Source organism: Anabaena sp. FACHB-595 (assembly GCF_048568275.1).
GTDB lineage: Bacteria > Cyanobacteriota > Cyanobacteriia > Cyanobacteriales > Nostocaceae > Trichormus.
The window spans coordinates 1211103-1326445 of record NZ_CP183473.1 but is presented as its reverse complement, the minus strand read 5'-3'; the positions used below and the strand labels follow the sequence as shown (position 1 = coordinate 1326445).

Below are 115343 nucleotides of genomic sequence, written 5' to 3'. Positions count from 1 at the left end.
GAGACGCGATTAATCGCTTCTGTACAAGTGGTTTGTTGGGTTTGATATTCGGTGATGCGCTGTTGGGCTTCTTGGATGCGTTCTTGTAAACGCTGTTGTTGATTTTCTAGATTTTTTAAGCGTTGTTCGGCTTCCCTAAAGGCGGTTTCCCGTTGTTGTATTTGTTGTTCTTGGGTTTTAATTGTCGCCTGAATTTGTTGCCATTCGCTGGGGGTTTGGGAGGCTTCTAACTCGGCTAGGGTGTGGCGTAGTTGTTGTAATTGGCTTTCTTGTCCTGGTAAGTCCCTATCTAAAATCTCCAGGCGAGATTGGGCTGTGGTAAATTTCTCGGTGTTTTGGGTGAGTTGCGATCGCGTCCCTGTCAACTGGGCTGTTAAACTCTGAATATCTTTTCGCAACTGTTCCAACTGTAACTGCTGTTCTCGCCGTGCTTGTCGAGTTTCAGTGAGTTCTTGGGATAGTTGTTTGGTTTTGATGACTAAATTAGCGATCGCATCACCACAACGGTTTAAAATCCGATCAATATCGGCTAAACGCTGTTTTAAGCCAATGGCTTCATCTGATTCTGCGGCTTCTGTATTCCCAAACCGGAGGGAGGAACGCTGGTTACTACTTCCCCCAGTCATCGCGCCACTGGTTTCTAGTAGTTCTCCATCCAAAGTAACGATGCGATATAAGCCGAGATTTTTCCGCGCTGCTTCCAGGTTGGCGAAGACGACAGTATTACCAAAAACGTAATTGAAGATGTCTTTATAACGGCGATCGCAGTCTACCAAATTCACGGCATAGTTAACAAAACCATTAGCTAAACGCAGCGTCGCATCCTGGGTAAATTTGTGAGACTGAATTTTATTTAACGGTAAAAACGTCGCTCTCCCAGCCCGTTTTTGTTTGAGTAGTTCAATTCCGGCGGCTGCTATACCATCATCTTCTACCACAATGTGTCCCAGCCGCGCCCCAGCCGCAATTTCTAACGCTAATTGAAACTTGGGTTCTACCCGTCCCAAATGTACCACCAAGCCGCATACCCCAGGCATTCCCGACTGGATAATCACTTTACTGGCTTGGGTTCCTTGTACCTCTTGCTGTGCTTGTGCTTGCGCCTCAATTCTATCTAGCTGACGTTGTTTGTCCCGTTGTTCTTGTAATAGCCGCTTTTGGGTATCTTGCTGGATTTGTAATTCCTGTTCTGTGGCTGCAAGATTTTGGGCTAAATCTTGGATGGGTTCGCCAGAGGAGTTAAATTCTGTTTCTATGCGTTCACAATCGGCTTGTTTCTCAGCTAATTGCGGTTCTAATCCAGCAATTAACTCGGTTTGTTCCCCAATTAACTGCTGTAACTGATTATTCCGTTCCCTCAGTTGCGCTTGTTCTGTGCGTTGCGGCTCCAAAGTTTGCAACACAGCCTCAATTTGACGGTTCAACGCCGTTTGTTGCTGTACCCATGCTTCCGACGCTGAAGCTATTTCTGCTGCGGCTTCGCGGGACTTTTCCAAAGCTTGTTGTGCTTCATCCCGTTGCTGCTGACAATAAACAATCGATTGTCTTTCTAAATCCTGTGCTTGCGCCAGTTCACCCAAACCTTGCTGATGCTGTTGAATATCATGCTGAGTTTGCGCCAAACGTTTGGTAGTTTCTTGCAAAGCCGTGTCTAACTCCGTTTGCTGACGCTGGAGTTGCTTCCGTTCCGCTTCTTGGGTAGCTAAGGTAGACTGTACCGCCAGCAGTTCCTCCTCCCCCATTGCTTTCACATGAGCATTTAGCTGTTCGAGTTCAGCCGTTTTTTGAGAAATTTCTGTATTTAAGCTTGCAAGCTGAGTTGTCAGTTCGCCATAATGGCGATCGCCTGCTTGAATATCTGTAACTAACTTCTCTTGCTGTGCTTGTAGGGAACGCCAAGATAATACCGCTTCCCAACATTGCTTTTCTAAAAACTCTGTGCGTAACTTTTGATACCTCTCCGCCTTTGCTCTGTCTTGGGAAAGGCGATCGCGTTGTAAAGTTAACTCAGACTCAATAATCTTACAACTATCTTCCTTATCCTTGACCTCATCTAAAGTTCCCTTGGCTTGATGAATCTTCCTATCAAAAGTCGCCACCCCCGCCAACTCATCAATAATTTCTCGCCGTTCCTTACCCTTCATGGAGATAATACTGGTGACATCCCCTTGCAACACCACGTTATAACCTTCAGGGTAAATCCGCAGCCGCTCCAACTCCTCATGTAACTCTGTCTGCGTCGCCGAAACCCCATTGATGTAGTAATTCGAGGTATAACTACCCTGATGCGTCACCCGCAATTTCCTAGTCACACTCCATTCTGTAGCTCTGTGACCATTCCCATTTACTGTAGGCGCTTCATTCTGAGATAATTCTGCATCATCACTGACAGATAAAAACTGATCACTCGCATCCACCAAATCCGATAAATCAAATGTCACCGTCACCACAGCTTCCACAGCCGAGCGACTTTTCGCCGTTTGAGTATTATTAACCAAATCGGGTAAGCGGTCTGCCCGCATCCCCTTAGAACTGGCTAGTCCCAAACAAAACAACAGCGCATCCAAAATATTAGACTTACCCGAACCATTAGGCCCAGATACGACAGTGAACCCCGACAGCAATGGGACAGAGGTCGTACCGCCGAAGGATTTGAAATTGGTAAGTTCTACGCGCTTAATATGCACCATGCAGTGCTAGTTAACTGATGTTAATGAAGAACAAGTGTATCAATTAATGAAAAATTCTCAAGTAGTCTAAGGGAAAATTTAGAATAGTCACACCGCCGAGGCTCAAAGAACCCAGGGCAGGTAAAGAGAGTTTAACAGCGAATTGCCGCAATTGGTATAGTTTCAATCAGCTAAGTCAGCTAACATTTTAGTTACCAAAATTGTCAACTATCATTTTTCCTGCTGTTGTTGACTGGTTTGCTAACCGTTGTTGTCTGATTTTAAATTACATAATCCATCGTGATGGCCGTTAACAGTCAACAGTTAACAGTTAACAATTACAACTATGTAGCTTAAATTACTCAATGTTTGTCTTTTTGGTAACTTTAAGCAATTTTTTATATGTTCAAAATAAACAGAAATAATTGTGACATTTTTGATACAAATTTGTTAAGAATAGTTACAACACTCGTAACACAAGGAAATAATTCTTATGGTTGAAGCACTTGATAACAACCCACCCCATAAAGTTGTGATTGTCGGTGGCGGTTTTGGTGGATTGTATGCAGCAAAAGCTCTGGCTAAAGCTAAAGTAGACGTGACTCTCATCGACAAGCGGAACTTCCACCTATTTCAGCCACTACTTTATCAAGTTGCAACAGGTACGCTCTCACCAGCAGATATTTCCTCGCCTTTACGCGCAGTATTAAGTAAAAGCAAGAATACCCAAGTATTGCTGGGAGAAGTAAACGATATTGACCCAGAAGCACAAGAATTGGTGATGGGTGATGAAAAAATTCCCTACGACACCTTAATTGTCGCCACTGGTGCAAAGCATTCCTACTTTGGTAAAGATAACTGGGAAGAGTTTGCACCAGGGTTGAAAACAGTGGAAGATGCGATAGAAATGCGTCGCCGCATCTTTACCGCCTTTGAAGCAGCAGAAAAAGAAAAAGACCCTGCAAAGCGTCGTGCTTGGTTGACCTTTGTGGTTGTCGGTGGCGGCCCTACTGGTGTAGAGTTAGCAGGAGCGATCGCAGAATTAGCATACAAAACCCTCAAAGAAGATTTCCGCAACATCGACACCACAGAAACCCAAGTCATCCTCCTAGAAGGTTTAGATAGAATCCTCCCTCCTTTTGCACCAGAATTATCCCAGGAAGCGGAAATATCCTTGAAGCAGTTGGGTGTGCTTGTCCAGACAAAAACTCTAGTTACAAATATTGAGAATGATATCGTCACCCTCAAACAAGGTGAGGAAGTCAAAGAAATTGCCTCCAAGACTGTATTATGGGCAGCAGGTGTGAAAGCATCAGCTATGGGTAAAGTTTTAGCCGAAAAAACTGGGGTAGAATGCGATCGCGCTGGCCGAGTCATCGTAGAATCAGACTTAAGCATTAAGGGACACAGCAATATTTTTGTTGTGGGAGACTTAGCCAACTTCTCTCACCAAAATGGTAAACCCCTCCCTGGTGTCGCACCCGTCGCCAAACAAGAAGGTGAATACGTCGCCGCATTGGTTCAAAAACGCTTGCAAGGTCAAACTCTACCAGCCTTTAACTACACTGATAAAGGTAGTCTAGCGATGATTGGACAAAATGCCGCCGTTGTTGATTTAGGCTTCATCAAACTCAAAGGCTTCTTTGCATGGTTGTTCTGGTTAGTGATTCACATCTACTTCCTCATTGAGTTTGATAATAAGTTAGTAGTCATGATTCAATGGGTATGGAATTATATCACTCGTAATCGTGGAGCTAGATTGATTACAGGTCAAGAAATTCATTTAGCAGTCAACACTGTTAACAATAGCGGTCATTACCAGCCTTTAGAAAAGAGACTACCAGTCAATGTCTAAAATGTTTGCTGAGTAGATAGTACCGCAAGGCGGAAATCAAAAGTCAAAAGTCAAAAGTTTCATATATCAAGGCTTTTGCTTGTTTGAAATGGTCTGCTTATTTACTCTGTGCTGTACTAGTATTGACCTGAAATTTGTGGAATAGGTATCTTGCTTAATATTAGGTAAGATACCTATTCCATATTTATTTTCAGCTAAATCAGCAGGGGAAGTCCCGAAGAATGACTATTGACCAATGACCAAATAGTAACCCTGATTAACTTAATTATTTTGTCAAGTGTTCAAAATAAACTGCAACAAATATTATGATTCTGTTACATCTTTATTAAGAACAGTTACAGAACTTTCAAATCAGGGAAATATTTCTTATGGTAGCTTCACTTGAGAATCATCAACCACATGAGGTTGTAATCGTTGGTGGTGGCTTTGGTGGACTGTATGCGGCAAAGGCACTAGCTAAAACGAATGTAAATGTTACTCTCATCGATAAACGTAACTTTCATTTATTTCAGCCACTTTTATATCAAGTTGCTACAGGTACGCTATCACCGGCTGATATTTCCGCACCATTGCGATCTGTACTCAGCAAAAGTAAGAATACAAAAGTGTTGCTGGGAGAAGTCAATGATATTGATCCCAACTTACAACAAATTATTGTAGGTGATAAAGTAGTACCTTATGACACCTTAATTGTTGCCACAGGTGCAAAGCATTCCTATTTTGGTAAAGATAACTGGCAAGAATTAGCGCCTGGCTTGAAAACTGTTGAAGATGCGATAGAAATGCGTCGCCGGATATTTGGCGCATTTGAAGCAGCAGAAAAAGAAACTGACCTCGAAAAACGCAAGGCTTTATTGACTTTCGTGATTGTCGGTGGCGGCCCTACAGGTGTAGAATTAGCAGGAGCGATCGCCGAGTTAGCATACAAGACTCTCCAAGAAGATTTCCGCAACATCAACACCTCAGAAACTAGAATATTACTATTGCAAGGTGGCGATCGCATCCTCCCACACATTGCACCAGAATTATCCCAAGCAGCCACAACATCTCTGCGAGAGTTCGGTGTGGTTGTCCAGACAAAAACAAGAGTCACAAGTATTGAAAACGACATCGTTACCTTTAAGCAAGGCGATGAATTGCAAACAATCACCTCCAAGACTATATTATGGGCAGCAGGTGTGAAAGCATCTCCTATGGGGAAAGTTTTAGCCGAACGAACTGGGGTAGAATGCGATCGCGCCGGACGAGCGATCGTTGAACCAGACTTAAGTATTAAAGGACACCAAAATATTTTCGTTGTGGGAGACTTAGCCAACTTCTCTCACCAAAACGGTCAACCTCTTCCTAGTGTTGCACCAGTCGCCATCCAAGAAGGTGAATACGTCGCCAAATTGATTAAAAAACGCTTGCAAGGGAAAACTCTGCCAGCCTTTAAATATAATGATCACGGTAGCCTAGCGATGATTGGGCAAAATGCAGCCGTTGTAGATTTAGGCTTGCTCAAGTTGAAAGGCTTCTCTGCATGGGCGTTCTGGCTATTGATTCACATCTACTTCCTCATTGAGTTTGACAGCAAACTATTAGTCATGATTCAGTGGGCGTGGAACTACATCACTCGCAAACGTGGCTCAAGATTGATTACTGGAAAAGAATCACTAGCATTTGCCAACAATTTTGACGATAGCAACGATACAAATAATTACTCAGCAGCCAACAATAGACAGCCACTAAATGTCTAGTGGTTTCATGATTAATTCCGTCGTAGGGTTGTACACTTGCACAACCCTACACTTATTTATATAAAAAAGTTAAGCCTGTATATAAAATATGCGATCGCCTAATTATCCGTGAGAAGCGATCGCATTTATAAAAATATTTCCCTTCTTTAGCCCCTGTCTTCACCAAATCGCTTTTGCAACGTCAACCAATCCTGTGGCTGCATAATTAATTTGGAAATAGGTAAGCGTTTCCACTCACCGTCTTGTTTGAGTAATATCTGCTTGTGCGCTATTTTTACGTCTTCAGGAGCATTGTAACCGTAGACGCGTTGTGGCCATCCTAAAGGTGTGTGAATAATAAATTGTTTATCTTCGACGGTGATATAAGGCTTATGCCAGTATGCCCACCCTAAAAAGATGATGATAATTCCAATGATGACGCTAATGCTGAATTGACCTCTAACCATGAGAATGCTACCGAAAGTTAAATTTAATAACCCTAAGGGAATGAACATATAACCGAAAGTTTTGTTGTAATGCAGTCTCATTATCAAGTTCTCATTGGCTTGTAATTGATCTGATCAAAGATAACAGCCTGAGAAAGCCGTAGTCAGGAGTAAAACAGTTAAAATCTCGGTGCGAAAACAAACAAAATCAAAGACACAACCATGATTGACCTTTACTATTGGACAACCCCGAACGGCCACAAAATCACTATCTTCTTAGAAGAAGTCGGCTTACCCTACAACATCATTCCCATAAATATCGGTGCTGGCGACCAATTCCAGCCAGAATTTCTCAAAATATCCCCGAATAATCGCATCCCAGCCATTGTTGACAATGAACCAGCAGACGGGGGTGCAGCGATTTCTGTGTTTGAGTCTGGCGCTATCTTGTTGTATTTGGCAGAAAAAACTGGAAAATTCATCCCCCAAAATATTAGGGGACGTACAGAGGTTCTACAATGGCTATTCTGGCAAATGGCAGGACTAGGCCCAATGGCTGGACAAAACCACCACTTTAGTACTTATGCACCTGAAAAAATTGAGTATGCCATTAACCGCTACGTCAATGAAACAGGGCGCTTGTATGCAGTGTTGGATAAACGCCTTGCAGATAGAGAGTTTGTCGCTGGTGAATACTCTATTGCCGATATCGCCGCTTATCCTTGGATTGTGCCTTATGAACGCCAAAGCCAAAATTTAGACAGTTTCCCCCATCTCAAACGTTGGTTCGAGACAATTCAAATACGTCCGGCAGTAATTCGCGCCTATGAAAAAGCCGAAGCCTTTAAAAATCAGGCGTTAGATATTGAAAAGTCCCGAAACTTGTTATTTAATCAGTCTGCGAACACTATTCAGCGCTGAAGTATGGGGGGAATTTATATAGGACTTACCCATGAAAACGAAAGATCAAGGGTTTGGAAAAGGGTGTAGGGGTGTAGGGATGTAGGGATGTAGGGGTATAAATCTTTGAAACCCTTACACCCGATCTCAACAGACAACCTGTGTGTGTAAGTCCTATTTATGTTTCCTGAATTATTCTTCTTTTTGGTCGAGTTACTTATGTCCTGAGTAGGGTTAAACACCTGATCTCTGTTTGTTACGGTTGCTAATGACAGTCGTTTATACCAACCGCAATCATTATGACTTTTACACAAACAAACGATCCCACTATTCGTAAATATGTCCAATCATGGCAGAAATTGGATGTAGACGAACAATTGGCTTTGTTTTGGTTTATCTACAAAGAAATGGGTGGTGCAATTACACCAGCAGCCCCTGGTGCTAGCACTGTTTCCCCAGCAATTGCCGAAGGTTTATTTAATCAAGTCAAAGAATTGAATCATGAACAGCAATTGCAACTACAACGCGACTTAATTCGGCGTGTAGATAACCAACTCAGCCGCGAATACGGCTCTCTGGGTGATACCACTAAGCTACTGTTTTGGTATCTTTTATCTCAAGGAATGGATAATGCAACCATAGTTCCTTTTCCTGCCGATTATAAACTGTCTTCAGAATCCCAAGAACTGTTGGAAGGAATTAAAGGCTTAGGTTTTGAACAACAGATTACTCTTTTCCGTGATTACGTTTCCCCAATGGGTGCTGAAGCAAAAGCGGGTGCGGAAATTTAGGGTTTTCCGATAGGATTCATAATTTTTGAAATACACATAGCAATGCCCACCTTATTATGGTGGTGGTGGGCAATGCCCACCCTACGTACTTATTAGTAGTTATGCAATTTAGACGTGAATTAGCTTAATCATACTTAAGTAAAATAGGGGTTTTATATTATGTATCAGAAAATTTTAGTAGCAGTAGAAAACTCTGAGATAGGACAACATATTTTTGAGCAGGGTGTAAATTTAGCCAAAGCAAGCAACGCTGAAATCATGTTGCTGCACGTTATATCTCCTGTGGAAGACCCCTATATTACTCCGATATTTTTGCAACCAGATACAACTTACCCAGGTTGGCAAACAGAATCAATGGATAACTATATCCAGCATTGGGAAAAACTTAAACAGGAAAAACTAGAGTGGTTGCGATCGCTCACTGACGCAGCGATTAATATCGGTGTGAAAACTGGATTTACCCAAAAGATGGGTGATCCAGGTAGGACAATATGTGAAATAGCCCTTAGCTGGCCGGCCGACCTAATTATGGTTGGTAGGCGTGGCCGTGCTGGACTCAGTGAGTTTTTATTAGGTAGTGTGAGTAATTACGTGTTGCATCATGCTCATTGTTCAGTTTTAGTTATACAGGGAAAAACTTTGTCGTCAACGATAGAGCCAAACTCGCAATAAAGACAGTAGTTGTTCTGTATCCACTGGTTTAGCGATGTAGTCAGAAGCGCCGGCGGCGATGCACTGATCGCGATCGCCTTGCATGGCTTTGGCGGTGAGGGCAATAATAGGTAAGGCTTTAAATTGCTCTTTTTTCCGAATCAATTGCATTGTCTCGTAACCATCCATTTCGGGCATCATCACATCCATTAACACCACATCAATATCTGATGTATTTTCTAATAAACTAATTCCTTCTCTACCATTTTCAGCATATATCACCTGCATTTGGTAGCGTTCCAGCATACTGGTGAGGGCGAAGATGTTGCGGACATCATCGTCTACAATTAAAACTTTTTTACCAACTAAGGAATAATCTTGAGAATGGAGTTGTTCGAGGATTTCGCGTTTGGGTGTGGGTAAGTTTGCTTGGACGCGGTGGAGGAATAAGGCGGTTTCATCTAGGAGACGTTCGGGCGATCGCACATCTTTGACGATAATTGTCTCAGCAATCCGTCTGAGTTCTGTTTCTTGATTTTTGCTGATTTCTCTGCCGGTGTAAACAATAATTGGTAAGGTTGCGCCGTTGGCTTCTCGCTTAATCTGTTCCATGAGTTCAAAACCTGTCATGTCAGGTAAGCCTAAATCAAGGACTAAGCAATCAAACTGCTGGGTACGAATCGCTTCTAAGGCGGCTGCACCTGTACCGACAGCAACTGTGGCTACATCACTGTTACCAATCAGTTCGACAATGCTTTGACGTTGTAGTTCGTCATCTTCAACCACTAGTAAATTTTTCACCCGGCGTTCTACGAAACCTCTAATTTTGTCTAAGGCTTCGGATATGGCTTCACTGGTGACTGGTTTTTGTAAATAGGCGATCGCCCCTAATTGTAAACCCCGTTGCCTTCCTTCCTCCACGGTCATGATGTGTACGGGAATATGGCGGGTAGTGGGGTCATGTTTCAAGCGGTCTAGGACTGTCCAACCGTCCATTTCCGGTAAGCGGATATCTAATAAAATCGCCATTGGTTGAAAGTCTTTGGCTAGTTTCAGTCCGGCTGTACCACTTTGGGCAGTGAGTACCTGGAACCCGTGTTGTCGTGCCATATCTACTAAGATACGGGCAAAATTAACATCATCCTCGATAATTAGCAGAATGTTATTATCTGCTGATGGATTGGTAATTGTGGTGCGATCGTCAAAAACAATTGAGTCGTACCCTGTAGAGACGCGATTTATCGCGTCTATTTGGGTCAACGTAGATTCAGCACCAAACCGATTTATCGCGTCTGCATGGTTCAACGTAGATTCAGGACTAAATTGCGGTAAATAGAAGGTAAATGTACTACCTTGACCAGGATGGCTGGTAAGTTTGATTTCACCACCCAAAAGATGAGCAATTTCTCTACTAATAGACAAGCCTAATCCCGTACCGCCGTATTTACGGCTGGTAGTACCATCAGCTTGCTGGAATGCTTCAAAGATAATCTTTTGCTTATCGGCTGCAATGCCAATACCTGTATCACTTACAGCAAAAGCAATGACATTTTGAGCCGGGTTTAAGGGTTGCTGGTTGGGATTCCATCCTGGCTTGGCTACTTCAATCCTGAGGCGGACTTCTCCACGTTCTGTAAATTTAAAGGCGTTGGAGAGGAGATTTTTTAATACCTGTTGTAGGCGTTTGATATCTGTATTAACGGTGGTTGGTAACTCAGGGGCTAATTCGACTGCAAAAGTCAGTCCTTTATTTTGCGCTATTTGCCCAAAGCCGCGTTCAATTTGTTCAGCCAACTCTGACAAGGGAATTGGGGTCGCATGGATGGACATAGTTCCCGATTCAATTTTGGCTAGATCCAAAATGTCGTTAATTAATGCTAATAGTTCATTACCGGCTGAGTAAATTGTTTGGCTGTATTCGACTTGTTTAGCTGTCAAATTACTATCGACGTTATCTGTCAACAATTTCGCCAATATTAATAAGCTGTTTAAAGGTGTCCGCAGTTCATGGGACATATTCGCCAAGAATTCAGACTTATAGCGGGATGAGAGGGCGAGTTGTTCGGCTTTCTCTTCTAAAGACCTTCTGGCTTGTTCAATTTCCCGATTCTTCCTCTCTACTTCTTTTTTCTGTAAAGCTAACAATTCTGCCTTTTCTTCTAACTCAGCGTTGGTTTGCTGTAGTTCTTCTTGTTGTCCTCGTAGTAAATCTTCTGAAGCTTTGAGTGATTGGGCTTGTTGTTCTAGACGCTGGTTGGTTTCGCGGAGTTCGCTTTGCTGGGTTTGTAGTTCCTCGGCGAGGGATTGGGATTGTTTGAGTAGTTCTTCGGTACGCATCGAGGCGGCGATGGTGTTGAGAACGATCGCAATACTTTCGGTGAGTTGGTCGAAGAATGTCAAATGAATTTCACTAAAGCGGCGGAAGGAGGCTAGTTCAATTACCGCCGTCACTTGTCCTTCAAATAATACAGGTAAGACTACTGCATTTAGGGGGTTGGCTTCGCCTAAACCAGAGCTAATTTTTACATAATCACTCGGCACTTCCGTTAACAAAATGCGCTCTTTTTCTAAAGCACATTGTCCAACTAAACCCTCACCCAATTGGAAGCGGTTAGCTAGATGTTTGCGTTCCCGGTAAGCATAGGTGCTGAGTAGTTGTAGGTAGCTTTGATTTTCTGCCCCTTCCATTAAGTAGAATACGCCGTGTTGTGCGCCTACCAGTGGTGCAAGTTCTGAGAGAATGAGTTTTGATACGGTTTCTAAGTCGCGCTGACCTTGCAGCATCCGGGTGAATTTGGCGAGGTTGGTCTTTAACCAATCTTGTTCGGTATTTTTCTGGGTTGTCTCCCGCAGATTGGCAATCATCTGGTTAATGTTGTCTTTGAGAATTGCCACTTCTCCTTGGGCTTCTACAGCGATGGAACGGGTTAAATCGCCCTTGGTGACGGCTGTAGCCACTTCGGCGATCGCTCTTAATTGGGTGGTGAGGGTAGCCGCTAGCTCATTTACGTTGTCGGTCAAATCTTTCCATGTCCCCGCCGCCCCTGGAACCTTGGCTTGACCACCTAATTTTCCTTCTATCCCCACTTCCCGCGCCACTGTCGTCACCTGATTGGCAAAGGTGGCTAGGGTGTCAATCATTTCGTTAATTGTCTCCGCCAAGGTTTCAATTTCCCCTTTGGCATCTAACATCAGTTTGCGTTTCAAGTCGCCATTCGCCACCGCCGTCACCACTCTGGCGATCCCTCGCACTTGGGCTGTCAAGTTCCCCGCCATTGAGTTGACGTTATCAGTCAAATCTTTCCACGTCCCCGCCACACCTTGCACCAAGGCTTGACCGCCTAATTTGCCCTCGGTTCCCACCTCCCGCGCCACCCGCGTCACCTCTGAGGCAAAGGAACTGAGTTGATCCACCATTGTATTAATAGTGTTCTTTAAGTCGAGGATTTCCCCTTTCACATCCACGGTGATTTTCTTCGACAGGTCGCCATTGGCTACCGCCTTCGTGACTTCGGCAATATTTCTGACCTGGGCTGTGAGGTTCCCCGCCATCGAGTTAACGTTATCTGTCAAATCTTTCCACGTACCACCCACACCCCGGACGTAGGCTTGTACACCCAATTTCCCCTCGCTGCCTACCTCCCGCGCTACCCTGGTGACTTCTGAGGCGAAGGAATTGAGTTGATCCACCATTGTATTAATAGTGTTTTTCAACTCCAGAATTTCCCCTTTCACATCCACGGTGATTTTTTTCGACAAGTCGCCATTGGCTACAGCCGTCGTCACCTCGGCAATGTTCCTTACCTGGGCTGTCAAACTCCCCGCCATAAAGTTAACGCTGTCGGTCAAGTCCTTCCACGTCCCCGCTACGCCCTTCACCTCTGCTTGTACGCCCAATTTCCCTTCTGTTCCCACCTCCCGCGCTACCCTGGTGACTTCCGACGCAAAGGAGTTGAGTTGATCTACCATCGTGTTGACGGTGTTTTTTAATTCGAGAATTTCGCCCTTCACATCGACGGTGATTTTTTTCGATAAGTCGCCAGTAGCTACCGCCGTCGTCACTTCCGCAATATTTCTTACCTGTGCCGTCAAACTCCCCGCCATGAAATTTACACTGTCGGTCAAGTCCTTCCACGTACCCGCCACACCCCGAACATCGGCTTGTACACCTAACTTTCCTTCGCTGCCTACTTCCCGCGCCACCCTAGTAACTTCCGATGCAAAGGAACTCAGTTGATCCACCATGATATTGATGGTGTTCTTCAACTCGAAAATTTCGCCCCGCACATCCACAGTAATTTTTTTCGATAAGTCACCATTGGCGATCGCTGTCGCTACTTCGGCAATATTCCGCACCTGTCCCGTCAGGTTACCCGCCATCAAATTCACATTATCGGTCAAATCCTTCCACGTCCCCGCCACCCCGCGCACTTCCGCCTGTACGCCTAGTTTCCCCTCCGTCCCTACTTCCCGCGCCACTCTTGTAACTTCTGATGCAAAAGAATTAAGTTGATCCACCATTGTATTAATAGTGTTTTTCAACTCCAAAATTTCGCCCTTCACATCCACGGTGATTTTTTTCGACAAATCGCCAGTAGCTACCGCCGTTGTCACTTCGGCAATATTTCTTACCTGCGCCGTCAAACTCCCCGCCATGAAGTTGACGCTATCAGTCAAATCCTTCCACGTACCCGCCACCCCTCGGACTTCTGCTTGACCGCCTAATTTTCCTTCCGCGCCTACCTCCCGCGCTACCCTGGTAACTTCTGATGCAAAGGAATTAAGTTGATTCCACCATGATATTGACGGTGTTTTTCAACTCCAAAATTTCGCCCTTGACATTGACAGTAATTTTCTTCGACAAGTCACCATTAGCTACAGCCGTTGTCACCTCGGCAATATTTCTTACCTGGGCTGTCAGGTTCCCCGCCATCAAATTCACATTATCTGTCAAGTCTTTCCAAGTACCCGCCACCCCTCTGACTTCTGCTTGTACGCCTAACTTCCCTTCCGTCCCTACTTCCCGCGCCACCCGTGTAACTTCTGATGCAAAGGAGTTAAGTTGATCCACCATTGTATTGACGGTGTTTTTCAACTCCAGAATTTCCCCCTTCACATCCACAGTAATTTTCTTCGATAAGTCACCATTAGCGATCGCCGTCGCCACTTCCGCAATGTTCCGCACTTGTCCGGTGAGGTTCCCCGCCATCAGGTTGACATTATCAGTTAAGTCTTTCCAAGTCCCCGCCACACCTTGGACTTCGGCTTGCACCCCTAGTTTCCCCTCAGTTCCCACCTCTCTGGCTACCCGCGTCACCTCACCCGCAAAGGAACTCAGCCTCGTCACCATCGTGTTAACTATATTGGCAGTTTGGCGAAATTCACCTTTTAGGGGTCTACCATCAATTTCTGTGGCGATCGTTTGTGATAAATCCCCATTAGCTACAGCCCGAATTACCCGCGTAGTTTCTGCCGTCGGCTGGACTAAATCTGTAATGAGAGTATTGACAGAATTAACACTATCTGACCAAGAACCACGCACATTTCCCAAAGAAGCCCGTTCAGTAATCTTGCCTTCTTTGCCCACAACATTACTAATGCGCTTTAGCTCTGCTGCCATGCGCTCATTCTGGTCAATAATATCGTTGAGCGTATCGGCTATCTTACCAGCTACACCTGTTTGGTCTATGGGCATCCGAGCAGAGAAATCACCTTTTTTGACAGCAGTTAAGGTTTTTAATAGCTGTTTTAAGTCTAATTCATCGCTTTCTCTAGTTAACTGTTCGGTTGCCATAGTCTAGCCCTTTAGAAATTACCGTTTATTTTTACCCCCACAAATATTTGAGAGTAATTTGAGTAGAAATATTATCTTGCTGTATCCTCAGGAGTTCTTAATCCCTGTCCCATGCTAGATAAAAAATGCTATTTCTAACACTTATTGGTGAGAAATATTGCAGCATAAAGACACCAAAAATAGACAGAATAAATATTTTCTTTAATTTTTCTGTAGGCAATACATGACGGCTGACTTAAACAAGGCAGAAGACAGAAAGCTAAAAATAGAAGGAAAGAAAGCTTTTTCATCCCTTTTGGTGTGGGTGGTTCATGATGGCTGCTTAGGAAATCATAGCCGCTATTTAGTCTCTGAAGTAGTTACTAGTAAAATTTTTAGATATCTACAAAATAATAGTTTTATTACCTATTTCTTATGGCATATATCTTTAGATATAGAAGGTAGGAATATTAAGCAAAAATTTTAAAAAACAAATGAGCAAACATGAGTTATCCACCCGAAAAGAAGCGAAACAGGTAACTTCCGCCGGAATTATTTAAAATTTTGAACTGATACAAGTCTGGGCTGAATTTTGGGAACACTTGATGTAACCAGGTGAGTGTCTACCTTTCTACTAAGAGGTTGTTTTAAAAGTAGTTAGCTGTGATTTTAAGCACTTATTGATCCCCCTAACCCCCCTTTTTTAAGGGGAACAACAATCAAAGTCCCTCTTTTGAAGGGGGATTTAGGGGGATCTGAAAGTATTTGATACATTGTCAGGGACTTTTCAAGCATCCTCTAAGTATCGCTTTGCACAAGTCCCGCATCTTTTCAAACTCACACTAGAGCATTTCTACAAATCATGAGATGTAATCATTTATCTGTTGTCGCCTTTTTCCTGACTTTGAACTGCTTACCGCTTTCTGCTGCAACGATACAGAAGACACAGGCGCAGTCATCCCATACCCAAAAGGGTTGGCAAATTAGTCAAGCTTTTAAACCCCCAAAACGGCAAGGCCCTCCTGTTAGTGCTGGCGGTTCTAGCCGTGGTTCCTCCTGCATTACCGGGAATAAGTCCATCACTCCCCTTATCCCTGGAAATAAATTAGGGTTGACACTTGCCCAACGTCCAACTTTGTTTTGGTCTATCCCATCATCTTCAGCGAAAACGGCTGATTTGGTGCTGTTGAATGATGCTGACAAAAAAATATTTTATGAAACCACGCTCAAACTACCTAATAAAACTGGCATCATCAGCTATACTCTACCGCCAAATTCACCCCCATTAGAAATAGGTAAAAGTTACCGATGGTACTTAACGTTGGTTTGTGATCTGCCAGATTTTAGTACTAATCCTACAGTTGATGGTTGGGTAGAACGGATTCAACCAGAATCATCTTTATCACGGGCGTTAGCCAAGGCAGATGCAAGAAAGTTACCCTCTATCTATGCAGAGGCGGGAATTTGGCATGAAGCGTTGGCTAGTTTGGTGCAGTTACGCCGTCGTGAACCCAAGAATCCAACTTACTTCGTAAACTGGCGGCAATTTTTACAGTCAGTTCAATTAAATGCGATCGCCTCTGAACCTCTACTCGATTGCTGCAAGTCGGAAATTGCCAAAAAAATATGATCTGGGCAAAGCTGAAACCCCTATTTTGGCAATGGCGCGGGGTTGTATTTGCGGTTCCGAGTATGACAATTCTGGTGATTGGTCTACGGTTGACAGGTCTGTTGCAGTTACTAGAGTTAGCAGCATTAGACCAGTTTTTTTTGCTGCGTCCACCAGAACCGCCAGACACCCGCATTGTGATAGTCGAGATTAATGAGGCGGATGTCCGCAAACAGACACAATGGCCGATGTCTGATGCCGCAATGGCTAGCGTATTAGATACTATTAAACAACAACAACCACGGGCGATCGGGTTAGATATTTACCGTGATTTACCTGTTAATCCTGGGCATGAAACTTTAGTTAAATTGTTTGCATCCACGCCTAACTTGATTGGGGTGCAGAAACTCTCTGACACTAGAGATAGTTCGGCTGTGAATGCGGCTCCAGTACTTAAGGAAAATAACCAAATTGGTTCCAATGATTTACCACTAGATGGGGATGGGAAGATTCGCCGGGGATTGCTGTATGTCAATGTTAATGAGGAAGATGTTCTCGAAAGTTTTGCCCTAAAATTGGCATTGCTGTACTTAAAGCCGGAAAAGATTACTGAAAAGCCAGCCGCTAGTAACCCTAATTATTTGCAGTTAAATCACGGGGTATTCCCAATTTTTGAGGCTAATGATGGGGGTTATGTCCGCGCCGATGCACGGAGTTATCAAATCCTGTTAAATTACCGGGGACGCATCCAGCAATTTACCACCGTTACCTTAAATCAAGTGCAACAGAAGCAGATTCCAGCAGACTTGATGCGGGGAAAGGTGGTATTAATTGGGGCAACGGCTGAGAGTTTGAAAGATATATTCTACACACCATACAGCAGTAATTTATTTACGCCCCCAGAACGAATGGCGGGTGTGACAATTCACGCTAATTTAGTCAGCCAAATTTTGAGTGCAGCTTTGGATAGTCGCCCCCAAATTCAGACTTTACCTGAGACTGGGGAATGGCTGTTAATTTTAGTTTGGTCGATTATTGGGGCTAGTTTATGTTGGCAGCAACGCAGTAGTAAAAATCAAAAGATTGTTTTAGCTGTGGGTATTCCCCTGATTGGTGGCGTTGTAATTGCTGGTAGCTTGTTGGCGTTTGTCGCTGGTTGGTGGATTCCCATTGTCCCATCTTTGCTAGCATTTGGCGGATCAGCGATCGCTGTTACTCTCTACATCGCCCAAAGCGCCGGGGAAATGCGAAAAAACCTCGGACGCTACCTAACTGATGAAGTCCTCGCCAATATCCTAGAAACTCCATCAGGTTTAAAGTTAGGTGGTGAACGGCGTAAGGTAACGCTGTTATTTTCCGACTTGCGCGGCTTTTCTGCCATGTCTGAACAATTATCCCCTGAACAAGTGGTGCAGATTCTCAATCTGTATTTGGGGGTAATGACAGATGTGATTAACCAATATAAAGGCACAATTAATGAGTTTATCGGCGATGGGATTTTCATCATGTTCGGCGCGCCTATTTGTCGCCCTGATGACTCCCAAAGAGCGATCGCCTGTGCGATCGCCATGCAACGAGCGATGCAGCAGGTGAATGCAAAAACTCACCAAATGAACCTACCCCAGCTAGAAATGGGCATTGGGATTAACACGGGTGAAGTTGTCGCCGGCAATATTGGCTCACAAAAACGCGCCCAATATACAGTTATTGGTAGTCACGTAAATCTAGCTGCCCGCATTGAGACTTACACTGTAGGAGGACAAATTTTAATTTCCGAAAATACTCGCCAAGATGCTAATACTGATTTGCAAATTGCTGGACAAATGCAAATCGAACCCAAGGGAATTAAGGAACCAATCACCATATATGAAATTAGTGGTATCGGTGGTGCATATAACCTGTCTTTACCAGAAGATAATGATCTGATGGTGAAATTGCAATCACCTGTACCTGTGGAATATCAAGTGTTGCAAGGTAAACAGGCAGTTGGTGAAGTATTTCGGGGTGAATTAGTCAGCGTTTCTGAAAAAAAAGCCTTGCTACACTCACCCCATACTTTAGAAAAATTAGCTAATCTCAAGCTCAAGTTACTACATAAACCAGAACTCGCAACAGCAGACATATATGCCAAGGTGATGAAACAATCTGATGCAGATTTGTTTGTCATCCGGTTTACGAATATTCCACCCCAGGCGATCGCATCTCTTAATTCTCTGCATCAATAACACTTACCTATTCAAACAAACTTGCTCATAACGCATACCAGCTATCTCCCAGGTAAATTCAGCTTCTACTAGTTTTCTGCCATTGTGGGATAATTGCGATCGCAGTTGGGTATTCTCAAATAATTGACTAATAGCGTCAACATATTCTGCTGGCTTATTGGCTCGCAATGCTGCTAAAGCTGTATTATCACCATCAACGGCTAACCCCTCTAAACCGCGATCGCTAGCTACTACAGGCACACCAGCCGCCATTGCTTCTAAAGTTTTATTTTTAATGCCAAAGCCTGTACGTAACGGCACTACACACACGGTAGATTGATGCAGATAATCTACCATCGAAGCCACACGACCGGTAACTATTACCCCTGGAATATTCTTGAGATTTTCAATTTCTGGCGTTGGTCTAGCGCCGACAATACTAAATGTCGCGTCAGGATAACGCTGTTGTAGTTGTGGTAAAACTTCGACAGCAAAAAAACGTGCTGCATCAATGTTATGAGAAGCGTCCATTGCCCCCACAAAGATTAAACTATGTCCGGCTGGGTCTTGGCAACGATTGGGAAACAATTCTAAATCTACACCGTTGGGAATGACTTTAATATCAATATCGGGGCGGAGTTTGAGAAATTCCTGGCGATCGTCTTGGGTTGTCACCACAATCTGAGAAAATTTACTACAGTATCGCTGTTCGTAACGCTTCAGCACCAGAGAAAGATATAGGCGATCGCGTATTACATTCTGTGCTGCACCCATTTCTAAATGGTCACGAATCCAGCCATAAACTGAACTGTGAACGTCTACAACGGTAGTTACACTATGACGAAATTCTGGGCGGATATAAATTTCATTCACACTATGTTCACAAGTAATCACATCATATTTTTTAGCTTGAACGCAACTATCAACTAAAGCTTGAATTTCTGGCGAATAGCGATAAAGAACATTGGGTGGTGTCGCCTTCCCCACTGACTCTAGAAAACGTCCAGTTTTCCCTAACAATTTAGCAACGGCATTTTTCGACTGGGGTTCCGGTGGTAAGGGAAAAATCAGCAGTTCACTGACATATTTACGTAGTTCTGCCACTTCAGCATCTGTCACGCTTTTGTTATACTGCGTCACTAAAGTCACATCATGATTTTGCTGGAGGTATTTAAGTAAATTAAAAGTTCTAATTTCCGTACCACCACGACTAGGCGGATAAGGAAAGGTAGAAGAGAGCATCAGGATTCGCATATAATTGTTATACTCCTTTATTTAATAAATACATTTTATTACCTGTATGATGTATCTTGTAAAAGTTGATATTTCTGAAAATAAATTACTCATTTAGTCTATTATTCTTAGCAGAAAATAATTTTTTAAACCTTTCCAGTAATTAGTATTTGTAGTCAAGCTTTCAAGAAATCCATATATGAATAGCAACCCTCTTTTAACAATTGTTACTCCAACACGCGGCAATTTTACAGATTATTGGTTAGAGCAATTATTAAAAATTCAAGGAAATGTCCAATTTATTTTAGTTTATCCACCGGAAGGAACTATTAGAAATATAGATGATTCTAGGATAAAGAATCTCAGAAGTCCCTATAAAGGTGAAGTGATTCAAAGATTTACAGGTTTACTCAACGTTGAAAGTGAGTATGTTCTCGCATTAGATGATGATGATTATGTTCATCCTGATATTTTAGATTTAACATTTAAATATTTCCGGCTCTTTCCTGAAAGTTGGGTTTTAAGATTAAAGATTGAAAATATTCAATATACCGATGAAGTACGAATTCAAAAAGATTGGGAGCCAAATCCTGATGTTGAACAACTAGAAATATGTAAGAAAACACCGGAAAATCCTTTTCCCTTCCAAAAAGGGAACTACAAAGGTCTATTAGAAGTTCCCATCGCTCCCTTAGATAAATCGGTAGATATTAGACATATAATCTTCCCCTGGCATCAAAGAAAAGACCAAAGCGGGATTCATTTTGAAAACTTTAATAACAGAATTTGGAAAACAGAGCGAGTGAAAGCTGCACTCTACGAATTATCAACCGCAATGAATATTTTTGGTGCTTTAACTTGGATTCCTTTATGGAATTTGGATAGAATGCTGGGTTTATTTGTGCAAGCAAAATTCTATGAAAAAGAAGTCATAATTGGTCACGCTACACCAAAACCAGAACAAATTAGATATATTGTTAGAGATAATTCCTTAAAAGAAACTAGATTACACGTAATAGCAGACTTATTGTTGCTTAAATGTTATCCGCAATATGGGTATTTGTGGAATCTGATCCTCTGGCAAATATACGCTATACCTAAAGTCTGGGGTAGGGCGGTAAAATTAAAGTTGATGAAGTTGAGGCAATCAAACTAGAATGTATCAAGATTTAAGGCAACAGATACTAGTGCGATCGTTAAACGATTAGCCTTCCAAAAGCTTAACTGTCCTTTTTGATAAGCGGTATTGGCTATGCTTACTTCTCGTCTTTCTACTCCTAGCATCTGAGCGATATTTACTGCTCTTAATGGAGTGCCATGCTTTAGAATTTCAATAATTTTGGATTCTAGATTATCCATATTACTAGCCCTAAATTATCATTAAAACCCAGATATAGATAAAAGTTAAGTGAATAAGATACGTGACCAAGTATCAACAATATCTACCATTTTATCGCCGCTTATCCCCTTCACTCGTTTTTTACCATTTGCAATGGTTACTCGTTCTGTTACATCTTTCAAGGATTCAAATTTTCTCTTTTTACGTTCTTTATCAAGACTCTCAACAACTTGAGCAGCTTTTTTATCAGTAAACCCAGATGTTCTTAACCTAAATGTAAGTTCCAATAAATTAAGATTATTAAATGCTTCCAATGGTGTGATCTGTTTAGGTATTTGATTCTCAATTACCTTTATAGCTTCATATAATTTCTGTCTTTCTAGTCTTTCTTGTACTAGTTCTGATCTTAAATCATCAATTTGTTTTGTAAATAAATCTAGTTTTTGATTTACTATACTTGATTCTAAATTGTTTACTTCTTTTTTATGCTCTATTGTTAAATGATTTTTATCTGAAAAGTTTAATTCTTTAAAAGCTGCTACTTGCTTAGATATATTATCTTCATTATTGGGTGCAATAACAAAAGCATTGACCATTTCACATTGGCGAGGATTTTTTTCTCTAGCTCTCACAGCAGCATAATATTCAAAATGTCCGTCTACTACGGTATAAGCTTCTAAACCTGACATTTTTAAAATTAATGGTTTAATAAGTCCCCCGCTTACAATAATATTATCAGCTAGGCTATTCAACTCATCATTTACAAAATTGGAAGCAGGTACGTCAGAAGAAATATTTTTTACATCAACAGTATAAAACTTCATATTTAATTAACTCCTATTTTGTTTAACACTTCTTTAGCTAATACCTCAAATTCCATAGCAGATTGTTGGGCATTGGCTTTTGTTTCTGCATACTTAATAATTGATTTAGGATCTGGATATTCTAACTCTCCAATAGTCATAGAATTATTCATACATTCTGATAGAGAAGTTCTATCATAAATAACCGCTTCCATCAAAGGTAAGCCATATCGCTCAGATATTACATCCCTTTGTTTTGGAAAAGTGTACTGCAAAAATTTAGCATTAGTTGAAATCTTAGAAGCAAGAACTCCTATTACTTGGAGTGCTGATTTTCCCATCATTACTCTATATTCATTAATCTCATTAACAAAATTTTTCACTGTTGGCAAGCCCTGATTGGCAAATGGTTTTAAATCTGAAGGAATGATCAAATAATCAGAAGCAATCAGTGCAACTTGAGCATAATAGTCTCTTGACGGGGGAGTATCAATAATTATGATGTCATAATCATTTTCTACGATTTTGAGTTTAGAAATTAACCGAGGTCTACTAACTGCTATTTGATTTAGTTTATCTTGCTTATCAATTAAGTTAATGTGAGAAGGAACAACATCTATTTCTGGATTATTAAAATAGTGAGATTGACGTTTAACATCTGATATAAAATTAAAGTCGGCTGATTCTAGTAAATCTGATACATTCTGATTACGTAAATCGTCTTCTTCATCAAATTGAAATTTAATTAGTCCTGTTGCAAAAGTAGTATTTGCCTGAGAATCTATATCAATCAAAAGTACTTTTTTCCCTTTCTTACTTAATGCTGCCGCAAGGTTGACAGCAACAGTGGTTTTACCAACACCACCTTTATTATGATAAATGGCAATTGTTTTCATACTATGTTGACCCTGATTCTGTAATTTTTTTTCTTTGACTTCGACTTGATTAATTTTTGATTGATCGATTAACTGTCTTTCTTTTAGACTTTCTCGACCGATTAAATCTTGAATTTCCTCTAACTTTATCTCAACCTCCTTCCCAGAACACTGGAAAACTAGCTGAACATCATTTTTAACCTTTTCATAAATTCTTATCTCCTTACCATTAGTTAATAAACCATACCTAACATTCAGACTGGTTAAATAGTGCCTGAGTCTGGGAACATGATTATTTAAATTTTGCTTAGGATGCTTTGCTTCCATCACCACACTCAATGGCGAGTTAGCATCTAAAACAAAGGGAAGGACTTGTGCAGCAAAGGCTAAAAAATCTAATCGAATGCTACCAACTGCAATTTCTTGATGCCAAGTGTCTGGAGTATATCCTAGCTGCGGTAATAAATATTGCACAATCAGTTTGCTTTCAACTTCGCTTTCGTTACGGCAAAGCTCAGGATTAAACCCCACAACTGTTTACCCCTAAAAATAAAATTTAGATTTTTGGTCAAATTTTTTCTGCGTTTAATTATCTCATAGCCTAAAGTATTTATGGCATAAGAATTACCTAATAGTATGTATATATATTTTAGTTTATTTAGTATTTATACTTATTATTAAATGTAGTTAAAAGTTAATTAAATTACTTTGCGCTAAGGCAAGGGCAATAAGTACTAATTTATACATATAAATGGATATCATTTATATGGTTTGTTGACGGTTAACTGTCAACCGTCAACTATTAACAGGCAACAGTCAACTGCTATAAAATTCCTAACCCCCAATTCCCTAATTTTCCGGCAATTTCGGCTGTTCGGCGGAATATTTAGCTACGATGCTGGCAATTTCAGGATTATATAGTCGCAGATAATTCCAATAGTTACCAAATACCTGACGGACATAATCTCTGGTTTCATTAAAGGGGATGGCTTCGACAAACTCATCTGGGTCTTGATTGGGTAGAGTTTTCAACCATCGGGCGACGCTACCTGGGCCAGCATTGTAACTAGCGATCGCTAACATGGAATTATTGCCATACCTCTCATGGGTATAATCTAAATACCATGTCCCTAGCATCACGTTGTCATTGGGATTCTCTAAATTAATGGTCTTGATATCTAAGGGAATTTTTGATGCTATCCACTTAGCTGTATCGGGCATTACCTGCATTAAGCCAGTCGCGCCGACAACGGATTTGATTTTCGCTTCAAACCGCGATTCTTGGCGCATTAAGGCGGTAACTAGCAAGGGATTAAGTTCTCGCTCAGATGACCATTTTTCAATTTCTTTCAAGTAGGGAAACGGGTAACGGGCTTGCCAGTAGGTAATCTGTTTACTTAAGGCCTGATATTCGGCTTGTTCTTCTGGTGTTTCCCTGTCTTCTAATTTGGAAATCAGGTTAATTCCTGACAGATATTCACCCCTCGCTAACCGCATCAAGCCTTCGGTGAATTGTTCTGCTACTGTGGGTTCTTGTTTATTAAGATATTCTGTCTCCCATTGCAACCACGCATCACGATCTTGACCCAGTAAATACAATTCTTGGAAGGCTGGGGAACCTGTGGGAGGGATGGGGCGCTGATAAGGAACTACTTCTGGGGTGAGTTGACGGACGTTATCAAAGTTGCCGACATTCAACCCCAATAGATTTGCCGATCGCCAGGCATAATAAGAGTAAGGAAACTGGCTAATCACGTACTCGTAAGCAGTTTGAGCTTCCTGCTGTTTTCCTAGTGTTGCTGCCCATCTACCTAACCAAAAACCAGCCCTGGGAGCCAAAATACTGTTAGGGTTGTTGACAACAATTGGTTGCGCCCACTTCCAAGCGCTGGTGTAATCTCTGGCTTTGGCTTTCTCTAGAGCGATTTTCCACCGATATTCGGCGGCTTCATTAGATTTGGCATATTTGGTAATGAGTTGTTGCCAAGTTTGTTGGGCTGCTTTTTCATCCTTAAGGGCTGTGAGGATTTCGGCTTTTTTTACCAACGCCTGGCTTGCTTGTTCAGGGAATTTAGCAATTACTTGGTTGAGATAGGGTAGGGCATCTTTGTTGCTTTTTGCCATTTCTGCCAACCGTACCAAGCCAAGTCCTGTTTCCCGTGCATCAGGAAACTGCTGTACTAGTTGCTTATAAGTAGAGATTGCTTGTTCTCTATTTTTCCCGCCTACTTGCCATCCCCGTGCAGTCCGGTAGAGGTTACGGGCTGTTTTGGGTGCTTTGGCGTAAGCGTTCGCCGCTTTGAGAAATTGATTGTTCTCCCAGTAGGCTGTACCAATCACTTCCCAATCTTGGGGTTTGAGATTTGTCTGTTTTCCTAGCTCGTCTAACACCCCTACTATCCCTGGCTGGGTATAAGCATATTGAGCCAAGATTAACCGTAACTGTGGCTGATTGGGATTTTCTGACAAGCGCTTCCTGATTATCTCCCAGGTGAGGGGATGGGAAGGAAATTGCGCGATCGCTGTATCTTGTAGCTTTGGTTGAGCAATCAGATATATAGCTTTTACCGCCGCCGCTTCCTTGGGATACTGTTTTAATACTTGTCGCCTCAAGTCAGAAGCTTTGCCATCTTCCCCTAATAAATCCTGTGCTTGTGCTTGTTTTAGTAAGATGTAGGGTGCCAGAACAGGATAGCTTTTCTCTAAACCCGTGAGTAATTCCAGGGCTTTTTGGCCTTGTTTGGTGTCAATATAATCACTCGCCAACAGATAACGCGCTCTTTCTCGATCTGGCGATCGGGAGTTTTGCGAGAGTTCTGCTAGTTTGGCTGCTCGTTCCGTCGGCGATTGTGATATCAGTGGAAATACATCTGATTTCGCCCTACTTGCTTCGGATAAATCTTGGGGTTGACTTTGAGTCACATTGAGCCATTGCCCCAAGAATTTACCAATCTCAGGTGCTGACACCATCGCCCCAGCTGAAAAGGCAAACAGTGCCGCACCAGCGATTATAGAAATTTGCTTTTTTTGTAGTTTTTTCAGCATGGATACTCGCTGAACAGTGCCGATGAATTTCCTGAAACTCTAGCATTAGTTGCCGAGAGTGTAATCACCTTTTCATTGGAAATTTCTGATTTTAGGAAAAATCATACAAAATATAGATATTATTTTTGATAATATTGTGCCTCTATTACCAGTTTAATTATGTTTCATCTATCCCCATAAATAATGGAGCTTTAAAAACAAATAATCTTTAAATACATTAACACAATGTATAAATACTTATTATTTTAATCCTGCATACATTGGTATTTTCAACAAAATCATACCAGATTATACTTAAAACCTGTATTAGATATGGTATCGGGATTATATTAAAAGTATTATCTAGCCATTACATTCTTGATTTAGATTTCCGTATCTGCGAATAATAAAAGCTCAAAAACAATATTTTTCTCGGTATTATTCATCATTTTTATTTCTATCGGTACAAGACGAATAATTAAAAATAGTGCAACTATCTAAATTATAGTAGGACTTACGCACACAGGTTGTCTGTTGAGACTGGGTGTAAGGGTTTAGGGGTGTAAGGGTTTCAAACATTTATACCCCTAAACCCCTATATCCTTCTCCAAACCCTTAATCTTTAGTTTTCATACGTAAGTCCTATATAGATTGAGCCTTCAATAGCATTGGCTCTAACTTAAAATCTGATATTTAAGATAGGAGATAAATACTATGACACAGCAAAATGCTGCCGAACTGTTAAAAGCTGTTAAGGAAAATCAAGCGTTAAGAGAAAGACTCCAAGCAACAAATAACCCGGAAGCTTTTATCAAGATTGCTCAAGAAGAAGGTTATGACTTCACGGTTGAAGAACTAGAGAACGAAATTAGTAAATTGAGTGAAGAAGAGTTAGCAACTATTGTCAATCCAGGCTGGGGGCCTAGACGGCATATTCATCCTAGATAAATGTTTAGCTGAACCTATTAAATGGCAAAGCTAAAATCATGCAGAAAATTGTAGGTTGGATAGCCAGTAATGTGCAGATATTTCCTTCCGAAAGGAAAGCCAAAACCCAATATTTTTGCGGTGTGCTAAATCCAACCTATGCCTGGGAAATCGGCACTATATCAGGACTTACGCAATTGTCACAAAAATCTTATTTTTTGCTTGTAGTAAGGGCTAAAGCCCTTATTTTGAGGACTAAAGTCCTTACTACAAACTTAAAATAATATGCCAGTTACGTAAGTCCTATATATTTAAGAAAGGCCTTCTAAAAATTGCTTTAGCTGGGATTGATCTGGGTTGATAATATTAACCATCAACTTGATTAATCAGGAAAATTACAGTGACACAGGAAGCTGAGGACTTTCAACAAGAGCAGGAAGCGGTTTCCTATCATGCTCTCACTCCCAAACAACAACAGCAGCGATTAAGAGAATTAGCGGTGGTATTTTTGCGACTGGGGGCGATCGCCTTTGGTGGCCCAGCTGCTCATATTGCCATGATGGATAGTGAGGTGGTAAATCGCCGTCGCTGGATGAGCCGCGAGAAACTGCTGGATTTGTTGGGAATCACAAATTTGATTCCCGGCCCCAACTCGACGGAATTAGCTATACACATAGGCTACGAACAAGGCGGGTGGCGTGGTTTATTGGTAGCGGGTAGTTGCTTTATTCTCCCTGCCATGATCATCGTTTGGACATTAGCCGCCATTTATGCACGTTATCAAACTGTGCCACAGGTGGGATGGCTACTCTATGGGATTAAACCTGTAATTATAGCGATCGTGCTGCAAGCCGTGTGGAATCTGGGTAAAAAAGCAGCTAAAGACTTACCGACACGCATCGCTGGAGTGGTAGCTGTAGCCGCCTACTTTGCCGGATTGAATGAAATTTTGCTGCTAATTTTGCTAGGTATCGCCGTTATGGTGCTGAAGAATTGGCAAAATAGGGGGCGTATCACCGGAGCATTTTTACTGCCATTCTCAGGTATTCTCGCTCAAGTTGGGACAACAACAGCAGTCGTCACATCAGTCACTTGGGTAAGTGTGTTTCTCTTCTTTCTGAAGATTGGCTGTATTCTTTACGGTAGTGGTTATGTGTTGCTGGCGTTTCTACAACGGGATTTAGTTGAACGCAACCAATGGCTGACATCACAGCAGCTTCTAGATGCGATAGCCATTGGACAGTTTACACCGGGGCCTGTGTTTACTACTGCCACATTTATTGGATACTTGTTGGCAGGAAATGCCGGAGCGATCGCTGGTACTATCGGTATATTCTTACCAGCTTTTATACTGGTGTGGATAGTTAACCCTTGGGTGACTAAGTTGCGTCAATCTCCTTGGGCTAGTGGGTTTCTCGATGGCGTGAACGCAGCCTCCCTGGGATTAATGGCAGGTGTAACTTACACCTTGGGACAAACCGCACTAGTGGATTGGTTAACCATTATTTTGGCAATTGTGAGTGCGATCGCTGTATTCCGATTTAAAATCAATTCTGCCTGGTTAGTGCTGGCAGGAGGAGCGATCGGATTTGCCTCACATATATTTTAGGACTTACGTTTAAATCCAATTCCCAATTCGCAATGGTAACGTCCCACTACGCTCTAAGCGCAGCTATGCCGCAGGCTTTACGCAATTCGCAATTAAATACAGCCACTAGGGGCGTTAGCGTAGCGGGACACAAGTTCGGTTTTGAACTACAAATACTTAGATATTTTCAATAATCAAATCGGATTCCTATATCAAACCTAAATTACTGCTTAATTCTAAAGCTTTTTCAAATGTGATACCTTGTTTGGTAGCTACATATAAAAGTGCTAAAACTGAGGAACGAATAGAATTATCACAATGAATTAGAAGAGGTTTTGGCAGTTCATTAATTGTTTGTAATATTTGTAGTGTGGTTAGATTATTAATCTCTTCAAATTTCATAGGAAAATTAATATAGCGTAGTCCTAAAAACTCAAGCTTATCTTGTTCATTATCGAGTAATCCTTTCTCATCAGGCGATCGCAAATTTAGCACTGATTTGTAACCATCTTCAGTGATTTTTTGGAACTGAATGGGTGTAATTTGTCCGGCGATCGCTAACTCGTTATTAATCTTTCTAACGGTATCCATTATCATCACCTCCTTGATAGTGAGTTATCTGTAAATTTTGTAATACATAACATTTTGCTTGATTTTGAAGATTGCTCATGTGACCAATATAGATTAAGAATGCTTCTGGATAAAAAGTATTACTTCAAGTTTTCAGTAACTTTCTACTGTTTAACAAATTTGGTAATTGTATAAAATTTTCGCCAGATTAAAAATATTTAAGATGCAGCTAAAAATTGATTTAAAAATGCCAAATTATAGTGGTATGATGGCGGAATTCCCAACTTCGCTGATTAGTTGTTACACAAAGACTGGCTTGCCTACACTGACAATTTATAAAAAAAATTTGAGGAAGTTGTGAGGAGCCTATCTGATTTTGGAATTAGACGGCGAGAATATTTACTTAGTATATTTAATTGCGGACTAGCATTGCCTTAACGTGATTTGACGAATCTAAAAAACAACTCTCCAAACCTCTCCACGTCCTACGGTGTACACACAAGTCTAATAACCTAGCCCCATAACCTTTTGATCCCCCCTAGCCCCCTTAAAAAAGGGGGAAAAAGAATCAAAGTCCTCTTTTTTAAGGGGATTTAGGGGGATCAAACCACATTTTGCACCCAGCACAAAGATGTGTGTACACCGTAGCCGAGTAGGAGCGAAAAGTCTGAGAGGAGGTTTCCTCCGATCAGAACTTTTCAAGAGAGAGGGGTTTGGAGAGAGGTCATCGAACTCAAGTTAACTCACGTCACGTTAATGCGTAATTGGCGTTCTATTTCATATCGTAACCAAACAAGTTGGGGTCAACTTCTCCTAATTGCAAGTCTGCTAAACCATACTCAGCCCATCGTCGTTCAACCATCGCTGCTACATCTGCATCAGATTCTAAAGGCGCACCCCATTCGTGGTCTGTTTCTGGGGGAATTTTAGTAGTTGCATCAATTCCCATACGTCCACCTAAACCAATTTTTTCACTGGCAAAATCTAAGGTGTCAAATGGTGTATTCGGGAGAATAAATACGTCCCGTGTGGGGTCAACTTTGGAACTAATCGCCCATACTACTTGACGCGGGTCACGAATGTTAATGTCTTTATCGACGACAATGACGAATTTGGTGTATGTGAATTGGGGTAAAGCACTCCAAAAAGCTAAGGCTGCCCTTCTTGCTTGTCCAGGGTATGCTTTATCAATGGAAATAATCGCAGCTTTGTAACTCAATGCTTCCATTGGCAGGAAGAAATCAACAATTTCTGAGACTTGTTGCCGTAGAATTGGGGTATAAATGCGATTAAGTGCGATCGCCATCATCGCTTCTTCTTTGGGTGGACGACCGCTAAATGTAGTCAAATAAATCGGGTCTTTGCGGTGGGTCATGCACTGGAAGCGAATCAAGGGAGAATCTTCCACGCCGCCATAATAGCCCATGTGGTCGCCGAAGGGGCCGTCTGGTAACATTTCCCCTGGTGTAATGGTTCCTTCTAAGACAAACTCGGAATCTGCGGGAACTTCTAAATCTACAGTTTTACATTTGGCTAACTGCACACCAGAACCGCCGTACAATCCAGCAAATAGCCACTCTGATAAATCTACAGGAATGGGTGTGGCGGCTGCCATGATAATTAAAGGATCTACACCAAGGGCGATCGCAATCTCTAATTTTTTACCACGTTCAGCAGCTTTGCGTAAATGTCTCGCCCCACCCCGCACGGATAACCAGTGTACGGTCATCGTATTCTTGGATTGCAGTTGTAAGCGATACACCCCCACATTTGGCGTACCTGTCTCACAATCTTTAGTAATCACTAGTCCTAAGGTAATAATCTTGCCAGCATCACTAGGATAAGGACGTATTAAAGGTAACGTATTTAAATCTACATCATCACCTTGAACTACCACTTGCTGACAAGCCGGAAAAAAATCCCGTCCCGGTTTCGCTTTCAACACATCAAACAGCACTTTACCAAAATCTATCGCCTGAGAAATTTTCTTGGGTGGTTTTGGTTGTTGCAGCATACTCAGCTTTTTACCCAGAGTCTCTAATTCTTGGGGATGCTGCATATTCATCGCCCAGCATATCCTCTCCACCGTTCCCATTAAATTGACAGCAACGGGGAAAGATGCGCCTTTGACATTTTCAAATAATAAGCCCGGCCCACCTTTTTGCAGCATTCTATTAGAAATTTCTGCAATTTCTAAATCTGGGTCAACTAAAGCGGAAATTCGCTGTAATTGTCCTCTTTCTTCTAAAATTTTAATGAATCCTCGTAAATCTCTGGCCATAGTAAAACTAAATAATTAAGAAGTGTGAAGCGCCTTCTTATATTATTAGCCATTGCTGCCCTGTTGTATGGAAAATGGGGACTGGGGATTAGTTTACGTTCCCGCTAAGTTGCGTAAATGCTCATTTAAATGAGTGCGATCGGCTAACATCTGTAAAATGGGGCCGTGAGCAGTAAATTCTACAAGACTAACTGAAGCGACTGGACATCCTAAACGATAGCGAAAACGTCCAACATCAATTCCTAACAGACTGCACAAAATAATTCTAATGGTGGCTTTGTGAGAAACTACCAAAACATTGCCACTAGTATACAGATGTTTAATTTCTTCAATTACTCCCATAGCGCGAGATGCAATTGTGATAGCCATTTCTCCGCCAGTAGGAGCATACCACGCAGGGTCAGCCGACCAGCGAATATAATCATCGTGGTATTCTTGGTTGATTTGTTTTGGGGTTTTGCCTTCCCATTGGCCGTAATTAATTTCTTTTAAACCATCCCGCAGTTCTGGTTTAATTCCTATTGCTTCACTTAAAGGTTTGGCTGTGTCCATAGTTCGCTGCATGGGACTGGAAAAAATAGCTGTCCAAGAGACTGAACTATAGGTAGACGCAAAAGCTTTTGCCATTTCCAAACCTTCTGGGGTCAGTGATGAGTCGATTGAACCGCAAAAGGCATTATTACGGCTGCATTCTGTTTGTCCGTGACGAAGTAAATAAAGATTTAGGCTCACTTTTGATTCTCACTTATTTTCAATGTCAGAATGCGAACAATTAGTTAATGTCTGTGGACGGCTAACCTGGGTATTAGAAAGCACAGTGGGCGGAACACAATCGCTAAGATGGTAAAAGATTCACTCACTTTCTCATCCAACACCATGACCACAACAGCCGTCAATCCCTATCTAGAGGGTAATTTTGCACCTGTCCACGAAGAAATTACTACTGACACCTTAAAAGTTATCGGTGAACTACCTCCGGAATTATCAGGGATGTTTGTCCGCAACGGCCCGAACCCCCAATGGACACCCATCGGACAATATCACTGGTTTGATGGTGATGGGATGTTACACGGTGTCAGAATTAGCAACGGTAAAGCTACTTATCGCAATCGCTACGTCCGCACTCAAAGATGGCAAATTGAACATGAGGCGGGTCAAGCCATCTGGACAGGATTGATGGAACCACCCCAGACAGAACTCCCTAGCAGAAACACTGGTAATACTGCCCTCATCTGGCACGCAGGACAACTATTAGCATTATGGGAAGGCGGCGCACCTTACGCAATTCAAGTTCCCGATTTAGCAAGCATTGGTGAGTATACCTACAATAACCAGCTAAGTTCTGCTTTTACCGCCCATCCTAAAGTAGACCCAGTGACAGGGGAAATGATGTTTTTCGGCTACTCATTTGCACCACCATATCTACACTACAGCGTAGTTTCCGCAACAGGAGAACTGGTGCGAACAGTACCTATAGATTTACCTATGGGGGTGATGATGCACGACTTTGCTATCACTGCCAACTACACAATTTTTATGGATTTACCGTTGACTTTTAGTGTAGAACGGATGCAACGGGGAGAACCCATGCTAATGTTTGAGAGCGATCGCCCTAGTCGCTTTGGTATTCTACCCCGTCATGGCGACAATAGTCAGATTCGCTGGTTTGAAGCTCCCTCTTGCTACGTTTTCCACACTCTCAACGCCTACGAAGACAAAGACGAAGTAGTACTTTTTGCTTGTCCCATGCGTTCTACTACTGTTCTAGCTTCCCCTGATTCCCAAACCGACCCAGAAGCAGACATTCCCCGTTTACATCGTTGGCGCTTTCACCTCAAAACTGGAAAAGTACATGAAGAAATGCTGGATGATGTCGCCTCAGAATTTCCCCGTATCAATGAAAATTTCTTAGGACAACCAACGCAATACGGCTACACTAGTCGGTTAGCAAAAGGTTCTATACCTTTGTTTGAGGGTTTAATTAAATACGACCTCAGCAATGCTAAGTCTCAAAATTATGAATATGGACAGGGACGTTATGGGAGTGAAGCTGTTTTTGTACCTCGTCCTGGTGCAACAGTTGAGGATGATGGCTGGTTAATTACTTACGTTTACGATACTGGTGAAGAGAGTTCTGAATTAGTTGTTATAAATGCCCAAGATATTAATAGTGAACCGATAGCGCGAGTGCTACTTCCCCAACGAGTACCTTACGGTTTTCATGGTATCTGGGTTACTGAGGAACAGTTGAATTTTAGGAGAATTTAATCACGTAGAGGCGCAGAGATGGAGATGAGGGAGAAATTCTTTCCTATCTCCTAATTAAATACAGTTTAGTACTAGAAGCGTTAATCAAAAGGCTTTGATTTAGTTGAGTAATGCGATTAACTTTACCACTCTTTCTTTAATCTCATCACGCACACGGCGAAAAGTTTCTATAGATTCTCCTTGAGGATCATCAAGTTGCCAATCTTCAAATATATCTCGTAATACCCAAGCTTCTGGTAAATTCATACCGCAACCACATAAGGAAATTACTGCGTCATACTCTTCTGGATGGAAATTTTCTAAAGGCTTAGAAGTCTGGTTACTAATATCAATCCCAATTTCTGACATGACTTCTATGGCAAATGGATCTATCTGACTAACGGCTAAACCTGCACTAGTCACAGCGATATTATCTTTACCTAATATTTTAGTAAAGCCCTCTGCCATTTGCGATCGCCGAGAATTATGTTTACATACAAACATTACTTTTTTCATGATTTCTCCCTCTTACAGAAGATAAACAGAGACGATTTTCGCCTCTGTTAAATATCGTTATTATCTAAGCACAACATGACTTCTTGACAGCCTGAATTTCCCCAGAAGAACTTACTGTTGCAAGATTCTTTTCTGGCGCTGTATCTGCTACTTTTACCACAAAAACTTCCCAACGGTTCCCATCTGGATCTGTTACCCATACTTTGTCTTGTAAAGCGTAGCAACAATCAGTATTATCCTCTGTAAATAAATCTAGTCCTGCTTCGTTAAATCGTTCGATAGCTGATTGTACTTCTTGAGTACTTTCAACTTGTACACCTAAATGAGACAATGCACCACCAATCTGCACATTATTAGTTAAATTCAGTGTCAGGTTTAAGGCTGGGTTAGGAATATCAAATTTAGCGTAGTCGGTTTTATACTTGACTGGTTCTAAGCCAAACATGGCTCTATAAAATGTTACAGACTTCTCAATATTGGTGACATTTAAGGCTACGTGTGTTTTCATAACGGACATGAGTTTTTCTCCTAGTAATATTTAAATATTGATATCTATCAATATTTGTCTTCATCAATATGTTGCCAGATATATTGATAGATGTCAATATAAAAGTATGAACTTTCCTCAACCAATGTTTAACTGTTGTAAATCGGTACTTTCAGGATTTATCAAGCATGAAGAAGCAGTACAAACCGCCGCTATCTTTAAAGTGTTGGGAGAACCCGCTCGCTTGCAACTGCTGAGTTTTATCGCTAATCAGCCAAGCGGTGAAGCCTGCGTGTGTGAGTTAACAGAACCTTTGGGATTGTCTCAACCGACAGTCAGCCATCACCTCAAGGTGTTGTATGAAGTTGGTTTGTTGGCAAAAGAGCGCCGGGGTACTTGGATTTACTATCGACTGATACCAGAACAAATAGAAGCTTTGCGAGACGCTTTGAAACTACCTCAGTGAAAAGAAGTGATACAGCGCGGATCTCGTAAAGTTGCCTTTTCCGGTTGGCGTGGAAACCAAGATGCTGTGCGTTTGCATAACTCGACTAACATCAACATGACGGGAACTTCAATTAAAACACCCACGACTGTGGCGAGTGCAGCGCCAGAGTTCAACCCAAACAGCATCACGGCTGTAGCGATCGCCACTTCAAAATGATTGCTAGCTCCAATTAAGGCGGCTGGCGCAGCGTCTTCGTAAGCAAGATTGAAACACCCTCTTACACCCCTGTTTTTGGCTAGTTTACCAATTAGAGGTATTACTTAGCAAAATTAGCTTGGTGGACTAATAGTTTTTATATCTGATTATATGGAGCTAACTGAGTCAATTTTATCGAAGAAACAAGCGAGTTAGTAGCCCAGTTATTAATATTAAATCCTAATAAGCTTCCTTGCTTATCAACAAGGTTAAAGAGCTACAAAGCTTATTCTGTCTGCATTCCAGCCCTTTTTGTAGCCGCTTAAGACGGTAGCGGTAGCCCTACATCTTCATACTCTTTTTTTGGCGAAGGTATTGCTAAATCTTGATAATATGTATAGTCTAATTGAAAATAAGTTAGTTGCTAATAAATTTCATTAAGCTTCTAAGCCATAGTTACTAACGTGTTTTATCCTGGTGTGAGGAAATCAATGAGACTGCAATTGTTACTTCAAAGTCTGTTGTTTACAGGCTCGTTTACGTTGTCGTTAATAGCTCCAACTTTGAGTCAAGAGATAAAAAGTACAGAAACAGAGACTACCTCAGATCAGACAAGCAATCAAGCAATCAACACAATAATTACCAAGCAGCCACGAATTTATCAGATAGATCGCTCCAAAAGCGTCCAATGGCTAGCACAGTCGCCTCCACCGAGTTCATCACCTGCTGTTTCAGTCATCGAAGTGACGGGAGTGCAAGTTAATCCTTCCCAAAAAGGGCTAGATATAATTTTCCAAACTACCAAAGGGGATCAACTGCAAGTATCCGGTAGAAATGAGGGGAACGCCTATATTGCTGACATCCCCAATGCCCAATTGCGCCTATCTGGTGGTAGTATATTTCGTCAAGAAAATCCCATAAACGGAATTACGGAAGTAACTGTAACTAATCAAGATGCAAATACTATTCGAGTTACAGTTACTGGTGAAGCGAGTGTACCCTCTGTAGAGTTGTTTGATAGTGATCAAGGTTTAATTTTTGAAGTTGCTGCACCTACTGCTCCTACACCAGCACAACCAGAAAGCCAAGTTCAACCAGAACAACCATCAGCAGAATCAGAAGAACCAATTGAACTAGTGGTAACCGGTGAGCAAGATGGTTATAAAGTAGAGGATGCTACGGGGGGGACGAGAACTAACACACCTATCCGTGATACTCCTTTTTCCATTCAAGTGGTTCCTGAGGAAGTTATAAAGGATCAACAAGTACAACGTGTAACCGATGCCTTACGGGCTGTACCAGGTGTAATTTCTCAAGACGCACCTGTATCTGCATTTGAAAGCTTTAATTTTCGTGGATTTTCCAGTCAAAGTTTCCTCCGCAACGGAATCCGGGATGAAACAATCGGCACAGCAGGTTCTGGTGTTGCTAACATTGAACGGATTGAAGTTCTTAGAGGTCCGGCCGGTGCGCTATTTGGATCGGGTTCACCAGGCGGTACAGTCAATATTGTCACAAAACAACCTCTCAGTAGTCCGTTTTATGAAATTGAAGGTACTGTCGGTAGTTTTGATACTTACGAGGGTAGGGTTGATTTGACAGGGCCATTGAACAGAGACAATGACACGCTGCTCTATCGCCTGACTGCATCGGCCTCCAAGCTTGGGAGTTTCATTGACTTCGTTGATAATGAGCGGTATTTTATCTCACCGGTTCTTACATGGTTGATTGACAAAAATACGAATCTAACCTTGGAGGCAGAGTACCTATCTACGAAGAATCCTAACTATAACGGCTTACCTGCTCTGGGTACAGTTTTGCCAAATCCTGAGGGTGAAATTCCTCTAAGTCGCAATCTTAACGAACCATCATTTGACAAAAATGACCGCCAAGTTTACCGTCTTGGCTACAACTTTGAGCATAGGTTTAGCGAAAATTGGCAGTTTCGCAATTCCCTCCGGGCGGCATTCCAAGAGTATCAAAATGAAGCTATCTTTCCACTGGAGTTGCTAGAAGACAATCGGACATTGGTGCGGTTTGCACAATCGCTGGAAAGTACGCGAAATGTTTACGTATTAAACACCAACGTAGTTGGTGATTTTAAGACAGGTAGCATCGCACACAAATTGCTGTTTGGCTTTGATTTATTAAGAGATGACACCAGAAACCGTGATACTCAAGATTTTGCAATAGAGCCAATCAACTTGTTCAATCCTGTTTATGGAACTCAGACAATTGGTTCATCCGCTCCAAGTTCAAACTTCATTTCTAATACTGATGGACTGGGTATCTACCTGCAAGACCAAATGACATTAGCAGATAACTTCAAAATTTTGTTGGGTGGACGCTTTGATATTATTAGCCAAAAACAAGAAGATGATAATGGTGAGACTATAAATTTCCTGCAAGATGAAGCCTTTAGCCCTCGGATTGGCTTAGTATACCAACCCACTAAAAACATCTCTCTTTATGGAAGCTACAGCCGCTCATTTACGCAAGTAGTAGGAACCAGCTTCGATCAACGGCTATTTCAGCCAGAACGTGGTACTCAGTACGAAGTGGGGATCAAAGGAGACTGGCTAGATAGGAAGTTGTCAACCACCTTGGCTTTTTACCAAATCACCCGATCTAATGTACTCAGCAACGATCCGGACAATCCAGGCTTCTTGATTCAGACAGGTGAACAAAGAAGTCAAGGTATTGAGTTAGATATTGCTGGCGAAATATTACCAGGTTGGAAAATTATTGGTGGGTATGCCTATTCTGATGCAAAAGTGACTCAAGACCAAGAATTTGAGGGCAATTTACTTAACAATACACCAAAACACGCATTCAGTTTATGGACAACCTATGAGCTTCAATCTGGTAATTTGCAAGGTTTGGGTTTTGGTTTAGGCCTGTACTACATCGGAGAGCGTCAAGGAGATCTGTCTAATAGCTTTGAGTTACCAAGCTATTTCCGTACTGATGCTGCAATGTTTTACCGTCGTAATAATTTCCGAGCTGCCCTGAACATCAACAATTTATTTGATACAGAATATTTTGAAACAGCTTTCGACGCTCTGAGCGTTGTCCCAGGCGCACCATTGATGGTGAAATTTACTTTAGGTTGGCAATTCTAATTCTACTGTTTAGGTTAGCAGCTAGATAAAACTCCAAATCATTTCTAGTAGGATGTTTACACTCCAACACGACATAAAAACACGACATAAAATTCACAGTGGTGATGTGTTTGTAGATAAAAATAAGACGATTTATTTACTTGGCGGTTGTGAGTGTACAGAACTTTGGAGAAAGATTCAGTTCTGTGTAGAAAATATTATTCATATGGAAAAATGCAATTAGGAATTCTTCGATGAAGAAACGACTGCTCCATTATTACCGACTTATTTTCTTGATAACCTTTGCTTTAGTATTGGTTACAGCTTGCTACAGCAATATAAATGACAATATAAAATCTTCAAAGTCACAACCAATAACATCTGAGTGCCGAGTTATCAAGCATCCTTTAGGAGAAACCTGTATTCCTTTGCAGCCACAACGCATTATCACAATGGATGAAGATATTTTAGAAGTGTTGCTGGCACTTGACTTAAAACCAGTAGCAGTAGCAACAAATGTAAATGCCTGGGGTAACAGAGAACGACAATTATTCAGTAAAGCTGAAGGTATAGCTTCAATTATTTTAGGAAATGAAGCTCTGCCAAATTTAGAAAAAATGGTGCTGTTACATCCAGATTTGATTTTGGGACTTGCATCTAGTACTAGCAGAAAAGATTATGAATTATTTTCACAGATAGCTCCCACGATTACACTTGATTACGTCCAATCTCGTTGGAAAGATAGGTTCTTGCGTATTGGCGAAATCATGGGTAGAAGGGAACAAGCCCAAAAAGCACTCACCCAATATCAACAACGAGTGGAACAATTGCGAACAATTGTGGCAAAACAATTAGGAGAAATCAAAGTTTCTGTTAGTAACTTCACTATTTGGAGTCAGACAATAGAACTTCGTTCCAAATTTTCATTTCCTGGTAGTGTCCTTTTAGAAGTAGGACTGTCTTTTCCAGAAAGACAAAATCAATTTTCTACCACTCCAGACTATCCTTTTGTATCTGTTAGCATGGAACGTCTAGAATTGCTAGATGCAGATGTAATGTTTGCGTCATTGGAATATGGTTCGGAAGAAAAATTTCAAAAATATCAGAATAGCCCTTTATGGCAAAAACTTAAGGTAGTTAAAAACAACCGATTATACACAGTTGATTCAGGTTACTGGATATTTGGCAATATTCTCTCAGCTAATGCCATACTTGATGATTTATATCAATACCTGGTAGGAAAATCATGAAAAATTCTAATATTTTGATGTGAGATAAACACTGTTGATGTCACATCAATCAACTTCTATAGGACTAGTATTTGATTTCTGAAATATATGTAGGGTGGGCAATGCCCGCCGTATCACAATTTTGGTGGGCATTGCCCACCCTACAAATACTTACATACAAACATGACTTTTTTCATGATTTCTCCCTCTTACAGAAGATAAACAGAAACGCTTTGACACTACCTCAATGAAAAGAAGTGATACACCGTGGATCTCGTAAAGTTGCCTTTTCCGGCTGGCGGGGGAACCAAGATGCTGTACGTTTGCATAACTCGACTAACATCAACATAACGGGAACTTCAATTAAAACACCCACGACTGTGGCAAGTGCAGCGCCAGAGTTCAAACCAAACAGCATTACGGCTGTAGCGATCGCCACTTCAAAATGATTGCTAGCTCCAATTAAGGCGGCTGGTGCAGCATCTTCGTAAGCAAGATTCAGCTTTAAGGCTGCTACATAACTAATTAAAAAGATGAAATTAGTTTGAATAAATAGTGGTACAGCTATCAACAAAATATGTAGGGGATTTTTAACTATTAATTCGCCCTTAAAGGCAAATAACAAGATTAAAGTCAATAGCAAAGCCGTAATAGCAATGGGGCTAAGATATTTGAGAAAGCGACTTTCAAACCATTCTTTACCTTTATATTTAAAAATCCAGTAACGGCTATATATGCCAGCAATTAATGGCAAGCCAACGTAAATTAAAACAGATAAAACTATAGTTTGCCAAGGCACAGTTAAATCATTTGCTGCTAGTAACCACCTTCCCAAAGGTGCATACAAAAATAGCATTGCTAGAGAATTAACAGCCACCATCACCAAAGTGTGACCTTGATTCCCATAGGAAAGATAACCCCACATCAAAACCATTGCTGTACAAGGGGCAATCCCTAGTAAAATCGTCCCAGCTATGTAAGAATTGGCGATCGCTACTTCACCACCACGAATTAATTCTGTACCCGTAATTAAGGGACGAAACAACCAGCCTAAAAAGAACTGAGAAAAGGCCACCATCGTGAATGGTTTAATTAACCAGTTCACCACCAAGGTAAGAATTACAGGTTTTGGGGTACGCAGCGCATTCATCGCTTGCGTAAAGTCTATCTTCACCATGATGGGATACATCATGAAAAATAGACATACTGCAATAGGAATTGATACTTGATAGACACTGATAGCATCTAGTTTTACCGCTAACTCTGGAAATAATCTGCCTAAAGCTATGCCGACAAAGATGCACAAAAACACCCACAAAGTGAGGTATTTTTCAAAAAAGCTGAGATTACTTTTGGTTTGTTGATTCAGGCTCATTGCTTTTAATCTCCGTCTCCAGCTTTCCAGGCGCTCGCTCTACTTGGTTTAGGATCTGGTAATCTCAGGGAAACTACGGCTGCACCTAATACCAAAAACGTAGATGTCCACAGACAACCAACCAACCCTAGCCATTGATATACCAAACCAGATAAAACCGTACCTGCTAATCGACCGCCAGAGTTTGCCATATAGTAGAACCCAACATTCAGGGCTACTTTGTCATCGTCGGTGAACGCCAATACTAAGTAAGAGTGAACCGCAGAGTTGAACGCAAACACCACACCAAACACGAGCAGTCCCCCAACTATGGCAAAATTAGCAGGTACACCAAATTGCAAAGCTAAGGCGATCGCAGCTGGAACCGCAGTTAGTGTCAATGTCCAAAATTGGATAGTCTTTGATTGTGGCGGACGACCAGAACCAAATCGCCGAATCAGCGATGGTGCAGACGATTGAATAATGCCATAACCAATCACCCACACTGCCAAAAATCCACCCACTTGGTAAAACGACCAACCTAAAACCTCGCGCAAGAACACTGGTAACGCCACTACAAACCAGACATCCCGCGAACCAAAGAGAAAGAAACGGGCGGCTGAGAGGATATTAATTTCTGGACTCTTAGAAAACAGTTGGCTAAATTTAACTTTCTTCTTAATTTTGCCCATACCTTTAGGCAACATTAACCCAGTAAACATCAACAGTAACAATCCCCCTGCCATAACTAACAGGGAATTGACAAAGCCAAACAAACCCAACAAGGCGCTACCAACAAAAAAGCCCACTCCCTTGAGAGCATTTTTAGAACCCGTTAATATAGCTACCCACTTAAACAAAGAAGACTGGTCATCTTGGGGAACCACCAAGCGAATCGCACTTTTAGAACTCATCTTGGTTAAGTCCTTGGCAATTCCTGAAAACGCCTGAGCTGCCATCACATACATCACAGCCAACCACTGCGCCCAACTAGGATTTAGATATGCCAGCATCACTAAAGAGAAAATCTGTAAGCCAATGCCCGTGTAGAGAGTAACTTTTAATCCTAATTGTGAGCCAATCCAACCGCCTAAAAAGTTGGTGACAATACCGAATATTTCATAAAACAGGAACAAAGAGGCGATTTGTAAAGGAGTGTAGCCGATTTTGTTGAAATAAAGCAGCACTAGCATTCTCAGCGCGCCATCAGTGATGGTAAAACCCCAATAGGCTAGAGTTACGAGAATATAGTTTTTGAAATTGGCTTTAGAAGCTGTAGTGGAAGTCATGGGGACTGGGGATTGGGGACTGGGGACTGGGGACTGAGGATTGGGAACTGGGGGATTTACTTTTGAGCTAATACCTAGTCCCCGATACCTGATACCCAATCCCTATTTGAGACTTAATGCAACCTTACGAGCGAGTTCAACCATGCGGTTGACGTAACCCCACTCGTTGTCATACCAAGCCAGAATTTTCACTTGCGTTTCGTCTACAACCATTGTGGAAAGGGCATCAATGATGGAAGAACGAGGGTCATCTTTGTAGTCGATGGAGACTAAAGGACGTTCTTCATAGCCCAGGATGCCTTGGAGTGGTGCTTGTTCAGATGCAGCTTTGAGGAGTGCGTTAATTTCTTCGACTGTGGTTGGTCGGGTAACTTCAAACACACAGTCTGTGAGGGAAGCGTTGAGCAGTGGTACTCGTACAGCGATACCGTTGAGTTTACCTTTGAGTTCTGGGTAAATTAAGGCGATCGCTGTTGCTGATCCTGTAGTGGTCGGAATCAGTGATAAACTGGTAGCCCGTGCGCGCCGTAAATCTTTGTGGGGCGCATCAACGAGGGTTTGAGTATTGGTGTTGTCATGGATGGTGGTAATAATTCCATGTTTAATCCCCAAACCTTCATGAATCACTTTCACCACTGGGGCTAAACAGTTGGTTGTACAGGAAGCAGCAGTTAAAAGATGATGCTTTTCCGGCTCATATAAATAGTCATTCACTCCCATGACAATATTTAAGGCTTCTTCCTTCACAGGTGCAGCCACAATTACCTTCTGCACCCCGCGCTTGAAATAGGGGTCGAGGGTTGCAGGAGTCCGAAATTTGCCAGAACATTCTAGGACTAAATCAACACCAAAGTCTTCCCAGGGTACATCGTCTGGTTTGCCATACTCACTAAAACTCAGGGGAGTACCATCAATCAGGACACGTTCCCCCTCTGCTTCTACCTCTGGTGTCCAGCGTCCGTGAACAGAATCAAATTTGAGCAAATGGGCTGCTGCAACTGCACCACCTTTTATTTCATTAATATGCACAAATTCCAGTTCCGGCCAATCCCATGCAGCCCGCAAAGCCAGCCGCCCCATCCTACCAAATCCGTTGATACCAACACGAACTTTCATGCGTTTTCCTATTTTTATTAGTCAACAGTCAACAGTCAACAGTCAACTGTTAACTATTTATTAAAATTGCTTTTGCTTGCGTAGTAATTCACTAAGCGTTAAATCAAACTGGGATTTACCAGCAAATACTGTTCCTGCTTTACCTTGATTTAAGTGAACATAATTAATTTGGTAAGCTTCACTGGATAAGGGTACATAACCCACAGCCTTGGCAGTTTTTGGCGCTTGTTTAATGTAGTAATCTGCAAACTGATAAACTGCACTTTTATTTTGGGATGACCAAGGATTGACGTAGATAAATAAAGGTCGAGAAAGGGGCTGATATTTGGATTTTTCTACTGTTTCTCGTGATGGTATGATTGCACCTTTGCCATTATCAACTGCTAATACTTTTAAGCTTTTTTGGTTTTCTTCATAATAGGCATAGCCAAAGTAACCCAACGCGTTGGGGTCTTTACTAATACCTGCAACTAAAACTTCATCATCTTCGCTAGCCGTGTAGTCATTACGGCTGGCTTTCGCCTTACCTGTGATGGCTTCTGTAAAATAGTCAAATGTCCCAGACTGTTTACCAGCACCGTATAAATTCAATGGTCTATCTGGCCAAGATGCCCGTACTTGGTTCCAACGGGTAATTTTTCCTTCCGCCCCAGGTTCCCAAATCTTTTTCAGTTCGGCAATTGTAATATCTTTTGCCCAATCATTTTGGGGATTCACAGCGATAGTTAAGGCATCAAAAGCCACTGGTAATTCTATATACCTGATGCCGTTGCGGTTACAATCTGCCATCTCTGCTTGCGTAATCGGTCGAGAGGCATTGTTTATATCTGTTTTCCCTGCACAAAATTTGGCAAATCCGCCACCAGTACCGGAAATATTCACTTGAACTTGGAGATTATTTTTGGAGTTTGCTTGAAACTCTTGAGCGATCGCCTGGGTAATCGGATAAACTGTACTTGAACCGTCAACTGTCACACTTGCTACTTTTGTTGAATTAGCAACTTCGGTGACTTTTGCTGACTCCGGAGATTGAGTCGAGTTGTTAGATGTAGCTGTGCAACCACTGACGACAGCAAAAATCCCCAGCGTGAGAGCCAATTTCTCTGCTGTTGTTTTCATTTACCCCACCTTTATGGTGATATTTAGGTATGTCTATATCATTTCAAAAAAAATTGATATGTCAACCAAGGTGAGGCTATTCTACATAAAAATTCATCAATAAAAGTTGATGTATTAGTAAAGGTTATTAATTAGGCGACTGGGGACTGGGGACTGGGGATTGGGGATTGGGGATTGGGATTGGGGATTGGGTACTGGGGGAAGATAATGTATGTTGTGTACAACGTCTATTCATCCCCTTACCCCAGATATGAATTTTTTGTTCTCAAGTAAGCTATTCTGCTTTTAAGTTGCATAATCCATAGTGAAGGCTGTTGACCGTTAACAGTTAACCGTTAACAGTCAACATCCCTTATTAGTAGTTATGCAATTTAGGCGCACATTAGCTTATCCGTTCTATTTCCCAAAACCTTGACCTCTGCTGGTAGAAGGAAGACAAACGCAGTTTTCTAATTGAGTGAGTAAGGTTTCACGATCTAAATTTTGACCAATCAACACTATTTGGTTTTTTGGTTCACCCTTCCATTCTTCATCATCTAAAGTAAAACGTTTACCACAGAGGTGGAAAATGTGACGTTTGGGACTTTCATCAAACCACATAATCCCCTTGGCTCGGAAAATATTTGTGGATAGCTGGTTATCTAGGAAATATTGAAACTTGCGAATCGAAAAAGGTTGATCACTTTGGAAAGATATTGAGGTGAAACCATCGTTTTCTAAATGGTCGGAGTGGTGATGATGGTGTTCGTGGTCGTGATGGTCGTGACCGCAAGCTGAATGATCATGGTCATGATGATCATGCTCACAAGCTGAATGGTCGTGGTCGTGGTCATGGTGGTCGTGACTATGCTCATCGGCTGCATCATAATACTTATCCGACTCAAATAGACCCACACTTAAGATTAAAGGGAGGGGAACTTGCGATCGCTTCGTTCTTAAAATCCTCGCACCTTCTTTAACTTCATTGATTTTTCTTTCCAAATCATTCAAGCTGGCTTCATCAACCAAATCTGTCTTGTTCAACAGAATGACATCACCGTAGGCAATTTGGCTGTAAGCCGCTTGCGAGTTGAATAAATCTAAACTGTAATTGGCTGCATCTACTACAGTAATAATGGAATCTAACCGGGTTAAATCCCGCAATTCTGTACCCAAAAATGTTAGGGCTACTGGTAGGGGGTCAGCTAGTCCAGTGGTTTCTACAACTAGATAATCTAGCTTTTCTTCCCTTTCTAAAACCTTGTATACAGCATCTACTAAATCATTATTAATAGTGCAGCAGATACAACCGTTACTCAGTTCCACCATGTTCTCATCGGTGGAAACAATTAACTCGTTGTCAATGCCGATTTCTCCAAACTCGTTGACCAAAACGGCGGTTTTTAAGCCCTGTTGATTGCTGAGAATATGATTTAGTAAAGTTGTCTTGCCACTACCGAGAAATCCAGTAATAATCGTGACTGGCATTCCTTGTTTAGGAGCATCCATTGGTTGAGAATTATCGGTGACTGCTGATTGCATAGCAATATGGTCGCAAAATTAAAAGATACGAGAGGACTTTCAGGGCAGCTTGTTTCGAGCAGAATGGCAAAATGGTAGCGGAGATAGTCCAGAAAACACTAGCATAGGGATGCTGGAATATTTGTCCAGCTGCTTTATCCTATTATTGCCTATCTCTTCCAAGTTACCGTGTTATGACCCTAACGATTTACAACACCCTCACCCGCCGTCAAGAACCTTTGGAAACTGTAGAGCCAGGTAAGGTTAAGATGTATTGCTGCGGCGTGACAGTTTATGATTATTGCCATTTGGGTCATGCACGTTCTTACATTGTTTGGGATACAATCCGGCGTTATTTGATTTGGCGTGGTTTTGGAGTTAAATACATCCAAAATTTTACTGATATTGACGATAAGATTCTTAACCGTGCCAAAGAACAAGGTTTAACGATGGCGGAGGTGTCAAACCGCTTTATCGATGCCTATTTTGCAGATATCCGCCGTTTAAATGTGCTGGATGCGGATGAATATCCCCGCGTCACCGAGCATATTCCCGAAATTCATCAATTAATCCAAATTCTGGAAGAAAAAGGTCTAGCTTACGCTGTTGGTGGGGATGTCTATTATCGCGTAGAACGCTTTCCCAGTTATGGCAAACTCTCTGGTCGAGAGTTGGAACAAATGCAGGCTGGTGCTAGCGGTCGGGTAGATGCGGAAGATTCAGAACCTAAAAAACAACATCCCTTTGATTTTGCCTTGTGGAAGGCAGCAAAACCAGGGGAACCAGCGTGGGATTCTCCTTGGGGTGCAGGTCGTCCGGGATGGCATATTGAATGCTCGGCGATGATTCGTTCTAAGCTAGGGGCAACAATTGATATTCATGGTGGTGGTGGAGATTTGATTTTTCCCCACCATGAAAATGAAATTGCTCAGTCTGAAGCAGCCATGAATCAGCCATTGGCGCGTTATTGGACACACAATGGTATGGTAATGGTGAATGGTCAGAAAATGTCAAAATCTCTGGGTAATTTCATCACCATTCGAGAATTATTAGATGGGGTCGGTAGCTGGAAGGAAGACCCCGTAAACCCGATGGCTGTAAGATTGTTTGTCTTGCAGGCACATTACCGCAAGCCTTTAGATTTTACAGAAGAAGCGATCGCCACTGCCGAAAATAGCTGGAAAACCCTCAAGGAAGGTTTGCTCTTTGGCTATCAATATGGTGAAAAGCTCGGTTGGGGTCAAGAATCTGCAATTATTCCTGAACTCGCCACCCGTTTTCAAGAATTAGGCGATGATGACTTTAATTTCTCTGGCGGCTTGTCTTTGCTCAATTAGCGCTTCAATATCTGTATCACTCAAACCCGCTTGTGTCTGGGTTTCATCATCTAGTTTGGCTTCTAAACCCAAGATTTTAGCTAAGGTGAAACCCTTGTCACCTTAGCTAAAATCTTGGGTTTAGAAGCCAAACTAGATGATGAAACCCAGACACAAGCGGGTTTGAGTGATACAGATATTGAAGCGCTAATTGAGCAAAGACAAGCCGCCAGAAAAAACAAGAACTTTAGCGAAAGCGATCGCATCCGTAATGAACTGCAAGCACAAGGTGTAACCTTAATTGATAGCCCCCAAGGTACTCGTTGGCACAGAAGTTAAATTCAAAATTCAAAATTCAAAATTCAAAAAGATGAGTAACCACAAAGCTATTACCGACAGAACATTTGAGTTTGCTACTCGGATTATCAATCTTTGCAAGGTACTTGATGAAACTTCAGGAGTAGCAAGAACCATATCTAAACAGTTGCTACGTTCTGGAACTTCAATTGGAGCCAATGTTGAGGAATCCCAAGCTGCTCAAAGTACAGCAGATTTTGTTCACAAACTAGAAATTGCGCTGAAAGAAGGGAGGGAAACAAGATATTGGATCAGGCTTCTCATTGCTACAGAATTGATCCCCGAAAACAGACTATTGCCAATTTTGGGCGAAACCAATGAGTTAATCAAGATAATTGCTGCAATAGTTGTTAAAACCAAACAAAATAGTCAAAAATAATTTTGAATTTTGAATTTTGAATTTTGAATTGAATATATGTGGTCTGAACTTACACAAGCGATCGCTAGTTTTAAAATACCTGCCGATTGGATCGGTATTAGAGTAGTCAAAGAAACTGCTGCTAACCATTATGTCCGTGATGGTTTGCCCCAAAGTAACGGCAAATCAACCACAGTCGGAGCCATGTTAGAAGTTTTGGTCAATGGCTCCTTGGGTTATGCGGCTACCAACTCCCTAGAATTATCATCCTTGCAAGCGGCGGCAGAAATAGCCTATAAACAAGCACTAGCAGCCAGTCAGTGGGGGATATACCCGTTCCGTGACACTGAACGCCCCAAGGTGGTGGGTGAATACAATTCCCCATTTTTAGAGCCATTAGATGCGCTTAGTCCTGGGGAAATTAATGATTTGTTGGTGCGAATTTGCCACACCTTAAAAGTGGACGAAAAAATTGTCCAAACCACCGCCAGCGCTTCCACCAGTGAAAAACAGAGTTGGTTTGTCAGTAGCAACGGTTCTGAGGTATATCAAAAATTCTTGTCCATAGGTACTCATTATGGCGCGATCGCTCAAGATGGGGCGATCGTTCAACAACGTAGCAATAACGGCTGGCAAGCACACTGCTATCAAGGCGGAATCGAACTGTTAAAACAAGACCACCTATGGCAAAGAGTACGGCAAATAGGCGAACAAGCCATAGAACTCTTAACCGCCACAGAATGTCCAAGCACCCGCACCCATTTGGTTTTAGCCCCAGACCAAATGATGTTACAAATTCATGAAAGTGTAGGACATCCCTTAGAAATTGACAGAATTTTAGGCGATGAGCGTAACTATGCTGGTGGTAGCTTCGTCAACACCAGTGATTTTGGCAAACTAGTCTACGGTTCGCCATTAATGAATATTACCTTTGACCCCACTGTTGCCGGTGAATATGCCAGTTACGGATTTGATGATACAGGCGTAGTCGCCACAAGGGAATATGTCATCAAAGAAGGTGTATTACAAAGGGGTTTAGGCAGTTTAGAAAGTCAAGCCAGAGCCAAAGTTCCAGGGGTAGCCTGCGCTCGCGCTTCCTCCTGGAATCGACCACCAATTGACCGCATGGCAAACTTAAACTTAGAACCAGGAAACATCTCCTTTGATGAGATGATCAGTGATATAGAACACGGCGTTTATATGGAATCTAATCGTTCCTGGTCAATAGACGATCGCCGTTATAAATTTCAGTTTGGCTGTGAGTATGCCAAACTCATTGAAAATGGTAAGCTAACCAAAACCCTTCGTAATCCCAACTATCGAGCCACAACACCAGAATTTTGGCATAGTCTAGTACAAATCAGTGATGATGCTAACTGGCAAATGTACGGTACACCTTACTGTGGTAAAGGCGAACCAAATCAATCTATTTGGGTAGGACATGGTTCACCAGTTTGTGTATTTGCTGATGTCGAAGTTTTTGGAGGAGGTTAATCAATTCAAAATTCAAAATTCAAAATTCCCTACGGGTACTCTGCGAGAACGCCTTTAGCGAATGCGGTAGCGTTCCGCAGGGAAGCTAAAGCTACAAAATTCAAACTTTCATGTTGCCCTCTATTCCTTTTTGACATCCATGAAAATTGAGGAAGTATCTACTTTAGAATTTAGTTTTAATCAACTATTAGAAACTCTCTTAGTTAAAAAATTAGAAAACGAACAATTCACTGTGAAACTTAGCAGTGAACGTAGTCAATTTACTCGTTTTAATAAAGCCAAAGTTCGCCAAACTGGTTTTGTAGCTGATGGTTGGATTGAATTAACTCTGATGACAGACCAACGCAGCAGTTTTCGTCAGTTTCCTTTTACTGGAAATTGGGAAAAAGACTGGCAATCAGCATATCAAGCTTTACAAGAACTACGGGATGAATTGCCTTTATTACCAGTTGATCCCTATCTAGTTTTACCATCAGGAAACAATACCAGTCGGGAAACCCATATAGGTAATATATTGCCAGCAGAGGCAGTGGTAACGAATGTATTAGAACAAGTTAGGGAGTTAGATTTTACTGGTATCTATGCTGGGGGTTTAGTTATCAGAGCTTATGGCGATTCTCGTGGACAAAAACATTGGTTCGCCACTGACTCTTTCACGTTAGATTATTCTTTATTTATCAGTTCTGGGCAAGCTGTTAAAGGCACATTTGCTGGGAGTAGTTGGGATCAAGAAGCTTATTCCGTCAAAATTAGCGAAGGGAAACAGCAATTAAAACTGCTATCAAATCCAGCTAAAGAAGTACCAAAAGGACAATACAAAACTTATTTTGCCCCGGCTGCTGTTGCTGATTTATTGGGTATGCTTTCTTGGGGTGCAGTCAGTGAAGCAGACCTCCAACAAGGCAATAGTGCATTAGCTATTCTCTCACGCCAAGATAAACAACTTTCCCCTAAATTTAGTTTGAGAGAAAACTTCCAACTGGGTTTAGTACCGCGATTTAATCAACTGGGGGAAATGGCTGCACCAGAATTATCAATAATTGACAAAGGAATTTTAGTAAATACCTTAGTTAATTCGCGGACTGCTAAAGAATATCAAAAAATTGCCAATGGTGCGAACAGTTCGGAAACTTTGCGCGCGCCAGAGGTGATTACAGGGAATTTAACCTATGAGCAAATTTTACCCAGTTTAGATACAGGCTTATATGTATCAAATTTGCATTACTTAAACTGGAGCGATCGCCCCACAGGTAGAATTACAGGTATGACCCGTTACGCCTGTTTTTGGATAGAAAACGGTGAAATTATCGCCCCCATTGAAAACTTACGCTTTGATGAAAGTCTCTATCGCTTTTGGGGAGACAATTTAATAGATTTTACCAACTTTCAAGAATTCATTCCCGAAGTAGGAACCTATGAGAGTCGTCAACTAGGAGGTAGTCTGGTTCCTGGGATGCTGGTCAATGATTTTACTTATACTTTGTAGCCATATTCATTTATCAAACTGAATCACTATATTTAGGCGATTGTAACTATCGCTTATATACGATTATTTGTTTTAACTAGACGGCTATTATGGTGGTAATAAGCTAATAGATGATATCAATTTACAATCAATTAGTTTGTATTAATCTTGTATGAACCTTGCTTAAATTGTTCTTTGGTAATAGAGTTTATCCCTTGTACTTGGGAAGAATGAGAGGAACGACGTGTCTTAATACTTACTCAATATTCAACCTATTGTCATGCTAACTCCAATTTCAAAGCAAACGGCGATCTCGTTACCAAATCAACCACTCCAGCAAGAAAACATTAACCTAAAACTGATTGTAGAAGGGATTGCATCTCAGGTTGGTGAAGCCTTCTTCCAAGCTTGCGCTCATTACTTGGCTGAGGTACTCCAAATTCAGTATGCTTTGATTGCAGAGTTTATTGATGATGACCAGCCACGAGCTAGAGTTTTGGCATTTTGGAAAGGAGAGGAATTTGGCCCCAATTTTGAATACGATCTGGCTGGAACTCCCTGCGGCGTTCTTTATCAAGAAGGTCTTCAGATTTACCCTAATTGTATCCAGAAAAAGTTTCCTGATGACCTAGATTTAGTTAATTTGGATGTGGAAAGCTATCTAGGCGTGCCAATTTTAGATCCTCATGGTAAGCCTCTTGGACATATTGCTGGCTTACATACTAAAGCATTAGAACGTAGTTACGAAGAACAAGAAGCTATTTTAAAAATATTTGCTGCTCGCTCCGCAGCAGAAATTGAGCGCCAATTGGCAGAAAAAGCACTTAAACAGCAAAATATTCACTTAGAACAAACTCTCAAAGAGCTGCATAAAACCCAAATACAACTGATTCAAGCAGAAAGAATGTCTAGTTTGGGACATCTTGTCGCAGGTGTTGCTCATGAGATCAATAATCCCATTGGGTTCATTTATAGCAATATTACCCATACTAAAGAATTTATAAATATTCTTTTAGAACTGATTGCAGCATATCAATTAGAATATCCTAATCCTTCTATACCCCTGCAACAAAAAATTAAAGAATCCGACATAGAATTTTTACGCAAAGATGCTGCTAAAATGCTTAAGTCTATGGAAACGGGAAGCGATCGCATTCGAGATATTGTCCTGAGTTTACGTAATTTTTCTCGCCTTGATGAATCCAGCAAGAAATTGATAGACCTGCATGAAGGGATAGAAAGTACTTTGCTAATACTGCAACATCGATTGCAAGCTAATGAGCTTTTACCACAGATCCAAGTAGTTAAAGAATACCAGCCACTTCCTAAAGTCAATTGCCATGCCAGCCAGATCAATCAGGTATTTATGAACATTTTCAATAATGCGATTGATGCTTTACGGTCTGCCTCTAATACAATTACTCAGCCAATAATTGAAATTAAAACAGAAGTAATTCTGCCAGAAAATACAGTCAAAATTTCTATTAGTGATAATGGAATTGGTATAGATGAAATATCAATATCCCATATTTTTGATCCTTTTTTCACTACCAAACCCGTTGGCTCTGGTACTGGTTTAGGACTTTCTATCACCTATCAAATTGTAGTTGAGCAGCATCGCGGAAAATTAAACTGTATTTCTACTCCAGGACAAGGCACAAAATTTGAAATAGAAATACCTATTTAAAGGAAATAAGATTCATCGACTAAGTAGAACAGGGTAAATAATTAAAGTATTGTTGTGTACCCTTGTGTTTAAGCAAGTGTTTAAATGATCTCACGCCAAGGTTTATACCATTTCCCTCAATATACAAGGTTGGGTAGAACGCAGTGAAACCCAACAAAATCGAGGTTTTGGTGTTGGGTTACTCTATGAGAAGGCTGCGCCTACGTTCCTCAACCCAACCTAAATCTGTCTCAAATATTTTGTGAATTGGTATTACGCGCAGCGTCTGACTACGATATGCTCCGCGAACAAAAAAGGACTAAAGTCCTTACTATGAAACGAATCCTAGCGTTTTTACATTACTTAACATAGTTTATTTTTTCAAGTTGTTCTACTTACTAGACAACATCCAAGATAAGAAAAGAAAAACGGAGCTATGGGCTATGACGAGGGCTGGCTAATAGCCCGTTTGATAGTTTCTGCTGGCATAACTGTCTTTATTGCATTGAGGGTTAAGTTAAATTGCAGCTTAAATTACAATTTTGCCAAATTGATTAGCTAATTTCTATAATGTATATTGCGTGAGAATATTGTTTGATAAATTTACGAAAAAATTAGTCTTTTGGGTACAAGATATACAAAATAATATTGAGGAATTAGGCTATCTTCATATCTCTTACCTCAATCTTATTTCCTAAATCAGGTTCATAATTATATGAAGATAAATTCAAAATCTACATTTATTGATTGAGGTAAAATTGACTTGTATTGTAGTTACAAATGGAGTCTATAAGCAATAAGTAAGCCTCTTGAGGCGCATATGTTTCACTAAAATTGTGTGTGTTGCTATATAATATTGGCAAATTTAGTACATCCTCTTACAGTAAATTGGTTAAGAACACTATGAATCAGCAAGTACAAGTTATTAAACTCAGTGGAATTATCAATACGGCAAATTCACAGGAACTGCGAGAAGAGATTACCCATCTCCTGAATAGCGGCACAAAAATTGTTTTAGTTGATTGTCAGGATGTGATTTTTATGGATAGTTCCGCCTTGGGAGCTTTAGTATTAGCTTTTAAAACATTGAGAGCAGCCGGGACAAAATTATTCCTCTGTTCGATTAATGAACAGGTGAGAATATTATTTGAATTAACTGGTATGGATAAGGTATTTGAAATATTTAATAATCAAGATGAATTTAATCAAATTATACTAGCGAATAGTTAGTCAAACTTAACTAGTAGGATTGATAAATCATCTTCAAATATATCTTTGGAGTTCAAGGCGGTAAGGCAATTTAAGACCTGATCAAGTTGATAATCTTCATTATGATGTACGCTAGCGAGTATCTGAATGAAAGCATCTAAACTCCAAAGTTTGCCATCTGATTTAGTAATTTCGTAAGCGCCATCACTGAAGATATACAAACTGCTCAATTTTTCGACATCGCAATACGCATCAACATATTGTGCTTCTGGAAACATACCAACTGGCATTCCTGGGGTTCTTAAAATTTGCACTTCCGTACTACCTGGGGATGTTCCAGATATCAAAATTGCAGGTGGATGACCAGCGCTAGCATAAATTAGTTGTCGTTTGATGCGGTGATAAACACCATACCAGATAGTGAAGTATTTATCATTTTGATAATTCATCTGGAAGGTTTCATTCAGACTTTTCAATACATCACTGGGTTGATAATAATTGAGATTTTTCAGGGCGCGGGAACGCAGTAAATTGAGAACAGAAATTGAGGGGAGAGCAGCTTTTAATCCGTGTCCGGCTGTATCTAGTAGATATAGTGCCAAGCAATCGTCATCCAGCCAGTAATAGTCAAAACAATCACCACCGAGTTGCCGAGAGGGGATGAATCGAGAATTGATACTGATGGGTTCATCTAAGGGTTCTGGTAGAAGCGATCGCACATATTCGGCGGCCTCTGCCAATTCTTCTTCTAATAGCAGCTTTTGAGTCCGCAAATCTCGACTTAATTGATGCAGTCGCAATCCGGCTCTAACCCTTGCTTGCATCTCATTTTGCTCAATCGGCTTGGTGATAAAATCATCAGCACCTGCATCTAAACCTTTAACGCGATCGGCCACAGAATCCAAAGAGGTGAGCAAGATAAAAAATGTAGTGGATAGATTCGGATCTGTCTTGATGCGATGGCAAACCTCCAGACCATTTAAGCCAGGCATAATCCAATCACAAATAATTAGCGCTGGGCGACTAGTTAATGCTTGAGTAATTCCTTCTTCACCATTACTCGCAGTAACTATTTGATAACCCTGTTTTTGTAAAATTCTTTTTAATAATATTTGAATTGATAGATCATCATCAATTATCAAAATTTGAAACATAGTCAATAGTCATTGGTCATTGGTTATTGGTCATTAGTCATTAGTTATTCTTCTTTACTCCCCCTGCTCCTCTTTTCACGGTGGCGAAAGAGGATTTAACCACAAGAGCATGGCACGGTTTAGCTGATTTAAGTCACGATAGACTTCTTGTTTGAACCACTGCCCTAACGCATCAAAGGGGGTGAATGATGATCCTGTTTGCCATTTGACATCTTGACCTAAGGGTGTGGTGTGCGTTCCTGGTAAAGTCTGGGCTGTCACCATTTCTGGAAAGCGGACTTGTAAGATTTTGGTTAAAGCTGCTGATTGATCCAGGTTATCGTTATTAAATTTGATTAATAAGTTGCGCCGGACATTATAACTTTCCTGTACGAGTTTGTTTGTTTCCAAAGGCGAGGGAGTAAATTCAATCGCCAAAGTAGTGTTGAACTGTTCCACTAAGGGTATAGCATCCTTAGCAGCATAGTTGTTGAAAGAGATTAAAATATTGCCTGCTCGTTCCACAGGAAAAAGACTGCCAATGAGTAGATGGAGTTTACACCCCATACTATGTCCGATTCCGTAGGTAGGTAAGTAGAGCTTGCGTAATGCCCCAGAATCATGCAATCTTTCTATCGTGCGTTCAAAGTTCAATAGCACAGAGTTGGCGATCGCAATATGATCCAATGTATTCACAAAGGGCGTGGCAATCACTACATACCCTTTATTACCCAACTGTTCCAGTAGCCAACGATATGTCAGATGGGGTGCTGTGGCAACAAACGCACCTCCCAAGAAATGAATGATCCCGACTGGATTACGGGGAACAAGCACCCAGTTACCTCTAATTTCTTTCCAATCCATCCCTGTAGGCGATCGCTTAATTTACACTTCTTTATGTTAGACCCTGGATTAGTCATTTTCCAACCAGAACCCCATCGGCAATTACCACAACAAGACTATGAATATTTCTCTTCTTACGTCCAATACCGCTTGGTTAAAAATCGGAAAATAAATTTCTAGCTTCAACTTTAAGTCTATTTACATGGCTTAAAAGATTGCCTAGTTAGCTAAAACTTACTTTAGCTATTAGTACAGAATTTATGATTGGGTGAGACTTTAATCTTAATCGATAAGTTTTTTCCACTACTTTTTGCAAATCTTGGTTCAAGGAATAAAAGCAGATTTAAAGATGAATGCAACATAAAGCTCACTACGCAAGCGATTTGAATTTAATTTCACTCATTAACAAGCAACTAAGTAAAGTTAATCTCTTCATAAAAAAAGCTTGCAAATTTACTTGCATTTTAAAAAATAATTAGGCAACTCTACGGTAGAAGTTTTTCCTGAAAATACATGAATATTGGGTATAAGCACCAAAAGAAGTCATTTTTTATTGGGATTGCTAACTTTTTGCAATATTAACTAAATAGGAACAGAAATGATTTTTGATCATGCGGGGAATACGCTAGGTAGTGCAAGACGAGTTAACCTGACAACCACAACACAGACATTTACAGATTTCATAGGTTCCAGAGATGTAAATGATTTTTATAGTTTCAGTCTGAATAGTCGTAGTAGTTTAAACCTGACTCTGGGTGGTTTAACCACAAATGCAGACATACAATTAATTCAAGATAAAAATTCAAATAGGATTATTGATGGTATTAGCGAAATTATAGGTAGTTCCAATTTATTGGGAATAGCTAGCGATTCAATCAGAACTACTTTAGATACAGGAAATTATTTTATCCGGATTTTCCCAGGAAGTGGTTCTACAGTTAATGGCACAAACTATAATCTCAGTCTTTCAATTAATACTGCACCGAACTCATTAGCATTTACTATCGATAATCCCACCATTACTAACACAGGAAGCCTAAATATTAGTCGTGGTCAAGTTTTCGATGCTAATGGTGCTAGAGATATTTCTGTCATCGATTTTCAACTTTTTCAAAATGGACTATTAGTTAATTCTATTTCTAACGACGTGACACGCATCACGATAAATACTAATGATAGTCGCTGGGGAAGTTTCACACATAATTTATCCTTGAGTGGATTAAATCTAGCTGGTGGTAATTATACTCTTCGAGCTACTGCGTTAGATACATTCAGAAGTACCAGCCAAGTTGTTGAACGGGTTTTCACAATTGCAGCAGATTGGTTAAGTCAAAATCTGAAAGATCGACAAATGCTTACTTTAGTAAAAAACTTAGCTCAAGATGGTAATTTAAGCCGTAATGACATTGTTACTATCTTTAGAGATGCGAAAGATAATGGTGTGGTTGATGTAAACGAGTTATCTGACTTAAGACTTATTATTACTAATGCTCCTCGTTTCACAATACAAGACCATGTGAGGATTTTGTCTAATAAAGTTGCCAATGGCGATATGGCAAATATAAATTCTGGTATTGGCAATTTGTTTGCCGGGAGTAGTGCCGACCAGTTAGAAAAATTATTGGGTAAATGGTTTTTTGGTAGCGATCGCCCACAATTAACTTCCACTCAATTCACTTACCGGGAAGCCAGAGGTGCTTTATTCCAAAACGGAATTAGTTATCAAGATGTTGATCAAGGAGCGATTGGTAATTGCTATTTTCTTGCTGGATTAGCTAATACTGCACTACGAACACCTAATGTTATCCAAAGTATGTTTATCGATAATGGTGATAATACTTTTACTGTTCGTTTTTATAATAATAAAGTTGCAGATTTTGTGACTGTAGATAAATTTTTAGCTACCCTGAATAACCTTAATAGTAATTACGTATCAGGTGGAAACATACCCTATGCAAAAATTGGTGGAAGGCATGATAACCCCAATACTGAATTGTGGGTGGCTTTAGCAGAAAAAGCTTACGCTCAAATTAACGAATCAGGGTGGACTCGTGGCCCTGCTAGTGGTCAACGAAGGAACTCCTATCAAGCGATTGTAAGTGGTTATGCTGGACGTGCCATAACCGACATTACAGGCAGTAGTACGCAATATGATAATTTAGACAGTCTAGATATGAATGCCATAGTTACCGCATTTAATCAAGGACAAATGATTTGTTTTGCCTCTAGGAGTTCAACACAGGTTGCGACTAATGTTGTATCTAGTCATGCCTATGTTTTAGTAAGTTATAGCTCTTCCACACAAAGATTTAGGCTTTACAATCCTTGGGGAGTAAATGGAGGGTACGAAAACGGCATATTTAAAAATGGTTTCTTAGATTTGTCGTTTAATGATTTACTCAGAAATTTTCTAGGTTGGGATAAAACAATCTAAAGACTTTTGTCACATTTTATAGATTAGATTGACTTTGTAAGCTTTTCATTTCATATTGCACATCTAAAGCAATTTGTAATGCTTCATTTAGTAACCTGCCATGCTCAGTGGCTTGTTCTGTAACCTGCATAGCGGTTAAAGTAGCTAAATTATTGGTAAATAATTCTGTATTGCCGAGAATAAAATTCTTATTCTCTCTCAATATTCTTTCTGTTCTTAATGCTCTAATTAAATCGGCTCTTGTCAGTTTAAGGGCATCGATAACTTTTTCTCTTTCCTTGATGCTTACCCCTGTATTCCCTGCATCTTCTATCTGGTCATTAATATGTATAGCTTTAATAACTGCATTGTATCTATCAACATCATTTAAGAGTATTTCTAGCGAATTTGTCATATTCTTTTTCAGGATTTTTTGCTGGTTACGCCACCAGTAATATAAAAAAGTCTGTGTACTGATACCACCTAACAAACTTAAAATTATTAATAATAACCAGGATGGCATCTCTATCCATGCGACAAATATTTTGATAAAAACATCAAATATTAAGTATGCAAAAATAAATACAGAAAAACTCAGGAAGATTACTGTAGCACCTTCAGAGCCTTTAATCTGAGTTATAATTTTTTTACAAATATTTTTAAAAATATTCCTGATAATAATTAATTCTGATTTCACAGGTAAGTTAGTCAAATTTTCTAATTCTTTATGACTAATTTCCAAATCTTGTAAATCATTACGCACAGCTTTCCCCAGGTTGAATAGAATAGTGATTTAGTACAATATAACAACCTATTTTAATGATTGCTGCGGTGGCTGCAATTTTGTCTCAAAATTTTTATACTATGAATAACTAAGCTAATTAATAACGATATGCTGGATTTGATTGCTAATGGGTTTCAGATGTGAGCATCAGCCGAAGGATAATTACGTTTACCATCACCAATTACCAACCACTGAAACTGAGCTTTTAAAGTTGTCTTGACTGACACATAATCACGGTTTTGGCTTGGTAACACGGCGTTGGGAATTTAAAAATGGTGGAATGAGACAGTCCAAGGTCATAGCTTTGCCTTCACCATTAGGACTACGTACTGTGGGACACACAGGATCTCAGCCTCTGGAGGCATCGACCTCTGCTTGGGTGGAGAAATCCCTCTAAGTAATCCGAGTCGGGGAAAGAGGAAACCCAAGAAGTGATTCTTGAAATCCTCCGTTTAGAAAACGGGGAATGATATCAAGAACTGTTGTAAATTGTGGATATAACAATTAAATTTAAATCCACTCATGACATCTATCACCCCCTCAATTCAATTTTTCGCAGGTATTTTTGAAGAATTAAGTAATGTTAGTTTACGGAGAGAAGTCCGTACTGGCAAACGTATCGTTATGATGAAGTTTAATCAACTCCAAGCGATAGAAGGATTCAACAGCTTTACTAAACAATCCTTGAATTCTCTATTGTTAACCGATGAAGAAGGAGAAATTAGCGTCACCCCCTCTGCAACAAGATTTATTTTTGGGGGTGACGAAGGTGATGAACTACAAGGAGTAGAGTGCAAATTTGAAGTTGAGCGTGATGATCATTGGGAACGATTCATGCGCTTTATGAACCGTTACGCCGAGGCTAATGATATGGAATATGGAGAACGTTAGATTGAGATATTTGTGAAAATAGCCTTGGTTTCGGAGTTTCCTGTGGATTCATCTGCTCATGAAGCGCTTTGTTTAACAAATTCGGCGAAATTCCCCACCCTCAGCAGAAGGCAAGGTGGGGTAGTTCACAGAGCATCCATAAACTGCTTTACTTTGTCAAAGATCGTCTGATCTGCAATTTTTTCAGCTAGTGTTTGAGCATTGCGATAACACAATAGAGCTAACTTTTTGCGTTTTGTGGTGACGTAAAGATTACCCATATTCAACAAAGTCGAAATTTCTCCGAGAGAATCTCCTAGTTGTTGATAAATGACAAGTGCTTGTTTGTAGAATTTCAGTGCTTTGCGATGACTGCTCAATTTAGAGTAGGTAAAGCCAATGTTGTTGAGAGTAGTGGCTTCGCCGGGAAGATCGCTTATGGACTGGCGTGTTAACAGAACTTGATGGTAGAGTAACAGGGCTTGTTTGGGTTGCCCTAAGTCTAGATAGATCGAAGCGATGTTGTTCAGAGTTATGGCTTCACCCGCTAAGTTCTTGACTGCTTTTTGAATAGGTAGTGCTTGTTGAAGATAGTTGAGTGCTTTTTCAAACTCACCTAAAACACTATAGGCGAATCCAATGCCATTAAGTGTGGTGGCTTCACCAGAAAAGTCTCCTAACAAACGCCGCATTGCTAAAATTTGATTTTGCAGCAAGAGCGATCGCTTTGGTTCACCCAATCTGATGTAAATTAGCGCCATATCATTGAGGGTGGAAACTTCACCTTGAGTATCTTGTAACTCTCTAAATATTTGCGCGGCTTTCTCAAAGTACTCTAGGGACTGGGTAAGTTTGCCGAGACGACTGCAAGTAGAACCTAGATTGCTTAAAGCTGTGGCTTCTGCTTGGATATTACCAATCTCTACAGCTACAGCCAAGGCCTGATGGAAACAATCTAATGCTTTTTGCGGTTGCCAACACCCAAGATATGCTAAACCAATATCGTTCAATGTATGACCTTCTTTAGCTCGGTCTGGAATTGCTCTAGCTAATTGTAAATTTTCTGTTACTAAATCGAGATATTCTGAAAATTTTCCTTGCTTGTAGTATGTATTAGCTTCGTTACGGCGTTCTTCCCAAACGTTGACTCGATTGCAAGATTGCGTCATTTGACCTCAGTTGTACTGCATATAAATTGGCAGGTTACTCTTGAGCAGATAGAACCTTCCTCAGGTTGCCCAACTTTAAGTTAACCTTTATTTTCTACCTTTAGATACAAGACGTAAAGAGATCAAGATGGTATCGTATCGGGATTATTAGAGCAATAATCAGATATCGAGTGAGCAAAGTATATCTTTATTGGCAATTATGTTCTATTTCCAAAATTGCATCTAGCTCAAGTAGTGAAGATTTTTGATAAAAATAAGCCGCCGATTTCAGTAGATGAACACAGACATTTATCAGCGTTCATTGGTGTGTATCGGCGGTGATTATTTTCGCTATTTTTGCCAGCAGTCTATGATTTACGCTGTCACAGTTGCTAATGCTTTTTCCAGTAATTTTAAGGCGGTGTTGATTTCTGCCTCTGTGACAATTAATGGTGGTACAAAGCGGACGACCTTTGGCCCGGCTGGTACTAACAATAAGCCCTCGTTGATAGCAGCCTTGACGACATCAGCAGCAGTTAATGGAATATCTGCGGCTAATTCCAGACCGTTAATTAAACCCCAGCCGCGAACTTCAGTTAGATGATGGGGATATTTAGCAGCGATCGCTCTTAAGCCACTCCTTAACTGTTCCCCTCTATCTTGCACATTCTGCAAAATATTCTCCCTTTCCAAGGTCTGACACACAGCCAACGCTACACCACAAGCAAAGGGATTACCACCAAAGGTGCTGGCGTGTTCTCCTGGTTGGAAGACATCGCAGAATTTCTTACTCATCATCGCCCCAATGGGGATACCACCACCCAAACCTTTGGCGCTGGTGAAAATGTCTGGTTCTACACCCAGGTATTCATAACCCCACAATTTACCACTGCGTCCCATCCCGACCTGCACTTCATCGAACATCAACAAAATGCCGGTGTCATCACAAATTTGCCGCAGCTTTTGGAAGTATTCCACATCACCAGGACGAACACCGCCTTCCCCTTGTAATGGTTCGATGAGAATTGCCGCTACTCGGTAATCTCCCTCGTCTAACTCGCTAATAGCTGCTTCTACCGCACTGATATCGTTGTAATTTACATAGTGAAATCCGGGTACTAGGGGGTCAAAATATTTTTGATACTTTGCTTGCCCAGTAGCGGTAATAGTTGCCAATGTCCGTCCGTGGAAACTGGCATTGGCGGTGAGAATAATAGGCTTTTCTATGTCTAAAACTGTATGGGCATATTTACGAGCCAGTTTAATAGCGGCTTCGTTGGCTTCAGCGCCAGAATTACAGAAAAATACCCGATCAGCGCAGGAGTGTTGAATAATCCATTGGGCTAATTCACCTTGTTCGGGAATGTAGTACAAATTAGATACATGGTGCAGCTTTTGGATTTGGCGTGTCACCGCTTCTACCATAGCTGGGTGGGCGTGTCCCAGTGTACAAGTGGCAATCCCCGCCACAAAGTCTAGGTATTCTTTGCCCTGGGTATCCCATACTCGGCAACCTGCACCCCGTTCTAAAGCGAGGGGAAAGCGTCCGTATGTGGACATAACAGATGCGTCAAAGCTATCTGTACTAAAGGGGCTAGATGCAGCAGAACCTGACTCTGGGGGGTTCGTGGCTTGCTCAATGAGAGTTTGTAGGCTCACTAACGCTCCTCCTGCGGATTTTTGATTGTATACTTACTTACTAGTTTCCTAGAGTTTCTTAAAAATAAATTTTTATTTATTGTGTTTCTTACTTTCTCTTGAGCTTAACATTATATATCCTCAAACCTGTGGCAATAGTGGAAAATAATTTTGTATTCAACTCTTGAACAGAAATACCAACGCATCCAAAAAGAGTTAATGGCCGGGGCGATCGCTCTCGGTGGTGTATTAATTCTCGGTACTTTGTGGTATCGCTTTGTTGAGGGTTGGTCATGGGAAGATGCAGCTTACATGACAGTTATTACCTTAGCTACCGTAGGATATGGCGAAACCAACCCTCTTGGTAGTCGTGGACGCTTATTTACTATTGCCTTAATTTTGTTGGGTGTAGTCAATCTTGGCTACATTGTCAACAGGTTTACAGAAGCAGTTATTCAGGGCTACTTTCAACAAGGTATTCGGCTCAGACAACAGAGGCGCTTAATGGAATCCTTATCAGAACACTACATCATTTGTGGATTTAGTCGGACTGGTCGCCAAATTGCTAAGGAATTTCGGGCGGAAGATGTAACATTTGTGGTGATTGATTCTGATGCCGAGTCGATAGAAAAGGCTCAAGCAGAGGGGCATACAGCATTCCAAGGAGATGCCACACTTGATGATACTCTCTTGAGAGTTGGGATTGAGAGGGCAATTTGTTTAGTTGCGGCCCTCCCTTCTGATGCAGAAAATTTATACACAGTTTTATCAGCAAAAACACTGAATCCCCGAATTAGAGCGATCGCACGAGCCAGCACAGAAGAAGCTCTGCAAAAATTACAGCGAGGCGGTGCAGATGCCGTCATTTCCCCATATATCACAGGTGGTAAGCGGATGGCGGCCGCCGCCCTCAGACCGCAAGTATTAGACTTTGTAGACGGGATTCTCACAGGTGCAGACCGTCAACTTTACATGGAAGAATTTTTACTCGACCCAGCCTTGTGTCCCTTCGTTGGTCAAAGCTTGCAAAAAGCCAAACTGCGATCGCAAAGTGGGGCATTAGTCCTGGCTATTCGTCGTCTAGATGGTATGCTGATCGGCGGCCCCACAGGCGATACGGTATTAATGCCGGGAGACACACTGATTTGCATGGGTACAGCCGACCAACTACGCACCCTCAACCAAATTCTCGGCCCAATTGGTTCTCAGCAATTACGTAAGCCAAAGAATATTTAAAAGGGTGTGAGGGTGTAAGGGTGTAAGGAAAAGAAAGATTTACCCCTAAACCCCTAAACCCCTAAACCCCTATACCCCCACACCCCCTTCATTCATTTTATTAGCAGCTCTGTTAGCCCGTGCTTCGGCTGAAGCCATGACTTCCTCGAAATTTTCTAACACTTCACCAGGGAAGTTTTCTAAGGCTCTGGTAGAAATAGCCACTCGACCTTTACCTTGATCCAAGTCGATAACTATAGCTTTAATTGTTTGACCAGGTTGAAAGACTTTTTCTAGAGATTCGATGAATTTTTGGCTAACTTGTTTGATATGTAACAAGGCGCTGAGACCATTTAAATCAACAAACACACCAAAAGGTTTAATTCCAGTTATTTTACCTTCTACTAGTTGACCAATTTCTAACTGATTGAAGTTACTAGAACGAGTTACCAAACGCTGGGAAAGGACGAGTTTTTTGTTATTGCGGTCTACTTCTAAAAAGCCAGCCGTGAGAGTATGACCTTTAAGGGCTTCTAAATTATCACGCTCTGTGAGGTGCGATCGCGGAATAAATCCCCGCAAGCTTTGAACATCAACAGTGACACCACCTTTATTCACACCTGTCACCTTCACATCCACCGGCTGGGAATTTTCCTTCATTTGCGCCAGTTTTTCCCAGATATGATTTATTTCTAACTGCCGTCGAGAAAGAGTTACTTGACCTTCTGCATCCTGTTCACGGATGATAATAAACTCAAGCTCCTCATGCAACGGCAGGACTGCCGCTAAATCGTTAACTGCCCTCAAAGAAGCCTCATCGCGGGGGATATAAGCTGACGACTTGCCACCAATATCAACATAAGCGCCATCAGGATCAAGTTGGAAAACCTTGCCGTAAACAACTTGCCCCTTTTGGAACTGGTAGTCGTGATTTTCTAGTGCTTTGGCAAAGTCGTCCATTGTGAAAGACGAGTTGGCTTTTTGAGATAGTTTCGATTCGGAATTCATGACTATTGAAATTGAATTGTTGTTATTTTATTAGAAACCAAGGGAATTGATAATTCGTAATACCCTACGGTAAGCAAGCTACGTAATTCTTAATGAACAAGGCTCCGCTTAAGGTGGTGGTATGGGAATTGGAGTCTTTAAACCTATGTTGTTAACACAGTCTTAAATAGTTGTTGCACCTGCTCCCAAGCATCAGCTGCTGCTTGAGGATTATAGCTGGCACGACGGTCACAGAAAAATCCGTGATCAGCTCCATCGTAGCGGAACACACGATGAGAAATGTTGTATTTTTCTAACTCTGTCTCGATTTGGTCTATTTGCTCTGGGGGAATACTGGCATCTTCCGTACCAAAAAAGCCATATAGTGTGCCTTTGATTTCTGGTGTACGGGTGACAGTAGGATTCCCGCCGCCAAATGTACGAGTAGCAATTCCCGCACCGTAAAAGGAGGCAGTCGCTTTGATATCTGGTAAAGTGGCAGCAAGATAGGCTACATGACCCCCAAAGCAGAAGCCAATACAACCAAAGCCATTTTGTTTCACTTGGGGGAGAGTTTTCAGATAATCTATAGCTGCTTGAATATCGTTTAGTAACTCTGATGCTTTGGTTTGCATCGCGTAACCTCTACCAACTTCAATATCTTGGGGTGTGTATCCAGTTTCAAAGCCTGGTGCTTGACGTTGGAATAGCGCCGGAGCGATCGCCACATACCCTAACTTAGCAATCCGTTCGGTTACGTCCCGAATATGACCGTTAACGCCAAAAATCTCCTGTAAAACTACAACTCCTGGGTAGGAACCTGGTGCTTGTGGCTGCGCTAAGTACGCAGCTATTTGTAGACTGTCTTGCGAAAGGTTAACGGTTTCTGTGGCAACTACTTGCTCAGTCATAATAATTTTTACCCGCGTTGTGTGGTGAATTTCTCTAATTATTTGATATAACTAGGCTACTTCTATGAAAATATCAACTACCAATAGTCACCACATAAGAAATTTAAACCCGAAAATACCCAACATAAAATCGCCAAAATGTTTGGGTTCTTGGTTGTTCTTCATGTTGAATTTTGAATTGCTTATTCAGGAGTTTGGGTGATGATTCAATTCCGTATTCAGCCAGATAGTGAGATTCCCGCATCAACCCAACTATTTAACCAACTCAGGTTTGCGATCGCTTCTCGGCAATATCCACCTGCATACAAATTGCCTAGCACTAGGGCTTTGGCAATGCAAACGGGGTTACATCGCAATACTATTAGTAAAGTCTATCGTCAGTTAGAGGAAGACGGTTTTGTCGAAAGTTTAGCAGGCTCAGGAATTTATGTCCGCGCTCAAGGTCATGAAGGCGGTAGTAGGTTACAATCGCCCATCCTCACACAACATCCTGAAGCATCAAAAGTTTTACAACAAGCACTTGATGAATTACTAGGACAAGGCTACTCACTCAGTCAAGCAAGAGAAATCTTTTTGGCAGAAATTGACTGGCGCTTGCGTTGTAGTGCGCGGGTACTGGTAGCATCCCCCACTCAAGATATGGGTGTGGGGGAGTTAATGGCTTATGAGTTAGAAGAAGAACTAGAAATTCCCGTGCAGATAGTGGCGATAGATGAGTTAGCCGCCGTGCTGGATAAAACCACCTCAGCCACAGTTGTTACCAGTCGCTATTTTATCAACGATGTGGAAGCGATCGCCGCCCCTAAAGCTATCCGTGTCATCCCTCTAGATATCTACGACTACAACAAAGAAATCAATCTGCTGAAAAACCTACCCAAAGATAATTGTGTAGGAATAGTCAGCCTCAGTTCTGGAATTGGTCGCCAAGCAGAAGTCATCCTCCACGGCTTGCGGGGTGACGAGTTATTAGTCATGACTACCCAACCAAAAGATAATTACAAAATGCAGGCGATCGTCAAGCGCGCCGAAGTGATTATCTGCGACCAAGCCTGTTATGCAACCGTGCAAGCCGCAGTCCAAGCCGCCTCCGAAGACATAATCCGTCCACCAAAACTCATTAAGGTAGATAATTACATCGGCGCAAACTCAATTAACTTACTCAAACGAGAACTAGGATTAGGGTAAGTTCGATAAATTCGGAATAACCCCTCTCCAAAGACGCCTACGGTGTACACACAAATACTATATACAAGGGTTTCAGGCGTTATAGCCCCTTAAATTGTCATTACGAGCGCAGCATAGTAATCACATAATCCCGTGGTTTTTGCGATTGCTTGTCTACGACACGCTGCGCGAACGTCGTTTCTCCTCTCTACGAGACGCTTGCGAAGTCTACAAGACTTGGCTAGCTGCAAAGCCGCAAGCCGAAAACTGACAACTGGCAAGCGTACCACAGTAAATATAAAATTTAACGGGAGATTCAATTATTCAGAACGGGTGTACGCTACCAAATGGGAACGCGTCATCAGAGGAAATCACAAATGGGATATGTAATTGCTACAGCAAATATGAAAGGCGGTGTGGGGAAAACTACCCTCACTGTTAACTTAGCCACCTGTTTGGCGAAAAATTATGGTAAGCGGGTGCTGGTGCTGGATTTAGATACGCAAATCAGCGCCACACTCAGCCTGATGTCACCTTTAGATTTTGCCAAGCGCCGCAAACAAAGACTAACTTTCAGATATCTAATCGATGATGTTATTAATCCAGACCCCAACGGCAAGCTGACAATCAACGATATTATTCAAACTAACGTCTGTAATCTCCCCGGACTAAATTTATTACCAGGAGATATCGACTTATATGATGAGTTTGTCGTTTCAGAAATGTTGCACAGACAAACAGTTGCTTTAGGTGAACAAGACTTTGAAAACGTTTGGAATCGCTTTGAAAGAGTCTTGATTAATAACATCTTAAAACCAGTACGTGACGAATATGATTTTATTCTTTTAGATTGCGCCCCTGGTTATAATTTAATGACACGTAGCGCCCTATCTGCTAGTGATTTTTACCTGTTACCTGCCAAGCCAGAACCTTTATCTGTGGTAGGAATTCAACTTTTAGAAAGACGTATTGGTCAATTAAAAGAAAGTCATGAACAAGAAGCAAAGATAAATATCAAAATGCTGGGAATTGTTTTCAGTATGTGCAATACTAATCTACTAACTGGTAGATATTACAAACAAGTAATGCACCGTGTTGTTGAAGATTTTGGTGTAGAACAAATTTGTAAGGCACAAATCCCAGTCGATATTAATGTTGCGAAAGCGGTAGATAGTTTTATGCCGGCGGTGTTGAATGCACCCCAGTCAGCCGGTTCTAAGGCATTTTTGCAGTTGACTCAGGAGTTGTTGCAGAAGTTGTAATATTATGTCTGCTTAAGCATTTCTCATAATCTTGGGAGTTGGTAATAGGTAATGGTAAAAATTATCTATTACCGACTTTAGCAGCACATCATTGGGTGAATAAGACGCGATTCATCGCGTCTCTACAAATGCTTTATTTGTCGTATTGTTTTTTAAAATTGGTATTATGTTATTAATTATTTACCAAATTTGACTTAAATCTAAAACAAATCCTGGTAGTGTATCTTCACCACCTAATGTGGAAGGATTATCTAATTCTCTTACAGCTTGATCGGGACAATAAATAAATACTTTACGTTGTTTTCTATCTATTAACCAACCTAATTCTGTACCATTATCTATATATTCTTCCATCTTTTCTTGTAATGTTTTCAAATTATCTGTCTCTGAACGCAGTTCCACTACAAATTCAGGACAAATAGGCGCAAATCTCTTTCTTTGTTCTACAGGTATTGCTTCCCATCTGGCTTTTTTAATCCAGGCTGCATCAGGAGAACGCACTGCACCGTTAGGTAAGGTAAAACCACCGCTAGAACCAAAACCTACACCTGTACCATCTTGCTTTGTCCAAATACCTAACTGGACAATTAAATTAAAATTGCGTTCATCTGTTTCTGCGCCTGTGGGTGGCATAATCAATAATTCTCCAAAGTGATTACGTTCAATGCGAAAATCACGGTTTACTTGACAGAAATCAAACAATTGCTCGTCACTAACGATTATGTTTGGTTGCATTTTCAGCACCATTCCTAAGATGTCTGTGGCTACAGGTGATTGCGTGTTCATAATCCCATCTGAATTTTGACGTAGAGACGTTGAATAAAACGTCCCTACATTCATGTTAAACCTGTTCTAAAACTCACCAGCTAAGGCAGGAACGCATCTTTCACATAACAGGGGATGCTCTGCTGATTCTCCCACATGGGTGGAGTAGTTCCAACAGCGATCGCATTTTTGCCCCTCTGCATTCACTACCCCAATTCCCCAACTATCAGACTGGGAGGTATATTTCCCATCTTGCAGTTTGTCAGCAGAATCTAATAACTCTACTTGGGATGTCAAGAATAAATAACGCAGTTCATCCACGCCGTTACCAACTTCAGGATTTAACGTGGCGATGGCTTTGCGGGAGTTGGCATCTTTGACGTAAATCAAAGCTTTCGCTTCTAGGGAAGAACCAATCATTTTCTCTACCCTAGCTTGTTCTAACACCTTGTTAACATCGGTGCGTAACTGGCGTAATTGTTGCCAAAATTCCGCCAACTCTGGATTATGCCATTTTTCTTCTACCTGCACCCAACCAGCTTCAAACACTGATTTGTAGGGTGTTTTGTAGGGGAGATATTGCCAGATATCTTCTGCCGTGTGACAGAGTACAGGTGCGATCGCTCGTGCTAAATTCTCTAAAGCAATGTGTATCACTGTCTGACAACTGCGACGGCGGAAAGCATCAGGGGCGCTGATATATAGTCTATCCTTGGCAACATCTAAGTAGAAGTTAGATAAATCTACCACGCAGAAATTCTGCACCGTTTGGAAGAAGCGGAAGAATTGGAAACTTTCAAAAGCTTCTGTCACTTCCTCAAACACTTCACGGATACGGTGCAGCATATACTTATCTAACTGCGGCATTTCTTCAAACTGTACAGCGTTTTTTTCTGGGTCAAAGTCATACAAACTACCCAGTAAGAACCGCGCCGTATTGCGAATCTTACCTCTGACATCGTTGAGTTGCTTGATGATATTGCCACCCAAACGCACATCCCCGGTGTAATCTACAGAAGAAGCCCACAACCGCATAACATCTGCACCATAGGGGGGTTCTTTCTTCTGGTCTTTACCACCATTGATGATAATAGCCGGGTCAACTACATTCCCTTCTGATTTACTCATCTTCCGCCCTTGTTCATCCAAAACAAAGCCGTGAGTTAATACAGTTTTGTAAGGTGCAATGCCATTTACTGACACACTAGTCAACAAACTCGACTGGAACCAGCCGCGATGCTGGTCGGAACCTTCCAAATACATATCAGCCGGGTAGCGTAACTCTGGACGCTGCTTAACTACAGAAGCCCAAGAAGAACCAGAATCAAACCATACGTCCATTGTGTCTGTACCTCTGCGGTAAGACCGACCATTATTTCTGTAGGACTCCGGTAATAATTCCGCTACCGACAACTCCCACCAAGCATCAGAACCTTTTTCGGCAATGATGGCTTGCACATAGTTGATAGTTTCCTCATTTAGTAGAGGTTCGCCGGTTTCCTCATCGTAGAATACCGGAATCGGCACACCCCAAGAACGCTGACGAGAAATACACCAGTCAGAACGTTCCGCCACCATCGGCGTGATGCGATTTTCACCTTGGGCTGGTATCCATTTTACAGCAGCGATCGCCTTTAGTGCCTCATCCCGGAAACCCTCCACCGAAGCAAACCACTGTTCAGTCGCCCGGAAAATTGTCGGCTTCTTCGTCCGCCAATCATAAGGATACTTGTGTGCATAAGCTTCCTCCTTCAACAGGGAACCCGCAGCAGTCAACGCATCAATGACCGCCTGATTTCCCTCACCCAACACATTCAACCCCGCAAACTGTCCCGCCTCTTGGGTAAAGTCGCCGTTGTCGTCCACAGGTGCAAGAATTGGCAACCCATAACGCAGACCCACAACATAGTCTTCTTGACCATGACCGGGCGCAGTATGTACCAACCCAGTACCCGATTCAGTTGTGATGTAATCACCACCCACAACCACCGGACTTTCTCTATCAAATAAAGGATGACGGTAAGTAGTATGTTCCAACTCCTTCCCTTTAAAAGTCGCCTTCACAGTCAACTGCGCCGAGATAGTCGCCGCCAACCGTTCTACCAAATCGGCCGCCACGATGAGATACTTGAAATTACTTTGCGTCTCTGCGCCTATGCGCGAAACTTCCACCAAAGAATAATTCAAGTCGCCATTGACAGCCACCGCCAAATTCCCCGGAATTGTCCAAGGTGTAGTAGTCCAGATAGCCACACCCAAATCAGGCAAATACTCACCTAATAAAGGTTTTGCCGCCTCAGCGAAACTAGTCACAGGAAAAGCCGCATAGATACTCCGGGAAGTATGACCTTCTGGATATTCCAATTCCGCCTCAGCCAAAGCCGTCTTAGAACTAGGACTCCAGTGAACAGGCTTCAAACCCCGATAAATGTAGCCTTTTAAAACCATCTGCCCAAATACACCAATCTGCGCCGCCTCATATTCCGGCTTTAGCGTCAGATATGGATTATCCCAGTCACCCCAAACACCATAACGTTTAAAATTTTGGCGTTGGTTATCAACCGTAGCCAAAGCAAACTCTTTAGCCTTTTGCCGCAGTTGTAGTGGTGTTAAATTTTGCCGTTCTGCTGACTTGAGATTTTGCAAAACTTTCAACTCAATTGGTAAGCCGTGACAGTCCCAACCGGGTACATAGCGAACCTTTCGACCTTGCAGCAGTTGGTAACGATTAATAATATCTTTGAGAATTTTATTTAAGGCATGACCAATATGGAGTGAGCCGTTAGCGTAGGGAGGCCCATCGTGCAGTATAAATAATTCACCTGGGTTGTTTTGCGACAGGCTCTCAAAAATTTTATTTTCTTCCCAAAACTTTTGGATTTCGGGTTCCCGCTTAATGGCGTTCGCCCGCATATCAAAATTGGTCTTGGGTAAATTTACGGTATCTTTGTAACTTCCAGTTTCCGTCACAGCTTCATGCCTAAGATTATATATGCAGGTTCTATCAATTATAGAAGATGGCATGAATCCCAAAATTACCTCTTTTGCTCATCCCATCCTGGCTACTTAAGTAATATCACTGTTGTTTGGATATCATAAATACTTTGTTTTTTTATTTTACCGACAAAACACCAGAACCAATTTGTATTTTGAATGCAGTCAAAATTTACAAAGCTTGCTGAACTCATAAGTAAGTAGGTCGGCGTAAATAATTATTGTTGGAAGAAGGCAGGGAGCAGGGAGAGAAAGAGTTCGAGTCTTATTTACTTTTCTTCACATACTTTGGTTTTATTGCACCGACTTACTTAAACTTATAATTGAACGCAAACAGAGTATTTATCTAATATCTATATTTGTAATAAAAGGCTTAAATTGTCATTTTCTGAAACAATTACCTCTTCATCATCACAATTGCGGAACATAACATTTTCTACCAAGGAGAAAATCAGGAATTATACGGATATAAATTAAATTGAAAGTATTTAAAATGATAAGTTAATAAAGATGGATTTAAATACTGGAGTATTGAAATATAGCAATATTATCTAGAATGAAAAAAAGATTGAAGCAGTAGATTGAAGGCAGAAGAAAATTATATGTAATTATGTTGCCAATAGATAACATCTACTGTTATTTCTATGTATGATAATTTTATCATATTCAGTTAATTAAGCTATAAGTCAATAAACTATTATTTGACAAATAAATTTCATCGAAAATAAGCAGCTTACTAGTTGGGGTTTTGAGAAGGCTGATTTTTAAATCATAGGTATCAAGTACAATTTCCCCCGGTCTGATGGTATCAAATAACGTACTTAATGAATTTAAAACTTGTACCCAACTCCAATATAATGGACAGTTAATTATTAGTAGTCCTAAAGGGCAGCAATGGACTTTCTATTATCGCTTGGGTAGGATAGTTTGGGCAACAGGAGGAACTCATCCTTTTCGTCGCTGGCGTAGACTCATGGCTCAACATTGCCCACAGATTGATGTTGATAAAATGCAACTGCGCTCGCAAGATATATCGATGAGTTACTGGGATTATCGCCTATTGGAAATTTTGTATAAAAAGCAGAAGATTCAACGGGAGCAAATTCATATTATTGTTGATAATACCATCAACGAACTTTTGTTTGAATTAGCCCAACAAAGTAATTTTGTCACTATTAGTTGTGAACGTAACCAAAAAGTTGTCTTAGAGACACCGATGAGTTTCACGAGTGCAGATGTGTCAATGAAACAGATGCTAGAATCGTGGAAAAATTGGTCAGAAGCAGGCTTGGTAAATATTTGTCCTGACTTAGCACCAATAATTTGCAGACCAGAACAACTCCAGCAACAGGTAAGTCCATCTGTCTACAAGAACTTTGTCACTTTAATTAATGGCAAATCCACATTGCGAGATTTGGCTGCCAAAATGAGGCAGAATGTTTTACCAGTCTCCCGTTCTTTGCTGCCCTACGTCCTCAAAGGAATCATCGAATTGGTGGAGTTGCCCGATTTACCTTTAGCTGTGGTAGAAACTCTAGATAAGTCGACCTCTGCACAACCTACAAAATCCAAGGTTCCGGTGATAGCCTGTGTAGATGATAGTCCACAGGTCTGTAAACTGCTGGAAGATATTATCACCGCTAATGGGATGAAATTCATCAAGATTCAAGATGCTGTACAGGCGTTACCACTTCTGATTCAAGAGAAACCAGACTTGATATTTTTAGATTTAATCATGCCAGTGGCTAGTGGTTATGAAATCTGTACACAATTGCGGCGAATTTCTACTTTTGCTAACACACCAGTAATTATCTTAACGGGCAATGATGGTCTTTTAGATCGAGTACGTGCTAAGGTTGTCGGTTCTACCGACTTTATCACAAAACCCGTAGCAGCAGATAGGGTGATGAGTGTAGTCCGTAAATACTTACCTATGCAACCTATATCTACCGCAAAAACAGGATCTCGTTTAGAATTCTGTCAATAAGTTAAGTGTCTCGAATTGATGGATAAGTCGGATTTTTAATGGTCTAGAGCAATTGACATTTCAAGATGAATTGTTGTTAAACGTGGTACATAATTATTTATAAGAAATAAGTAAATTTCAGTCAACAAAATCTGAAGTATACGTATTTTTTCTGAGCCATATTTAACAGTAAGATATCAAAATTATAACAAAACTCTAGCCCGTAATTATCAGGATTAAATACACAATTTGTCTTTGATATATTAGCTAAAACCAACAATTTTACAGGGAATTATCATGAATACTGTGTTAGTTATCGAGGATGGTCTCACCGACCGCGAAATTCTTAGTCGTTACTTACAACAAGCTGGCTATTCTGTAATTAGTGCCACCAGCAGTGAAGAAGCCCAAGAAAAATTAGATACAACTCAGCCCGATTTAATATTTCTCGATGTAATTTTACCAGGTAAAAGTGGGTTTGAAATTTGTCGAGAATTGAAAAATAACCCAAAGACTAGCAATATCCCTGTGGTTTTTTGTTCTACCAAAAACAGTGATGTAGATAAGACTTGGGGAAATATGCTAGGTGCAGAAGCTTATCTTTCTAAGCCGATAAATCAGGAAGAGTTAACGTTAACTCTCAAAAAATTATCTAGATAAAATTTGCCGACAATCGACCAATGCTTAATCAATTAAAGGGTGAAAATTTGGAAAGTCAGCAGAAATTTTTAAGCTTTAATTTGGGAATCAAAGATACAGCAGTGATTTCCTTACAGCATATTACCGAAGTTTTACAAGTGTCTTTGGTGGATATATGCGGTGTACCCCAAATGCCAGCTTGTGTTCTAGGTGTGTATAACTGGCGTGGTGAAATGTTGTGGTTAGTAGATTTAGAAGAAATGTTAGGTTACCCACCACTGTCCAACACAAGCAACTTTTTGGCAAAAATGATGGCAATTGTCTTGGAAGATGATGGTAAATATTTGGGGATTCTAGTCCGGCAAATGATGGATATTGAGTTTCTAGATCAGAATCAAATGAAAGCCCCATCGGCTGAGTTATTCTCATCATCAATTTCCGATTTTTTGCAAGGATACTTCATTAATAATGAAGAGAAAATGATGTTCAACTTAGATGCTAGTGCTATTATTCATTCTCCTATGTGGCTTACTCATAATTAATCATCAATAAAGCACTCTTGATTATAGATTTCAAAACCTATAATCTCCACAATAACTTAGATTTGCTAACCATTACATATCAATCAATACAAGTGTAACATTAATTAGCAAATATCAAATGATTAAACTAAAAAAAATTGAGGTTGATGCAGATGACAATTGCAAAATACAACAGCAAGGAAAATGAGAAGGCTGCTACTGTTTCTCCATTAGAAAATCCCAACTTAGCCAATAACGTCCAGAAAGAAGAAATCGGAGTCAGCGAGAGCGCCCAAGAAGTAAAAATGTGGCGACAGCAGTTGCAAGATATCATCACGCAGATGCGCCAAGTATCAGATTGGGATGCAGTGTTAAGAATTACTGTGGCGAAAGTTAGAGAAAAAATTGCTTGCGATCGCGCTTTAATTTATCAGTTTACTTCACCTGAGTCTGGAACGGTTTTAGCAGAATCTAGAACTCTTGGTTGGACACCAACAATGGGGGAAATTCTGCCAGGGATTACCTTTGGTTTAGATACTAATCGAGACTATATAGAGCCGATAACTATTAATAATGTTGCTCAAATCCAACTTACCCCTTATCAAAAACAGTTACTGGATAAATTCCAAATTAAAGCTAGTTTAAGTTTACCAATAGTAGCAGGTGGTAAAGTTTGGGGTTTGTTGGTAGTGACTGGCTGCGTTAGTGCTAGAAACTGGAAAGAAACAGAAATAACTCTATTAACTCAAGTTAGTACAGAGTTAACCTATAGATTGCAGAATTTTGAGTTTCAAACTCAATTAAAACTGCAAAATCAGGCTAAACAAGCCGTATCTAAAGTGATGGAGAAAATCTTACGAGTATCAAATATCGATAAGATTTTTCAAACCACTACTCAAGAAATCCGTCAATTATTGAAGTGCGATCGCGTCGCTGTTTATCGCTTCAATCCTGATTGGAGTGGGGAATTTGTTGCAGAATCTGTAGGTAGTGGTTGGGTAAAACTGGTAGGCCCTGATATCAAGACTGTTTGGGAAGATACCCACTTACAAGAAACCCAAGGTGGACGTTATCGCCATCAAGAAAGTTTTGTCGTTAATGATATTTATGAAGCCGGTCATTTTTCTTGCCATCTAGAAATTTTAGAACAGTTTGAAATCAAAGCTTACATTATTGTTCCTGTGTTTGCTGCGGAAAAATTATGGGGTTTATTGGCAGCTTATCAAAACTCTGGTACCCGTGAGTGGGTAGAGTGGGAATCTAGTTTTTTGACTCAAGTTGGTTTGCAATTTGGCATAGCTATTTCTCATGCAGAATATTTAGAACAAACGCGATTGCAATCTGAGCAAATGATACGGATTGCTGAACAAGAAAAAATCTTCACCAGAATAGTTAACCGTATTCGTCAGGCTTCAGATGTAGAAACTATTTTTAAAACCACAACTCAAGATGTACGTCAATCATTACGATGCGATCGCGTAGCCGTTTATCGCTTTAGTCCTGATTGGGGTGGTGAATTTGTCGCTGAGTCAGTTGCTTCTGGATGGACAAAAGTAGTGGGGCCAAATATCAAAACTATTATAGATGATACCTACCTACAAGATACTAAAGGTGGACGCTATGCCAAAGGAGAAAATCATGTTGTCAATGATATTTATACAGTAGGTTTTGCACCCTGTCACGTCGAGACATTAGAGCAGTTTGAAGCCAGATCTTATATCATCGTGCCTATCTTTTTTGGCGATAAATTATGGGGCTTACTTGCAGCATACCAAAACTCTAGCCCCCGCGATTGGCAATCTTGGGAAGTCAACTTTTTAACTCAGATCGCCCTACAATTTAGCCTTGCTAAATCGCAATTAGACTATCTAGAACAGGTACAAATAAAATCTGAGAAAATAGCTCAGATGGCGGAACAAGAAAAAGCTTTTACCAAAATAGTTAACCGCATTCGTCAAGCCGTAGATATCGATGATATTTTCAAAATAACCACCCAAGAAGTCCGACAATTATTAAGGAGCGATCGCGTCGCTGTTTATCGCTTCAATCCTAATTGGGGTGGCGAGTTTGTGGCAGAATCAGTAGCTAATAATTGGGTCAAACTCGTAGGGACTGATATCAAAACTGTTTGGGAAGATACCTACATCCAAGAAACTCAAGGCGGTCGATATGCCAAAGGTGAAACCTTGGTTGTTAATGATCTGTACGAAGCAGGCCATTCTCCCTGTCATTTGGAGATATTAGAACAATTTGAAGTCAGAGCTTATGTGATTGTTCCTGTGTTTATTAACGAACAATTATGGGGATTGCTAGCAACTTATCAAAATTCCGGCCCTCGTGATTGGGAACAATCCCAAGTTAGCTTACTAGCGCGGGTGGGCGATCAGTTGGGATTAGCCCTGCAACAGACTGAATATCTGCAACAACTGCAAGCACAATCAGCACAGCTAGCAGAAGCCGCAACGAGGGAAAAAGCAGCCAAAGAGTTACTGCAACAGCGTTCTATTCAACTACTGATGGCTGTGCGACCAGCTTTAAATGGTGATTTGACAGTCCGCGCACCCATTACAGAAGATGAACTAGGTACCATTGCCGACGCTTACAATAACACCTTGCAAGCCTTGCGGCAAATTGTCTTACAAGTGCAAACATCTTCTCAACAAGTCGCCCAAACCTCCAGCGATAGCAATGCTTCACTTGCAGGCTTGAATAACTTAGCTCAACAACAATCCCAAGAAATTACTACAGCCTTGGGTGAAATTCAACGGATGCTAGACTCTACCCAAGCTGTGGTAGCTAGCGCCGAGTTGGTACAAGTGGCGGTACAACAAGCAAACAAAACTGTCGAATCTGGTGACGCGGCGATGAACCTCACAGTTCAAGCCATCCAAGCAATTCGAGAAACTGTAGCGCAAACCAGCAAAAAAATTAAGCGCTTGAGTGAATCTTCGCAAAAAATCTCCAAAGTGGTGAACTTGATTAGTAGTTTTGCCACCCAGACAAACGTTCTGGCTTTGAACGCAGCTATAGAAGCCACCCGTGCAGGGGAATATGGCAAAGGTTTCGCAGTTGTAGCCGATGAAGTCCGTTCATTATCTCGCCAGTCAGCTGCCGCCACAATTGAAATTGAAAAACTAGTCCAAGAGATTCAGGAGGAAACGGGAGAAGTAGCGGTAGCGATGGAAACCGGGATTCAGCAGGTAGTGGAAGGAACAAACTTTGTCAGTGAAACAAGGCACAACTTAAATGCGATCGTTTTTGCAACTGCTGAAATTAGTCAATTAATTCAACAAATTACTGATGCAACCCAAAAACAAATGGGGCAATCTGTATTAGTCACAAATTCGATGAAAGATGTGGCAGCGATCGCTAATAAAACTTTTGCAGAATCTCAAGATATTGCCACCGTCTTCCAAGACTTATCAGGTATGGCACAAGATTTGTTAACAACTGCTAGTAAGTTCAAAGTGAATTAATAATTAGGGACTGGAGATTGGGGATTGGGGGCTAGGAACTAGCTAGTAACGTATCAATTTTGTAGTAAAGATTTTAATCCTAACTTGAGAAGTACTACAGCCCTATCTGCCAACCCTCAAAACTATCTTGAAAAATAACCTACCCAATCGCCAGTACCCCATTCCCAGTAACCAATCCCCAGTACCCAAATTATGATTACTGATACCGAAATTCGTGAACAAGGCTATATTTATTTTTTAGCAGAAGCGCCAGATTTAATTCAAACTATCGAGCAAGAATTGTTCAGTTTGTCTGAAAATCATAGTATAGCCAGAGTGCATAATTTAATGCGGGCTACTCATACAATTAAGGGTGGTGCTGCTACTGTTGGGCTAGAAACAATTCAGATGATAGCCCATTCTTTGGAGGATGTATTTAAGGCTTTATATAGCCCTAATGTAGTTATAGATGCTGAGTTACAAACTTATTTGTTTCAGGCTTATGAATGTTTGCAATTGGCATTAACATCAGAATTAACAGGCAGCATTATTAACGAAGAAGAACTTTTACAAAGAGCTACTACTATATTTGCTAAACTCCAAGGAAAATTAGGCGATAATTTTGGTGATGATTCTCATATCCCTACATCTGAAGAGTTAGGCTTTGATATTGTTCAATCTATATTTGAAGTAGGTGTACAGCAACGTTTAGGAAGCATTATTGAAGCTCTTACTAACATAGAAGATGATACAGAATTAATAGATTTTTTCAGTTCCCAATTAGATGTATTTCTCGGACTGGCAGAATCTTTAAATTTACCTGGTTTTGGCGAAATTGCACAAACAGCTTTGACAGCGTTACAAACCAATCCTAATCAAGTGCGCCAAATTATTGAGATTGCCCATGCTGATTTAGAGCAGGCTCAATGCAATATATTAGCAGGCGATCGCACTCATGGCGGTACACCTTCTGCTGCTTTACGGGAACTGACATCAGTTGTTACAAATAAAGCATCTGAAACCATCAATTCAGAATTTTTAATTAATCAAGCAGAATTTTACGAGTTTTTAACTACATCAAGCAATAATAAAAGTGAGTGCCTTAAACCCACAACAGCCCAATCATATTTAAAGGTAGTTCATTATATTTTTGGCTGGTTTAACCATGAAGTAGAAATACCACCATCAGCATTGCACTGGGATTTACTCATCAATAATCAGGAGTTTTTACAACCAATTGAATATATTGAAACTTGGCTCAATAAATTTTTAGAATATGTTCGACATGAAACAGATAGCCAAAGTCTTTGTCTATATCGTCAGGGTATTGTTTTAATTATACTTTTAGCCGTTGTAAGATTTCAGTATTCAGTTAAAAAAACTGCCGACAATATTCTAATTATCCAAGCTCTACAAACTAAAATCGGTTTAGTCGCTCAAGAATATAAGCAATATCCTCCTATTACTGCTCAAGAGAAAAACTGGACTGACAATCCTCAATTACAAAAACTTCTTGTTTTTAAAGATATATCAAATTCCTCACCCAACATCAATGATGGACTGTTAGAAGCAATTTGGGGAGGAGAAGTTAATGAAGATGACGCTCAAGTTGAGCCACAAATAGAAGCTAATGATATTTCTGAATCTACAACATCTTTAGCTGTAGCGGAAAAATTAAGTACGGAAATTACAGAAACAGCCCTTGATGTTGTTAATGAGCAAATAATTGATAAAGTTAAAAATCATCAAAGTAAAAAGGGTCAGAAAGGCTCATCGGTGCGTGTAGAAGTTGAGGGATTAGAACGCATTAATTATTTGGCTAGTGAACTGCTAATTCACCAAAAAAGACGCACTTTAAATGATGAACAAGTGCAAGAAATTATCGAGCAGCTATTACAACGTCTCAACAAACACCAAGAAACTTTAAATCAACTCCGTGATTTACCACTACAACGGCAAAGTTTAGCAACACAACATACACAAAGCTTTGCCTCAGTTAATTTTGACCCCTTAGAAATGGATGCTTATACAGAATTTCATCTGACATTACACGAAGCCATAGAAGAGACATCACAATTACAAGAAGCAACAGAGTCCATTGATTTTTTATTCAAGCAAGCTACTCAAATTAGTCATAAAAAACAAAGTTTAGCTTTCAGTTTAATAGATAACCTAGTTGAAGCGAGGATGTTACCTTTAGAAAATATCCTCAGCCGCTTCCCCCACATGGTAAAAAACCTCAGTACTGTTTACCACAAACGGGTGGATTTAAAATTTACTGGCACAGATGTACTAGTAGATAAGGCGATCGCTGAAAAGCTGTACGATCCCTTGTTACACTTAGTCCGTAATGCTTTCGATCATGGTATTGAATCTCCAGAAGTTCGCCGAGAACGTGGTAAACCAGAACAAGGTGTGATTGAAATCTGCGCTTATCATCAAGGAAGTCAAACAATTATCGAAGTCAGAGATGATGGACAAGGCTTAAAGTTAGATAGCATTCGCAAAAAAGCTATTGAACTGAATTTCATCTCCAAGAAAGATGAGTCCAAAGGCTATTTATCTCAAATCAATGATTCTGAACTATTAGAATTCATGTTCGCACCAGGATTTACTACTGCGGAAAAAGTTAGTGAACTTTCTGGACGCGGGATGGGACTAGATATTGTCCGTTCTCAACTGCAAGCACTCAACGGCTCAATTTCTGTGCAGACTTTGCCTAATCAAGGCACAAAATTTATCCTTAAAATCCCTTTTTCTATGACTACCGATCAATTAATGCTAGTACAAGCTGGCGGTGTTGTTTATGCTCTACTGTTGGATAGTATTGAAAAAATAATCATTCCCTCGGCGCAACAAATTCAAGAATTTGAAGGTAAACGCGTTTTACACTGGGATGGCGGTAATGAGGATACTATGCTTAGTCTGCATCAACTCTCAGAGTTGATGTATTACAATGGTAGCTGCTTTAATAATTTAAATACGAGTAATTTACTGCCTGAGCATAATACAGAAGAGATAAATCATCCTGTGTTATTACTGAGACGAAACCAAGGCATTTTCGCTTTACAAGTTGACCAAATTATCGGTGAACAAGAACTAGTAATTAGACCATTGGGAAATGCGATCGCTCCCCCCAAATATGTTTATGGTTCCAGCAGTTTAGCTAATGGCAACCTCATGCTAGTTATTGATGGTGCTTTATTATTAGAATCCGTGGAGATGCAGGCAACCCTTGATACTTTAGCACTACCAACAGATGAATATGCCAATAAACAAGCCTTATCAATATCCCCATCTAATATTCCATCTCTACCTTTATTATCCGCTACTGTAGAGACCAATCAAAAATTATCAAAAGTAATTTTAGTAGTGGATGATGCTATTAGTTTGCGGCAAACTCTATCCTTAACTCTGCAAAAATCTGGTTATCAAGTAATCCAAGCACAAAACGGTGCTGAAGCTCTAGAACAGTTACAACGACACCCAGAAATTCAACTTGTTGTTTCCGATTTAGAAATGCCCCGGATGAATGGGTTTGAATTTTTAAGCCATATTCAGCACAATCCCCAATACACTAAAATTCCTGTAATAATTCTCACTTCTCGTAGTGCGGAAAAGCATCGTCAACTCGCCAAAGAATTAGGTGCAAAAGCTTATTTATCAAAACCTTATTTAGAGCATGAGTTGATCAATCATATTGAAAGTTTAATTAATTCAGCAAAAGACTATTTAAATCGGTTACTCACAGTTTGAAGAAGAGGTATAATTTTCTGAGGGCGATCGCAGAGTGACTAACTTTGAGCTAATTGTTCTATAAGTTGCAGTAGATGTTTCTCAATTTGCCCAAGGGCTGCGGTTGCAGAGGTTTTATCGATGTCGTGAACTAGCCAGTATTCAATTGCATCAACCCATTGAGGAAAGCGCTCATTCATTAGTGGACGGTGTTCTGATTCATCTAGGGCAATAACCCTGGTAGCTGATTGAAAATCTGGCTCACAGGCTGGCTTAGGAAACCGTTCATCATCAGATATATTTACTAAACGCGCTGCTAGAGCCTCAGCCGCGTATTGGGAAATTGCCCCCACATTATTTACACCCCGTTCAAGTGCTAATCCTCTGGAATCAGCTTGCCAATCTAACCCTTGTTTGGTAGCCAACTGATTGAATAGGTGTTCGGCAAAGCGACTGCGGTAGTAGTTACCTGTACACAAGAACAATATTTTATTCATTTGACTACGTGATTTTGACTAAACCTACAGGCTTTGTACTGGTAAATGGGTTCTTGGCAACTTTTGGTGATCTTGGTTGGGACAAGGCAGAAGGCAGACGACAGACGGCAGAAGGAAGGAAGAAGAAAAAATTCCCACAATTGAAGCTTTGCTTGGATTATAGAACATCTGCATCACAACAAAGTCGTAAGCGATCGCCCCCAAAAGGTCACAAGTCCCAATGAGGATAAAAAAACGTCTTAAAACCTTCTGCCTAGCCTTCGGCAACGCTTCCGCGAACTGCCTCCTGCCTTCTGCCTTAAAGTGCGTAAGCTTTCATCATCACCAAAATCTGACAAGAACCGAAGCAATTCACTTGCGCCTTGGCGATCGCTTCCCTATACTTCTGATACGCTAAACTTGGTGTATAACAAAAAGTTGCAACTTGCCAAACTGCTGTACGTTATGGTTCTCCGATTTTAGGTAAGAGCTTGATGAATATAGGATCATCCGGTGAACAACAGGTATCACATACAGAAAAGGTTATAGTTATATGTCCAAACTGCTCTCAAAAACTACGTACTCCAATTGATCGAGGTGAATTAAGGCTGGCATGTCCCAAGTGTAAGCACAATTGGCAGTGGTCTCCAGGTACAAACATTACAATTCAGATTGAACGCATCAAAGAAAAGCTTGAGAAAGCTAGACAACTTCAAAGTGTTCAGAATCAACTTTACCAAGAGTTTTACCCCTCAACCGATCCATTGAACTATAGCTTTAAATTCAATCCTCCACTCAGTTCGCATAAAATTGATGCTTGGGAGACCAAGTATAACACTTTTCTTCCAGTAGAGTACCGAAGTTTTCTTGAACAAATTGGGAATGGAGGCGGGGAAGTTCATGGGATGGAAATGCTGCGGCTAGAAGATTGGGCTATTGGTCTGTGTTTCGGCGATGAAGACAAAGCACTCATAGCTCCAAGTCAGCCTTGCCTTTTGCTTGAAGAGTACCAAAGTGATGAAGCATGGGAGCGATGGCTTGTCGAGATCGCTGGCGAACATTGGGAACAGAAGTACGAGCAAGAACTCTGGTCACCACAATTTGGAACAATTACTGTTTGTAAGGATGTATGTGGACCATTTGGGTTTATGGTCTTGAATGGATCGCTGAAAGGGCGAATTGGTTGGTTTCTAGCTGATTGGGGTCCACCTACTTTTGAATCATCAGCAACGTTTTTAGATTGGTATGAGTTATGGCTTGATGGCTTGATAGCAATTTAGCTGAAGCAGCAGAAGCCTCACGCCAGAATCTTTGATTTGGCGTGAGATGAATGCGAGTGAGTCAACGATTCCACCCCAGAGTCGAATTTCAAGCTAAGTGCGGTAGAGACTTTGCAATGCAACGTCTCTACAACGATAAATGTAGGGTTTTCGTCTTTAATACACATTAGGCGTAATATATTTTTTCTTACATTTTCATCTTCAATTTCTTCAGCCACAAACTCTGCATTATCGGACAGTTTATTAGCAATTGTTATTTGGATGCCTAAGCCAGGAAGTCACCCCCCTGACTCGGCTACAAACTTAACCTAATTATTTCTGCTCGGTCTTTGACTTTCTGTGGTACGTCCGCTTTTCTCAGGTTTAAAAGGTTTTGGTCTTGTTTACTAGTCAGGAATACTCTTAAACGAGCGCCCATATACAAGTTCCCTTGGTAGTTGTATTCCCCATATTTACTTATCTTTACATAGTTGGGTTTTTTCGTGCCTACTTACTTAGATTTAGCGGACAAAAACCTTTTTAGTCCCATATTAAATGAAGTTGAGAAAATGCAAAGTATATTAGTTGCTACTTTAAACAAACTCAAGGGTTGAAATTATTACTTCTACTCCTCCGACTTCTGCCTTGCCCCAACCAAGATCACCAAAAGTTGCCAAGAACCTGTAAATGGGTGTATTTGCAAGATATCTAGGCTACTTTTCAATAAATCAGATGGTTGCAATCAAGTGATTTTGTACCAATACCGGAGAGCGGCCTAATTACAAAGGATTAGCCTCTGTCGCCACTTCAGGGAGTGGAATCAACTCTGTTTCATCTGGCACAGTAGCAAAGCGACAGTCTCGCCAATCGGCTTTAGCTTTCTCTATTCGCTCTGGTCGGCTAGAGACAAAATTCCACCATTTGTAGCGTGTACCCAATGGCTCTCCACCAATCACAATACACCGAGCTGTGTCAGTAGCAGAAACCTTGACCTCGTGGCCTGACTCTAGGATGGCGAGGCGATATGGCTCTAGAGGTTGATCATTAATACTCAGTCCTTCTGTAACACTGTATACTGCTCTCTCTGAATAACCAGTAGGAATAGTGAAGTGACCATTGGCAGATAGCAGCCCATCTAAATAGAGGATGGGTGAAAAAACTTTTACAGGTGAGGTATAACCATGTGCTTCTCCAGCAATAAGCTTGATGGTAACGTTATTCTCGTCCCAGGTGGGAAGGTTTTCATCTGGATAATGAGTGAACCAAGGCTCAGTTTCTTCGTATTCAACAGGCAAAGCAATCCAGGTTTGTATACCATGAATATTAGCTTCGTTGTGACGGTCAAAGTCGGGCGATCTTTCTGAATGTACAATCCCCTTTCCCGCCGTCATCCAGTTCACCGCACCCGGTTGAATCTCTTGTACGATACCTAAACTATCGCGGTGCATTATAGAACCATCGAATAAGTAAGTTAGGGTAGCAATATTGATATGAGGATGTGGTCGTACATCAATACCTTTGTTGGGTGGTAAAACAGATGGGCCAAGATGATCAAAAAATATAAATGGCCCGACCATTTGGCGATGTGGATATGGCAGACTACGGCGGGCAACAAACCCACCCAAATCTTTAACTTCAGGTTCAATCAATTGAAGTATTGCCATAAGTAGTGGGGGGTAATTGGTGGATGCTGGAATCATTATAAGTAGATCCACCTGACAAAAAGCTCACCTTTATGAATTATCTATTTGTTGCGATGAGCTACATAACAGTTTGCAGGGAGCAATAGAGAAGATGGAATTAAAGATTGGGAGTACAGAAGCACCTATGGAGAAAGCAACATTTGGGGCTGGCTGTTTTTGGGGCGTGGAGGCGGCATTTCGCAAGGTAAAAGGGGTAGTATCAACCTCAGTTGGCTATATGGGAGGGCATTTCCCTAACCCTTGCTACCTTGATGTGTTGTCGAGGATAACTGGTCATGCTGAGGTGGTGCAAATAGAATATGACCCTCAACTTGTTAGTTATGAAGATTTGTTAGCAGTTTTTTGGGATATTCATGACCCGACAACCCTAAACCGCCAGGGGCCAGATAAAGGAGAACAGTACAGGTCTGTGATCTTTTTTCACAATGAGCAGCAAGCAGAAGCGGCGCAGCAGTCAAAAGCCAAGGTTCAGGTATCAGGCAGGTTTGAACTCGATATTGTAACCGAGATTAAGCACAAGAGTGAATATTACTTAGCAACAGAGGAACATCAACAGTATTTTGAAAAGCAGGCAAAACGCTAATTGAAAAAGGCAGTCCCGATGAAGCAAGTTTCGCAGTCAAATATGAAAGATGTCTTTTCCCCATACCCGAATGGCACTAAGAAAACATGAAACTCTTGCTATGACTGGGTGTAGGGGTGATGAGAAGAACAGTATTTATGAGGTATCTTGATTTAATTATTTAGATGTTTACTTTACCCCCCTACACCCTTACACCCTTACACCCTAAAAGGCTTATACCTTAAAGATTTGCGCTTATCTTAGTGCCATTCCCCTATACCCCTTTCAATTCAGGAAGGCAGATATTTTTAGCAATAATAGTTATTAAAGCGAGTTGAGATTTAGCTAAGTATGGATAACTCATCTGAAAGCAAGTCTAGCTATCCGGCTGGGGGTGGTTTACCAGTGATTCAGTATTGGGTAGAACAAACTCTCTCACCACAGGGATTACAGTTATGGCAAACTCTGAATCATAAAAGTGCGTGTTTATCCTGTGCTTGGGGTACGGGTGGACAAAAAGGGGGATTTGTGAATGAAGCGGGAGAATATTTACAACGCTGTGCTAAAAGTGTAGAGGCGATCGCTGCGGAATTGCAACCAGGAATTAAACAAGAGTTTTTCCAAGAACATAGCATCAGTGAATTACAAAACCTCACTTCTCAAGAGTGCGATCGCTTGGGTAGACTAAGTTATCCTTTAATTCTCAGATCAGGCTCATCCCATTATCAACGTATTAGCTGGGAAGAAGTTTACCAAATCGCTACACAAGCCTTTAATTTCCCACCAGCGCGAGTTGCTAGTTATAGTTCTGGACGTTCATCCAATGAAGCTGCCTATCTACTACAATTATTCATGCGATCGCTAGGTAGCAATAATCTAGCAGACTGCTCAGATTTGTGTCACGCTCCCTCAACAGTGGGGTTAAAAAAGGTTTTTGGCTCAGGTACATCAATGGTCAGCCTAGAGAGCCTAAAACATAGTGATTGTCTTGTTTTAATTGGTTCTAACGCACCAGCAAACCATCCGCGCTTGATGAACGAATTAATCAAATTGCGGGAAAGAGGCGGAAAAGTAATTATTATTAACCCACAAGTAGAAATCGGACTAGTTAAATTTGCCTCTCCTGCATTTCCTATTAAATCTTTACTCACTGGTGGTTCAGATATATCTTCCTTATATTTACAACCAATCCCTGGGAGTGATGTAGCGTTATTTGTAGGGTTGCAAAAATCACTCATAGAACAGAATTTAATCCAAACAGAATATCTCAATGCCTATACTCAAAATTGGCAAAAAGTTGTAGATTACGCTAATCATATATCTTGGAACGACATTACTAATACCTGTGGCATATCCCAAGAAGAAATCACAGCCACTGCTTATATAATTGGGAAATCAGCACGTGTAGTTTTTGCCTGGGCAATGGGCGTAACTCAACAAGCTAACGGTGTAGATAATATTTTTAGTATTGCTAATACAGCTTTAATTACAGGTAACGCTGGTAAAATTGGCGCTGGGACTATGCCCATTCGAGGACATTCCAATGTGCAAGGATTTGGTTCGATGGGTGTGACTGTAAATTTGCGAGAAGAAATCAAACAAGCACTATCCCAAGTATTAGGAAAAACTCTGAACGAAACTCCTGGTTATCATACCCGTGATTTAATAGAAGCAGCAGAAACAGGAAAGATAGATACACTATTCTGTTTAGGGGGAAATCTGTATGCAGCCAACCCAGACTTAGAGCAAGCAAAACAGGCATTATCACAAATAGATACTATTTTTTATGTAGCGACCAAACCAAACTTAGGACATTTCCACGGATTAGCTAAACAGCAAACTCTAATATTACCTGTATTCAATCGCTTTGAAAATCCTCATAAAACCACAACTGAATCAGGCAATAATTTTGTGAGGTTAAATGATGAAGGCAAAAGTCATTTACAACCACGTAATGCTGACTTGATTTCAGAAATAGAATTAATTACAGAAATTGCTCATCGTTTACATAGTGAAACACCGATAAATTGGCGTAAACTGCAAGATACAACTTATATCAGAGAATTAATTGCTAAAACTATTCCTGGTTATGAAAAGATTGCCACAATAGACCAAACCAAACAGGAATTTGTAATTGAGAGGCGGATTTTAGAAGAACCGAAATTTACAACATCTGATGGCAAAGCGCAGATGTTTGTTACACCTTTACCACAATTATCAGTACCAACTAAAGCCGAATTTGGTGTGTCAGAGAATCAGCCAGGAATTGTGCTAATTTTGGGAACAGGACGCAGCTATGGTCAACATAATACTGTAGTTTATCGTAGTGAAGATAAATACAGAGGAATGCCTCATCGTCTCTGTATTTTAATGAATTATTTTGATGTAAAAAAAGCAGGATTACAGGAACATCAACGAGTAACAGTGAAAGGAGATAAGGGAAAATTAGACAATATTGAAATTATTTGTGGGGCAATTCTTGAAGGTGTAGCTTTTATGTTTTATCCTGAGGCTAATGTTTTATTTAAAGCAAAAATTGATCCACAAAGTGGTACACCTGCTTATAAAAGAGTGCCGGTTTGTATTCTAGCTCCCTGATTTAATTCAAAAGTTGAGCATCAAGGAATTAATCAGTATAAAATTCCATTCTTTCTTGGGTTGCGACAGTAACCATAAGTTGTCCAAATTGACAACCCATCGTTTACCAAAGGTAAGGATTTAAAACTGTGACTTTACCCATAACTTTGCCGTTGACAACACTATAACCCTTATTCTTGCGTCAGCTAATTTTGGACGAAATTGACAGTTTAGAACCATAACTTTGTCGCTAGTCCAAATTGGAGATCAGCTTGCCGTGATTCCAATCAATCATAGAACGCAGGAAAGTGCAGTTTTTTATAGAATGGAGCATAAGCGGTTATCTCACAGGCAACTGCGTCTAATTCCAACATCTCCACATCGGCTTGCTTTATTGCCTTTTTGATTGTGTTTTGTTTTTCGGAGTGGCTTTTTCTAATTTAAAAGCCATCACAACAGTCATCATCAATTTCTGCATCCCATCTAGCTGCTAGGACTTCCTCCATCATCGCCTCGATAGCGCTGACATTCCAAGTCCGTTCACGACGTTCTTGGATAGGTGTCGATAAAGGAATCAACCGTAAGCAAGCACCTTCCTGCATCAAATCAAAGAAAGTTTCTTTTTGGGGTGATTGTTTCAATTCCAGATAATCAAAGCTAGCAACATTGAGATAAAGAGTGCTGTTAGCCACTAAGGTAGACCTTCGTGGGTTAGCAAAAACTTCCATCACATCCCCTTCACCCTCGCTCTGTAATTGGCCTTCTTGGGTGTAGATGTAGTGGACTCGACCTAAATCAGCCAATAAACGCTTCATGTCGAGCTTGTTCACAATAATGCCCGTGTTTACAATACACGGAGCAGGTATCTTGGTGTCGGGTAGATGATGACTCATAAAAAAATTGAAAATGAGCAAAGTTTTGATCCAACACAGCTAGACAATTAGTTGCTCAGCTCGTTGACCCTCTACATTAAAAAAAATATCAACTTTTGAGAGCGATCGCCTAATTAATCTTTATGTACAAAACAAGACTAATTGTATAGAAAATTCAACTTGCAAATTAAATGGTATTGCGTTATAATTATCGCTCAAAAAAAAACTTAAATTGTCTAGTCCAGCATAACAAAAACTACTGGATTATGCCTTTGTAAATAAGAAGTTTATTTAAATATTTAAAATATACTGACGTAGTGACTAGACTAAGAACTCTTAAGAGGTAGAAGGCAGTAGTTAAATTCCTTTCGACTCCGCTCAAGGCAAGTCGCTCACCAGCCTAGAGCAGGAGGAAGAAACACTGACAACTGACCAATGACCATTCATACCAGAGCTAGAAGGCAAAACAGTGAATGCCTATCTACTATACAAAGGTCAACAAAGGCAATGTACCTCTAAGCCAATTACTAAGTATCAAGTTTATTTAATTACACAGAAGATGGTTGGTCTTGATCAGTAATAGCCAATTTTGGTAATTAGTTTTGATATTACCAATTACCAATTACTGATCACCCATTACCAAATATCAGTGTTTCAACGAACTTTATACAAAAATTACATTTGTTGAGGAGACAAAAATGAGGTCGTGACCTGGCTAGAGTTCTGGAAATCGTCATGCACGAACTATTTCACCCTATTTTTGCTAATGGTGAGGAAAAAGCTGCTCTGCAACAGTTGATAATTGCATTAGATGCCTCAGGTAAACGTTACTTCCTGAGAAATGAGATCCTGCATACTTTTTCCCAATACTGTCAGCAAGCCCAAAAGCCCACATATTTTTACTATTCTTCATCCGTGGGTAAGCTGATTCAATATACCCATGAAATCGTTTTAGCAGAGGACGGTACCTGGTTTGTGGTGCGTCCAAGGATTGCTAGCCAAGAAGTTTGGCGACTGACATCAGACTTGGCTAAGTTTGATTCTATGTCAATTGATGCGTTTTTAGATGTAAGCGATCGCCTAGTCAATGCCTATGAACCCAACATCTTAGAAATTGACCTCAATTCCTTTTACGAAGCTTCCCCCAGTATTAGCGACCCTAGAAACATTGGTCAAGGTTTAGCCTTCCTCAATCGTTATCTATGCAGTCAGATAGCGACCGACCCCCAATATTGGGTCGAGTTAGTGTACTTAGCTTTACGGGGATTGCAATACGATGGGATTAACTTAATGATTGGGGATGCTATTCCCTCAGGTATCCACCTAGCTAAACAAATTCACGCAGCGATTAAATTTCTCTCGGCACTACCCCCGGAAGAACCATACGAAAAATTCTACATTGAACTGCAAAAACTCGGCTTTGAGCCAGGATGGGGTAATACAGCCCAGCGCATCCTGGAGACTATTACGCTGCTAGATAAATTGATTGATTCTCCCCAACCTGCCGTATTAGAAGCATTTGTCGCCCGTGTTCCTGCTGTTTTTCGGGTCGTCCTAGTTTCCATTCACGGCTGGGTAGCTCAAGAAGATGTCATGGGACGGGATGAAACCTTAGGCCAAGTTATCTATGTTTTAGAGCAAGCACGCAGTTTAGAAAACAAACTACAGCAAGAGATTAAGCTTGCCGGACTGGAAGTGCTAGGTATTCAACCCCACGTTATTATTCTCACCCGGCTTATACCTAACTGTGAGGGTACATACTGTAACCTGCGCTTAGAAAAGTTACACAACACAGAGAATGCTTGGATTTTGCGGGTTCCTTTCGGGGAATTTAATCCCGAAATTACCAATAACTGGATATCTAAATTTGAGATTTGGCCTTATCTAGAAACTTTTGCCTTAGATGCCGAAAAACAACTACTAGCCCAATTCCAGGGCAAACCAAATTTAATTATCGGTAACCACAGCGATGGTAACTTAGTTGCGTTCCTCCTCGCCCGTCGTCTCAAAGTCACCCATTGCAACATTGCCCACTCTTTAGAAAAACCGAAAAATTTATTTAGTAATTTATATTGGCAAGACTCTGAGGAAAAATATCACTTCTCAGTACAATTTACCGCCGATTTAATTACGATGAATGCGGCTGACTTTATCATCACATCATCCTACCAAGAAATTTTCGGCACACCCGAAAGCATAGGACAGTACGAGTCCTACAAGTTCTTTACCATGCCCCATCTATATCATGTAGTCGATGGGATAGACCTGTTTAATCCTAAATTCAACATGGTTCCGCCAGGGGTAAATGAGCAAGTCTTTTTCCCTTATAGCCAAACAGCAGATAGAGACCCCAATGTCAGTAAACACGTCCACGACTTATTATTTCATCGTCAAGACTCGCAAATCTTCGGTTATTTAGACCAACCCCAAAAGCCACCCATCTTTGCAGTTGCGCCTATTACTTCCATCAAAAATCTGACTGGCTTGGCTGAATGCTTCGGCAGAAGTCAGGAATTACAAGCACACTCTAACCTAATTCTGCTTACTAGTAAGTTAAACATAGATGAAAGCACCAATCCCGAAGAAGCCAGGGAAATTGAAAAACTGCACAACATTATTAACCAATATCAGCTACATGGGCATATTCGCTGGTTAGGGTTACGACTTCCTAACCAAGAAGTCGGCGAAGCTTATCGCTTAGTGGCAGATTATCGGGGAATTTATATCCACTTTGCTCGGTTTGAAGCCTTTGGACGCAGTATTTTAGAAGCCATGATTTCTGGCTTACCTACCTTTGCCACTAAATTTGGTGGTTCTTTAGAAATCATGGAGGATCAAAATAATGGATTTCGGATTAATCCCACGGACTTAGAGGGAACAGCCGAGAAAATTTTGGCATTCTTCCAAGAGTGCGATACCCATCCCGAACATTGGCAAGAAGTGTCTCAATGGATGAGCCAACGCATTCATCAAAAATACAACTGGCAATTACACACCAGTCAATTACTAGCACTGACTAAAATCTACAGTTTCTGGAACTTTATCCGCCCAGAAAGCAGCGAAGCTAGAGTCCGTTACATGGAAAGCCTATTTCACCTAATTTATAAACCCAGAGCCGAGCAAATTTTAGCGAAGCACATGAGTTGTCATTAGTCATCAGTCAACAGTCATCAGTCATTCACCATGAACACAAAATGTCCTTCTCGTGATTTTATTTATCAAGATTGGATATTAAGCGAAACTAAGTTTAATCCTGAGCAATCGCATTCTAGAGGTACCGTCTTCACCATTGGTAACGGTTACTTAGGCACCAGGGGTAGCTTAGAGGAAGGTCACGCCCGTGGTTTACCTGCAACCTTTATTCATGGTGTCTATGATGATGTGCCTGTAGTTTATACAGAACTGGCTAACTGTCCTGATTGGTTGCCCATGATAATTGCGATTAATGGCGATCGCTTCCGCATGGATCAGGGGGAAGTATTACACTACGAACGTAAACTTGATGTTAGTCAAGGTCTGCTCAGTCGTTCTCTGCGTTGGCGTAGTCCCAGTGGTAGCATCATCGATATCCACTTTGAACGCTTTGCTAGTCTGGCAGATCACCATATATTAGGACAGCGTTGTCAAATCACAGCTCATGATGGTGATTGCTTAGTTGAAATTCAAGCTAGTATCAACGGCTATGCTGAAAATCAAGGTTTCAATCATTGGGAAGGAATAGACCAAGGTAAAACCGAGCAGGGTATCTGGTTGCAAAGTCGTACCCGTGGAACTCATATTGAAATCGGTATGGCAGCCAAAATGACCATATCAGGTGCAGAAACAGCGTTACAAGTGAGCATCGTCCCTGGATATCCCACTATCAGCGCCAGTTTTTTAGCTAAATCTCAACAAACTATCACGGTGGAAAAGCTGGTAACAGTGTTTACTTCAAGGGAGGTCAACAAACCAGTTACCGCAGCTCAAGAAAAACTGGCACAACTAACCAACTACACAACTTTACTCACGGCGAATAAGCAAGCCTGGGACGAAGTATGGCAAAAAAGCGATATATACATAGAAGGAGACCCTAAAGCCGCTTTTGCTGTCCGCTACAACCTGTTTCAGTTGCTAATTGCTGCCCCATCCCATGATGAAAAAGTCAGTATTCCCGCTAAAACCCTTTCCGGCTTTGGCTACCGGGGGCATATTTTCTGGGATACAGAAATTTTTATCTTGCCCTTTTTCACCTTCACCCAACCCACTTTAGCCCGGAACTTACTCAGCTACCGCTATCACACCATCAACGGGGCGCGACGCAAAGCCAGCCATTACGGCTTTAAAGGGGCGATGTATGCCTGGGAAAGTGCGGATACTGGGGATGAGGTAACGCCGCGTTGGGCATTGCCTGATGATTATTATGGCGAAGATGTGCGTATTTGGTGCCGCGATCGCGAAATTCATAATAGTGCAGATATTGCCTATGCTGTCTGGCAATACTGGCAAGCCACTGGTGATGATGATTGGATGGGCGATTATGGTGCAGAAATTATCTTAGATGCCGCTATTTTCTGGAGTAGCCGAGTTGAGTATAACTCCCAAGGCGATCGCTATGAAATCCGTGGGGTGATTGGTACTGATGAATACCACGAGTTTGTACACAACAACACTTTCACTAACCGGATGGTGCAATGGCATTTAGAAAAGGCGCTGACAGTTGCTGAATGGCTGCGTCATAACTTCCCCGAACGAGCCAAAGCACTAGAAGATAAGCTGCAACTTACTCCAGAGTTAGAAACTCTCTGGCAAGACATCATCAAAAAAATCTGCATTTTCTACGACTCTTCAACCGGATTAATCGAACAATTTGAGGGATTTTTCCAATTGCAAGATATCAACTTAGAAGACTACGAACCACGCCAGCGTTCTATGCAGGCAATCTTGGGTATAGAAACCGCTAACCAACACCAAGTCCTCAAGCAACCAGATGTCTTGATGTTGCTGTACCTGATGCGCCCATCAGCAGAATTTCCCTACAACGAAAAAGCTTTAAAAAGCAATTGGGATTATTACGCACCCAGGACGGATATTACCTACGGTTCATCACTAGGCCCAGCAATTCACGGCATCTTAGCCTCAGATTTGGGGAAATCAGCCACAGCCTACGAACGGTTTATGCAGGCGCTCATGGTTGATTTAGAAGACACGCGAGGCAATGCCAATGACGGTATTCACGGAGCCAGCGCTGGCGGAATTTGGCAGGCAGTAATTTTCGGTTTTGGTGGCATCCAATTCACAGAAAAAGGCCCCGTCGCTAACCCCCATTTGCCCCCAACTTGGACACGTCTGAAGTTTCAGCTACATTGGCGTGGGCAGTGGTATCCGTTTGATTTGCCTGGGGGACAGGAGGCAGGGGGCAGGGAGCAGGGAGCAGGGGAGCAGGGAGCAGGGGAGCAGAGAGAAGTCCGAGCGGAGGAAGCCTCCGCTCGGAACTTCGGAGGGAGCAGTTCGCTGAAAGCGTTCCCGTTGGCGTTGCCTCTCGTAGAGAAGGGTGGAGCAGAGGAAGAAGTTTTCACTCTCCAATCCCCACTCCCGAACACTCAATACCCAGACATTAGAGGATTTATCTTCGATTTAGATGGTGTGTTAACTGATACAGCAGAATATCACTATTTAGGGTGGCAGAGGCTGGCTGATGAGGAGGGGATTCCTTTTAATAGGGAGGATAACGAAGCCTTGCGGGGGGTGTCTCGTCGTGAGTCCTTGATGCGGATTATTGGGGATAGACCTTATTCAGAAGTGCAAATTCAAGAGATGATGGAGCGTAAAAATCGCTACTATGTAGAACTAATTGAACACATTACATCTAAAGATTTATTGCCGGGAGCGATCGCTCTTTTAGATGAACTAAGGCAAGCGGGAATGAAAATAGGTATCGGTTCAGCTAGTAAAAACGCTCACACAGTAATCGAAAAGCTAGGGCTTGTTGATAAAGTAGATGCGATCGCTGATGGTTACAGTGTGCAGAAACCCAAGCCAGCGCCAGATTTATTCCTCTTCGCTGCCCATCAGTTAGGATTAGAACCGCAACAATGCGTAGTTGTGGAAGATGCAGGCGCAGGTGTGGAAGCCGCTTTAGCTGGGGGGATGTGGGTAGTAGGACTTGGCCCTGTCGAGCGTGTAGGTACAGCTCATGTAGTCCTCCCAAATCTTGCAGGAGTGACATGGGCAGACTTACGCACCAAGTTAAACGAAGCTGCGGGGGTGTGAGGGTGTGAGGGTGTGAGGGTGTGAGGGTGTGAGGGTGTAAGGGAAGCAACTAACTAATAATTAAATCAAGATACCTTATAAATACTGTTCTTCTCCTAACCCCTAAACCCCTAAGCCCCTAAACCCTGTTGAGTTTTCATCACTCATAGGGCATTCATAATAGCGGCATCCTTGACAAGGGCCACTAGGGTTAACAGCACAACGGAGATAGCCGGAACGTGCGTTGAATTTGCAACTGATATCACCAATTAAATAGCCTACCCCTTCTAAATAATAGCGATCGCTCTCTACAGGTCTAATATCTTGCTGTATCCGCACCCTAGCAATATTTGTGGCTGCTTGTCTGAGGCGTGAGCGCATCCGTAATTGGGTTTTACGAATTACCCACAAGGAGAACATGGACGGTAAGAAACCAATGATCATTACTAAAAGTGTTCTTAACACCTTCTCTTAACCTCTTTTTATTTGCACTGCGTGTGTCAGTTGTCAGTTGTCATTCGTCAGTTGCTTTTCATCTGGTTTAATACCCCATCCCCTTGTGGTGGAGTTCTTATAGCCTAATTTATCCTATTGCATAATGTGGACGAGTTGCCGGGTATGACAAGGGCTTTATGACATGACTTCCATCAGCATAACTGTTACAGCCCAACGGTTAAATGCTGATGTCACACTAATTAGTCATTAGTCAGTTGCTAATAATGTTGTTTTCCCCTACCTCCTCTCACAGGTGTAGGTTTTTAATCAAGTGATGAGTGATGACTCTCACACTAACGAAATAATAATAGTTTCATCAATCCCTACACCCCTATACCGTCAGCCTCCCCTCCCGCCCTCAATTCCTCATTTTTTTCCCTTGCTGCGGTGCAGGTTGTTTCTTTTGTGCGTGCTGGCGGAGTTGTTGCGCTAGTTGTGCGGCTTCTCGCTCGGCTCGAAATAAATCAACTTTTCGGGTTGTCAGAATAAATGATTGATCTGGCTGTTGTTTCACCAAAGGGACACTCACAGGAGAATACAGGCAAATATTTATATATGAGCGATCGCTATTTTCTGTTAAATAATTAATTTGACTATTAATCGTACTGGCTATTGTCTTGAGTTCTAATATCTTTGCTTCTAACTCCAGTGCCATCTGGTTGATATGCTGCACAACAGTAATCAAATGCTCCCATCTACTGCTCATATTGTCCGATTGGGGTTGTAGAGGCACTATGGCTTTATTTACTGTTACTGGTGGCAACATTAATGGTAGGGAAATAGTAGTCTTGTAGCTAGGTTCGATTTGTTTCATAAATGTTATCGCCCTCCTACTGAGTTTGCATGATATTTTTATAACTTCAGTACAATTGTACTACAAAATAGCAAATTGAGTTCATTAGTTTGGGGACTTCCAACGAAAAAAATCACCCATCACTGTGCAAAGTTCTCCTCGGCTCCTCTGCTGTCTCAAAGGTGAGATGTGTTAACCAAAAGGTATTGTAGACGACCAACAAAAGTACATACAAATAGGGACAGTATACTAATCTGCCCCTAATATTTTTTTAAATATTAAGTTTCTTGAATGAAAATATTTAAAGATATTGAATGCTATTACGAACTCTAGAAAATATCAGCGATCGCCCAAAAGAATACAATATTTAAGAATGTTAAAATAACTAAGCCTGATTAATTTGCTTATAGGTTCTACGCCACTTTTCTAGACTATCTATAGATATAGATTTAGTTGTAACATTTATACCATTTCCTCGCCAATCGATATCAGAGTCTGTGGTAAAAACCCCACATTCTAACTGTTCAGAGCGTATATCCCAATATTCACCAAACCGACTTTTTAAGGTAATTACTTGTTCAAATACCTTATTTCTATGTTTATTTCTGCGTTTTCTTTCTGTTGCGCCTGTTGCTTCTGTATCAATAAATTTTGTCTCAATTAAAAACAGATTACCTTGAAATGTTAGGTAGACAAAATCACATTTACCTAAGTCTGTATAATCAGCAATTGGGGACTTTTCAAACAAGAGCAATTCATAACAAGAAGGGAACAAGTTTTGAATATTTAAAAATAAATAAGCTTGCAAAAGAAGTTCCTTATCATAAGGAAAGGCAATCACCCCTTCAAAAAACTGCTTGATGTCCTCCTGAGTTTGGGGTTGAATTTTTTTACAATAGGAAACAAACTTACTCAAATCATTTGCAATCATCAAAATATTAACTCCTTCCCCTAGCTCTTGCCCAAATCCTCATGGCATAAAAAGATACCACTTACTACAGGAAAACATCATCCGCATAAGTAACGAAAAAAACTGTGAAGCTCAAGAATTACTATGTCAATATACTGTTGACGTAGTAGTTTAACTAATATGATGATTTCTCAGTAATACTGAGTACTGAGTAAGATATTCTTCTCCCTGTACCCTTGTTACTGAGCCTACAACACACTCAAGGAACGCAGAGAAGTATTGCCTCTTCTCACTCTTTCATCTCCTCACGAACCACCAATCAGAGGTTTAAGTTGTGCTGAAAATCTGGCATTTTGTAATGCTTGCACAGTAATTCGAGCATCTTGAACACAAAATTGCCAACCTAAACGTACTAATCGCCGAGAATTTTCAGATTGCACAATTCCAATTACGGGCATTTTGGCTTTTTCTTTATCTCCACATTGTTCTTGCAAAATTGTTTTTAAGCGATGTAGTTCTTCAATATTGGCTGCTTGTTGAGGCTGAAGTTCTACCATCACCATTTGTACAGTTTCTACTGGCTCTGCATCTTCTACAATTAATTGAGTTTGTTCGTCGCGTCGGTCTACCTTACCCCAAATAATTAATCTGGCATCAACTTGAAGTAAGAAACTAATGCGCTCATAAGTTTTCGGAAAAACTACTGCTTCTGATTGAGATGTTAAGTCTTCAAGTTGCAGAATTGCCATTGCATCACCTTTCTTTGTCATGACTTTTTTCACACCGTTAAGCATGACAATTACACATAATCTTGTGTCTTCTCGTTGTTCTCCTAGTTGTGAAAGATTAATTGGTGTTAAAAGTGGTGCTACTGACCTTAAAGATTTTAAGGGATGGTCGGAGACATAAAATCCTAATAATTCTTTTTCTAAGCGTAATTTTTCCTGTGGGGGATAATCTAGTACAGGTTTAGCTTTAGGAGCAGTTTCAAAGGCATTATTAGCTGTTTTGGTATTAGTAGAAGAATATCCACCTAATAAATCAAACAGGTTTCCTTGACCACTAGCACGATCTCTAGCACGGGATTGGGCCCAATCATAGACTAATTCTAAATCTTGGATTAATTGGTGACGATTCGCTTCAATTTTGTCAAAGGCTCCACAGTAAATCAGTGATTCAAGGGTACGGCGATTAACAGCACGTAAGTCTATGCGATCGCAGAAATCAGCTAATGATTTAAACTCTCCTGTTGTGTCTCTTGCTTCTAAAACTGAGGCGATCGCATTCTGTCCTACGTTTCTCACAGCCGAAAATCCAAATAATATCTTACCCGCTACTGGGGTAAAGTCTACACCTGAGCGATTGATATCCGGCGGTTCTATCTGAATATTCATGCTTAGACAGGTAGAAATATATTTCTGCACCTTATCTGTGTCATTGCTATTAGCCGTCAGCAACGCCGCCATATATTCCAATGGATAATTAGCCTTCAGATATGCAGTTTGATAAGTAACATATCCATAAGCTGTGGAATGGGATTTATTGAAACAATTAGAAGCTATTAATCCATTTTTGATGAAAAAATTGTGATCACGTCTAACCCCAATGTCATAGACATTTTCTACACCTAAAAACTTACGGCTTGCTATTTTAATCATCTATTTATACCTCGAAATAATTTTATAGTTAAGAAATCAATTTCTATATTTAGCTAAAATTTAACTTTTACTAAAATCCATCTTATATAATTTATTGGCGAGTGAACACTGCTATACCCTTACACCACAATAGCTAAAATTATTAGCCAATTATTCAGCAATTTCTTGCTATTTTTTGTTAAATTTTAAATAAACACTGAAAATACAGTTATTACACACCTATTTGCTGTTTCTTTAATTAAGAATTGGGTAAAGAGAGCAGAGAGAAGTCCGAGCGGAGGCTTCCTCCGATCGGAACTTCGGAGGGAGCAAGGAGAGTAATTAATTTACAGATGTTGTATACAACGTTCCTTCTATTGGCAACTGACAACTGGCAACTGACAACTCACCATTGACCAATCCCGCACAATATGTACTAAAATCAATGACTTGAGTCACTAAGAGAGCAATCATGGCATCCATCCGCGAGTTGCACGAACAGCTAGTTAAAAAAGAACGTTCTGCCGTTGAAATTACCCAAGAAACTTTAGACCATATTCAAGAGCTAGAGCCAAAACTGCATAGTTTCTTACACATCACGGCACAGCAGGCGTTAGAACAAGCTCGTGCTGTGGATGCCAAAATAGCAGCAGGTGAGGAAATTGGGCTACTGGCGGGGATTCCTATTGGCGTTAAGGACAATATGTGTACCAAGGGCATCCCCACCACCTGTGCTTCTCGGATTCTGGAAAATTTTGTGCCGCCTTATGAGTCAACTGTGACACAAAAACTGCTAGATGCAGGGGCTGTAGTGGTTGGTAAAACCAATTTAGATGAATTTGCTATGGGCAGTTCTACGGAAAATTCTGCCTATCAAGTGACAGCGAATCCTTGGGATTTATCGAGAGTTCCTGGCGGTTCTTCTGGTGGTTCGGCTGCGGCTGTGGCGGCGGAAGAATGTGTGGTGGCCCTGGGTTCGGATACTGGTGGTTCCATTCGTCAACCAGCTTCTTTTTGTGGTGTGGTAGGACTCAAACCCACCTATGGTTTGGTTTCCCGTTATGGTTTGGTGGCTTACGCTTCATCTTTGGATCAAATTGGCCCCTTTGGAAAATCAGTAGAAGATACAGCGATATTATTAAAGGCGATCGCAGGTTACGATCACCAAGATTCCACAAGTCTCAAAGTCGAAATCCCTGACTATGTAGCCAGCTTAAAACCAGACCTCAAAGCCAGAAGTAAACTCAGAATTGGCATAATCAAAGAAACTTTTGGCGAAGGTTTAGACTCTGTCGTTGAACAAGCCGTTACCAAAGCAATTGAACAATTACAACGTCTAGGGGCTGAAGTTCATGTAATTTCCTGTCCCAACTTTCGTTATGGCGTACCTAGCTATTACATCATTGCTCCATCAGAAGCATCAGCCAACCTAGCCCGCTACGATGGCGTAAAATATGGCTGGCGTGCGCCGGAAGGAGACAATTTACTGTCCATGTATAAGCGTACCCGTGCCACTGGCTTCGGTGCAGAAGTCAAGCGAAGAATTATGATTGGTACTTACGCTCTTTCGGCTGGCTATTACGATGCTTATTATCTCAAAGCCCAAAAAGTACGTACTTTGATTAAGCAAGACTTTGAAAATGCCTTTAAAAATGTTGATGTGTTAGTATCCCCAACTGCTCCCACTACAGCATTTAAAGCGGGAGAAAAAACTGCTGACCCCATCAGTATGTACTTAAACGACTTGATGACAATTCCTGTTAACTTGGCTGGTCTACCGGGTTTAAGTGTCCCCTGTGGTTTTGATGAGCAGGGATTACCAATTGGACTACAACTAATTGGCAAAGTACTGCGAGAAGACCAACTACTACAAATAGCTTACGCTTATGAACAGTCTACTAGTTGGCATCTAAGTCAGCCAAAAATTTCTTAAATTTTCGGTGGTCAGTTGTCAGTTGTCAGTTGTTCTTGAGTTTTTTACGATTCACTAACTAATGACAATTGACCCATTACCCATTACCCATTATTACTGACTAACCACTTCCGGGGTATATGTTACTTCTTTGACAATACCATTACTGCCCAAAGGTTCTGCTGGCTTCTCGTTGACGGAAACTAGTACAGCACCTGCATTACCAGAACGTACAGTTAGCTGTTTTTTTGCTGTCCAGGTTCGGCGATCGCCTTTGGTTAATTCGCCAACAAACTCTGTCTTACCGTCGGCTGTCACTTGTAACCATGAATTACCTTGCAGTTCTAATGTCACTGCAACGGCTGAATTAGCATTATTTTCATTACCAAGTGTGGCTGATGGTGTGGTCGTAGAACTATCGCCCACATCTGCTGTTGTAGACGATGTTGAAGAATTTTCCGAGTCTGAAACTATTGATTCTGGTAAGTCTGGTGTTTGAGCCTGGGGTGCAACTGTCAGGGGTGAAGGGTTGGCTTGTTTTGGGGTAGTCGTTTCTGAGTCTTGTTTATTTGCCAAAGATTGAGTGATTAGTTTGGGATTGAGTACATAAATCAGTCCAACCGCCGCAACTGCTAGCAATAAAACGTAAGGGACAAACAAAGGAATACGAAGTTTTGGTCTTTGTTTTATCTGTTCCTCTTCATGACGATGGGATTCTTGAATTGCAGATTCACCACTGACACTAAAAGTTTTCGCCAAGGCCTGTCCATCCAAACCCAATATATCTGCATAGCGACGGATAAATCCTTGGATGTAAACAGGCTCAGGTAGTTCAGCAAACTTGCCTGCATCTAAGCATTGTAAGAAATATAGTCTAATATTTGTTTTAGCAGCTACTTCTTCTATACGTATACCTTTCTCTTGTCTTACCTGTAATAAATATTTACTTATTTCCTTAAGTTGTTGTTCTTGAGCCTCATTTAATAGGTTCACTGTCTTCTCCTAGTATGAGTTAATGTTTACTATCTCGCAGTGAGACTACTTGAGTACGGTCAATATTGTTACTAATTTATTAATAGATTTTTGTAGTCCGTTTAATTTTAATGCCAAATTCCAATTGGAGAATATTAATCTCTATTGCTGAGTCGAAAATAATTTAATTTTTCATAAATTTTTCCATAAAATAGCATCATACTATACTCCCATTTGTAACGGGATTACCATCCTGAGCTACTTCTGTTGAGAATAATAGCAGCAACGATGCTCCGCCCCACCAGAGACGGAAGTCCTCATTGAGATTTCATGGAGAACCTTAAGACAGACATAATCAGTGTTTAACTAGGCTTTAATGCTTGGTTCCTACCTTAATACAAGTGTTTTCACAGAAAAAACTTCAGTAGCTCAAAGTCCCAACCCACAGCGCTTGAGTTATTTTCAGCAATTTTTTGTAACCAAATACTTGTGAGGAGAAATCATGCGACATTTCTTTGGAGCATTTTTGCTAGGAATGGCTACACTAACAGTTATGCCAACAGAACAAGTCCTAGCAGGAACCTTAACGGGTCAACCTCCTATTGTTATTGGACACCGGGGAGCTAGCGGTTATCGTCCAGAACACACCTTAGCAGCTTATGAACTAGCTATTCAAATGGGTGCTGACTATATTGAACCTGATTTAGTTGCTACTAAAGATGGTGTTTTAGTCGCCCGTCACGAAAACGCTTTAGCAATCTTGAACGCTGATGGTACGCTCAATCTCACAGATACCAGCACAGATGTTTTTGAGCGTCTACAGTTTGCAGACCGCAAAACCACTAAAGTCATCGATGGACGCTCCATTACAGGCTGGTTTACCGAAGACTTTACCCTAGCTGAATTAAAAACTCTCCGCGCCATAGAGAGAATTCCTGGTATCCGTCCCCAGAATACTCAATATGACAGACAATTTGAAATTCCTACTTTGCAAGAAGTCATCGATTTAGCCAAAGCACAAAGCGCAGCCTTGGGACGGACTATTGGTATTTATCCTGAAACTAAGCACCCGACTTATTTTGATTCCATTGGTTTATCAATGGAAGAAATTTTGGTGAGCGTTTTAAATGCCAATGGATATGTTGATGAAAGTGCGCCAGTTTACATTCAATCATTTGAAGTTAGCAATTTAAAAGACCTCAACCGATTAACTAATGTCTCTTTGGTGCAACTAATTAGTCCCAGTGGAAGACCTTATGATTTTGTAGTTAATGGAGATTCTCGCCTTTACAGGGATTTAATTACACCTTTAGGTTTAGCAGAAATTGCTACCTATGCTAATGGAATAGGAGCCAATAAAAACTTAATTATTCCTAGAGATGGTCGAGGTAATTTATTGTCGCCCACAACCTTAGTTGATGATGCTCACGCAGCCGGCTTAATTGTCCACGCTTGGACTTTTCGCAATGAAGATGTTTTCTTACCAACGAACTTACAAGGAAATCCCCAAGAAGAGTATAAGCGATTTTATCAAACAGGTATAGATGGTTTATTTAGCGATAATCCAGACACAGCTTTTGCTGTGCGCTCTACCTTAGTTCCCGAACCCGGTACAATCTTTGGATTAGGTTTTGTGCCACTTTTAGGATGGTTATTTCGCCGTCGTAAGTAAGTTAAACGATGAATAAAGAGCTTGTAGTAAGCCCTTTATTCCTTATTTTTTAACGTGAGTCTCCAACAAAGGCGTACCTATGGAGAGGGGTTTTTTCCAGTCATCGAACTTACGTCGCATTCAGCTATTCTGCTTTTAAGTTGCACAATCTATAGTGAGGGCTGTTGACTGTCAACAGTTAACAGCCTTTATTAATAATTATGCAATTTAGGCGCGCATTAGCTGTACCAAATCCCCAACCCGAAAGGGTTGAGAATTTCAGTAAGAATTATCAGCTAAGGGAAATTTTCAAGCTGCTTGGTTGTCCCAAATTTCCCTGGAATACAACACCGCGTTGATTTGCTTGAAGGTGGCGTAAAATCTTGTAAATTGCTTCAACTTGGTCGGCTGCACCTATTTTCTCAGCAATTTGCTCTAAAGAAAGGGCGGTTTTTTCCTTTTGGAGTAATCCTACTACTTTTGTTTGTAGATCCAGAATGACAGCAGCAGCTTTTTTACCAGCTTCTACACCTGGTTGATGGTAAGCGTTAATGTTGACCAAACTCGCATATAAACCAACAGTACGCTCATACAAAGCAACTAAGGCCCCAACAGTACGGGCGTTAACTTGGGGAATCGTCACTGTAATGGAATCGCGCTGATTTTCATACAAAGCTTGGCGGGTTCCTAGCAGAAAACCAGACAGATAATCACCAGATGTGACACCGGGGTCTATTTCTGGAGATGCGCCATGACGGTCTTCCAAAACTTCGATTAAGGTAGCAAAGAAATTTGGTACGCCTTCGCGTAACTGCTGGACGTAAGCGTGTTGGTCTGTTGAGCCTTTGTTACCATAAACGGCGATACCCTGATAAACAGTATTACCGTCTAAATCTTTTTCTTTACCCAAAGATTCCATGACTAGCTGTTGCAAATAACGGCTAAATAACAGCAAGCTGTCCTTATAGGGTAAAACAACCATGTCTTTTTCACCCTTGCCGTTACCAGAGTAGTACCAAGACAAAGCCAGTAAAGCCGCAGGGTTATTTTTCACTTCTGGGACGCGAGTAGCGTCATCCATTTCTTTTGCACCTTCTAGCATGGCACGGACATCAATGCCCTGTAATGCCGCAGGAACTAGCCCTACAGAGGACATTTCCGAGGTACGTCCACCCACCCAATCATACATGGGAAATGTTGCTAGCCAGCCTTCAGATTGAGCTACTTTGTCTAGGTTGCTACCAGTACTAGTAATAGCTACTGCATACTGAGCAAAATCTAAATTTTGTCCGGCGTAGGCTTTTTTGACTTCAATCATGCCGTTGCGAGGTTCTGGTGTACCTCCAGATTTGGAGATGACCAAAACCAAGGTGCTGGCAAGATGATTCCGCAGGTGTGTGAGAATCCTGTCAATGCCGGCGGGGTCGGTATTGTCGATAAAGTGAATTTTCAGAGGGGGAAATTCAGGGGCGAGGGCTTCAGCGACAAACTGGGGGCCCAGGGCCGAACCACCAATCCCAATGGAAATAATATCTGTGAAGCGGTTGGCTTTGGGAGGATGAATAGCACCTGTTTGGATTTTTTCCGCAAAAGCTTCAATTTGTTCCAGGGTTTGAACAATTTCTTGTGCAATTTCTGGTGTAGGCGCTAAGTCTGGGTTCCGCAGCCAATAGTGTCCCACCATGCGGTTCTCATCAGGATTGGCGATCGCACCCTTTTCTAATTCCGCCATATCCGCAAATGCTTTGTCAAATTTCGGCAGCAACGACTTCACGAAGGCATCATCAAAACGCATCCGACTGACATCTAGATACAGTCCTAATCCCTCGTGGAAATATAACCATTCTTGGTATCGTTGCCAAAGTGCCTTCGCATCCATAGGGAAATCTCTAGTAAAGTGTCCTTCAAAAACAAGTGTAATGTAAGGTTAGAGCCATCCCTGCTTAGTCTTATACAGTTTTAAGTGTTGAAAATTTCTTCACCTCAAACATCCGGCATAGGTATGACCCGGAGAAATTTTACAATTTCACCCCTAATTTCTATACCAACTAAATAATTATCTATCGTAAACCGATGAAATATACCTTCATCATCCAGTTGTCGCAATTCTGGAAGTCCATGCAAGGACAACTTTTGGGCAAAATCAGAAAAAATAAAATCATAAACTCGCTGATAGGCAGCAGGCTCTAAACTTTTCAGGTCTACTAAAAACGACCTGGCGTAACGCATTTCCAGACTCACTGAAGTCACCTTGAGAGAGATGGGGGAGGCAGGGGAGGTAGGGGGAGCAGGGAAGGCAGGGAGAGCAGAGGGTAAATTTCATCCCCACTCCCCAGTACCCACTCCCCAGTACCCACTCCCCAGTCCCCGCTAAACAAACATCAACATCCGTATTGCTTCTTCCTGAGTTAAGATATCCCACGGTTGCTGCGATCGCTTAACTTGTTGTATGGCCTTTAACATATAAAAGTCACAATGCAAAGCGTGCATATCCAGCCAAACGTTTTCCAGTTCTTCATCGCTTAACTGCTCAATTAAGTGATGGATTCTAATTCTCAGTAAGTTCATACATTTTTGGCATTACCCAAAACACTAAGGTATTGTTCCCAAAAATGACCCAGGGCGAACGGCAATAAGTCAGTCGCGTCGAGATAGAATGTCGGGAACTGTGAAGAGGTAGGGGGGCAAGGGGGCAGGGAGTAGGGGGAGTAAACAAGAATGACTATGGACTATTGACTACTGACCAATGACTATTGACCAATGACTAATGATTGAATATTTAATTTTTTTAGCAATTTCTACCGCCACATTTGCCCTGTTTAGCTTGGGACTGAATTTACAGTGGGGTTTTACGGGGTTAATTAATTTTGGTCATATCGCTTTTATGACTTTGGGGGCTTACACTACCGTATTGTTAAGCCTTAAGGGTGTGCCGTTATTTATCTCAGCTATTGTTGGAGCAATTTTCGCCGCTTTGTTGGGATTGGTGATTGGTTTTGCTACTTTGCGTCTGCGGGAAGATTATCTAGCCATTGTCACCATTGGGACGGGAGAATTGATTCGCTTGGTGGTGAATAACCAAGATTTACCTGTAGGTGATACCTGGGTATCTGGAGCGTTTGGTGTCCAGAGTTATCCTATCCCTTTATCCACAGAGCCAAATTTGTTTTTCCGCCTGTTGATGATTGGAATTTTAACGCTGCTGTTTGCTGTGACTGTATTTTCCTTATGGCGCTGGATTCGGAACGCGCAGAAATTACAGCTTACTGATGCGACTGATAAAACAAGTAGCAAGCAAGAAATTGCTTCCCGTTTCGGTGTGGGAATTATTTTAGGGTTACTGGCAACAGCCATTTATATTTCTGGTGTCATTACACTTTATAACTACATCCCGAAAGCCGGTTTAATGCTGGTTTCGCTGTTGGTATTGGCGTTTGTATTTTGGCGGTTGGAATATTTAGTGCGATCGCCTTGGGGTCGTGTGTTAAAAGCTATCCGCGAAGACGAAGAAATACCTAAAGCAATGGGTAAAAATGTCTTTTGGTATAAGCTCCAGTCTCTCATGTTGGGGGGGTGCGATCGCTGGTATTGCCGGGGCCTTCTTTGCTTGGCAAATCAGCGCCATTTATCCTGATAATTTCCAGCCACAGCTAACTTTTGACTCTTGGATTATGGTAATTTTAGGGGGCGCTGGTAATAATATCGGCTCAATTTTAGGTGCTGTAATTTACTTCGCTTACGATGCCATTACTCGTGAAGTTTTACCGAAAATTATTCCCCTTGATGAGGCGCGTCTGGGTGCATTCCGCATCATGTGTATTGGTTTAATTTTGATGGTGCTGATGATTTGGCGGCCTCAAGGTATCTTAGGGAAAAAGGAGGAACTCACCCTTGGTAAATAACCAGTCACCCCCACTTCCCCTATTAGCAGCTAGCGGACTTTGCAAGAGTTTTGGCGGTATTAAAGCTGTTCAAGAAGCGAGAATCGAAGTTGCACAAGGCAGTATCACTGGCTTGATTGGCCCCAATGGTGCTGGCAAAACTACCTTATTTAACCTACTTTCAAACTTTATCCGCCCAGATAAAGGACGTGTCATTTTTGATGGCGAACCCATTCAACAGTTACAGCCGCACCAAATCGCCCAACAGGGTATGGTACGGACTTTTCAGGTAGCCCGGACTCTCTCCAGGCTGTCGGTGTTAGAAAATATGCTGCTAGCCGCCCAAAAGCAAACAGGGGAGAATTTTTGGCAGGTACAGTTACAACCCCAGGTAGTTGTTAAGGAAGAGAAGCAGCTGCAAGAACAAGCAATGTTTTTGCTGGAATCGGTGGGTTTGGCTAAGAAAGCTTATGAATATGCTGGTGGCTTGTCTGGAGGACAACGCAAGCTGCTAGAAATGGGTAGGGCTTTGATGACTAATCCCAAATTGATTTTGTTGGATGAACCAGCAGCCGGAGTCAACCCCAGATTAATTGATGATATTTGCGATCGCATCCTCACCTGGAACCGTCAAGATGGGATGACCTTCTTGATTATCGAACATAACATGGATGTGATCATGTCCTTGTGCGATCGTGTTTGGGTACTTGCTGAAGGACAAAATTTAGCTGATGGAACTCCAGCCGAAATCCAAACTAATTCCCAAGTTTTAGAGGCGTATTTAGGCAAATAGTTTATGAATTGGGGATTGGGGACTGGGGACAAATTAAATTCTCTTTCATTACCCATTACCCATTACCCACTACCCATTACCCGTTATTTTTAATACCAAGCTTGCGGGATCAAGTCATACTCCCTAGCTTGCTGCTGAGGAAAGTCGCCTGCTTCAATTCTAGCGATCATGTTAGGTAAAGCTTGAAGAAATGCTTGGCTTCTATCTTTTGGGTGTAGTGTCCAAGCGGCAGGATTAGTTAAGTTAGCGCGGAAATAATCGGTCTGTTCTAGTTTTTGAGTTACCATAATTTCCCAAGAATCTAACTTACCTTTACCTGTAAAGTTGCTAAGAATAGTTTTTAATGAAGTTGGTAAGTCATTCATCCATTTTGTGTTGTAAGAACGCCAAAGCACAGGGACAGGAAGAAACTTATCAAATCGCTTACAATCTATTAAATAAACTCTACTACCAAAGGTTTTAAAAGTATCAAAAGGCTCTGATTTTGGCTGATTTGTTGGTGGGCCAGCAAGTGGTCGCACAAACATCATTTTGGGATTTTCTTCCATTAATTTAACAGCTTCTTCAATCCAATTGTGATTGGGTTGTTGAAACATCAACATATCACTATCGAAGTGCAACATATATTCACTTTTACATTCTTCGATGCTAAATATAGAACCTAAAATGGGATAACCTTTATAGTTATGAGTAAAGCGAATCGGTGTACCAAAATGTTTTCGATAAACTTCATTATGGTAATTTGCATCGTAATTTATATCAACGACACGATCCACAACACCTGCTTGTAATAACTTCTCTGTACACTCGCGCAGTTCTTCCATTGTCCCAATGTGAGGACGAGTCACTTTGTCTCCCATCAGTGGAGCTGTATCAACTGCTAAAACCTTCTCCTCAAAAGGAAAGTTATGCACTTTTACTAAATGAGGAATTGTCTGTAAAAGGAAAGATGTATCCGGCCGCGCCACAAAAATCCACAACGAACAACTCGGATTTGCCATAGTAAAAATACCCCTGTTCTCTATTTTGATCTGTTTAACAGGATATACGATAGGTTACTTTAGTTAAGTAATTGCAATCTCAACTATATTGACCTAGATTTCTGCTAACCGCCAGTAAACCCCATTTTCTCGCTGCATTAACTTGTAACTAATCAACTCTCGTCGTAATGTGGCGTAATCGGGATGGTAGCGATTGAGAATATTGTTCACTTCTTGTTCTGAATAATTGATGCCTAACTCAAATTTGTTTACCAACCACTTGAGAATAACTAGGCGCTTTTTCCGGCTAGCGGGAATTTCTTTAATCCGTTGCACTCCTTCAGTGCTGTTTGTGCTTGTCTCCAAATAGTTTTTTAAAACTTTGCTTTCCCAGGCTTCAGTATCTACGTCCTCTATTAAGGAGGCTATCTTTTCGGGAGAGAGAATTTCTTTGCTGATGCTTTGCAAAACTTCACTATCTAACTGATATATGCGACTATTACCCTCTGGGCGCATTGTGACTAAATTTAGCTCTTTGAGTCTTGCCAAATGGTGGGAAACTGTTGGCTCTTTGAGCCGCATAAACGCTGCTAATTCTTCGACACTGCATTCCTGATTTGCTAGAATCCCTAAAATTTTCAATCGGCTTTCATCAGCTAAAACTTTAAAAAATTGCAGTAGGGTCTGAAATTGCTCTTGTTTCATAATTTGTTATACTTAATTCGATCACAATCTAATTAGAGCTAGATCGAATTACTAATGCTGCCCTCATCTGATGCAGCACAAGCTCTGCTTTGGTGATTTTTGAATTAATGTTAATTTTGCGATTCGTTCTGCAAAAAGTTGAGTTTTCTTAAGTTGTTCTTTACATTTTGCTATGTTGAGATTTCTGTCACGCCGGAAAAGAAGGAATCGCGGTATGGCTAGACAAGGTGCTTCGCTTGTCCAAGCTGCTAGATTCTTAGGAATGGATCAAAGTTCTCTGTATATGGCTCTGCAAAAAGGACAAATACCCACTCACAAGAGAAATGGACGCACGGTGGTTAGTCAGGGTGCGCTATTAGATTACCGAGCTAGAACGAGAAATTTGTGAGTTTTTAGGCAATAAGTTTGAGCGATCGCTATAGATAATAATATCGTGTGGCGATCGCTCATTTATTTATAGTACATAAATACCATCAATAACTAGAAAAGTACCATCTCCACCAACTAAACTATGAAAAAGACCAAGAGTGGAGGTGTAGCATTATGGTGATTACTCCCAGTACCGCATCTGAGGTCATCTACCCCGAAAGCGACGGACAACCGATGGCGGATAATACCAAGCAATTTCGCTGGATAGTAACAATTAAAGAAAATTTAGAAATTTTATTTGCAACGCAACCAGATGTATTCATAGCCGGAGATTTATTTTGGTATCCAGTTGCAGGTAATCCTAATATTAAGCAAGCACCTGATACTTTAGTAGCATTTGGTAGACCCAAAGGAGATAGGGGTTCTTATAAGCAATGGGAAGAAGATAACATTCCTCCTCAGGTGGTATTTGAAATCTTATCTCCTGGTAACAAATCTAAGGAGATGGCTAATAAACTTTTATTTTATCAACGCTACGGAGTTGAAGAATATTATATTTACGACCCAGATGACAATGAATTAACAGGTTTCTTGCGTTCAGAAGATTGGCTGCAAGAAATTCCCCAAATTCATGGGTTCATAAGTCCTCATTTAAAAATAAGATTTGAACTTACTCCGCAAACTTTAGAAATATACCGTCCTGATGGACAAAAGTTTCTTACCCCAGTTGAAATTGAGCAATTAAGGATACAAGAACATCAACTTGCTGAACAAGAACGCCAAGCTAAAGAGGTTGCTCTCCAACAACTTGAGCAAGAACGCCAAAAATATCAAGATTTAATGACACGACTGCAAGAACGGGGTATAAATCCAGAGGAGATTTAGAAGGGTGTGAGGGCGTGAGGGTGTGAGGGAAAAATTTAGTTTTACTCTTTCCCCTAAACCCCTAAACCCCTAAACCCCTACACCCCTACACCCCTAAATCCCTAATTAACTAAACTGCTCACCCACATCTAGGTTGAACAACATTTGCAGGGTTTGCATACAGCGCCTTCTGGCTTCAACATCTTGCTGCGCCCGCAATTGCACCATCGGGTCATGTAAAATTTTATTAACAATACCTCTTGTTAAGGCTTCAATCACCTCTTGATGTTTGTCGCCGAATTCTGAACCCAATCTTGATAAGGCTTTCTCTAATTCCTGTTCGCGGATGGTTTCGATTTTACTCCGCAGACTGCTAATTGTAGACACAGTTTCTAAACTGCGCCACCAAATATCAAAAGCCTCAATTTCTTCTTCTAAAAGCCGTTCTGCCTCTTGAGCCATCTTCCTGCGGCTTTCGTAATTTTGGGCTACAACCGCCTTTAAATCATCCACGTTGAAAGCCTGGACGTTGACCAGTTCATTCACGTCTGTATGGACGTTGCGTGGTACGGAAATATCAAATAACATGAGGGGCTGGTTTGGTGCTAAAACCATTTCTAATTTAGCCCGATCAAGTATTGGCTCTGTTGCGGAGGTACTTGTAAACACCAAATGGCTTTCAGCAATGACTGTCATCATTTCTGGAAGCAAATGAGTACGAATGGGGTGTTCTGAAAATTGCTTTGCTAATTCTTGGGCGCGTTCTCGTGAACGATTGACAATACTGATTTGTGTAGCACCTTTAGAAACGAGGTGTTGCACTAACAGCCGTGACATCTTACCAGCACCGAGAATTGTGACTCGGCAAGCTGCTAAATTTTCAGCTTTTATTTGCGCTAACTCCACAGCTGCGGAACTGATGGAAACTGCACCAGTACCAATGCTAGTTTCCGTGCGGACTCGCTTACCTGCTGTCAGCGCTTGTTTAAATAATCGATTCAAAATTGTTTTTATACCGTTATATTGCTGCCCCAGTTTGTGAGTATTTTTGACCTGAGCCAGAATTTGACCTTCGCCTAGTACGAGGCTATCCAATCCAGCCGCCACTCGCATGATGTGCATAACTGCGTCCTCATGTAGCAAGACAAATAAGTGCTGACGTAGGGAATGCACTGGCAATTTACTGTGTTCGGAAAGAAACTGAGTTACTTCTCGAATACCGTGATCTGTTTCACCCGCAACGATGTAAATTTCTAGACGGTTACAGGTGCTGAGAATGGCGACTTCATCAATATGAGGATAGCTGGTAAGTTGTGCGATCGCACTTTCTGTCTGTGGTTCTGGAATACTCAGCTTTTCCCGAATTTCAACTGGGGCTGTTTTATGGCTTAACCCCACCACTGCAATATTCATTTCTTATCGGTAATTAGTAATGGGTTATTTAATGATTGGGGGTTGGGGATTGGGGATTGGGGGTTGGGGATTGGGGATTGGGTACTGGGGATTGGGTACTGGGGATTGGGGATGAAATTTACCCCCTGCTTCCCCTACTCCCCCTGCTTCCCCTGCTCCCCCTGCTCCCTGCTCCTTGGCTTCCTAGTCCCCAGTCCCTAATCCCCGTTCCCTAATTCCTAGTGCAGTTGCACAGTCTTGGGCTGTCCAGCCATGTGAATTGTGTCCACAAAACGAGCAGTTTGTGACTGGCTGGAAATAACCAAGCTTTGAGTTCTAGCACCGCCGTGGAAGAAGCGTACACCTTGCATGAGATTACCAGAGGTGATACCGCAACCGGCGAAGAGAACATTTTCACCTGATGCTAGTTCATGAGCATCGTAAACCTTATCAGGGTCATTGATACCCATAGAGCTGAGACGGTCAAGGTTTGCTTGTTTGCTTTCCCCAATCAAGCCTGTTTTCACTACTTCTGGATCGTATATCAATTGACCTTGGAAGTGTCCGCCCAAAGCACGCATAGCGGCTGCGGAAATGACACCTTCAGGTGCAGCACCAATACCCATGAGCGCATGAACGTTAGTCCCCGCAAAACCACAAGATATTGCTGCGCCTACATCACCATCAGAAATCAGTTGTACTCTTGCGCCAGCGTCGCGGATTTCTTTGATTAAACCTTGGTGGCGATCGCGTTTCATGACGACTACTACAAGTTCGTCAATAGAACGGTCTAGACACTCGGAAAGAATCTTGAGGTTTTCCGTAGCTGACTTGTTAATGTCTACTTTGCCTTTAGCGGCTGGAGGTGCGGCTAATTTCTTCATGTAGAAGTCAGGCGCAGCGAATAATCCACCTTTCTCGGAAATAGCCAGAACTGCCATTGAGCCGGGTTGACCATAAGCTACGAGGTTTGTACCTTCGCAGGGGTCAACAGCGATATCAATTTCTACTAATTCATCGGGGTTACATAATTGGTCAGCATTTGGTTGGGTACAAATACCAACTTCTTCCCCGATATACAACATGGGCGCGTCATCACGTTCCCCTTCCCCAATTACGATGCGACCGCGCATATAAATTTTATTCATGCGCTCGCGCATTGCTTCTACTGCTACTTGGTCAGCAGTATTCTTTTCGCCCTTACCCATCCACTTTGCGGATGCGATCGCGGCTTGCTCAACTACCTCAATAATCTCTAATCCAAGTGTATTTTCCACAGAGTCGCCCTCTCAACTGCTTGACTTTCCGTCGTTTTTTCTAGCCATTTCAGTTTTCAAGTCTACCAAAGGGCGGATACCTGTGGAAAATAGTATCTACTTGCATCTGTGTTAAGTTTTGCTGCTAAGTCATGTATTTCCACGCCAACAGCACCCAAAACAGTACTTAAGTACTAACTTTCTTTTGTATTGCTCACCCGCATTTTCAATGATTTACCCGTGAAGTTATTCCCCAGAAATTTGCAGCAGCACATTTCTTTTACGGGGGCCATCTAACTCGAAAAACAATACAGATTGCCAAGTTCCTAATGCTAATTTTCCCTCTATGACAGGGATAACTTCGCTAGTCGTTAACATCATTGCCATTAAATGAGAATGAGCATTCATCGGTTCATCTTCTGGCACAACTCTTAAATGTAAATCGTTATGCAAGTAACGTTCCGACTCCGGGGCCAGTTTCCGCAAAAATACTTTTATATCTTCTAATAATCTAACTTCATCTTCATTAATTGCTAAAGCAGTGGTTGTGTGTTGTGAAAAAACTAAAATTTGCCCATTTTGAATTGCAGTAGCAGCTAAAAAGTCCTTGAGATAGGTAGTGATGTTGTAAATATTAATTCCTGCTTCTGTTTCTATTTCGATGATTTTATTGAATATGGACATAACAAATTCGATATTAAATAACCAACTTATTGGCAAAAAATCAAAAATCAGCAGTGCAAATTTAGACTGACTATAAAATTAATCAATCATAATAGCTTTAATTTTATTCAAAGCACTAAGCTGTAATATCAAAGTCTTATTGATTCTGACTTCTGAATGATGGATTATGAAAATTATTATCTCATTTTCCTGTATCTAAAATTGTTT

At 41.2% G+C, this 115343-nt stretch carries 86 protein-coding genes and 4 pseudogenes (2 of these 90 cut by a window edge); 44 read left to right on the top strand and 46 right to left on the bottom strand.

All coding sequences use genetic code 11. The annotated features are described in order from the left end of the window. Positions 1–2690: the 5' portion of a chromosome segregation protein SMC gene (gene smc, locus ACN222_RS05605; RefSeq protein WP_010995301.1), read on the bottom strand. The gene continues 937 nt to the left of window position 1, outside the view; the window shows 2690 of its 3627 coding nt (coding positions 1–2690); the start codon lies at positions 2688–2690; the stop codon falls past the left edge of the window. Between the two features lie 472 nt (positions 2691–3162). Here smc and ACN222_RS05600 point away from each other — a divergent pair, with 472 nt between their 5' ends. Further along, positions 3163–4524, top strand: a complete 1362-nt coding sequence (locus tag ACN222_RS05600) for an NAD(P)/FAD-dependent oxidoreductase (protein ID WP_010995300.1) — start codon at positions 3163–3165, stop codon at positions 4522–4524. 368 nt (positions 4525–4892) lie between these two features. After that, complete coding sequence (locus ACN222_RS05595; RefSeq protein WP_010995299.1) at positions 4893–6263, top strand: NAD(P)/FAD-dependent oxidoreductase; 1371 nt, start codon at positions 4893–4895, stop codon at positions 6261–6263. A gap of 146 nt (positions 6264–6409) precedes the next feature. Here ACN222_RS05595 and ACN222_RS05590 read toward each other — a convergent pair whose 3' ends face one another. Continuing rightward, the gene (locus ACN222_RS05590; protein ID WP_010995298.1) at positions 6410–6790 is read right to left on the bottom strand and encodes a hypothetical protein; all 381 of its coding nucleotides are present in this window, start codon (positions 6788–6790) and stop codon (positions 6410–6412) included. Between the two features lie 120 nt (positions 6791–6910). Here ACN222_RS05590 and ACN222_RS05585 point away from each other — a divergent pair, with 120 nt between their 5' ends. The 3 genes from ACN222_RS05585 (at position 6911) to ACN222_RS05575 (ending at position 9051) form a co-directional block, all read left to right on the top strand. Next, positions 6911–7609, top strand: coding sequence for a glutathione binding-like protein (locus ACN222_RS05585; protein ID WP_010995297.1), 699 nt, complete (start codon positions 6911–6913; stop codon positions 7607–7609). A gap of 278 nt (positions 7610–7887) precedes the next feature. Further along, a complete protein-coding gene (locus ACN222_RS05580) occupies positions 7888–8379 on the top strand; it encodes an orange carotenoid protein N-terminal domain-containing protein (RefSeq protein ID WP_010995296.1) in 492 nt (163 codons plus the stop codon). Between the two features lie 159 nt (positions 8380–8538). Next, a complete protein-coding gene (locus ACN222_RS05575; RefSeq protein ID WP_010995295.1) occupies positions 8539–9051 on the top strand; it encodes a universal stress protein in 513 nt (170 codons plus the stop codon). Here the strand turns inward: ACN222_RS05575 and ACN222_RS05570 are convergent. Next, positions 9025–13686, bottom strand: a complete 4662-nt coding sequence (locus tag ACN222_RS05570) for a HAMP domain-containing protein (RefSeq protein ID WP_419756907.1) — start codon at positions 13684–13686, stop codon at positions 9025–9027. The two genes, ACN222_RS05575 and ACN222_RS05570, sit on opposite strands and share 27 nt — an antisense overlap. 124 nt (positions 13687–13810) lie before the next feature. Further along, a complete protein-coding gene (locus ACN222_RS05565; RefSeq protein WP_419756892.1) occupies positions 13811–14824 on the bottom strand; it encodes a HAMP domain-containing protein in 1014 nt (337 codons plus the stop codon). A 223-nt stretch (positions 14825–15047) separates the two neighbouring features. On the opposite strand from ACN222_RS05565, the gene ACN222_RS05560 reads away from it, so the two are divergent. The 3 genes from ACN222_RS05560 to ACN222_RS05550 all read left to right on the top strand — a co-directional run bounded on the left by ACN222_RS05560 (position 15048) and on the right by ACN222_RS05550 (position 18637). Next, positions 15048–15290 (top strand): hypothetical protein, encoded by a 243-nt coding sequence (locus ACN222_RS05560; RefSeq protein ID WP_010995293.1) that lies wholly within the window; start codon positions 15048–15050, stop codon positions 15288–15290. Positions 15291–15665: 375 nt separating this feature from the next. Further along, positions 15666–16433, top strand: a complete 768-nt coding sequence (locus tag ACN222_RS05555) for a DUF928 domain-containing protein (RefSeq protein WP_010995292.1) — start codon at positions 15666–15668, stop codon at positions 16431–16433. Further along, entirely contained in the window at positions 16430–18637 is a 2208-nt protein-coding gene (locus tag ACN222_RS05550) for a CHASE2 domain-containing protein (RefSeq protein WP_010995291.1), read from the top strand. The genes ACN222_RS05555 and ACN222_RS05550 overlap by 4 nt, the downstream gene beginning before the upstream one ends. 3 nt (positions 18638–18640) lie before the next feature. Here ACN222_RS05550 and ACN222_RS05545 read toward each other — a convergent pair whose 3' ends face one another. Further along, positions 18641–19870, bottom strand: a complete 1230-nt coding sequence (locus ACN222_RS05545; protein WP_010995290.1) for a glycosyltransferase family 4 protein — start codon at positions 19868–19870, stop codon at positions 18641–18643. Between the two features lie 178 nt (positions 19871–20048). Here ACN222_RS05545 and ACN222_RS05540 point away from each other — a divergent pair, with 178 nt between their 5' ends. Then, positions 20049–21005 (top strand): glycosyltransferase family A protein, encoded by a 957-nt coding sequence (locus ACN222_RS05540; protein ID WP_010995289.1) that lies wholly within the window; start codon positions 20049–20051, stop codon positions 21003–21005. Here ACN222_RS05540 and ACN222_RS05535 read toward each other — a convergent pair. From ACN222_RS05535 to ACN222_RS05520, 4 genes are all read right to left on the bottom strand, one after another. Then, positions 21002–21208: a hypothetical protein gene (locus tag ACN222_RS05535; RefSeq protein WP_010995288.1), complete on the bottom strand. Its 207-nt coding sequence runs from the start codon at positions 21206–21208 to the stop codon at positions 21002–21004. The genes ACN222_RS05540 and ACN222_RS05535 overlap by 4 nt on opposite strands. A gap of 45 nt (positions 21209–21253) precedes the next feature. After that, positions 21254–22012 (bottom strand): hypothetical protein, encoded by a 759-nt coding sequence (locus tag ACN222_RS05530; RefSeq protein WP_010995287.1) that lies wholly within the window; start codon positions 22010–22012, stop codon positions 21254–21256. Positions 22013–22014: 2 nt separating this feature from the next. Continuing rightward, positions 22015–23397 carry an AAA family ATPase gene (locus ACN222_RS05525; protein ID WP_010995286.1) on the bottom strand — a complete coding sequence of 461 codons (1383 nt, stop codon included), beginning with the start codon at positions 23395–23397 and terminating at the stop codon, positions 22015–22017. Positions 23398–23715: 318 nt separating this feature from the next. Then, positions 23716–25911 carry a transglycosylase SLT domain-containing protein gene (locus ACN222_RS05520; RefSeq protein WP_010995285.1) on the bottom strand — a complete coding sequence of 732 codons (2196 nt, stop codon included), beginning with the start codon at positions 25909–25911 and terminating at the stop codon, positions 23716–23718. A 693-nt stretch (positions 25912–26604) separates the two neighbouring features. Here ACN222_RS05520 and ACN222_RS05515 point away from each other — a divergent pair. After that, entirely contained in the window at positions 26605–26838 is a 234-nt protein-coding gene (locus ACN222_RS05515) for a Nif11-like leader peptide family natural product precursor (protein WP_010995284.1), read from the top strand. A 379-nt stretch (positions 26839–27217) separates the two neighbouring features. Beyond that, a complete protein-coding gene (locus ACN222_RS05510) occupies positions 27218–28426 on the top strand; it encodes a chromate transporter (protein ID WP_010995283.1) in 1209 nt (402 codons plus the stop codon). Positions 28427–28612: 186 nt separating this feature from the next. Here ACN222_RS05510 and ACN222_RS05505 read toward each other — a convergent pair whose 3' ends face one another. From ACN222_RS05505 to ACN222_RS05495, 3 genes are all read right to left on the bottom strand, one after another. Beyond that, on the bottom strand, positions 28613–28996 hold the full coding sequence (locus ACN222_RS05505) for a beta-lactamase hydrolase domain-containing protein (protein WP_044520814.1): 384 nt from the start codon (positions 28994–28996) through the stop codon (positions 28613–28615). A gap of 751 nt (positions 28997–29747) precedes the next feature. Continuing rightward, the gene (locus ACN222_RS05500; protein WP_096637246.1) at positions 29748–31256 is read right to left on the bottom strand and encodes a UbiD family decarboxylase; all 1509 of its coding nucleotides are present in this window, start codon (positions 31254–31256) and stop codon (positions 29748–29750) included. 93 nt (positions 31257–31349) lie between these two features. Beyond that, on the bottom strand, positions 31350–31988 hold the full coding sequence (locus tag ACN222_RS05495; RefSeq protein WP_010995280.1) for a histidine phosphatase family protein: 639 nt from the start codon (positions 31986–31988) through the stop codon (positions 31350–31352). A 144-nt stretch (positions 31989–32132) separates the two neighbouring features. Between ACN222_RS05495 and ACN222_RS05490 the strand changes: the two genes are divergently transcribed. Next, positions 32133–33524, top strand: coding sequence for a carotenoid oxygenase family protein (locus ACN222_RS05490; protein WP_044520813.1), 1392 nt, complete (start codon positions 32133–32135; stop codon positions 33522–33524). Between the two features lie 99 nt (positions 33525–33623). Here the strand turns inward: ACN222_RS05490 and arsC are convergent, their stop codons facing one another. Both arsC and ACN222_RS05480 read right to left on the bottom strand, forming a co-directional pair. Further along, entirely contained in the window at positions 33624–34019 is a 396-nt protein-coding gene (arsC, locus tag ACN222_RS05485) for an arsenate reductase, glutathione/glutaredoxin type (protein ID WP_010995278.1), read from the bottom strand. A gap of 64 nt (positions 34020–34083) precedes the next feature. Continuing rightward, on the bottom strand, positions 34084–34536 hold the full coding sequence (locus tag ACN222_RS05480; RefSeq protein ID WP_010995277.1) for an ArsI/CadI family heavy metal resistance metalloenzyme: 453 nt from the start codon (positions 34534–34536) through the stop codon (positions 34084–34086). 97 nt (positions 34537–34633) lie between these two features. On the opposite strand from ACN222_RS05480, the gene ACN222_RS05475 reads away from it, so the two are divergent. Next, positions 34634–34972: an ArsR/SmtB family transcription factor gene (locus tag ACN222_RS05475; protein ID WP_010995276.1), complete on the top strand. Its 339-nt coding sequence runs from the start codon at positions 34634–34636 to the stop codon at positions 34970–34972. Here the strand turns inward: ACN222_RS05475 and ACN222_RS05470 are convergent. Beyond that, a pseudogene (locus ACN222_RS05470) lies at positions 34966–35217 on the bottom strand (arsenic resistance protein); the annotation flags it as partial. The gene ACN222_RS05475 and the pseudogene ACN222_RS05470 sit on opposite strands and share 7 nt — an antisense overlap. Before the next feature lie 423 nt (positions 35218–35640). Between ACN222_RS05470 and ACN222_RS05465 the strand changes: the two are divergent. Then, a complete protein-coding gene (locus ACN222_RS05465; protein WP_096637245.1) occupies positions 35641–38271 on the top strand; it encodes a TonB-dependent siderophore receptor in 2631 nt (876 codons plus the stop codon). A gap of 233 nt (positions 38272–38504) precedes the next feature. Beyond that, entirely contained in the window at positions 38505–39500 is a 996-nt protein-coding gene (locus ACN222_RS05460) for an iron-siderophore ABC transporter substrate-binding protein (protein WP_010995273.1), read from the top strand. Positions 39501–39723: 223 nt separating this feature from the next. Here the strand turns inward: ACN222_RS05460 and arsB are convergent, their stop codons facing one another. The 5 genes from arsB to ACN222_RS05435 form a co-directional block, all read right to left on the bottom strand. Continuing rightward, positions 39724–40854, bottom strand: coding sequence for an ACR3 family arsenite efflux transporter (gene arsB, locus ACN222_RS05455; protein WP_010995271.1), 1131 nt, complete (start codon positions 40852–40854; stop codon positions 39724–39726). A 5-nt stretch (positions 40855–40859) separates the two neighbouring features. Continuing rightward, positions 40860–42122 carry an organoarsenical effux MFS transporter ArsJ gene (gene arsJ, locus ACN222_RS05450; protein ID WP_010995270.1) on the bottom strand — a complete coding sequence of 421 codons (1263 nt, stop codon included), beginning with the start codon at positions 42120–42122 and terminating at the stop codon, positions 40860–40862. A 102-nt stretch (positions 42123–42224) separates the two neighbouring features. Beyond that, on the bottom strand, positions 42225–43238 hold the full coding sequence (locus ACN222_RS05445) for an ArsJ-associated glyceraldehyde-3-phosphate dehydrogenase (protein WP_010995269.1): 1014 nt from the start codon (positions 43236–43238) through the stop codon (positions 42225–42227). Positions 43239–43298: 60 nt separating this feature from the next. Beyond that, entirely contained in the window at positions 43299–44357 is a 1059-nt protein-coding gene (locus ACN222_RS05440; protein WP_010995268.1) for a PstS family phosphate ABC transporter substrate-binding protein, read from the bottom strand. 396 nt (positions 44358–44753) lie between these two features. After that, the gene (locus ACN222_RS05435; protein WP_010995267.1) at positions 44754–45878 is read right to left on the bottom strand and encodes a CobW family GTP-binding protein; all 1125 of its coding nucleotides are present in this window, start codon (positions 45876–45878) and stop codon (positions 44754–44756) included. A gap of 173 nt (positions 45879–46051) precedes the next feature. Between ACN222_RS05435 and cysS the strand changes: the two are divergent. The 6 genes and pseudogenes from cysS to ACN222_RS05405 all read left to right on the top strand — a co-directional run bounded on the left by cysS (position 46052) and on the right by ACN222_RS05405 (position 53743). Beyond that, a pseudogene (gene cysS, locus ACN222_RS05430) lies at positions 46052–47512 on the top strand (cysteine--tRNA ligase). A gap of 31 nt (positions 47513–47543) precedes the next feature. Continuing rightward, positions 47544–47909 (top strand): four helix bundle protein, encoded by a 366-nt coding sequence (locus tag ACN222_RS05425; protein ID WP_010995265.1) that lies wholly within the window; start codon positions 47544–47546, stop codon positions 47907–47909. A gap of 36 nt (positions 47910–47945) precedes the next feature. After that, complete coding sequence (locus tag ACN222_RS05420) at positions 47946–49382, top strand: TldD/PmbA family protein (protein ID WP_010995264.1); 1437 nt, start codon at positions 47946–47948, stop codon at positions 49380–49382. Between the two features lie 139 nt (positions 49383–49521). Then, the gene (locus tag ACN222_RS05415; RefSeq protein ID WP_096637244.1) at positions 49522–50868 is read left to right on the top strand and encodes a TldD/PmbA family protein; all 1347 of its coding nucleotides are present in this window, start codon (positions 49522–49524) and stop codon (positions 50866–50868) included. Positions 50869–51127: 259 nt separating this feature from the next. Beyond that, positions 51128–52534 (top strand): sensor histidine kinase, encoded by a 1407-nt coding sequence (locus tag ACN222_RS05410; protein WP_010995262.1) that lies wholly within the window; start codon positions 51128–51130, stop codon positions 52532–52534. A gap of 882 nt (positions 52535–53416) precedes the next feature. Continuing rightward, positions 53417–53743, top strand: coding sequence for an STAS domain-containing protein (locus ACN222_RS05405; protein ID WP_041456314.1), 327 nt, complete (start codon positions 53417–53419; stop codon positions 53741–53743). On the opposite strand, the gene ACN222_RS05400 is transcribed toward ACN222_RS05405, so the two are convergent. Both ACN222_RS05400 and ACN222_RS05395 read right to left on the bottom strand, forming a co-directional pair. Next, positions 53740–54876: a PP2C family protein-serine/threonine phosphatase gene (locus tag ACN222_RS05400; RefSeq protein WP_010995260.1), complete on the bottom strand. Its 1137-nt coding sequence runs from the start codon at positions 54874–54876 to the stop codon at positions 53740–53742. The genes ACN222_RS05405 and ACN222_RS05400 overlap by 4 nt on opposite strands. Positions 54877–54951: 75 nt before the next feature. Next, positions 54952–55719: a DUF1350 family protein gene (locus tag ACN222_RS05395; protein WP_010995259.1), complete on the bottom strand. Its 768-nt coding sequence runs from the start codon at positions 55717–55719 to the stop codon at positions 54952–54954. 577 nt (positions 55720–56296) lie between these two features. On the opposite strand from ACN222_RS05395, the gene ACN222_RS05390 reads away from it, so the two are divergent. Beyond that, a complete protein-coding gene (locus ACN222_RS05390; RefSeq protein ID WP_010995258.1) occupies positions 56297–58132 on the top strand; it encodes a C2 family cysteine protease in 1836 nt (611 codons plus the stop codon). Positions 58133–58148: 16 nt separating this feature from the next. Here ACN222_RS05390 and ACN222_RS05385 read toward each other — a convergent pair whose 3' ends face one another. Continuing rightward, positions 58149–58874, bottom strand: coding sequence for a hypothetical protein (locus tag ACN222_RS05385; protein ID WP_010995257.1), 726 nt, complete (start codon positions 58872–58874; stop codon positions 58149–58151). A gap of 543 nt (positions 58875–59417) precedes the next feature. Here ACN222_RS05385 and psb28 point away from each other — a divergent pair. Beyond that, positions 59418–59786 carry a photosystem II reaction center protein Psb28 gene (gene psb28, locus ACN222_RS05380; protein ID WP_010995256.1) on the top strand — a complete coding sequence of 123 codons (369 nt, stop codon included), beginning with the start codon at positions 59418–59420 and terminating at the stop codon, positions 59784–59786. Between the two features lie 125 nt (positions 59787–59911). On the opposite strand, the gene ACN222_RS05375 is transcribed toward psb28, so the two are convergent. Both ACN222_RS05375 and ACN222_RS05370 read right to left on the bottom strand, forming a co-directional pair. Further along, on the bottom strand, positions 59912–60934 hold the full coding sequence (locus ACN222_RS05375) for a tetratricopeptide repeat protein (RefSeq protein WP_010995255.1): 1023 nt from the start codon (positions 60932–60934) through the stop codon (positions 59912–59914). Between the two features lie 354 nt (positions 60935–61288). Continuing rightward, positions 61289–62572, bottom strand: a complete 1284-nt coding sequence (locus ACN222_RS05370) for an aspartate aminotransferase family protein (RefSeq protein WP_010995254.1) — start codon at positions 62570–62572, stop codon at positions 61289–61291. Between the two features lie 150 nt (positions 62573–62722). Between ACN222_RS05370 and ACN222_RS05365 the strand changes: the two genes are divergently transcribed. Continuing rightward, positions 62723–63787 (top strand): potassium channel family protein, encoded by a 1065-nt coding sequence (locus ACN222_RS05365; RefSeq protein ID WP_049942362.1) that lies wholly within the window; start codon positions 62723–62725, stop codon positions 63785–63787. Positions 63788–63856: 69 nt separating this feature from the next. Here the strand turns inward: ACN222_RS05365 and ACN222_RS05360 are convergent, their stop codons facing one another. Both ACN222_RS05360 and ACN222_RS05355 read right to left on the bottom strand, forming a co-directional pair. Further along, positions 63857–64774, bottom strand: coding sequence for a S1 RNA-binding domain-containing protein (locus tag ACN222_RS05360; RefSeq protein WP_010995252.1), 918 nt, complete (start codon positions 64772–64774; stop codon positions 63857–63859). 143 nt (positions 64775–64917) lie between these two features. After that, on the bottom strand, positions 64918–65664 hold the full coding sequence (locus tag ACN222_RS05355; RefSeq protein ID WP_010995251.1) for a dienelactone hydrolase family protein: 747 nt from the start codon (positions 65662–65664) through the stop codon (positions 64918–64920). 201 nt (positions 65665–65865) lie between these two features. On the opposite strand from ACN222_RS05355, the gene ACN222_RS05350 reads away from it, so the two are divergent. Both ACN222_RS05350 and ACN222_RS05345 read left to right on the top strand, forming a co-directional pair. Beyond that, positions 65866–66849, top strand: coding sequence for a GntR family transcriptional regulator (locus tag ACN222_RS05350; RefSeq protein WP_011320433.1), 984 nt, complete (start codon positions 65866–65868; stop codon positions 66847–66849). Positions 66850–67205: 356 nt separating this feature from the next. Next, the gene (locus ACN222_RS05345) at positions 67206–68090 is read left to right on the top strand and encodes a ParA family protein (RefSeq protein WP_010995249.1); all 885 of its coding nucleotides are present in this window, start codon (positions 67206–67208) and stop codon (positions 68088–68090) included. A 180-nt stretch (positions 68091–68270) separates the two neighbouring features. Here the strand turns inward: ACN222_RS05345 and ACN222_RS05340 are convergent, their stop codons facing one another. Then, positions 68271–68876, bottom strand: coding sequence for a Uma2 family endonuclease (locus tag ACN222_RS05340; protein WP_044520808.1), 606 nt, complete (start codon positions 68874–68876; stop codon positions 68271–68273). 66 nt (positions 68877–68942) lie between these two features. Next, complete coding sequence (gene ileS, locus ACN222_RS05335) at positions 68943–71825, bottom strand: isoleucine--tRNA ligase (protein ID WP_010995247.1); 2883 nt, start codon at positions 71823–71825, stop codon at positions 68943–68945. Positions 71826–72651: 826 nt separating this feature from the next. On the opposite strand from ileS, the gene ACN222_RS05330 reads away from it, so the two are divergent. The 5 genes from ACN222_RS05330 to ACN222_RS05310 all read left to right on the top strand — a co-directional run bounded on the left by ACN222_RS05330 (position 72652) and on the right by ACN222_RS05310 (position 82186). Next, a complete protein-coding gene (locus ACN222_RS05330) occupies positions 72652–73836 on the top strand; it encodes a response regulator (RefSeq protein ID WP_010995246.1) in 1185 nt (394 codons plus the stop codon). Between the two features lie 276 nt (positions 73837–74112). Then, complete coding sequence (locus tag ACN222_RS05325; RefSeq protein WP_010995245.1) at positions 74113–74475, top strand: response regulator transcription factor; 363 nt, start codon at positions 74113–74115, stop codon at positions 74473–74475. 20 nt (positions 74476–74495) lie between these two features. Continuing rightward, entirely contained in the window at positions 74496–74996 is a 501-nt protein-coding gene (locus ACN222_RS05320; protein ID WP_010995244.1) for a chemotaxis protein CheW, read from the top strand. 152 nt (positions 74997–75148) lie between these two features. Continuing rightward, positions 75149–78451 (top strand): GAF domain-containing protein, encoded by a 3303-nt coding sequence (locus ACN222_RS05315; protein WP_044522787.1) that lies wholly within the window; start codon positions 75149–75151, stop codon positions 78449–78451. 192 nt (positions 78452–78643) lie between these two features. After that, positions 78644–82186: a hybrid sensor histidine kinase/response regulator gene (locus ACN222_RS05310; protein ID WP_010995242.1), complete on the top strand. Its 3543-nt coding sequence runs from the start codon at positions 78644–78646 to the stop codon at positions 82184–82186. 38 nt (positions 82187–82224) lie between these two features. Here the strand turns inward: ACN222_RS05310 and ACN222_RS05305 are convergent, their stop codons facing one another. Further along, entirely contained in the window at positions 82225–82662 is a 438-nt protein-coding gene (locus ACN222_RS05305) for a low molecular weight phosphatase family protein (protein WP_010995241.1), read from the bottom strand. 14 nt (positions 82663–82676) lie between these two features. Between ACN222_RS05305 and ACN222_RS05300 the strand changes: the two genes are divergently transcribed. From ACN222_RS05300 to ACN222_RS05290, 3 genes and pseudogenes are all read left to right on the top strand, one after another. After that, entirely contained in the window at positions 82677–82886 is a 210-nt protein-coding gene (locus ACN222_RS05300) for a hypothetical protein (protein WP_126987159.1), read from the top strand. Between the two features lie 249 nt (positions 82887–83135). Next, positions 83136–83921 (top strand): SMI1/KNR4 family protein, encoded by a 786-nt coding sequence (locus tag ACN222_RS05295; RefSeq protein ID WP_010995239.1) that lies wholly within the window; start codon positions 83136–83138, stop codon positions 83919–83921. A 494-nt stretch (positions 83922–84415) separates the two neighbouring features. Continuing rightward, positions 84416–84514 (top strand): annotated as a pseudogene (locus tag ACN222_RS05290) (four helix bundle protein); the annotation flags it as partial. Positions 84515–84679: 165 nt separating this feature from the next. Here the strand turns inward: ACN222_RS05290 and ACN222_RS05285 are convergent. Further along, positions 84680–85564, bottom strand: a complete 885-nt coding sequence (locus tag ACN222_RS05285; protein WP_044522785.1) for a pirin family protein — start codon at positions 85562–85564, stop codon at positions 84680–84682. 130 nt (positions 85565–85694) lie between these two features. Here ACN222_RS05285 and msrA point away from each other — a divergent pair, with 130 nt between their 5' ends. Further along, complete coding sequence (msrA, locus tag ACN222_RS05280) at positions 85695–86186, top strand: peptide-methionine (S)-S-oxide reductase MsrA (RefSeq protein WP_010995236.1); 492 nt, start codon at positions 85695–85697, stop codon at positions 86184–86186. Positions 86187–86516: 330 nt separating this feature from the next. Next, the gene (locus ACN222_RS05275; RefSeq protein WP_010995235.1) at positions 86517–88763 is read left to right on the top strand and encodes an FdhF/YdeP family oxidoreductase; all 2247 of its coding nucleotides are present in this window, start codon (positions 86517–86519) and stop codon (positions 88761–88763) included. A 419-nt stretch (positions 88764–89182) separates the two neighbouring features. Here the strand turns inward: ACN222_RS05275 and ACN222_RS05270 are convergent, their stop codons facing one another. Then, the gene (locus tag ACN222_RS05270) at positions 89183–89635 is read right to left on the bottom strand and encodes a hypothetical protein (protein ID WP_010995234.1); all 453 of its coding nucleotides are present in this window, start codon (positions 89633–89635) and stop codon (positions 89183–89185) included. Between the two features lie 714 nt (positions 89636–90349). Between ACN222_RS05270 and ACN222_RS05265 the strand changes: the two genes are divergently transcribed. Beyond that, positions 90350–92767, top strand: a complete 2418-nt coding sequence (locus tag ACN222_RS05265; RefSeq protein ID WP_190449677.1) for a sucrose synthase — start codon at positions 90350–90352, stop codon at positions 92765–92767. 30 nt (positions 92768–92797) lie between these two features. Further along, positions 92798–95863 carry a beta-phosphoglucomutase gene (gene pgmB, locus ACN222_RS05260; protein WP_010995232.1) on the top strand — a complete coding sequence of 1022 codons (3066 nt, stop codon included), beginning with the start codon at positions 92798–92800 and terminating at the stop codon, positions 95861–95863. 102 nt (positions 95864–95965) lie between these two features. Here pgmB and ACN222_RS05255 read toward each other — a convergent pair whose 3' ends face one another. The 4 genes from ACN222_RS05255 to ACN222_RS05240 all read right to left on the bottom strand — a co-directional run bounded on the left by ACN222_RS05255 (position 95966) and on the right by ACN222_RS05240 (position 99698). Beyond that, positions 95966–96307 carry a DUF6464 family protein gene (locus ACN222_RS05255; RefSeq protein ID WP_010995231.1) on the bottom strand — a complete coding sequence of 114 codons (342 nt, stop codon included), beginning with the start codon at positions 96305–96307 and terminating at the stop codon, positions 95966–95968. A 388-nt stretch (positions 96308–96695) separates the two neighbouring features. Beyond that, positions 96696–97151, bottom strand: coding sequence for a hypothetical protein (locus ACN222_RS05250; RefSeq protein WP_010995230.1), 456 nt, complete (start codon positions 97149–97151; stop codon positions 96696–96698). Positions 97152–97515: 364 nt separating this feature from the next. Beyond that, the gene (locus tag ACN222_RS05245; RefSeq protein ID WP_010995229.1) at positions 97516–98061 is read right to left on the bottom strand and encodes a hypothetical protein; all 546 of its coding nucleotides are present in this window, start codon (positions 98059–98061) and stop codon (positions 97516–97518) included. A gap of 284 nt (positions 98062–98345) precedes the next feature. After that, the gene (locus ACN222_RS05240) at positions 98346–99698 is read right to left on the bottom strand and encodes a trans-splicing intein-formed DNA polymerase III subunit alpha C-terminal partner DnaE-C (RefSeq protein ID WP_010995228.1); all 1353 of its coding nucleotides are present in this window, start codon (positions 99696–99698) and stop codon (positions 98346–98348) included. Between the two features lie 451 nt (positions 99699–100149). Here ACN222_RS05240 and gatA point away from each other — a divergent pair, with 451 nt between their 5' ends. Then, complete coding sequence (gene gatA / locus ACN222_RS05235; protein ID WP_010995227.1) at positions 100150–101610, top strand: Asp-tRNA(Asn)/Glu-tRNA(Gln) amidotransferase subunit GatA; 1461 nt, start codon at positions 100150–100152, stop codon at positions 101608–101610. 93 nt (positions 101611–101703) lie between these two features. On the opposite strand, the gene ACN222_RS05230 is transcribed toward gatA, so the two are convergent. Then, the gene (locus ACN222_RS05230; RefSeq protein ID WP_010995226.1) at positions 101704–102582 is read right to left on the bottom strand and encodes a helix-turn-helix domain-containing protein; all 879 of its coding nucleotides are present in this window, start codon (positions 102580–102582) and stop codon (positions 101704–101706) included. Positions 102583–103063: 481 nt separating this feature from the next. On the opposite strand from ACN222_RS05230, the gene ACN222_RS05225 reads away from it, so the two are divergent. Then, the gene (locus ACN222_RS05225) at positions 103064–104233 is read left to right on the top strand and encodes a glycerophosphodiester phosphodiesterase family protein (protein ID WP_010995225.1); all 1170 of its coding nucleotides are present in this window, start codon (positions 103064–103066) and stop codon (positions 104231–104233) included. Between the two features lie 271 nt (positions 104234–104504). On the opposite strand, the gene ACN222_RS05220 is transcribed toward ACN222_RS05225, so the two are convergent. The 3 genes from ACN222_RS05220 to ACN222_RS05210 all read right to left on the bottom strand — a co-directional run bounded on the left by ACN222_RS05220 (position 104505) and on the right by ACN222_RS05210 (position 106780). Further along, positions 104505–106091 carry a glucose-6-phosphate isomerase gene (locus ACN222_RS05220; RefSeq protein WP_010995224.1) on the bottom strand — a complete coding sequence of 529 codons (1587 nt, stop codon included), beginning with the start codon at positions 106089–106091 and terminating at the stop codon, positions 104505–104507. Positions 106092–106195: 104 nt separating this feature from the next. Next, positions 106196–106453 (bottom strand): hypothetical protein, encoded by a 258-nt coding sequence (locus ACN222_RS05215; RefSeq protein ID WP_044520806.1) that lies wholly within the window; start codon positions 106451–106453, stop codon positions 106196–106198. A 129-nt stretch (positions 106454–106582) separates the two neighbouring features. Next, positions 106583–106780: a hypothetical protein gene (locus ACN222_RS05210; protein WP_010995222.1), complete on the bottom strand. Its 198-nt coding sequence runs from the start codon at positions 106778–106780 to the stop codon at positions 106583–106585. A 199-nt stretch (positions 106781–106979) separates the two neighbouring features. On the opposite strand from ACN222_RS05210, the pseudogene ACN222_RS05205 reads away from it, so the two are divergent. Next, positions 106980–108114 (top strand): annotated as a pseudogene (locus ACN222_RS05205) (branched-chain amino acid ABC transporter permease). After that, positions 108104–108886: an ABC transporter ATP-binding protein gene (locus ACN222_RS05200; protein WP_010995220.1), complete on the top strand. Its 783-nt coding sequence runs from the start codon at positions 108104–108106 to the stop codon at positions 108884–108886. Before ACN222_RS05205 ends, ACN222_RS05200 begins: the two are co-directional and overlap by 11 nt. A gap of 89 nt (positions 108887–108975) precedes the next feature. Here ACN222_RS05200 and ACN222_RS05195 read toward each other — a convergent pair whose 3' ends face one another. Continuing rightward, a complete protein-coding gene (locus ACN222_RS05195) occupies positions 108976–109887 on the bottom strand; it encodes a hypothetical protein (protein ID WP_419756891.1) in 912 nt (303 codons plus the stop codon). 93 nt (positions 109888–109980) lie between these two features. Beyond that, a complete protein-coding gene (locus ACN222_RS05190) occupies positions 109981–110571 on the bottom strand; it encodes a metalloregulator ArsR/SmtB family transcription factor (RefSeq protein WP_010995218.1) in 591 nt (196 codons plus the stop codon). A gap of 214 nt (positions 110572–110785) precedes the next feature. On the opposite strand from ACN222_RS05190, the gene ACN222_RS05185 reads away from it, so the two are divergent. Next, entirely contained in the window at positions 110786–110959 is a 174-nt protein-coding gene (locus tag ACN222_RS05185; protein WP_231865511.1) for a helix-turn-helix domain-containing protein, read from the top strand. Between the two features lie 155 nt (positions 110960–111114). Beyond that, on the top strand, positions 111115–111825 hold the full coding sequence (locus tag ACN222_RS05180) for a Uma2 family endonuclease (RefSeq protein WP_010995217.1): 711 nt from the start codon (positions 111115–111117) through the stop codon (positions 111823–111825). Between the two features lie 105 nt (positions 111826–111930). Here ACN222_RS05180 and ACN222_RS05175 read toward each other — a convergent pair whose 3' ends face one another. From ACN222_RS05175 to ACN222_RS05160, 4 genes are all read right to left on the bottom strand, one after another. Beyond that, a complete protein-coding gene (locus ACN222_RS05175; protein WP_010995216.1) occupies positions 111931–113217 on the bottom strand; it encodes a glutamyl-tRNA reductase in 1287 nt (428 codons plus the stop codon). A gap of 218 nt (positions 113218–113435) precedes the next feature. Beyond that, positions 113436–114473 carry a class II fructose-bisphosphatase gene (glpX, locus tag ACN222_RS05170; RefSeq protein WP_010995215.1) on the bottom strand — a complete coding sequence of 346 codons (1038 nt, stop codon included), beginning with the start codon at positions 114471–114473 and terminating at the stop codon, positions 113436–113438. Positions 114474–114698: 225 nt separating this feature from the next. Continuing rightward, positions 114699–115136 carry a secondary thiamine-phosphate synthase enzyme YjbQ gene (locus ACN222_RS05165; protein WP_010995214.1) on the bottom strand — a complete coding sequence of 146 codons (438 nt, stop codon included), beginning with the start codon at positions 115134–115136 and terminating at the stop codon, positions 114699–114701. 181 nt (positions 115137–115317) lie between these two features. Continuing rightward, positions 115318–115343, bottom strand: partial view of a pyridoxal phosphate-dependent aminotransferase gene (locus ACN222_RS05160; protein ID WP_010995213.1) — the end only. 1171 nt of this gene lie beyond the right edge of the window; 26 of the gene's 1197 nt are visible here — the last part of the coding sequence; the start codon falls outside the window, past its right edge — the gene reads right to left on this strand; its stop codon occupies positions 115318–115320.

Coding starts and splice junctions, on each gene's coding strand:
- ACN222_RS05600 (WP_010995300.1), top strand. CDS start 3,163: ATGGTTGAAGCACTTGATAACAACCCACCCCATAAAGTTGTGATTGTC.
- ACN222_RS05595 (WP_010995299.1), top strand. CDS start 4,893: ATGGTAGCTTCACTTGAGAATCATCAACCACATGAGGTTGTAATCGTT.
- ACN222_RS05590 (WP_010995298.1), bottom strand. CDS start 6,790: ATGAGACTGCATTACAACAAAACTTTCGGTTATATGTTCATTCCCTTA.
- ACN222_RS05585 (WP_010995297.1), top strand. CDS start 6,911: ATGATTGACCTTTACTATTGGACAACCCCGAACGGCCACAAAATCACT.
- ACN222_RS05580 (WP_010995296.1), top strand. CDS start 7,888: ATGACTTTTACACAAACAAACGATCCCACTATTCGTAAATATGTCCAA.
- ACN222_RS05575 (WP_010995295.1), top strand. CDS start 8,539: ATGTATCAGAAAATTTTAGTAGCAGTAGAAAACTCTGAGATAGGACAA.
- ACN222_RS05570 (WP_419756907.1), bottom strand. CDS start 13,686: ATGGCGGGGAGTTTGACGGCGCAGGTAAGAAATATTGCCGAAGTGACA.
- ACN222_RS05565 (WP_419756892.1), bottom strand. CDS start 14,824: ATGGCAACCGAACAGTTAACTAGAGAAAGCGATGAATTAGACTTAAAA.
- ACN222_RS05560 (WP_010995293.1), top strand. CDS start 15,048: ATGACGGCTGACTTAAACAAGGCAGAAGACAGAAAGCTAAAAATAGAA.
- ACN222_RS05555 (WP_010995292.1), top strand. CDS start 15,666: ATGAGATGTAATCATTTATCTGTTGTCGCCTTTTTCCTGACTTTGAAC.
- ACN222_RS05550 (WP_010995291.1), top strand. CDS start 16,430: ATGATCTGGGCAAAGCTGAAACCCCTATTTTGGCAATGGCGCGGGGTT.
- ACN222_RS05545 (WP_010995290.1), bottom strand. CDS start 19,870: ATGCGAATCCTGATGCTCTCTTCTACCTTTCCTTATCCGCCTAGTCGT.
- ACN222_RS05540 (WP_010995289.1), top strand. CDS start 20,049: ATGAATAGCAACCCTCTTTTAACAATTGTTACTCCAACACGCGGCAAT.
- ACN222_RS05535 (WP_010995288.1), bottom strand. CDS start 21,208: ATGGATAATCTAGAATCCAAAATTATTGAAATTCTAAAGCATGGCACT.
- ACN222_RS05530 (WP_010995287.1), bottom strand. CDS start 22,012: ATGAAGTTTTATACTGTTGATGTAAAAAATATTTCTTCTGACGTACCT.
- ACN222_RS05520 (WP_010995285.1), bottom strand. CDS start 25,911: ATGCTGAAAAAACTACAAAAAAAGCAAATTTCTATAATCGCTGGTGCG.
- ACN222_RS05515 (WP_010995284.1), top strand. CDS start 26,605: ATGACACAGCAAAATGCTGCCGAACTGTTAAAAGCTGTTAAGGAAAAT.
- ACN222_RS05505 (WP_044520814.1), bottom strand. CDS start 28,996: ATGGATACCGTTAGAAAGATTAATAACGAGTTAGCGATCGCCGGACAA.
- ACN222_RS05500 (WP_096637246.1), bottom strand. CDS start 31,256: ATGGCCAGAGATTTACGAGGATTCATTAAAATTTTAGAAGAAAGAGGA.
- ACN222_RS05490 (WP_044520813.1), top strand. CDS start 32,133: ATGACCACAACAGCCGTCAATCCCTATCTAGAGGGTAATTTTGCACCT.
- arsC (WP_010995278.1), bottom strand. CDS start 34,019: ATGAAAAAAGTAATGTTTGTATGTAAACATAATTCTCGGCGATCGCAA.
- ACN222_RS05480 (WP_010995277.1), bottom strand. CDS start 34,536: ATGTCCGTTATGAAAACACACGTAGCCTTAAATGTCACCAATATTGAG.
- ACN222_RS05475 (WP_010995276.1), top strand. CDS start 34,634: ATGAACTTTCCTCAACCAATGTTTAACTGTTGTAAATCGGTACTTTCA.
- ACN222_RS05465 (WP_096637245.1), top strand. CDS start 35,641: ATGAGACTGCAATTGTTACTTCAAAGTCTGTTGTTTACAGGCTCGTTT.
- ACN222_RS05460 (WP_010995273.1), top strand. CDS start 38,505: ATGAAGAAACGACTGCTCCATTATTACCGACTTATTTTCTTGATAACC.
- arsB (WP_010995271.1), bottom strand. CDS start 40,854: ATGAGCCTGAATCAACAAACCAAAAGTAATCTCAGCTTTTTTGAAAAA.
- arsJ (WP_010995270.1), bottom strand. CDS start 42,122: ATGACTTCCACTACAGCTTCTAAAGCCAATTTCAAAAACTATATTCTC.
- ACN222_RS05445 (WP_010995269.1), bottom strand. CDS start 43,238: ATGAAAGTTCGTGTTGGTATCAACGGATTTGGTAGGATGGGGCGGCTG.
- ACN222_RS05440 (WP_010995268.1), bottom strand. CDS start 44,357: ATGAAAACAACAGCAGAGAAATTGGCTCTCACGCTGGGGATTTTTGCT.
- ACN222_RS05435 (WP_010995267.1), bottom strand. CDS start 45,878: ATGCAATCAGCAGTCACCGATAATTCTCAACCAATGGATGCTCCTAAA.
- ACN222_RS05425 (WP_010995265.1), top strand. CDS start 47,544: ATGAGTAACCACAAAGCTATTACCGACAGAACATTTGAGTTTGCTACT.
- ACN222_RS05420 (WP_010995264.1), top strand. CDS start 47,946: ATGTGGTCTGAACTTACACAAGCGATCGCTAGTTTTAAAATACCTGCC.
- ACN222_RS05415 (WP_096637244.1), top strand. CDS start 49,522: ATGAAAATTGAGGAAGTATCTACTTTAGAATTTAGTTTTAATCAACTA.
- ACN222_RS05410 (WP_010995262.1), top strand. CDS start 51,128: ATGCTAACTCCAATTTCAAAGCAAACGGCGATCTCGTTACCAAATCAA.
- ACN222_RS05405 (WP_041456314.1), top strand. CDS start 53,417: ATGAATCAGCAAGTACAAGTTATTAAACTCAGTGGAATTATCAATACG.
- ACN222_RS05400 (WP_010995260.1), bottom strand. CDS start 54,876: ATGTTTCAAATTTTGATAATTGATGATGATCTATCAATTCAAATATTA.
- ACN222_RS05395 (WP_010995259.1), bottom strand. CDS start 55,719: ATGGATTGGAAAGAAATTAGAGGTAACTGGGTGCTTGTTCCCCGTAAT.
- ACN222_RS05390 (WP_010995258.1), top strand. CDS start 56,297: ATGATTTTTGATCATGCGGGGAATACGCTAGGTAGTGCAAGACGAGTT.
- psb28 (WP_010995256.1), top strand. CDS start 59,418: ATGACATCTATCACCCCCTCAATTCAATTTTTCGCAGGTATTTTTGAA.
- ACN222_RS05375 (WP_010995255.1), bottom strand. CDS start 60,934: ATGACGCAATCTTGCAATCGAGTCAACGTTTGGGAAGAACGCCGTAAC.
- ACN222_RS05360 (WP_010995252.1), bottom strand. CDS start 64,774: ATGAATTCCGAATCGAAACTATCTCAAAAAGCCAACTCGTCTTTCACA.
- ACN222_RS05355 (WP_010995251.1), bottom strand. CDS start 65,664: ATGACTGAGCAAGTAGTTGCCACAGAAACCGTTAACCTTTCGCAAGAC.
- ACN222_RS05350 (WP_011320433.1), top strand. CDS start 65,866: ATGATTCAATTCCGTATTCAGCCAGATAGTGAGATTCCCGCATCAACC.
- ACN222_RS05345 (WP_010995249.1), top strand. CDS start 67,206: ATGGGATATGTAATTGCTACAGCAAATATGAAAGGCGGTGTGGGGAAA.
- ACN222_RS05340 (WP_044520808.1), bottom strand. CDS start 68,876: ATGAACACGCAATCACCTGTAGCCACAGACATCTTAGGAATGGTGCTG.
- ACN222_RS05330 (WP_010995246.1), top strand. CDS start 72,652: ATGGTATCAAATAACGTACTTAATGAATTTAAAACTTGTACCCAACTC.
- ACN222_RS05325 (WP_010995245.1), top strand. CDS start 74,113: ATGAATACTGTGTTAGTTATCGAGGATGGTCTCACCGACCGCGAAATT.
- ACN222_RS05320 (WP_010995244.1), top strand. CDS start 74,496: ATGCTTAATCAATTAAAGGGTGAAAATTTGGAAAGTCAGCAGAAATTT.
- ACN222_RS05315 (WP_044522787.1), top strand. CDS start 75,149: ATGACAATTGCAAAATACAACAGCAAGGAAAATGAGAAGGCTGCTACT.
- ACN222_RS05310 (WP_010995242.1), top strand. CDS start 78,644: ATGATTACTGATACCGAAATTCGTGAACAAGGCTATATTTATTTTTTA.
- ACN222_RS05305 (WP_010995241.1), bottom strand. CDS start 82,662: ATGAATAAAATATTGTTCTTGTGTACAGGTAACTACTACCGCAGTCGC.
- ACN222_RS05295 (WP_010995239.1), top strand. CDS start 83,136: ATGAATATAGGATCATCCGGTGAACAACAGGTATCACATACAGAAAAG.
- ACN222_RS05285 (WP_044522785.1), bottom strand. CDS start 85,564: ATGGCAATACTTCAATTGATTGAACCTGAAGTTAAAGATTTGGGTGGG.
- msrA (WP_010995236.1), top strand. CDS start 85,695: ATGGAATTAAAGATTGGGAGTACAGAAGCACCTATGGAGAAAGCAACA.
- ACN222_RS05275 (WP_010995235.1), top strand. CDS start 86,517: ATGGATAACTCATCTGAAAGCAAGTCTAGCTATCCGGCTGGGGGTGGT.
- ACN222_RS05270 (WP_010995234.1), bottom strand. CDS start 89,635: ATGAGTCATCATCTACCCGACACCAAGATACCTGCTCCGTGTATTGTA.
- ACN222_RS05265 (WP_190449677.1), top strand. CDS start 90,350: ATGCACGAACTATTTCACCCTATTTTTGCTAATGGTGAGGAAAAAGCT.
- pgmB (WP_010995232.1), top strand. CDS start 92,798: ATGAACACAAAATGTCCTTCTCGTGATTTTATTTATCAAGATTGGATA.
- ACN222_RS05250 (WP_010995230.1), bottom strand. CDS start 97,151: ATGAAACAAATCGAACCTAGCTACAAGACTACTATTTCCCTACCATTA.
- ACN222_RS05245 (WP_010995229.1), bottom strand. CDS start 98,061: ATGATTGCAAATGATTTGAGTAAGTTTGTTTCCTATTGTAAAAAAATT.
- ACN222_RS05240 (WP_010995228.1), bottom strand. CDS start 99,698: ATGATTAAAATAGCAAGCCGTAAGTTTTTAGGTGTAGAAAATGTCTAT.
- gatA (WP_010995227.1), top strand. CDS start 100,150: ATGGCATCCATCCGCGAGTTGCACGAACAGCTAGTTAAAAAAGAACGT.
- ACN222_RS05225 (WP_010995225.1), top strand. CDS start 103,064: ATGCGACATTTCTTTGGAGCATTTTTGCTAGGAATGGCTACACTAACA.
- ACN222_RS05220 (WP_010995224.1), bottom strand. CDS start 106,091: ATGGATGCGAAGGCACTTTGGCAACGATACCAAGAATGGTTATATTTC.
- ACN222_RS05210 (WP_010995222.1), bottom strand. CDS start 106,780: ATGAACTTACTGAGAATTAGAATCCATCACTTAATTGAGCAGTTAAGC.
- ACN222_RS05195 (WP_419756891.1), bottom strand. CDS start 109,887: ATGGCAAATCCGAGTTGTTCGTTGTGGATTTTTGTGGCGCGGCCGGAT.
- ACN222_RS05190 (WP_010995218.1), bottom strand. CDS start 110,571: ATGAAACAAGAGCAATTTCAGACCCTACTGCAATTTTTTAAAGTTTTA.
- ACN222_RS05185 (WP_231865511.1), top strand. CDS start 110,786: ATGGCTAGACAAGGTGCTTCGCTTGTCCAAGCTGCTAGATTCTTAGGA.
- ACN222_RS05180 (WP_010995217.1), top strand. CDS start 111,115: ATGGTGATTACTCCCAGTACCGCATCTGAGGTCATCTACCCCGAAAGC.
- ACN222_RS05175 (WP_010995216.1), bottom strand. CDS start 113,217: ATGAATATTGCAGTGGTGGGGTTAAGCCATAAAACAGCCCCAGTTGAA.
- ACN222_RS05165 (WP_010995214.1), bottom strand. CDS start 115,136: ATGTCCATATTCAATAAAATCATCGAAATAGAAACAGAAGCAGGAATT.